Origin of the sequence: Coleofasciculus sp. FACHB-542 (genome assembly GCF_014695825.1) — a bacterium.
Taxonomy (GTDB): Bacteria; Cyanobacteriota; Cyanobacteriia; order Cyanobacteriales; family FACHB-T130; genus FACHB-T130.
Genome location: NZ_JACJPB010000059.1, coordinates 1 through 110,619, shown reverse-complemented (window position 1 = coordinate 110,619; position 110,619 = coordinate 1). Strand labels below are relative to the sequence as shown.

Below are 110,619 nucleotides of genomic sequence, written 5' to 3'. Positions count from 1 at the left end.
CTCTTGCTAAATGTTTCAGAATTTGTAATTCTACATCCATTGCCCTACTTACCTTCCAGAGTTTTTTCTTTTAATCCTTTTATTCAGAATACTCGGAAAGTGACAGAAGAGGGATATTTGAAAGTGGGCTATTTTGACATAGCTTCTTATGAAGCTAAAAAGCCACTGGAAGTCAGCATTTATTCAACCCCTTATCTGCATCAGTATCGGCATCCTTGCGGGAATCAGCATATCCCCTGTAGTGCTGGCTCAAACAAGTGTTATCTCTGAGAATGGGGATAGATATTTGTTGTCTTACCCATGTGCAACAGAAGATGCGATCGCTATCTTTAACTCCACTTCAGAGGGGAGAATTAGCGAAGTTAGCACAATGCGTTGTATCTGATTCTGACCCTAATTCAGGCAGAGATTTATGTCCAAAAAACTGGTACTCATGGATCACGATGGCGGCGTTGATGATTATCTTGCCACGATGCTGCTGATGACAATGGATGACGTTCAGCCACTTGGCATCGTTGTGACGCCAGCAGATTGCTATGTTCAGCCAGCCGTGAGTGCTACGCGCAAGATTTTAGATTTGATGGGGCGTTCAGAAGTGCCAGTGGCAGAAAGTACAGTGAGGGGGATCAATCCATTTCCACGCCTATTTCGCCGCGATTCGTTTGTTGTCGATCATCTCCCAATTCTTAACGAACGAGAAACAATTCAGACACCGCTAGTGCCAGAATCGGGTCAGAAATTTATGGTGCGATCGCTCCAATCTGCACCCTCACCCGTAACACTGATGGTAACTGGCCCTTTGACAACAGTAGCCACTGCACTGGATATGGCACCGGAGATTGAAGGGAAAATCGAGAAAATTGTTTGGATGGGAGGTGCATTAAATGTTCCGGGTAACGTTAGCCGCGATATCGAACCAGGACAAGATGGTTCGGCTGAATGGAATGTCTACTGGGACCCCATCTCAGCAAATCGAGTTTGGGAAACATCAATCCCCATCGTACTTTGCCCGTTAGACCTGACTAACAATGTGCCGGTGACATCAGAAGTAGTGTGCCAATTAGGTAAACAGCGGCGCTATCCTATTTCCGATTTAGCAGGGCAATGTTATGCGCTGGTGATTCCTCAAGATTATTATTTTTGGGATATTTTAGCTACGGCTTATCTTGCCCATCCGGAGTTTTATGAAGTGTTAGAAGAGGAGACAATAATTATCACGACTGGCCTTAGCCAAGGGCGAACCAAAGTGGAGCCTAGCGGGCGGAAAATTCGGGTGATGCAAAAGGTAGATAAGGAGCGATTCTACGATTACATTTTGCAGCAATGGGCGCGTTAAGGAAAATCATTCCAAGTTTCTGAAAGTAAATAAAAATAGAGGGTTTCCGGAACGGGGCTTTCCTAAAGAGAAGAAAAAATATATATCAGATTCTCGTTCGGAAACCTCTATGTTTACCTCTATTGATTTGAGTCTATCTACCTTACCTAATGGCGTTGCTTCTGGGGATACAACACAAACCTCAACCGTTTTGTGGACACGCAGCACCGCCAAAGGGACAGTTTTCTTTGAATACTCAATTCAGCCGAACTTCTGCACCATTCTTGGCACTGCCAGCGGCTTAGTTACCGATTCCAACCAACCTATAAAGGTAGAGTTAACTAACTTAAAGCCTAGGACAACTTATTATTATCGAGTCACCGACGCTGCTGGAACGTGTGCTGGTGGTCAGTTCCGTACCGCCGCTGAGTTGGGGACTCCTGCTGGTTTGCGGTTCGGGGTGGCGGGGGACTGGCACGGCGATTTAGCACCCTACCCAGCGATCGCTAATGTACCAGAACGTCAACTAGAGTTCTTTGTTGCACATGGCGATACTGCTTATGCTGACCTGAAGACGCCGGATTTAGACAGACCCGCTTCTACCCTTGACGAGTTTCGCATCAAGTTCAACGAAGTTTATTCCGCCCGTCTCGGGTTAAATACATGGGCGGATCTTCGCGCCTCTACTTCCATCCTCGCTACAATTGATGACCACGAAGTTGATGATAATTTTGCAGGGGGCGCACTAGCATCCTCTCATCGGAATGGGCGCTTCGGCACGGGTAGCGAGTTAATTAACAATACCGAACTGTTTAAAAATGCTCTACAAGCATTTCAGGGATACCATCCTCTACGCGATGAATTTTATGGGGAAACGGGCGAAGAACGCACGACAAATAAGCGCAAGCTTTATCGCTACAACACCTATGGCAGCGACGCGGCTGTTTTCATCCTAGATACCCGCTCTTTCCGCGATGCTAATTTGCCGCTTTCTTTTAACCCTACTAAAGAACAAGAAAAAGAGTTTTTAACTCGTTCTTTTGAGCCAAATCGCACGTTCTTAGGTCAACAACAACTTACGGACTTACAACGGGATTTGCTAGATGCCCAAAATAACTGCATTACCTGGAAGTTTATTTTGATTCCCGAACCCATCCAAAATTTGGGCATCCCCGTTGCCAACGACCGCTATGAAGGTTTTGCAGCAGAACGCACCCAACTGCTGCGTTTCATCAAGGAAAATTGCATCAAAAATGTTGTGTTTATCTCTGCTGATTTTCATGGCACAGCGGTGAACAATCTCACCTATCAAGAGTCTCCCGATGGGGTTCAGATCCCGGTTGATGCCTTTGACATTATGACGAGTCCGGTGGCATTCTATGAGCCGTTTGGGCCTACTAGCGTAAGATTTTCCAGCCTCACATCAGAGGAAAAAGCTGCTTATGAGGCTCTGCCAACTATCCACGAGAAGGATGAATTTGTCAAAAATTTAGTGGATGCCCGTCTTATCCCCTTCGGCTACAATCCTCTAGGGCTGGAAGGTTCGGGAATTGATGCTACCCTGCTTAAAGGTAGCTATGTGGCGGCTCATGTCTATGGCTGGACTGAGTTTGAAGTAGATGCCTCCACGCAACAATTGCGCGTAATAACCTATGGAATTGAACCCTATTCCTTAGAGCAACTAACAGCAAATCCCAGCGCTATTATCAGCCGGACGCCCATTATTATTAGTGAGTTTATCGTTAATTCTAAGAATTAGAAAATAAGCGCGATCGCTTTCAGCATCTTTTTTTTGGGACTCACTCACTAGCTAAACTCAAATCTTCTCAAAACGAATCATTACAGCAATATAAAACACTAGAGACGCGATTAATCGCGTCTCTACTCATAAATAGACGATTCGGTAACAAGCGGCTTAACTTAAAAAGTAATTCTTCCCTCATTGAGCAATTTGTAGCCGCCAGCCAAAGCAGCAAATCCGACAAAGAAGTTCCAGAGGCTGGTTTGTCTTAAAATAACGCCACCGCTCATAAAAACTAGCACAATTCCTAAACCCAACAAAAATGCTCCAAAGTTGCCTGTTTCTCTTCTAAAAAACATTAAACAAATCACACCGCCCATAATGGCTAAAACGGAACCCATTGCCGGTAAGTTCCGCCAATAGTAAGGGAAGTAGTGACTAGCAAAAATAATATTTTTACCTAAAAAGTAAACTCCAGCCAGAAGCAGGATGAATCCTATTAATTTGATGAAGAGTCTAGTCATAATTTTGGCTATGGTTTCTAACTAAAATTATTGTATGCAGCCGAGTCAGTACCACAACCCTTAGTTTTACCGAACTCTTATCTCAGGTTGTAACTTCCGGTAGAGGAAATTACTTAAATGTAACACTACATAATAGCTAGCCAGAGTGAAGAAAGCGTGTAGAACCCTCCGCTGGACAAATAAATCAGCAAATTTATGAGAATCGTTGATTTAAGTTAACATTCGTAAATATTTGTTCTCCGATTGTCAGAAATCAGTAAAAATACTGAATACTCAATCTTAATTAAAGAATTTGTATAACTTTTGTAAAAAGTTGGTAAAATACAAAACCATTTTCAAGTTTTGTATTTTTGGCAACAGACCCGGATAACCCTACTGTGTGTTAGCTTGATTTTTCCAGATTGAGAAACCTTGGCTGAATTGCCTTGGATGGCTAAATTTCCCTTTTTTTAACAATTTTGGATTTTGTGATGACTCCCTCATTAGCATCTGCTCCGGCTAAAGTTCAGTCTCCTCACGTTGCAATCCGCAACTCATCAAAATCGAATGTTCATTCTCTGGCAGCACTGTGGGCACGAAAATACTATCGTGCAGTTACAGTGGACTATGATACCGAGCATCTAAGACAAAATGAATTTTTAAAAGAAGTAACGTCCAAGGAAGGTCGAGCTTGCACAGCGAACAAGCTAATGCAAAACCTGACTTTGGCGAGTGCTAGAGCCTGGACTAAGACAGAAACGCTGTTATCGGAAGAGATTCGGCGTCATGGCATCAACCCAGACTTAATCAATCCATTAGAAATTGCTGCCGATACTCGCTACTTATTTCAAAAAGTTTTGAATGGTTATGCTGAGCGAGCTACAGCACAACGGGTGTCAGTGATTGCAGGTAGTGACTTTGGGCAGGTACGCGACAAATACACTAACGTCGATCCCCGTGCCATCGGCTTTGTAAGTATGCAGTTTCATTACACAGGTCAGATGTTACTGGAGTGGCTTTCGCCGCCAGAGAAAGCGCTGTGGATGCCGTACTTAAAAATGATGGACGATCATATGTATATGCCGCTACGAGCTGCCTACTCAGCAGCGGCTAACTATAATTATGATTCTCCAGTTTTAGCCGCAGTTCAGCATCTTCTACCGATTAGTAGCAAAATTGCCGAAACGGTTTGTAATCAGGTTTGCCGCCTACATTCCAACCATCGCACTTACAGCGGATCTCTGAGCGAAGCAGTCGTCAGAACCGCTAGCATTCGCGATGCTGAGATGTTTCAGGTTTATCTGTGTTTATGCGTTTTGGAACATGATATCCGCTCCGTACAGCGAGAACTGTTTCCTTTATGCGTGATGTTATATCCTCGCTTAAATGTGAGCTGGAAATTGGTGCAAGATATGCTTCAGGCAATGGGTTGGGCAATGCACTCCCATCTGAGCGCTGATGATATGGCAATCTTGTTACCTTATTTACGGACGATGACGGAAATGTTTTCTTTGGAAGTGTTTCAGGGCGGCTGAGGTGATGAGTAATTAGTGAGTAGTCATTCGTTAAGAATGACTACTCATGACCTCCTAAGCTTTCCGAAAAGCTTATGTATTACCGATAAGTTTCACAATCCTTTAGCTGCAACCCTACCAGATTTCAAGAGATGTGGGTCATGCATAGATTGAAAAGCGATGAGGGAGAATATCGATACCCTTTCCCCTAAAGGTCGCCACAAATAAACTTTTGGAAGTGCCTACTGGCAGAGATGGAATAACTCTAAGGAGTTCACAATTTGGATTGCGAACTCGAAAATCTAAAACGCAGTTCCTTTATCAATTCACTTCAACTGAGCGAATAGAGGCAGCGTCTTTAAATTGCTTTGTCTCAGACAATCCGCCCGATCCTGATTTTGAAGAATAAACTCCTATCAAGCTTGCATCATTAGCATTTCCAAGACGGAAGGAGATACTCTTAGCTGGTTGATTAGCAAACCGGACGTATTCTCTGCCTTCATTGTCAAGGTTGTAAGACAAGGTGGCGTCTCCGTAGGCTGCCTCTGCTTGTTTGAGAGAGGTTCCGGGACCGACTCCTTTTTCAGTTTTATAGTTAGAATTTTCGGTTACTAAAGCATCGATTTTACCCGAATCACTGAGTGGTTTCCCGGCTGGGTAGAGGATGTAATATTGCACCTTTCCATTTTGGCTGACAGCGATCGCATCAAAATCCACGATGTAAGGCGACTGCACCTTAAATTCAGCTTTTGAACCCAGCTCTTTTTTGAGTTCGCCTAAAGTCATTCCCAGCTTAGCCGGGCCAATCCCTGTGGCTGAAATTTTTTGGCTTTCAGAAATTGTTTCCGAAACTGGGCTAGGGCTTGGAGATTCCGTAGCCGGGGTGGGACTAGGCGACCCTTGTACTGTCTGGGGTGTCACTGTGCTGGTAGGTGAAACGGATGCTTGTGGAGTTGGCGGCGTCGCCGTGCTACAACCCACGAGTGTCATGAGCAAAAGCAAGGAACTAGAGAGAAAAAATCGAGCTTTCACGGGCTAAACCTAACGCAATTATGTATCGAGTCTGTTATTGAGATGAGGTAATGAGTAATTGTCATTTTTCCTTAGCCCTTAGTGCTTATGTTGCTACTAACTAAAAACCAAAGGCTAATAACTAATTTTAGGGTTCATCTACTTCTTTCTCCTCAGTTAGAGCTTCAGCCGGAATTTCTAGCGCTAACTGATAGAGGTGGCGGCGGGAAAAAGAGGTGGCTTTTGCTAACTGGCGACTGGCTTGCGATCGCGAGATTCCTGCTTGCAGGAGATGTTGTAACTCGGCTTTTAGCGCCTCTTCCGACAGCATTGGCATCGTTAACTCGGCACCGGCAACGACGAGGGTAAATTCTCCTTGGGGTTCGCGGGTGGCATAGCGATCGCTTCCTTCCCTAATGGTGCCCCGCCAAAATTCCTCGTGCAACTTGGTTAACTCCCGCGCCAGTACAATTTGGCGGCTGAGTCCCAATACAGCCCCTAAGTCTTGCAGCGTTTGTCGCAACCGATGAGGAGCTTCGTAAAATACAATCGTGCGGTTTTCGCTTTGTAAAGCTTCCAAACGTTCTTGCCGTTCTTGACCTTTTGCGGGTAAAAAGCCTTCAAACACAAATTTGTCTGGGGGGAGTCCGGCGGCACTTAAGGCAGTCGTGACAGCCGTACAACCGGGGATGGGAACGACGGAAATGGCTGCTTCGATACAAGCTTTTACCAGTTCGTAGCCCGGATCGGAGATTCCCGGCATCCCGGCATCAGTGACAAGCGCGATCGCTTTCCCGATTTTGAGTTGTTCCAACAACTCTGGAATCCGCTGCTGCTGGTTGTGTTCGTGGTAACTCCACTGGGGAGTTTTAATTTGAAAGTGCTGCAACAGCTTCCCCGTGTGGCGCGTATCCTCGGCTGCGATCGCGTCCACCGTTTGCAAAATTCGCACTGCCCGAAAGGTCATATCTTCCAGGTTGCCTATCGGTGTCCCGACGATGTAAAGTGTCCCCAATTTTGGCTCAGTTTGCATCAAATCAATTAAAAATTAACAAGTAAAATTAAAAAAGAACAATTTCCTTTTTAATTTTACATTTTTAATTGAATTCTAGTGGTTGGGGTTTGGCAATGACATAACCTTGGGCATAATCTATTCCTAAAAATTTTACCTTCTCTAAAATCGAGTCATTCGTGACAAACTCAGCAATTGTTTTCAGACCCATGACGTGCCCAACGCGGTTAATCGCTTCCACCAGTGCTAAATGAATTGGGTCATTGGCAATATCTTTGACAAAACTTCCATCAATTTTTAAGTAATCTAGTGGCAGATATTTGAGATAAGCAAACGAGGACATCCCGCTGCCAAAATCATCTAAAGCAAAACGACACCCTAAAGCTTTAACTTCCTTAATTAACCCTGAGACTTTACTCAAATTTGCAATCGCGACAGTTTCAGTAATCTCAAAGCAGATCATCTGTGGGGGGATTTTATAGACGGAAAACTGCTCTTTAAGGAATTCTATAAACTGGTCGTCATTAACGGTAGCACCAGAGAGATTGATAGTATACAGGGGAAAAGATGAAGGAGGAAGGATGTAGGGTGTTAGCGGAGGTGAAGTGGCAACATTGCTAGCACCAGGAACGAAGGAGTTGCGAATCCTTCCCCTAGGGTAAGATGCAAAATTCTGAAATTGGGGTTCTAAATTCTGAATTTCTGATTGGTGAAGCATCGCCAAGAAGGTACGGATCACCCAGCGGTCTATTGCAGGCATTAGGTTGTATCGCTCAGCGGCGGGGAGAAATGCCATTGGCGGGATCAACTCGCCTCTGTCATCCACGAAACGCAGCAGAACTTCGTAATGTTCGCCGGTGGTTAATTCGGCATTCAAAGGGGCAATCGGTTGGTAGTACAAGCAGAATTGATTCTTGGCTGGTAACGTATTTTCAGGAGTAGCCAAAAGCTTCACAGACCCGCTTTGCGCGATCGCTTGATTCAATCGGCTCAACCATTGCACTTCATTGTGCTGCTGCGCCAGTTTTTGATCGTCAGCTTGGTAGACATACACGCGATTTCGTCCCCGATTTTTAGCTTCATAGCAAGCTGCATCGGCAGCACTAACAACGCCCGACAAACTGGAAGAATTGGCGTCAAATGTCACGACACCAATACTGACACCGACCGTAAAAGTTTTATCCTGCCACGCAAATCGAAACTCCTGAATGGTCTCCAAGAGCGACTGAGCAACTCGTAATGCTTCATCTGTCGGACATTGGTACAGCAGCACGGCGAATTCATCACCGCCCAATCGTGCCAGAACATCAGTTCTCCGCACCCGGCTTTGTAACAAACTACTGATTTGACGCAATAATTCATCGCCAGCAACATGACCGCAAGTATCGTTAACAATCTTGAACCGATCGAGATCCAGATAGCAAAGCGTGTGTTCTTGGTTTTGCATTCTGGTATTTGACACCGCTTCCTGCAAACGTTGCTCAAATTCGTGACGGTTGGCGATTCCCGTCAGTGGATCGTGGTTTGCTTGCCAGGAGAGCTTTTCGTTGACTTTGGTGAGTTCGGCAGTTCGTTCTCCCACCACTTTTTCTAGATGTTCTTGGTACTGTTTGAGTGCTGCCTCTGCTTTCTTGCGGGCGGTGATATCTTCCACCAGGCGAATGCCAAATTGCGGTTTGCCCTCAGCGTCCCGCACTTGGGAAACAGTAATGTTGCACCACAACAGCTGCCCATTTTTTCCCAGGTAACGCTGCTCCATTTGATAGCAATCGCGACCCCAAATCAGATGTCCATCCTTTCCCAGATAACGCTTCGCCATCTGAGAATAGTCATATTTTCCGGCGAGTAAGTTAATGTAACGATCCCAACCCACTTCGTTCGGAGTGGTATCTTCTTGAATATATCCTGCTGGCAAATTATCCTCTTTGCAACCCAGCATCCGTTGGAGTGCCGGATTCGTTGTCACGACATGACCTTCCATGTCTACGATCGCGATTCCCATGCCTGCTCCCTCAAAAATTGAGCGAAAGCGAGCTTCGCTATGCCGCAATGCTGCTTCTGCTTGCTGGCGTTCGATGACTTCCTGACTGAGTTTTTGGTTCGTTGCTTCTAGTTGTGCCTGACTGGGAATTGCCAGTGCTTTGGGAATCAAACGAATCAGTTCGACAGCTGTGTAACTGGAAATGATAGCAGTAATCACTTTGACGGCACCCGAAAGCCAATAAGCTGGATGCCAGAGCGTCCAGATTTCCATCAGGTGGGTCGTGCCACAGGAAACAATGAAAGCTCCAAACAGGAAAAATATCCTTCGGAAGGGCAAATCCTGTCGTTGGTGGATGAAATAGAGCAAGGCGAGGGAAATCGAGTAATAGGCGATCGCAATCAACGCATCTGCCACAATATGCAGCGAGACTAACCCTGGTTGCCAGAGATAGCCGCGCCCGTGGGGAATAAACCAATTTGGAGAGATTAAATTTTTTAAAAATTGCAGCATTAGTCGTGAATCCTTAAGGATTAGCGGTAGGTTTGATTAATCTGCAAGGATGTTCAACAAAGGTTCCCGCTACTTTTAGGATGCCCAAAAAATTTGCTGCATTTCACAATTAATTGGCTTTCTAGATAAACTTTTGAGTTAATTTTTATGTGTTAATCGTTGTCGGTAATAATTTTAGCAACTAGCATTTAACCCACTTGTCCGTAGAGAATTGGGTCAGTCGGAACAGGAAAAATAATCAATGGCTTTTCAGGGACTTTTTGTAGGATTAGTTACCTTAGACCTGGTGTATTTAACGACGGGTCTACCCGAACAAAATCAGAAAATTGTTGCATCTGACTATACGGTGGCGGCAGGAGGCCCTGCGACCAATGCAGCCGTGACTTTTAGTTATTTGGGCAATCGAGCAAGCCTTTTGGGTATAGTTGGTATTCATCCAATTAATTGCCTGATCCGGACTGATTTGGACAGTCACTCAGTGACGCTGATAGACCTGTCACCTAGCCAATCTGAACCTCCGCCGGTATCTTCTATTATCACGACTCAGGCAACAGGCGATCGCGCGGCGATCTCGATCAATGCGACGAAAACACAAGTTAGCGGTGAATGTCTGCCCCTCAATATTTTACAGGAAATTGATATTGTACTCATTGATGGGCACCAAATGGCAGTTGGGGAGAAAATTGCCCGATTAGCTAAAGAAAATCAGATCCCTGTTGTCATAGATGGCGGCAGTTGGAAGCCTGGATTTGAAAGAATATTGCCCTTTGTAGATTACGCCATTTGTTCGGAAAATTTTCATCCCCCAAGTTGCGATCGCGCACAGCAGGAAGTTCTTTCTTATCTATCCGCACTAGGGATTCCTCACATCGCTATCACTGGCGGAGAGAAACCTATCCAATATCTTTCGCAGGGTACAAGCGGATCGATAGAAGTTCCCCAAATAAATCCCGTTGATACGATGGGTGCTGGGGACATTTTTCACGGTGCCTTTTGCAACTATATCCTACGGAAAAGTTTTGCCGATGCGATCGCATCGGCGGCAAAAATTGCCTCTCATTCCTGTCAATTTTTTGGCACTCGTCGATGGATGCAGAAAACAGCACCAAAGTAATCAGAATTAACCAATCTTAAACTTGGGAGAGGGAACCGGCAGCATATAATAAATCAACTGGCTTAAGACAGAAATTCTCAGAAATGGAAAGCACTTATCAAAAAAGCGGTTTGACCCGCAGACAACATCTTTGGATTGCTGGTAGCCTTTGGACGCTAGTCGGATTAGGGCTTTTTAGCATGGGGTTGGTATTCTGGTTTAAATTCCCTTATTTGGGATTGTTAGACGGACAACATTTGGGGTGGGGTGCAGCAGCTTTTAGTCTTGGTCTAATTAAAGGGAAACTGATTCTCGATCGCACTGCAAATCGCGTCATTAATAGGGTAGAAACACTACAGGAACCAAACCCGTTCAAGAGCATTTTCCAAATGTTTGGAGTCAAAACCATTGCTTTAATTGTGGCAATGATGACCATTGGTATCGGATTACGTCGTGCGGGTGTTAGTTTTGAAGTGAGGGGTTTAATTTACATAGCGGTTGGCGCTGCGCTGCTGTGGAGTTGTCGCCGCTACTGGATAGCCTCCACCCAAGTGCCGACAGCCGAGGAAGCTTAAAGTGACAGTATTAAAATCGTTGGGCGAAAACCGATATGAGGGGCTAGAAGAAATTGTCGCGATCGCTCGAAGTGTAGGTTGGGGTGCCGCCGATATCCTCCAGTCTTACTATCGCGGCGATCGTAGCACCGATGATTTGGAAGTTGAAAACAAAAAAGATGGCCCTGTCACGGCAGCAGATGTCGCCGTCAACGAATACATCCTCTATAACTTGCAGGCGTCTCTAAACAGCCCAGATTTTGGATATTTAAGCGAAGAAACCTATAAATCTCAGGCACCAGCAGTAGAGCAACCTTGGGTTTGGATCGTTGATCCTCTAGATGGAACGCGAGATTTTATCGATCGGACTGGTGAATTTGCGATTCACATTGCCCTAACGCACCAAGGGCGTCCCATTTTAGCAGTGGTTGCGTTGCCAGAGGCAGGAAAATTGTATTACGCAACCAAAGGCGGCGGCACCTATATGGAAACTCGTGAAGGCCAACCCAAGCCAGTTCGCGTATCGGAACGCAACGCCCTTGAAGAACTCACCTTAGTCGTTAGTCGCACCCATCGAGATGAGCGCTTCAATCAGCTAGTGCAACACCTGCCGTTTAAAAATAAACACTATGTCGGCAGTGTCGGCTGCAAAATTGCCACCATCATCGACCACCAAGCAGACGTTTATATCTCTCTGTCTGGTAAATCTGCTCCCAAAGATTGGGATATGGCGGCTCCAGAGCTAATTTTGACGGAAGCAGGCGGACAATTCACCCACGCTGATGGCACTCCCCCCAAATACAACCAGGGGGATGTGAATCAATGGGGTTGTCTGATTGGGAGTAATGGTCACTGTCACGACACGCTTTGCGCCCAAGCCTCAGAAATTCTGGCTCAATTGGACGCGCCCGCTTAGGTTGCACCGTGCGGTCGTGTTTTAGACGCGATCGCGTTTCCCACCAGTAAAACCATGAATATTTCTTAGCACCATCATCAATTAAAAATTAGAAATTAAAAATGCCAAGTTTTTAATTTTGCATTTTTAATTGATGATTGAGTAGTTTTGGCAAGAATCAATCAGATTACCTAGGAGTTAGGTGTCTCCGGGGGCCAATACCTGGATTGATAACGGCTGCCAACTCCTCCTCAGATAAATTCTCGATTTCATTATTCAGTTCTTGAACCGTGAAGTCATAGCCACGTTCACGGGCAATCTGGATGAAGGTTTCTGGGTTAGTGGTTGCTTTGAGTTTTGCTTGTAATGCTTGATCTTCTTTAACTGCTTTGAACAAACTGGCAGCGCTTTCCTGTGCCATGACAATACATCTCCATTAAATATGTGTGATTTAAATGCGTGATTCCGATGCACTAAAGATATTTAGATAGTGCATCGAGTCGGCATCACAGCTGAGGCGAAATAAGTCTCTACCCCTGCATATCATGTCGGCTGAACCTAGTTACCTTTTAGGATAAAGATTTCTGTGATACAAGTCACAAAATATTGACAAAAATTAAAGCTGTCGGTATCTGCAAATACCGGCAGCTAAATACACTTGTGCTAATACATACCAGTGCTAATACATACCAGCACGAAGATTTTAAATTTCGGCGGAGGCGCGTTCAATCAAGCGACGAGCCAAGGTTTGAGTGCCTGTGTGTTCGTAATAGTTCGTTGTCACATCTAGAAAGGCACCCAGATAGTCCAACTTGTCACCGGAAACTTCCACAAAATTTTGCAGGTTACTGACAACTTTTTGTGGGGTTAAATTGTGTGAGGTGACAAAACCACTCATCCAGCCTTTAACTGAATCGAAACTTTGACCGATAAAGTTGAGCTTACCTTCCGGACTGCCGCCAGGAATCAAATCGTTGACACGCTGGTATGTCTGATTTCCTTCTAGCTCTGCGGGACTCGCTTGATTCAATCCGGAGGTAGCTTTGAGGAGGAAGTCAGAGCCAAGGGGAACTAAACCATCAAAGCTAATTAAAGCCACCATCCGCATCAAAGATTCGCCACTATAATCAGCTAAAGAGGCGACAAAATCTCCAATGCTGTCTCCTGGGATGCCGTTGATTTGGCAAAAGGCAACCAACTCAACCACCAATTTTATACACAAATCAATCGTTTGAGCTTTGTCCGCTTTAGGAGTGATGTTGTTTAAAAAACCGAAAAGCGGAATTTTTTCGCCTACTTTGTTCGCCAAGGCGGCTGTACCGAGAGCTTTATCTGCACTATCAACAGTTTGATAGAGCCACATGGCTCGCTGATATCCCTGCGATTTGTCGTTGTACAGATAGACGGCGCGTTCGCCAATTTGCTGAATTAACGCTTCATCAGTTTCGCCAGTGACAGCACGAATTGTGTTGTCAAAGCCAACAATATTTTGCCATTGCCCCGGAACGACAAAATCAAGCGATCGCAAAGCCATCGTGGTGATGTTATTGGTTGGTAGCTCATCAACCAGTTCAAAAATCGATTTGCTCACAGTCGTAGTCTCCTTGTTTTTTCAGTTGTCATTCATCAGTAGTCAGCAGTAATCAGTCATGAGTCATTAATTGCAAACGAATGACTCATGACTGATTCCTCAGGACTACTTACTTTAGTCGAGACAGACCATTGAGATTGAATTTTTGCAGCCAAGCTTCGCGATCGCTCTGAGTAAAGGAAGCATCGCGGGATTGAATTTTGACTTGGTAGCGATCGCCTACTAAAACAGCAGTGCCATTACTCCCCTGGTTAACCGCTGGATAGCCAGCGATGGTTTTACTGCTGCTCTTAAATTTTGCTGCGGCTGTGGGGGTGCTAGTAGTATCAGAAATAGACAGCATGGCAACATCCTTGCCGTCTTTTTTCAACTTATACTCAGCAAAGCCTTTTTTCTCTTGAGCTGGTACAGTTTGGAAGCCACTGCTACTTTTTGGAAAGAATTTATTAAAGCTGCTTCCCTGTTCAGCCTGTTTAGCAACTGCTGGAGGAGCATTCCTTTGAGTGCTTTCCTTTTGTGCTTGGTCGTAACGAGAGGGAGTTTGGGTTGCACAAGAAGTTACTAGCAGCAACATCGAGAGCAACATCGCTGCGAAAATTCTCCGCCCATTTTGAAAAATCATTACCGCCTCCTGATAGCTTGAGGTTTCATTTTTATCACCATCTTCACATTTTTGGCATCTAGCTATGGAGAAACTTAAGCGATTCTCAAGAGGTTCACTCACTTAAGCTGTGACAAGTCTCAACCCCAATTCTTCTTTTCCCTACATTCTACTTGCGCCAGACTTTACATCAGAATTCCCCAAACCCCTTTTTCAGGGAGAGAGAGAAGTGAAGTGTAGCGCCAATCAAGCGGAGGGATTGGGTGCCTCGGAATCCCTGTGGAGAAAGGGGGAGGAGGTTCTGCCGCTTAAGAGCGGTGAGCAATGACAGCGTAGAAAGGATCTCCCCCACTGGCACCCATCCACTGTAGGAGCTTCGGCGCGGAGGATTGGTGAGTAATGACTTCTGGGGAGCTAAATCCGGGGACTGAGGTGAAGTAGCTTTTCACTAGCTCAACCCGACTAGCTTCGGAACTATCTCGCCATGCAGCGATCGCTTTTTGATAGAACATCCGGTTGGAAAAGCTGATAATTGCGATTCCACCCGGCTTGAGGATGCGGTAAATTTCCGCAAATACAGCATCCGGATATTGCAGATACTGCACCGAGACGCAGTTGAGAACGGCGTCGAAATCTTCATTCGGTAGGGGTAGCTTCGGATTTTTGTTGATATCTTGAACAAAATAACGATCGAAGCGGGGATTTTTCGCCAGTTCCTCTTCGTTCAGTCCGTGTCCTTCGATGTGAGCAAATTTCATCTCCTCTGGTAGATGGGAAACCCAGCTACTCATCATGTCCAAGATGCGGGTATTCGGCTTCAAGCGATCGCGGTATAGATCCGTCAGTTGTTGAATAAACCCTTCGTCTACGTGGGTCACAAAGCGCGGATAGGAGTAAAACTCCTTATCATCGGTATCATCTAACTTAGTGCGTTGATTCGGTCGCAGCATCATCACCTAAAACTGAAGCTATCTTTACATCACCAGTTTAGAAAAATTACGAACTGTAAAGATATGCCCACAGGCTAAAGCTACACCCTTGACAGTGACGGCTGTTAACCTTAGCTTGGCGTACCTCTGCGCCCGCCTTTGCGTTCTTTGCGTTAAAAAAACCTCTTTCAAATCCTGGCGGGGTTTCCCTTGCCAGCAACCGAGAAACAAAGCTAAATTAATATTACGTATGCTAAATAATTAACCAATGTCTTCTACATCTGCTGAGAGCAAGCCTTTTGAGCAATGGCACGAAGTAATGGCACCCTATAGTTTGGGCTACCGGATCAAACTGCTCTCCCAGGTGTTTAGCCGCAAGTTTCAGGAACGGCTGGAGCCTTTGGGACTGACTCCCTTTCACTGGGTTGTATTGTGCTGTTTGTGGGAAGAAGACGGCTTAGCCACTTGCAGTATTGGGGAAAAACTACAGCAAGTCGGAGGCACGATCACCGGGGTGCTAGATCGGATGGAAGAACGGGGGCTGATTCGTCGGGAACGTGACCTTCGCGATCGCCGGATTTGGCGCATTTGGTTGACGGAAGCAGGCAAACAACTACAAGAAGTCCTGCCGCCAATCGCGCTAGAAATTCGGGAACAGGCGATGAAAGGGATTCCGATGGCTGAACGCGAACATTTTTCTCAATTGGTAGATCAAGCGATCGCGAATCTCTCTTAAGGCTTGTAGAAGATAGGGGCAATCTTCATCCGACTGGGTGAAGCACGGCATTAGGGATTCATCTAAAAATATTACGTATACGAAGTAAATGCTGTTTACCAAAAATTTCACAAATATTACATATACGGAATGACCGCTTATTAAATACTTTGCCGAGCAGGTAAAAAGTGATAACAACAAACTGAACCAAGGACAGATGCCTCTCTAGAGGAGCGTGTTGGTCTAGTAGCAACAGCCCAACAGACAGTAGATAGGCAATCAGAACTACCTACAAGCAACCCCTGAATCCCAAGATTTATGAAAAAAAACGCCATCAAGTTCATGCCAGTTTTACCGGCATTGAGATCGAGAAACTATCAGTTATTTTTCGCCGGTCAGGGGCTTTCGCTCGTTGGAACTTGGATGACGCAAATCGCCACGATTTGGCTAGTTTATAGTCTCACGAATTCAGCCTTATTACTGGGTATAGTTGGATTTGCAGGACAATTTCCCAGTTTTATACTGACTCCATTTGGTGGGGTTGTAGTCGATCGAGTCTCTCGTCATCGGCTCTTAGTCCTTACTCAAAGCCTCGCCATGCTCCAGTCGTTGGCGCTAGCTTTTGTAGCGCTAACCGGAATCGTCCAAGTCTGGCATCTAATTGTTTTGAGTATATTTCAAGGAATCATTAACGCCTTTGATGCCCCCACTCGTCAAGCTTTCGTACCAGAAATTATCGAACGAAAAGATGATTTAGCGAATGCGATCGCGCTGAATTCTTCCATGTTTAATGGGGCGCGATTGATTGGTCCTGCCATTGGAGGGTTGCTTGTTGCCTCAGTTGGAGCAGGTTACTGTTTTTTAATTGATGGTCTCAGCTATATTGCCGTCATTACTGCTTTATTAGCAATGAAGGTAAAGCCCAGTAAAATAGCAGTCTCTCACGCTCATCCTTGGCAAAGATTGAAAGAAGGATTTGTGTATACCTTTGGCTTTCCACCAATTCGTTCTATCATCTTGCTGCTAGCGTTAGTTAGTTTTATGGGAATGCAATATACCGTTCTCACACCAATATTTGCCACGCAAATTCTTCATGGCAACGCTGAAACCCTGGGCTTTCTGATGGCGGCGGCGGGAGTAGGAGCGTTAATTGGTGCAGTTCATTTAAGTACGCGGAAAAATGTTTTAGGCTTAGGCAGATTGATTGCTTATTCTCCGGCTTTCATGGGGATGGGATTGATTGGTTTTTCTTTGTCTCGCGTGCTGGGCCTTTCTTTACTAATGATGTTACTAGTTGGCTTGAGTTTTACTTTGCAATTTACATCTAGTAATACAGTTCTCCAAACCATTGTCGAGGATGATAAGCGTGGTAGGGTAATGAGCATCTACACGATGGCTTTTTTTGGCGTCGTTCCCTTAGGAAATTTATTTGCGGGTTCTTTAGCAAGTCAAATCGGTGCGCCCAATACGTTAATGCTGGGGGAATCTTTTGTATTCTCGGTTCTTTCGTATTTACAAAACAGCTTCCTGGCATAAGACGCTTGGTTCGCCCTATTTATACGAAAATTGGCATTCTTCCCTAGCAATCATAAAAAGAGTGTGATTGAACCGCAAAGGCGCGAAGTAAGAAGGGAAGAAAGAAAGAAAAAAGAAAAGTTTATGAATGAATTCAAATGGCTATATTGGTTGGCAATCCTTCAATTTAACCTGGAGGAAACCAGTGGCGGAACCTGATGCAGTTCGGAAGCAACGCCGGCAACGCAGCAGCGACTGGAACAGTTGACTCAGTTTTTTGTCAGTCGGGGTGCGGATCTGAGTACCGCTCAAAATCAAGCGATCGCTACGATTACGAATACCGTCCGCCGAGAAGCTTATGTGATGGCTTTCAATTAGCTCCAAGTGAATCGGAACGTTGCTCCAGCGCCTGCTGCGGACTCCACCCACACCCGTCCACCGCGACTTTCGACGATTTTCTTAACCACCGATAGACCGATGCCAGTGCCTTCAACTTTGTCCCTCGCTTCCAGTCTTTGGAAGATGCCCCAAATCTTCTGATGGTATTTGGGTTCGATTCCTTGCCCGTTATCAGCGACTGAGAACTCGTAGTATGTTCCCAGTTCCCGAACACTAACCTGAATACACACATCCGAGCGATTTGCGTACTTGATGGCGTTGCCGATCAAGTTCATAAACACCTGCTGTAGTGGCACCCGTTCGGTTTGCAACGTTGGCATAGACTCTACAACAATCGCCACTTCCGGCGGTGGATCGAGCAGTTCGATGACTTCCGATAGCAAGGAGGACACATTCACCGCCTCTATCTGTTGTTGTACCCTACCCGCCCGCGAATATTGCAGAATGCCGTTAATTAAAGCTTCCATACGGTGAACTCGTCCCCGCAATAAATTCAGATGTTCGCGGGAGTCTTCAGTCAGTTTATCTGCGAGGTCTTCTTCAATCCATTCTGAAAGCGTAGCGATCGCTCTTAAAGGTGCTTTCAAGTCATGAGATGCAATGTAAGCAAATTGGTCTAAATCCCGGTTACTGCGCTCTAGTGCTTGGGTCATTTGAACCAGTTCTTCCGCCTTCTTCTCAATTTCCTGACGCGATCGCACTTGTTCTGTCACTTCCACGGCGTGGGTCATAATGCCGTTGACTTTACCATTGGCATCTACTAAGGGTTGGTAGACGAAATTCCAAAAACTCTCTTCCAGAATGCCATCGCTGTTGCGGTCGAACATCGCCCGCATCTCATTGCCGACAAAAGGTTCGCCACTGGTATAAACCTGGTCTAACAACTCGAAAAAGCCTTGCCCTTGCAAGTCCCAGAACGCCTCGCGCACGGGTTTACCAACGATATCCCGCTTTTCCACAATCTGCATATACAGTGGGTTCACTGTTTCCGTGACATGGTTCGAGCCACGGGTGATGGCAATTGCCGCCGGTGCTTGCATGAAGACTCGCTGTAGTTCAGCACGGGCTGCTTGGGCTTCGGCTAAAGCGCGATCGCGAATCTCCCGCTCTTGCTTGCGTTCGCTGATGTCGCGAGAAACCCCTACAATCTCCACAACGTTGCCATTGGTATCGAAAATTGGGGATTTAATCGTGTGGAAGAAGCGAGTTTCGCCGTCAGCGCGGACATTCGGCTCTTCCAGAACCTCGATTGGCTGACCTGTTGTGAAGACTTGCAGATCGTCTTGCAGGTACTGCTGAGTGTAATCGAGTTGATTGTAGGGGACATCCGTGATGCCGTGCAGCTGCTCAAGGGTCATTCCATAATATTCGCAGGCAGCTTTGTTGGCATACACCACAACTGAGCCAGGAGCCTTACAAAACACCATATCCTGCACGGAATCGAGAATCTGGGCATAGCGGTGTTCGCTCTGTTTCAGGGCTTCCTCGGCACTTTTGCGATCGCTAATATCGGTGTGAACGCCAATCCATTCCCGAATGCTGCCGTCCGCTTCAAATACGGGGACGGCGCGCACGCTCATATATTTATAAATACCGTCGGAACGCCGCAGACGATGCTCGATTTGGTAAAGGGTGCCATTGGCAACCGCATTCGACCACTCTTGCACGGTATGCGCTTGGTCATCTGGGTGAACGGCATTGAGCCACCCCCAGCCTTTTAGCTGTTCGTAGGATTGCCCGGTAAACGCATTCCAACCCGGCTGTGGAGTGACAAATTCTCCCTCAGCTTTGGTGTCCCAGATAATTTGAGCTGTGGCTTCCACAAGCGAACGGTAGCGTTCTTCACTCTTGCGGAGTGCTTCTTGCACCGTTTCCACCTCGATTCGTGCTGCCTGTTCGCGCAATAGAAGCTGAGTTTTTTCCTCAGCTTCCTTCTCCTTGGTGATATCGACCATCACGCCGCGCAGCAACTTGGGGCAACCTTGTTCATCGCAGACCACGCGCACCACATCTTTGAGCCAGACGACGCGACCATCCGATGCGATCGCTCGATACTGAAATTCGTGGTCTTTTGCTTGATTGGTTGCACTCACGCAAAAATTAACGCACCAGTCGCGGTCTTCCGGATGCAGCAAACAATCCTGCCAAAACGTCGGCTCATCTAACCACTGACCGATCGGATAGCCAAGAATATCTTGAGCGCGATCGCTAACAAACGTGAATTTCCACGTCACGGCGTCCATTTCCCAGACAATCGCATCTAGTCCTTGCACTAGCTCGACAAAGCGCCGATGTGCCTCTGCTGCACTTCGTGCCGCTACTTCCTGCTCAGCCGCTTCGCTAATGCTAACAGCTAGCGCTGTTGTTGATGCTTCAGCGTCTCGCTGTGCCGCTTCTAACTCCGTCTCACTCATCCTCAAGTCTTCTTCTCAGTACGACCAGCTCAAGATGCCCGACTGTTTGCCCAGGCTCCAAACGTTTCAGCAGCTTACTTTTGAGTAAATTCCGGCGCAATCCGATCTGTCTTTGCCGCCATTATAAAATCGTTCCGGTGCAAACCAGAAATCGCGTGAGTCCACCAGCTCACCGTCACCTTACCCCACTCCGTCAGCAACGCCGGGTGATGCCCTTCCGCTTCCGCCGCTTCGCCGACTTTATTAGTGAAAGCTAGCGCCGTCTGAAAATCTGCAAACTTGTAGGTGCGCTTGAGCCGCGATTCTCCCTCCTCTTCCACAATGTTCCAATCTGGAATCTCTGGTTTCAGTTCTGCGATATCCGCCTCAGTGACGCGTGGCGCATCCTTATGACAGGCAATACACTTTTCTTGTGTCAGATTTGCCATATTTCCCTATTTTCGGCACTTAAGTTGTCCGATTTTACCCAAGTGTTGTTTTTCCCACGTCTGCCGTAATGCGGATTTTGCATGGGAAGGATGGGTGGGAACGATCGCGCCTGGGTTGCAGGGAGAGGAACGACGCGATCGCACTCTTCCACCTCCACAGCAAAACGCGATCGCATCTCCTCCAACCAGCTCTTGTAAAATAAGGAAATTTGATAACCATTGCAGGTTAAAGTCGTGACACCAAGTTCACAAGACACGGACGTTGAGATCAGAGAATTTCCGATTCGTCTGCGGGAAGGAGGAGAAATTACCGTTCCCCAGATAGTGCAAGATCACCTCAACTTGACCGAAGGAGATATGCTGACGCTGTTGCAAGTAGGCGATATAGTGTTGCTTACCCCCAAACAGCCCCAAGTTCCCCAACTAGCCGATAAATTCATAGCCATTATGGAAGATGAAGGCGTAGGCTTGACTGAATTGCTAGAAGGAATACAAGCAGAACGCGAAGCAATCTGGCAAGAGCAACAACAAGATGCGTAGAGTCTTTGCTGACTCAAGTATTTTAATTGCTGGAGCAGGATCTCGTACTGGAGCCAGCCGAGCTGTGCTGACAATGGCTGAAATAGGATTATTTAAGCTGGTCATCTCCCAGCAAGTATTAGACGAGTGCGATCGCAACCTCCGCAAAAAATTACCCGTCGCCCAGCCAATTTTTGCCCAACTTCTGACTGCTATCGATCCTGAAATTCGACCTAACCCACCGTCAGAAGAATCGGCTCGATGGACAGCTATCATCGAAGCTAAAGATGCTCCAATTTTGGCTGCTGCTGTACTGGCAAATGTCGATCGTCTGTTGAGTTTAAACACCAAAGATTTTACCCAGGAAGTCGCTGTACAGAGTGGGCTGATTATTCAGACTCCCTCCGATTTCATCAGAGAAATTCGCGCAATTGTAGAAAGGGGTTTGCAGTAGACTCTCTAAACTGGATGAAAGGATGCGATCGCATTCTCCCCCAATAAAAAACGCGATCGCATTCTTCTAATTTTTTATCTAATTCCTTGATACCTTTAGATCGCAAACCCCAAAACCACATTTAAACTAAAGCGAATCTGTTCCCAATATTCTTCCTTCAGCACACCCACTAAACCCAAAACGCGACGATGATCGACAGCACGAATTTGCCCGACATCAATAAAACGGTCTTGGTCTAATCCATTGGAGGGTGTTGCTTTGACATTTACAACGTAGGGGGCTTCCTTCTTTCCCGGTCGAAACGGCATCACAATTGTCAGAAGCCCATATTGGTTCATAATGTCATTTTGCACAATCAAGCAAGCGCGGGTTTTTTGCGCCTCAGCCCCTACGGTTGGATCGAGCGTCACCCAACGAATCTCTCCCCGCCGATAAGTTAAATTACTCGCTGGCATTCATGCCATCCCCAGCGACACTATCCCAAGCTGCAATTTCAGCTTGGTACTCTGGATCTTTAGCATCCTGTTGGAGGGCGGTAATCATTTGTGCCTCCAAAATACGGCGGCGGTGTTCTGCTAGCAGATCATTAATATAGGCGCTGCGGTTGCCTTTTGCCTGCAAATCTACAAATCGCAGGATGTCATCTTCTAAAGAGATTGTGACTTTCTGCATCAGTATGAGTTTTGGGTATGGTAATTTCATCATACTCAAAATTCTCCCAGTTCATTTCAGGCATCGTGTGTAAAGCGAACAGAGCAAACCCAGTAAATCGCATCCTTCACCAAGACAAAGTGCGAACTGACAAGTCAGCGCAAGCTATCGCTTATGTTCGCCACTGGTTCAGCCAGCGTACTTGCCCGATCCACTCAGATGCGTGTGTCTCTGACAGCAGGCGATCTAGAGCAGCAATTAAATCCGAGAGTGTCCAACTGCTTTGAGCCGCCAGGATAATGCCGCCATGTTGGGGGTATTCGGCTAAAATCAAAAAATCGCGGATGTTAAAGGTAAAGATACACCGTCCTTGTGCCGTAGCCCCTAATAACTGAGCCTCATCGCTGGCATCTAAAGGCATCCAATCAGTTGGTGTTCGGGTGACATCGTGACCGCGAGAAATTAAGGCTTGATGTAGGGCTTTAATAGATGTATCGGCATCAAGGTGCAACAGCGGTTTAGACATTTGCCGCTTCAAGAGTTTCTTCAGATGCGATCGCCATCTCTATTTCCGCCGCGTGCGCTCCAAAGTAAGCTAGAGCCTGCTTCACCTGAGCCTCACTCAACCCATACTCAGCAGCAATCTCCTTCGGGGATAAACCCCAAAGTTTCGCAGCAACTACCACTGTCTGCACGCGCAAGCCACTCCCGCGCAGAAAAGGCATTGGCTGACCGCTAGCGCCGCGACGGTATGTAATTTCAGGAAATGCCGGATCGTCGAGTTGCTGGCTTAGCGCCCCTACCTTCTCTGCCACAGCCCACAAAATGAATTGATTTAGCGAAACACCTTGGGAAGCTGCATATTTTTCGGCATCTTGCTTTAACTGAGTCGGTAAGTTCAAGGAGTAACGTGCCATTGATTCTTCCTCAGCGTGCCAATATTATACACATCATATATTACGTCGTATGATATGTCATTTAATCCACAAGCGTCGTCAAGACAACTGTTTGGCTATCCTAATTTGTATCGGCACACGATCGCATCCTCGCCCCGTCACAGCCAAAGCGATCGCATTCTCCCCAACATCAAAAGCGTGATAGCTTGCGCTGACTTGTCAGTTCGCGCTTTATCGGGTCGGTTAACCATACTGGGGGATTCGCGAGTTCTATGAGCAAAGTAAGAATAAGGAGATCGAGTAGTAAGAGGTAAAAATGCAATCAACTATTGAGCGATCGGCAACCCAACTACCGCCGCTGATTCCCCGCGAGATTCTTTTCGGCAACCCAGAACGCACCAGTCCGCGACTTTCACCGGATGGTAAGTATCTGGCGTACATCGCCCCTGACGAGAAGAATGTCTTGCAGGTGTGGTTGCGGACAGTCGGACAGGAAGACGACCGCCAACTCACCGCCGATAAGAAGCGCGGCATCCGGATTTTCTTCTGGACTTATAACGCCGACCAGCTGATGTATATGCAAGACTCAGATGGCGACGAGAACTTTCACCTCTATTCGGTCAATATTCACTCCAATATTGTCCGCGACTTAACGCCATTCCAAGGGGTGAAAGCACAGCCAGTGGATCTTGACCCCAAGTTTCCCGATCAAGTGTTGGTGGGGATGAACTTGAAGGACTTACAAAAGTTTGATGTTTACCGCATTAACCTGGCAAACGGTGCGGTTGACTTATACGCCGAAAACCCAGGCAATGTAGTTAGCTGGACAGTAGACGCCCAATTCCAGGTACGTGCCGCCACCGCTGCAACTCCTGATGGGGGTTCTGACCTGTTATTCCGGGAAACAACCCAAGGCGATTGGGAAACGCTGCGTCACTGGGGACCAGATGATGAAGGCGGTGCCGTTAGCTTCTCGGAAGATGGCAAAACGCTTTATATCAGCGGCAGTCACGATGCCAACGCTAGTCGCCTGATTGCTTTCGATGTCACTACTCGCGAAGAAACAGTAATTGCCGAAGATCCGCAATACGATCTAGGCGGCATCGTCATTCACCCGATTACACGAGTGATCCAGGCGGTTTCTTTCTACAAAGAGAAACAAGAATGGCAGGTACTTGACCAAAGTATCGCCGCAGATTTTGAAGCGATCGCCCAAATTCGTCCCGGAGAGTTCGGCATTTCCTCCCGTGACCTTGCCGACAAAAATTGGCTAGTCGCTTTCCTCACCGATGACGGCCCGGTCTACTACTACGCCTATAATCGAGATTCCAAGACCAGCACCCTCCTGTTCAGCAACAAACCCACACTAGAAGGGTTGTCGCTGGCATCCATGCAACCGATTTCCTACCAAGCCCAAGACGGCTTGACGATTCACGGCTACCTGACAACACCTGTAGGAATAACCGCACAGAATTTACCAACCGTATTGCTGGTTCACGGTGGCCCTTGGGCGCGAGATACTTGGGGTTACGACCCGCAAGCGCAGTGGTTGGCAAACCGGGGTTACGCGGTGCTGCAAGTGAATTTCCGGGGTTCCACCGGCTACGGCAAAGCCTTTGTCAACGCTGGCAACCGGGAATGGGCGGCGAAAATGCACGACGATCTCATTGATGCCGTCAACTGGCTGGTGCAACAAGGCATCTCCGACCCGCAAAAGATTGCCATTATGGGCGGTTCTTACGGCGGTTACGCAACCCTAGTGGGATTAACTTTCACGCCGGATGTCTTTGCCTGCGGTGTGGACATCGTTGGTCCGAGTAACCTGATTACGCTGATGCAAAGTATCCCGCCCTACTGGGAACCGCTGAAGGCGAATTTCTACTATCGGGTCGGCAACTTGGAGACGGAAGAAGAATTTCTCAAATCGCGATCGCCTTTATTTTTCGTTGACCGCATAACTAAACCCTTGCTAATCGCCCAAGGTGCTAACGATCCACGGGTGAAGCAGGCGGAAAGCGAACAAATCGTCGAGGCGATGCAAAAGGCAAATAAGCCTGTAGAATACGCCCTTTACACCGACGAAGGACACGGTTTCGCCCGTCCCGAAAACCGACTGCACTTTTACGCGATCGCAGAAGAGTTTCTCTCTAAATACTTAGGTGGACGCTGTGAACCGCTAGGAGACATCCCCGGACATTCCGGCGTACTAAACCCATAGTCCCTATTCTTACCAATAGAGGTACGCAAAGTCTAAACTTTGCGTACCTCTACGCTTACCTTTGCGTTGAAAACAGAACCTTTTGCACAGAAAAGCAGTATTCTAAAACAAACTAAATTGTTGACAATTAGACTGTTATGGACGACTTTATGACAGATGCGATCGCCGAAGCTAAACAGGGACTCAGCGAGGGGGGAATTCCCATTGGTTCAGTTCTAGTTAAAGATGGGCAAATTGTCGGGAGAGGACATAATAAGCGCGTCCAAGACAACGACCCTGTTACCCACGCAGAAATCGATTGCTTACGCAATTCTGGCAGAATCGGCAGCTACAAAGATACAACGCTTTATTCTACCTTGATGCCTTGTTACCTCTGTGCGGGTGCTGTTGTCCAATTTGGGATTAAAAAAGTCATCGTCGGTGAATCTGCAACTTTCTCCGGTGCCAAGGAATTCATGGAATCTCACGGCGTTGAAGTGATTGATTTAAACCTGGATGATTGCAAGCAGTTAATGAGCGATTTCATCCAGAATAATCCCCAGTTGTGGAATGAGGATATTGGCAAGTAATTTCCAAGTAAATTACTTCTAAATTTAACTCTACAGGGAATTTTTTTTGTTTTACCCACTAGAAGTTATTAATTTTTTTTGATATAATAAATTTGATAAGGAAGAACTAAGCTTTAATATTTATTTGAAATAGATTTCCATTTTTTAAATATACCTTGAAAAGGTGGAATTCTTGTTACCAAATACGCCATTTCTCATAAAAATCTAGTTATTCTATTCCCCTGTTCCACTTAGAGATAGAATCCCTCGTTCTCTGAGAAATGTGTCGAACGTCTCTCTATCGGGCAAAGAAGGCTGGGCACCGGCAATCGTTGCTGAAATCGCACCAGCGGCAGCACCCCAGACTACTGCCTCACGCAGAGGACGCCCAGAAGCCAAAGCTGCTGCCAATCCCCCATTAAACGCATCCCCAGCCGCAACAGTGTCAACTGCCTGAACGGGGAAAGCGGGGACGAAGAATGTTTCCTCCGGTGTGGCACAGAAGACACCGCGATCGCCTAGTTTCACAATTGCAGTACCGACGCCCTGTTGACGTAAAGCTGCGGCTGCTTTGGCAGCGGTTTCTTGCCCATCCACCGCAAAACCCACCAATTGCCCCGCCTCAATTTCGTTGGGGGTGATAATGTCAACCAACGGATATAAAACAGACGCAAAATCTCCCATCTCGATAGCAGGTGCGGGATCGAGAATCACCTGGACACCGGCTTGTCGGGCTGCCCTAGCCGCAGCTACAACGGCTGGCATCGGAATCTCGAATTGAAGGAGCAATGCAGCAGCACCGGGTAACAAATCCCTAAGGCGTCCGACATCCTCCTGGTTCACGCGCCCATTGGCACCGGGGACGATGATAATGTGATTTTCTCCCCTCCCACCCACAGCGATCGCTGCGACGCCAGAATGAGCCGCCTCATCCACCAAGACAGCCCCAGTCTCGACACCAGACGCTTGAAGATTGGCGAGGAGTTCGCGTCCAAAATTATCGGCACCCAGACGCCCCACAAGCTGAGTTGGAATCCCCAGCCGCGCCACTGCTACCGCTTGATTCGCTCCTTTCCCACCCGCAGCCGTAAAAAAGTCATGACCCCGTAGCGTTTCGCCAGCAACTGGCAATCGGGGCGATCGCGCCACGAGATCCATGTTAATGCTGCCGAAGACGATAACTTTGGTCATTGGTCGCTCTTGAAAGTTTTGAATTTTGAGTTTTGAATTAAAGGGATTCCTAACTCAGAACTCAACATTCACCACGCTTCGGACTCGCTTACTGCACCGTAACCGCCGGTTCTAAACCCAAAGTCGCCATTAACCGCTCAATATCGAAGTTTTCAGCCATCATCTGGCGAACGCACTCGACCTTAATCGGTTCGTGGAGCCGCACTTGACCAAAGGCACGGTCAATAATTCCTACAGTCGTCAGCGTATCCAGGTCAACCGACAAAATCGGAATCTCTAAATCTTCAGCGCGGCTGAGGATAAAGTGTTGTGGCGGCAATTGTCCAGTCAAGATCAGGCACTGGGTGGAAGTTTCCAAGGCGGCTAGCTGGATATCCGTGCGATCGCCTCCCGTCACCACCGCCATGTTCGTTCCCTTACGGAAATACTTCAGCGCAGAATTTACATTCATTGCGCCAATTGTCAAGCTTTGTACCATTAAATCCAGCCGATCTGGACGGCACAGAACTTCTGCCTTCAATTGGCTGACTAGTTCCCGAACGCTGACACTCCGCAGCAACTCGCTTCTTGGCAACATTCCCAACACAGGAATCCCCTGCCGCTCTAGAAAAGGTCGTACGAGCGTCTCAGCGGCTTCCAGATTAGCTGCGGGAATATCGTTTATCAAAACACCCGTTAAGCGATCGCCCAGCCGCTTTTTAGCTGACAACAGCGCATCCACCAATAGAACCGAGTGAAAACGAGCCACCAGTAAAACAGCCGCATCAACCGCCTCAGCAACCTGTCCCAGAGACAAGTCGAATAAGCTGCCTTCTTCCAAAGTTCCTGGCCCTTCTAATAAAACCATTGGGGCACCAGGCACCCGTCGATACTGCTCCAGAGACAGACGGTAATCCGTCTGGTCTTCTCCAGATAGGCGTCTTTGAATCGTCTCTTCATCCAGAGACAGCAGAGTCGGTCTGATTCGATTTTCTGGTAATTTCAATACCTGAGCGAGTAACCGGACATCCTCCTCCATCGCATCTGTTTGCGATTCACTTAAACAGGTGCCCAGCGGTTTCCCATAGGCGATATCCAGCCCCTTTTCTTTCAGCTGATGGGCAATCCCCAAGATCGTTGCTGACTTGCCACTGTAAGCTTCTGTTGACCCGATAAGCAAATATTTAGCCGCTTTTGGCACACCCTCACTCCTCATTTCTACAGTGTTCAACCATCTGCTCGTAGCAGCTTACGATAGAACGCGTGGGAAAAGTCGATTGTGCGAGTGCGCTTGAAATTCATAATTACATCGATTAAAAAATCGACTAACTCTGAATTTGCCATCATCACTTCGTAACTCAGTTCCGCATTTCCATCAAACTGCAACCGACAACGGGTCAAATCCAATGGGAGCCTAGACACATACCAGGTGGCAACAAAAGGAATGCTATCGCCGCCTTCTATTTTGCGATTCCCTTCTAAAGACCCTTTTTGATACAGGCTAATTGCCAAGGGCAACATATTCCGCTTATTGCCCTGGTAGTAGGGCATGTAGACACTGACATCCCCTTGGTTTGCAGGCTGAAGTTGGTCAATTGACATTGTCTTAAATCTTCCTCAATTTCCGTCTGACTGGCAGTAGGGCGTTGTCCCTAATTTTCTGCGCTCTGACAGCCGATTGGGAACACAATAGCTTAGAGTTCTAGCCTTGGACGGTGGAGCTAATGGTGATTCTACCTTAATATACAGGTTCCCGCGTCCTCCCCAGGATAAATTCATTCATTAAAGGAATTAAGGACTATGTGGGAGGGAGAAAGAGCAGGAAAGAGTAGTAGAGAAATTTTCGTTTTCCTTCCCCTTTTTTCCCTTTGTAGCGAATTTTTTTCCCCTTTTCCCCGATTCCTGAGTAAAACTTCCTATCTGTTGCCGATTAGTTTACGCTGACTGAATAAAGTTAGGGAATTATTCACGCGAGAAATCTATGCCTCCTTTAGTTGCTAATTACTACTTAACTTATCGCTGCAACGCCCGATGTCATTTTTGTAACATCTGGGCATTAGAGCCACCCCAAGAAGCTGACTTTGCCACGATTCAACACAACTTAAAGGACTTGCGCCGGTTGGGTCTGAAGTATATAGACTTTACGGGTGGCGAACCCCTGCTACGTGCAGATGTTGGTCAGATTTACGCTGAAGCCAAAAAGCAGGGATTCTGGACCAGCATGACGACGAATACAATTCTTTACCCGAAAAAAGCCAAAGAAATTCAAGGATTAGTTGACTTCTTGAATTTCTCGCTAGATGGTGCAGATGCTGAAACCCACGACCATTCGCGGGGAGTGAAAATTTTTGACACCCTGGTTGAGTCGGTTGCTCTAGCACAAGAACTCGGCGAACAACCCGTTCTCAACCACACCGTCACCGCCCAAAATTATCAGCACATTAACGAAGTCGCAGAACTCGGTCTGCGCCTAGGCGTCAGGGTATGGCTCAACCCAGCTTTCACCGCCCACGACCACTACAATTCCAACAAGAATCCCACCCCAGACATGGTGGCAGCAATTCAAGCCGCCGCCAAGAAATATAAGAATGTCGGATACAATAAGGCTGCACTGGCGTTCATTGAAGCTGGGGGGAATGATACGAAAAATCCCCGCTGTAAAGCGGTAGATGCAGTAATTGCGATTTCTCCCGACGACAAGCTACTCCTACCTTGCTATCACTTTGCCCAAACCGGCGTTCCCATTAACGGTAAGCTTTACGACCTCTATCGCCAGTCAGAGGAAGTAGAATCCTACCGCCAATCTCAGGGCAAGCTGTCCGTGTGCGAAGGATGTACGGTATGGTGTTACCTGATCCCCAGCTTCTTTATGGGTGTAGATAAGTATTGGTGGTTGAATCAAGTAACCTATGCCGGAGAATTCCTGGCCCGAAAAAGATTCTTACAACGAGCTTGAACCGCTCGATTCTCTGTTGTCTGAATGTAGAGACGCAATCAATGAAGTTTCTACAGAAGAATTTGAGAGCGACTTTTTTCAGGGACTGGCAGGACGCCGACGCAAAGCGGCGTTCGCCTTAACGGTGATTTGGGGCAGCATCATTGCCCTACATCTGTTTGTTTGGGGTTCGTGGTTAGTCCTAGGACTGACCGGACTGTTGGTGATTCAAGCGTTCCGCGTCGTATTCGCGCGACCCCGACCAGTCCCAGCGCCGTTGTCGGAAGCAACAAAAGACCAATGGCCTTCTGTTTCCCTACTGGTGGCAGCTAAAAATGAGGAAGCTGTTATTGGCAACCTGGTGAAAATGCTGTGTAATCAGGACTACCCAGTAGATCGGTATGAAGTTTGGGTGATTGACGACCACAGCACCGATCGAACCCCCCTAGTGTTAGAGCATCTGGCGAAGGAATATCGCCAGTTAAAAGTCCTGCGCCGAAGTGCGAATGGGGTTGGCGGCAAATCGGGAGCGCTGAATCAAGTGTTGTCCCTGACGCGAGGAGAAATTGTCGGGGTATTTGATGCCGACGCCCAAGTGCCACCAGATATGCTGCGTCGGGTTTGCCCAAGTTTTGAGCGGCAACAGGTGGGAGCCGTGCAGATGCGAAAAGCGATCGCGAACCCATCGCTGAATTTCTGGACTCGCGGTCAGATGGCAGAAATGGCACTGGATTCCTATTTCCAGGAGCAACGCATTGGCATTGGCGGGATTGGGGAACTTCGAGGCAACGGTCAATTTGTCCGCAGAGCTGCCTTGGAGCATTGCGGTGGGTGGAATGAGGAAACCATCACGGACGACTTGGATTTAACGATCCGCTTACACCTGGATCGGTGGGATATCGAATTTCTGATCTTTCCCCCCGTATATGAGGAAGGCGTCACCAGTGCTAGGGCACTGTGGCATCAGCGCAATCGATGGGCAGAAGGGGGATTCCAGCGCTATCTGGACTACTGGCGTCTGCTGGTCTCAAACCGGATGGGCACCCTCAAAAGCATTGATGTGTTCTCGTTTTTGCTCACCCAGTATATTCTCCCCGCCGCTGCCGTGCCCGACTGCCTAATGGCGATCGCGCGGAATCGTCTGCCGATTCTCAGCCCCATCACCGGAATGACGTTCATTCTGTTTCTGATGGGGATGTTCGTCGGTCTGCGCCGCACCCATAAAGAAGAGAAATTGACTGCATCGGTCTTTTTCGTCACCCTATTGCAAACCTTACGGGGTGTCCTTTATATGTTGCACTGGATGGTAATCATCGCGGCTACTACCGCCCGGATGTCCGTGCGACCGAAGCGGCTGAAATGGATTAAAACGGTGCATCAAGGCAGTAGCGAGGAAAGTTTTGAGTTTTAAGTTTTGAGTTTTAAGTTTTGAGTTTTAAAATAAGGGACACGGCAGTACCGTGTCCCTTATTTTAAATAGGACGCAGCCCTGCCGTGTTCTTAGTCTAAAACCCTACATCATCATCTTCTTGCCACTCATTGAGTAGCTCGTCGGCAGAATCAATCATCTCTGCGAGTGGCAAGCGCGTCGGCATCTCGGAAAGAGATGGTAAATCTAAAGTCTCCAAATTTTCCTCTCGTTCGTCAGCCAGCTTGACAATTTCCCCTTTAAAAAAGTCCGCGAGCCGTTTGGCAGCGATCGCGACTTCATCGTCCCACTCTAAATCGGGCGGTGCGGGTGGTTGGGCGGTAGCGGCTGGAGTTCGGGAAGCTGTAGAACTGCCGTTCTTAACTTCATGCTTCGCCTGCGGTGGCATCTTTGACGGCAGCGGACTGCTGGAAGGGGGTGCTAAATCGTTACTAGCGCCATTCTCTTTCTTGCTTTCCCTAGAAGGCTGTACGGGCGGTGATTGAGGAGTTGGTGTCCCAGATGCGATCGCTCCTACGGAATTTTTACTGGGCAATGTTTCCAAAGAATTAGACCTTTCAGCGTTTGGCGGTTTTGAGGCAGGATGAGACTTCACCTCAGCCCCCCCGCTAACTTGAAAGCTGACTTTTACCTTAGATTGAAAGGTTTTTGAAAAAGCTGCTTCCACATCTGGCAATTTTGTCTGGGCTAACTTTAACAAACCCGTTGAACTGACACTCAGGATTGCTTCCCGACCATTAAAGTTTAGTAAGCGACATCGTTGACGCAAAAATTCTTGCGTCCCAAATAGCTGGACGTGATTAATCACCTGTTGCCAAACTCGATCGAGTTCGACACTTCGATCCGTACCCTCTCCCGGCTGAGAAACTGGCGCAGGAGGTTCGGTCGATTCTCTCGGTTCTGGTGGTGGTGCCGCCGCTGAGGGCGTCTTTGGTGGCGCTTCCTGCTGAATCTGCGGAACACTAGGAACAACGGGTTCAACGACTGGCTTAGCGGGTTGGGCAGGAGTTGAGTGTTGAGTGTTGGGTGTGGACGCCCGATCGACTCTTGCCTCTTGTGGCTCGACACGCGGGCGATTCAGATTCACACTGCTCCCTGCCCGGGTCTGCTGACCGCTATTAGCTAATGGCAACAATCCCAATAGCGTCACTTCTAACCACAGGCGCGGCTGAGTCGTATTTCTAATTTGAACTTCGCTGTCCTTAAGGTGCTTTTGCCCCTGCAAAATTGTCGGGATGTCCAGCTCCTCAAATTCGCACAACTGAGTCCAGGTAGGCGCGGTCACGGCTACCAAATCCGGGCGTTTGGGGGCAGTTTTGGCGATCAGTAAATCGCGGTAGAAACCGGCAAGATTTTGGAGGACAATCAGCGGTTCTCTGCCTCTGTCCATGAGGTGACGACCTTTTTCCAGAACTGCTTCGGGATCGGAATGAGCGATCGCCTTCAACAACTCCATTAAATCTCGTTCTGGCACCGCTCCCACTAAATCCCAGACCGCCTCTACCGTCACTTGACCGGATAATAGGCTGAGCTGGTCGAGCAGGCTTTCCGCATCCCGCAAGCCTCCCTGAGCCACTTGAGACACCAAGGTAATCGCCTCGGAAGTAATGTTGATATTTTCCAACTGGGCAATTTTTCCCAGATGCTCCACCATCGCCTCTAAGGGAATGCGGCGAAAATCAAAGCGTTGACAGCGAGAAATAATTGTCGGTAACACCCGCTGCGGATCGGTGGTCGCCAGGACAAAGACAACGTGCTTGGGTGGCTCCTCTAGCGTCTTCAGCAAGGCATTGAACGCAGCTGAACTGAGACTATGAACTTCGTCAATCACATACACTTTGTAGCGGCACTGAACGGGGGCATATTGGGCGCGATCGATGATCTCCCGGATATTGTCCACGCCGGTGTTGCTAGCGGCGTCGATTTCAATTACATCCAGCGCTGAACCTTTGGCGATTCCTTGACAAACAGGACAAACGCCACAAGGTTGTTCTGTCGGCTGACTATTCTGAAGACAGTTCAGCGACTTTGCCAGAATCCGGGCGCTGGAGGTTTTGCCCGTTCCTCTGGAACCCGTGAATAAATAGGCGGGAGCAATCCGTTCGGTACGGATGGCGTTGCGGAGTGTGTGGGCGATCGCTTCTTGTCCCACCAAATCCGCGAACGTCTGAGGGCGATACTTATGATGTAGGGGTTCGTAGGTCACGGCAGGGTTTCGTCAGACAGATAAGCGACAGAGGTGTCGATAAAAGTGTAACGTGTTGCTCTAGTCGAACCGGATGCGATCGCCTTCTGGTTGTCTTCAGAGACTTGGTGTGGTTTTCTGGAAAGCAAACATTACGGTTAACCGATCAAAAGCTCATAATAGCCAGTAAACTGTTCAAGCCCGTTAGATAAAATCTGAGAAAGTAAGGGCGGGGGGACTCTAGCAAATGCTCAAGCAACTATGGCGATCGCTGGTAAGGTGGTTTCAGCGTTTATTTGGAACGGGCGGCAGGCGAAACCCAACACCCGCCTCGGTTCGCTCGGAACCCCCTAAACCCCTGACGGATACAGATTATGAATTTTTGTACAGCCAACTGCTCGAAGGTGTCGCGCATGGCTGGCAGCAAGACCGGGTTTTACGGTTTTTTGAGTCTCTGGGCGATCGCGGTCAATCATCCCTATGGGTGGGGTGGCTGAACCGCTTTGGGGAAAGATTATTAGCTTCCCCTGCACCTAATAATGAGTTAGCGGCGCGAATGGTGCAGCTTGGTCAGGTGGGCTGCGGAGAAATCGGGGAAGTTTCTTATGATATTGGGATGCAACTGCTGACGAGAAACGCTCCGGCACGAGCAGTAAACCCCCCACCCGTCTCTTCTATCTATGAATACGAGGAGTTCGACGCGCCGGAGGAGGAAGTCCCCGCAGTTAGTGAGGAAGGGGAGGAAGGCGGAGAACTCAAAACAGTCACCCTGGATGAGTTGTTGGTGATGTTGCAACAGGATAGCGGTTTACTTCAGCAAATTTCCGAGCAACTGCAAATTGAGACGACCGATCCACAAGTCATTGTGCAAGCATTGGTGAATCAATTCAATGCGGCAAATCCATCCAGCGCCGAGGAAGCAGAAAATCCATCGAGTGCAGAGGAAGCCGAAGCTTGGTTTAATCAAGGCAATCAGCAAGCCAGTGCTGGAGAATTATCAGATGCGATCGCTAGCTACGATCGTTGCTTGGCGATTAGCCCGGATAACTATATCGCCTGGAACAACCGAGGCGTGATGCAGAAAAATTTAGGACAGTTGCAAGATGCGATCGCCAGCTTTAGCAGGGCGATAGAAATTAAACCCGACTTTTACGAAGCTTGGAACAACCAAGGCAATACTTTCCAGGACTTAGACCGTTTAGAAGAAGCGATCGCTAGCTTTGACAAGGCAGTAGAAATTAAAGCAAACGACCCAGAAGCCTTCTACAATCGGGGATTAGCGCTAGAAAACTTGAACCGCTATGAGGAAGCGCTGGCTAGTTTTGACCGGGTTCTGCAACTCCAACCCAACTATTCAGAAGTCTGGATGGTAAGAGGCGAGACCCTACACCGCTTAGCTCGATATGAGGAAGCGATCGCCAGCTACGACCAAGCTTTGCAACTCAAACTGGATGACTGGGACTCCTGGATCGGTCGCGGCAAATCGGCGCTTCTTTCAGCGAATTTGGACCCCCTACTGAGTTCCTTAAGTAAGGTTGCTCAAAATAATCCAGCCTTGAACCAGCGCGGCGATGAAGGGCAATTGGCAAGCTACGAGGAAGGTTTAAAGTACGTTTCTCAAGACAATAACCCAGAAGGTTGGGGCAGATTGCATCAAGCAATCGGCAATGCTTACTATGAGCGATCGCAAGTGAATCCAGAACCCAATCCGTTGCGCCAAAAAGCCATAATCGAGTACGAACAGGTGCTATCAAGCCTCCCCGAAGCCGATTTTCCAGAGTTGCATCAAGAGATTTTGCAAGACCTTCTGCAACTCCAGCAATCTTTAGGACGACCCTCTGAAGAATCCTGAATAATCTGACAGGGCAGCTTTCCCTCGCTTGGGGCTGCCCGTTTTTTGTACAATAACCATTCAACCTCGCAAAACCACTTTCATGCCCTTGACTCGGACAATCCAAAGTATCTATACCGATGGTGCCTGCGTCGGCAACCCAGGTCCTGGAGGCTGGGGTGTTGTTGTCTATTTCACCGATGGTTCGGTCTATGAAATGGGCGACGCCGATCCGGCAACCACTAATAATCGAATGGAAATGCAAGCCGCAATCGGCGCATTGAAACTCGTGAACGGCCTCGGACAACAAGAACCCATCACCCTCTACACCGATAGTGAATACCTGAAAAACGGTGTTACCAAATGGGTGAAAGGTTGGAAAAAGAAGGGTTGGAAGACAGCAGAAGGGAAACCCGTCCTCAACCAAGACCTCTGGGAAATACTCGATGAACTCAATCTTCCCCGGATCGAGTGGCGGTATGTCCGGGGTCACGCAGGAAATGAGGGGAATGAGCGATGCGATGCGATCGCGCGGGCTTTTGCGACGGGGAAGACTCCTGCGTTGCAACAACCCGTAGCAGAAGAGTCAATTGTTTCACCCGCCACTAATTCTATTGATAACAAAACGATACAATCGAGTGACTTATCTTCTGACCCTCCTAACCTCGGCCTAGTCATGGTAGATTCTACTACTCCATCTGCTCTTGATTCTCAGGACAATCTGCCCCGTGAGGTGAGAGTCGCCCAGCTGCGTAATCTGATAGAAACTCTCCACGTGGCTGATGAAATTGCTGCTAAAGGCTACCTAATTACTAGCTCTGAATTAGCTGACTTGATGGATGTCAATGCCAGCGCTGTCACCAGTCGCGGAGACCACTGGGGATGGCGCAATTGGATTGTGTCGCGGGTTCGCCGCGAAGGCAATCAAATTCTCTGGCAGCTAGAACGGGTGGATGCGGTTAACAGTAATTTCGATTCTTAAATGAGTTTTGGTTTTGGGGAAGTGGGAAAAAGTTGTGAGTTTTGAGTTTTGATTTTTGAATTTAAAGAACTCTCTGATGACTCAAAATCCAAGACTCATCACTCCCATTCCCCCTTTGCTTGAAAACTCAAAACTATCCATAACTCCGACCACGCCACTGCTTAGGAGTACGGATAGCAGACAGAAAAATCCGCAGCACGGCCAAAGGATCTGCCAGAGGGGAAAGATAAAAGTAAACAGGTAAAAGTAAAAAGTCAAAGTTCCTTTCCCGTTTACCTGTTTCCGATCCCCGAAAGCCGGGGGATTGTACTTTGCTTTCATAAGACGGCGCGATCGCGAGTAGCAACGCAAACCGAATCAATAGCAGAAATAAATTTAACCCGACAGCAGCCACCACTGGGAGTGTCGAAGTTCCCATCAGCAGCCAGCTGAGCAAAACCAAGGACGCAGGTAAAGGTAAACCCTGAACGGCGAATAGCAGCCACAAATCCCCCCATATCTGACCCCTGGAAGCAGCGTCTTTTAGGTCAAGCGATCGCCCCCACTCTTTCCAAGTTTCGGCTGCCCCCTCATACATCCGCACCTTCAAAACCTTAGCTCCATCCAGAAAGCCCACCTTAAACCCACGGGAGGCAATATTGCGGGCAAGGGTCACATCGTCGCAAAAAGAACTCCGGGCACTGGTATAACCCCCTACAGCCTCCAAAACAGAGCGACGGCACAGGAAACACTGACCGTTCGCCATCACCCGCTCCGGATCTTGAGTATTTGTACCCGCCGGATCGAATCGGTAAAGCAGGGTCATCAAGAGTGCTGGTTGCAGCCACCACTCGCCTGGATATTTCAAGATAAACTGCGGCGACAGGGAAATCAGGTCATAACCCTCTTCTTTCGCTGTCCTGAGCAAACCGGCAACCAATCCGGGAATCGCCTGAGTATCGGCGTCCATTCCCAAAATCCACTCGCTCTGTTCGCTACTGTGCAAAAATCCGGTATGTAAAGCCCAAGGACGCCCCACCCAGCTAGGCGGTAAAGGATCGTCCGTCATTAACCGAAACCGGGGATCTTGCTGCTGTGCCGCTTTAACTAACTCTGGAGTTCCATCCTGGGAGCGACTATCAACAACGATAATTTCACGGACTTCGTAGCTTTGGCGGGTTAGCCCAGCCAGCGCTGGGCTAATTCGCTCCGCTTCATTTAAAGTCGGAACCACGACACTGACAGCACCTAAGAGTTCGGGCGTGGCAGTATTGGGTTGAACGGGCGATCGCCGAGACGGCCCTTTCAATAGACGCGAGAGCAGGATCGCTACTGCTGGTGCCTGAACGAGTAGCAGCAGCAGCGATAGTGCGCTCTGGAGTGTTAACCAATCGACGTTCACTTCACCGCCACTTTGACTTGAGTCACTGGAATTTCTGGCTTCAAACTCGCAGGAGTTTCCGTTGTGGATTCGCGAATCTCTGCGGGTTGTGCCATTTGCCAGAGGGTCAAAGTTGGAATGACACCGACCAGAACGCCCAAGGAGACGGGTATCCAATACCCAGCTGCCAAGCTCAATCCGGCTGCATAACCAAAGTTACTTAGATAGATGATGAGCGGGAAACCTAGCCTAGAACGATCCAATAAAATTGGCGTCTTTCTCCACAATATTGCTCCCACACCGATAAAGAGCGAGCTAGTGCCAAACCAACCGGCATAGTTTCCGTAAGGTGTGCCAAAGAAGGCTCCTGGCTGTTCCCAATACCAAAAAGGTACCATTGTTTGACTCATCGCTGGCTCCAGCGCAAAGTCCCAAGAGGTGAACATCATAGCAGCTACAGCGATCGCACCTACATAGCGAACCAAGCTCGGATTTTGCCGAGTTTTTAGACCCGCGCAGGCAATTAAATAAGAAACCAATCCCATATAAAACCAGGACAAGGGAATGGTAAAAGGTACCAGTCCACCAATCTTATACCCCAAGCCGTTCAGGTAGCTGTAGTCCCCAAATGGAAAGCCTGTACTGGTTCCCAGCAATTCGCTTCCCAAGGACAGGCACACCGCAGGCAACATGAAAGTCAGCCAGTGCCACAGTCCTAACTTTCTATAGGCATAAATGGCAACGGCGACCGTTCCCAAGACGATATTCACCACTCCACCCCAAGCCATACTCCACTGGAATGCAGTCTGCCCAGTCTCCCCTAAACTCATAATTATTTCAGGATGGGGTACGACCAGCACCAGCCCCGCCAGTCCAAAAACCATCGTTACAATATGACCAATCAGGCAGAAACGCTCGACAGTGACAAGTTGCTTCATTGCAGAATTCTTACTTCTGTATGTTCTTAATAGTAGTTTACAAATGTTTGTCAAATAACCCCATGCTTGTGCGGCTGTCGTCGTTAGTCGTGGCTTAAGAGTCCAAATTTAGTTGGAAGTCTCCCAATCTCCTGTCAGAAGTCCAATTCACCCGTTAGCACAGCGACCTCGATCAACCTTTGGAATATTCCGAAGTTCAAGGCTGCTGCTGGACTCCAGACTTCCAGAGAAGGACTTAGAAAGAAAAAAACGACAATCAAATAAATTCTTCGCCAGTCGGCTTTTGGCTCTTCCTGGTCGGCGGTCAGTAGGGGAAAGCAGTTAAGATATTGGCAGCAACACTTAAAAGGCTTTTTCACTAAAAACCTATTGGTTGCGTTTTTAAGCTGGGCTTGCTCTCCAAGAGCAGCTCGCTCGACCCTATCGGCTTCATGGCGCATGTACTTAACATGACTTCATTTCTGCCTAAAGAAACCAAAATTGCGATCCGTCCCGTTCAATACCGCGATCTAGATGCGCTGGAACGGCTAGCCGCAGAAGATTTTGACGCAGGAGACCAAATTTACTCAACGGACAATCTGGGTAGGAAAGTTCATCAAATTCGACCCTGGTTTGGTCCGCTGAAGTTCTTGAGCTGGTTTCCCAATCCTTGTCAGCACACTTTTTGCGTTTATGTCGCGGAGCAGGATAACCAAGTTCGCGGTACGATCCAGGTTTCACCGTTCAACCGCACGCGCAGCACTTGGCGAGTTGAGCAGGTAGTTTTGGAGACAGGGGTACCGGCGGAAGTTGGCTCGCAGCTTTTACGTTATTGCTTCGAGTCAATCTTGGAAGCGCGTACCTGGGTGTTGGAAGTCAATGTTAACAACAAAGCAACACTGGCTCTCTACCGCCAGAATGGGTTTCAACCTTTGGCTCAGCTGACTTATTGGGCGATCGCTCCAGAGCTGCTTTCGTCACTGCAAGAGCGCGAACCGGATTTACCCAATCTTCTCCCAGTCAGCAATGCTGATGCCCAGTTACTCTATCAACTCGATACGGTGTCAATGCCACCGCTGCTACGCCAAGTTTATGACCGTCACATCCATGACTTCAAAACTAGCTTCGCTGGCGGGTTTCTCACCAGCTTGAAGCAATGGATCGGCAAGACAGTTAGCGTTAGTGGTTACGTATTTGAACCGCAGCGCAAGGCAGCAATTGGCTATTTTCAAATTTTTCTGTCCCGAGATGGCTCCCAACCCCATGTCGCTGAGTTGACCGTACACCCAGCCTACACTTGGTTATATCCGGAGCTACTTTCTCAAATGGCTCGGATGGCTAAGGATTACCCTTCCCAGTCCTTACAACTGGCTTCAGCCGACTATCAGCCAGAACGAGAAGAATATTTGGAACAATTGGGGGCAGAACGAATTTCCCACTCGCTCCTGATGTCTCGTTCTGTGTGGCACAAGCTACGGGAGGCAAAGCCCATTTCCCTAGAAGGGCTACAGTTGGCGGAAATGCTTCAGGGTCTCCAACCCGCTCGCAAAGCAGTACCGGGGCGGATGTCTTGGCTGAAGTCAAAGCATAAGAAGCCGCAGGTAGAACCGCAGAAGGATTTATCGTCCTCTGTAGCGTTGCCTCCAAAAGGGGGAATCGTGCTAAATTCCCAATCCATTGATGCCACGAAAGCTAGCCGCACAGAGCGGGGAGAAGAGAATGGAGAGAATCTCGGCACTGGGTTTGGATGTCGGTAAAAAGCGGGTTGGGGTAGCTGGTTGCGATGGCACTGGATTGATTGCCACCGGAATCGCTACGATCGAACGCACTTCCTTTGAGCGGGATATGGAGCAACTGCGACGCCTGGTTGAGGAGCGACAAGTGCAAGTTCTGGTCGTCGGCTTACCCTATGCGATGGATGGAACCCTAGGATTTCAGGCGCAGCAGGTGCAGAAATTTGCGACAAGAGTGGCAGCGGCTCTCCAGTTACCGCTGGAATATATGGATGAGCGGCTCACGTCTTATGAGGCAGAGGAACTGCTGAAAACAGAAAGGCGATCGCTCTCCCAAAATAAACCTCTAATTGACCGCAAGGCGGCAGCTTTGATTTTGCAACGCTGGTTAGATGAACGTCGAGCCGCAAACAAAGTCGCAAAGCAACTTGTAGAAACAACCTATATCGCGTCTGGCGCACAGATACAGACACAGGCAGAGACATCGGAAATTCCCAATTGATTCGCAATTCCCGATTCTCCATCACCGATTTCCAAATCAGATGATAATATGAGAGATTGCTGCATTCTAAAAATAGACTTTATCCATGACTCTGCCGCAACAGCGTAAACACGAAATTATGACGGAGTATCAGGTTCACGAAACTGATACTGGCTCGACGGATCTCCAAATTGCGATGCTGACAGAACGCATCAATCGTCTCAGCACTCACCTCAAAGCCAACAAGAAGGATCATGCTTCCCGGCGAGGTTTGTTGACAATGATTGGTACCAGAAAGCGTCTCCTGTCCTACCTGCAAAAGGAAGATAGACCCCGCTATCAAGCCTTGATTGGTCGCCTGGGTATTCGCGGTTAAACCGCCGATAAACTTATGTCTTCAGAAGAATCCCAACGGAATCGCTTACCGTTTGAACCCGCTAAGAAGAATCGCAAAAAACCAGCGAAAAACCAACCAACAGCCCCAAGCACTGCCAAAGCGGAAGGTCAAGCGCCTTCTCCAAGAAAGCTCGAATCTTCGGCAGTCCCAGAGGTGGTGAGCAAACGCATGGCTCGCCGGATGGCTCTTTTTTGTGGGATTCCTAGCGCTTTAGGCATTTTGACTTTTATTGTCAGTTATGTCGTGGTTAGCCAGCACTGGTTCAAGTTGCCCAACGCCGCAGTTGTACTTGTGAGTATGGGCTTCTTTGGGTTGGGCGTTCTGGGATTAAGTTACGGGGTTCTCTCAGCCTCCTGGGACGAAGAGAGACCGGGTAGTAAAATCGGCTGGAACGAGTTCACCACGAACTGGGGACGGATGACAGCAGCATGGCGCTCTGCTGGGCAAAAGGATTCATAAATCCCGCGCAAATACCAGCAGTTCAAAGGTGAGTTTTACTTATAAGTTGTTTAGAGAACGATTGCCATCGGTCTCGCTCTTTCCTGGGGTTTGAACCCCAGGCTATTTTCATTTTTTGCTGGAGAGATAAACTCGGCGGTCTATCTAGGCAAAGCTAGAGAAGTATTATCTCTGGTGACTTTTGAAAAAGGAGATATTCGGCAGATAAACAACCGAATTATGGATTTGGAAAAATGATTGTAGTCATGAAAGCTGGCACTCCAGAGGTTGAGATTGAGCGCGTTAGCGCCGAACTCGGTACTTGGGGACTGACACCAGAAAAAATAGTTGGGAAGCACAAGGTGGTATTAGGTCTGGTTGGTGAGACGGCTGACTTAGATCCCCTCCAGATGCAAGAAATTAGCCCTTGGGTTGAACAGGTTCTGCGAGTTGAGCAGCCCTTTAAACGGGCAAGCCGCGATTATCGTCACGGTGAAGCTAGTGACGTTGTGGTATCAACGCCTAACGGTAATGTCACTTTTGGCGAACACCATCCTTTAGTGGTTGTGGCTGGCCCTTGTTCGGTCGAAAACGAAGAAATGATTATTGAAACCGCACGTCGAGTTAAGGCGGCGGGAGCGCAGTTTTTGCGCGGCGGTGCCTATAAGCCTCGGACTTCGCCCTATGCTTTCCAAGGACACGGTGAAAGTGCCTTGAATTTGCTAGCGGCGGCGCGGGAAGCGACAGGCTTGGGCATTATTACGGAACTGATGGATAGTCCTGAATTGGATGTGGTGGCAGAATTTGCCGACGTGATCCAAATCGGTGCCAGAAATATGCAAAATTTCTCCCTGTTGAAGAAAGTAGGGGCGCAGGAAAAGCCTGTGCTGCTGAAGCGGGGAATGGCGGCGACGATTGAAGATTGGTTGATGGCGGCGGAATATATTATGGCTGCTGGCAACCCGAACGTGATTTTGTGCGAACGCGGTATCCGCACCTTTGACCGTCAATATGCGCGGAATACGCTGGATTTATCGGCAATTCCAGTTCTGAGAACTTTGACTCACCTACCGATTATGATTGACCCCAGTCACGGTACTGGTAAGTCTGAATATGTGCCTGCGATGGCGATGGCATCTATCGCTGCTGGTGCTGACTCGTTGATGATTGAAGTCCACCCCAACCCGAAGAAAGCCCTTTCTGACGGTCCTCAATCTCTGACACCAGAGCGTTTCGACCGCCTGATGCTAGAAATGTCTGTAATTGGCAAAGCGGTAGGTCGTTGGCCTGAACCTGCTGTTGCTTTAGCTTAGAGTTACAAGGGTGGGCAAATGCTCACCCTTTTTTAATGGATGCGATCGCAATTTGATTCGTGATGGAATGCGATCGTTTTGGAAGAACAGCAAGCATGATACTCTATGCCGAAATCCTCCGAATAGGAGATTTGGATGTATTACTCCATCGACAATTTCTCCTAACAAACATCGCCTTTTACAACAGCTTGCCCATAATCATATCCCTTGAGACGAATGGAGCGACGATGGTGTTTGTCTGGGTTATAGGACATTTTACTGCTGAGGCGCGACGCGATCGCATCGCTCCGCTATTCTGTCATTACTCCCATAAAAAAATTACCCAGCTCTAGTTAGAGCTGGGTGATAGGAAAAACGGGCTAACCTAAAGTTGATTAACCCGATAGCTTGGGAACGCGCACACAAATTACTTTTGCACAACCAACTTGACGTTGGCATTTTGCAGACCGCGTTGCTTGACTTCAGCCAAGGTCTTGTTCACGGCATACTTCTGATTAATCGAGTTAATCAGTTCGGTTTGGTTGTGCTTCTTGGCGACGCCCCACAGGTCAGCAATCAGGTCGAAAGAACCGTCGCTGTTGCGAGACCAACCGAGGTCATACTCGCCTTCCAGAACTGCAACGATGTCAGAACGAACCCGCTGACCGTTATAACCCCGAACATCTGCTTCGGTCTTAACACTGATACCCAGGTCGCGGAGAGAAGCTTTCAGGATTTCGGCATCGGTGATTTTGGTACGCAGAGTGCTAAAGTGAGACATTTGGATTTCCTCCAGTAGAGAGTTAAGAGAAACGACAACTTGTGGATGTGAGTCTGCCGCCTGGACACATTACTGGGCGGCTTTTTTTGTCAAACTGCTAGCAAACTGCTAGCCTTTCCTCCTGTTGGGAGCAGGAGAAAGCTTTTAGAACTCCAGTCGCTGATACTCGGCGACGGAGGACGCAGCAGGTCGCGCTCGCTGTCTGGCCCAGTCCCTCAGGGCCGTTACCTGCTCGTTCATGGTTCGGGAAAGCGGCAGAGTAGCTTTTATTGCCGCGATGATATCAAGCTGGGTAAATTCTCGGTCTTGGGCAAAAGCTTCGTACATTGCCGCGACCAATCCCTGCTCAATTTCTGCCCCGGAAAATCCATCGGATACCTTAGCCAGCTGGTCGAGGTCAAAACGAGAAATGTCTCGCTTCCGCTTGCTAAGGTGAATATTGAAAATCTCTTTGCGTTCTTCCGCAGTCGGCAAGTCTACAAAGAAAATCTCGTCGAAGCGTCCTTTGCGGAGAAACTCACCCGGTAGACGTTCAACCCGGTTGGCAGTTGCCATCACGAACACCGGAGACGTTTTTTCTTGTAACCAGGTAAGGAAAGAACCAAAGATGCGGCTGGAAGTACCCCCGTCTGAGTCAGCAGACCCAGAAGTACCGGCAAATGCTTTATCCAGTTCATCAATAAAGAGAATCGCTGGGGAAATTGATTCAGCCGTTTTCAGGGCATTCCGCAAGTTAGCTTCTGAGCGCCCCACCATTGAGCCGTCGTACACTCGGCCCATATCTAGGCGCAGAAGTGGCAGACTCCAGAGGCGGGCAGTGGTTTTGGCAATGAGAGATTTGCCACATCCCGGTACCCCTAGGATTAACATCCCTTTGGGTTGGGGCAGACCGTATTCCCTTGCTTTCTCTGTAAAAGCATTGGAACGTTGTCTCAGCCATCGCTTTAGCTCTTCTAAACCGCCAACCGAATCAATGGTTTCATCTTCTTCGATAAATTCCAAGATGCCGTTGCGGCGGATTAGCTGCTTTTTCTCAGAAAGAATAATATCGACTTCTGTTTCCGTCAGACGCCCGGTTTTGACGAAAGCTTTCCGATAAACTTTTTCGGCTTCATCCCGCGTCAGACCCAAGGTTGCTTTTAGCAGTTTTTCCCGAACTTCAGTTGTGGTGCGGCGAGAACGGGTTTGCTCTAACTGGCTAGATAGCACTTGGTTCAGTTCTGCCAAATCTGGCAAAGGATAGTCTAGAACGACGACTTCCTTTTCCAGCTCAATGGGGATTTGCTGAACGGGTGACATGAGAATGATAATTTTCTGTGTCCCTTTGAAGCTGGCGATCGCATCCCGCAGCCACCGCGTTGTTGCCGGTGAGTCAATAAAAGGGTGTAAGTCTTTAAAAATAAAGATACCAGGCTCTCTTTGGCGTACTACCCATTCAATCGCTGCCTCTGGGGAGACGGTGTTGTGCTGGGTAATATGGCGGGGTTGACCGTACTCGACTATGCCGTGGGTGACAGTCCAAATGTAGACGCGCCGAGCCAGGGATTTTGTCTGAGCAATATTGGCAATTGTTCGCTCCGCCCGCTCTTCTTCGGAAGTTACTAGGTAGATGAGGGGGTATTGAGCCTGAACCAGAATATCTAGCTCTTCTTTCATATCTATCGACCCATTAGAGACGGCACAACCACTAGCCAAACATTTATCAACCGCAACCAACGTGAGCAAGCGAGGAATTCAAGCAGTCTGGAGGATTTGGAACTTTAACAGGGAACCAATGCCTCTTCTCCCTGAGAATCCGTGCCGAGTTCACCTCTGGCATTTTCAAGGGTAGTCAGCTCTTCAGCGATTACACCTGGTTGATTATCCAGGGAAACCATTTCTCCATCTCGCAGTACCACAGAGCTAGTACACTCCGGACAGGAATAGACTCGATGAGTCCTTCCCTGGATTGCTTCTACCTCATCAACCACTTCTGGGTTAGCCAAGTAGAAGACGATCGCTCTTTCGACAATTGTTGACATGGGTTCCGTGTCAACAGCTGAGCGAATTTTGAGCTGGCGATGGAGACCTGGAGGAAGATACAACGTAACCTTTTGCTTGTCTTGCATATAACTTTTCAGTTGTTCTACCCGGGTATATTTCACAGGTTATCTGCCTTATTCCGGGCTGTCAAGACATCATGCCAGCATGACGGCAATATTGTTACATTGCTTAACAGTTTCCGGCAGAGTCGGACGAACTGGCGTAAGGAATATAAGCAAGCAGAACGGAGATAGGTTTCGGCGGTGTCCATTGCTAAATAACCTTCCCAGAGGGGTCCGGCGTCCTAGATCGGTTGTTAGAAGTCAGAGAGTCGAAGCTTGTTGCAACTGGCGTGTTGTTGTTTATGCGATCGCACTCTGTGTAATGCTGTGGAGTTGTCGCGCCTCGGATACCCAGCCGCCAACCTGGAAAACGTATAGAAATCCGCGTTATAGCTTCGAGTTTCCTTATCCCAGTAACTGGATTGCTGCGCCAATGCCAGACAATCGGGATGGAAGAGCTTTTAGAGATCCTCAAGACCCAGAGGTGGAAATATTAGGAGTGGCGGGCGATCGCTTGCCAGAAATTGAACTTGCGCCATCAGGGCAAAAACCCCCCCATCAATTCACGCAGCAGAACTTTACTACCCAACAAGGAGTTACTGGAAAACTTTATGTAGAACTGCGTTCAGATATCAGTTTGATGCGATTGACATTGATTCAGGGAAGGATACGCTACTACTGGCAGGGGCGATCGCCCTCTAAACAATTTCCCAATTATTATCGCTTCTTCTATTATGTTGCCGGACAATACCGCATCCCCTTGCAAGTGGAAGGAAGAGAGGGAGATTCCAGGCAGTAATCAGCGCAAAATACTATAAAAATTCAAAATCCCTCAAAAATATAGGGCTTTGGCAATTTTTAATTTTAACTTTTACTTTTTAAATTCCGGAAGGGATTAGGATTGGTCTGAGGAAATCCGCTTTATCCGAATTACCTGCCAATCCGCGTGGTTTTACCATAAGTGTAAAGTGCCATTTAATTCCATGCCCTCCGAAACAGAATCACCCCAGAATCTACCAACCGAGTCAAAGCCATTGCGAGTTTTGATTGTAGAAGACGATCCCATGATGCAGTTGGGTTTGGAGCAGTCATTAGCCGCTCATCCGCAGTTCACGATTGTCGGACAAGCCGAAGATGGCTATTTAGGCGTTGAAGCTGCTCTTAAACTGAAACCGGATCTGGTGGTTATGGATATTGGTCTGCCAAGACTAGATGGAATTGCCGCCACCCAGCAAATCAAGGCAGCGCTTCCTGATATCCGGGTAGTGGTATTGACCTCCCATACGACAGAAACCGAGATTATTGCCGCCCTTTCTAGTGGTGCAGATGCTTACTGCATCAAAGGTGCCAGTGTAGAACGCTTGCTCTCTGCGATCGCTGCCGCCCAAGAAGGTGCTACCTACCTCGATCCGCAAATTGCACGACGAGTAATTGACCATCTTAAACCGCCTTCAGTGACCGGCAGTGTTTCAACGCTATCGCAGCGCGAGTTAGAGGTATTGAAATTAATGGTAGAAGGCAAAAGCAATCCGGAGATTGCTGCCGCCCTCTACCTCAGCCCCAACACGGTCAAAACCCATGTCCGTGGCATCATGAACAAACTGTCTGTCGATGACCGGGTTCAGGCAGCTGTTGTCGCGCTTCGTTCTGGACTGGTGTAAACCAAATTCTGTAGGAATGCGATTCATTGTATTTCTACAGAAATGTCCGACGCTCCAAGTGATAAAGTTGTGCGATTTGATGTCTACTTTCCGTAAACTGTGCTGACTGTTGGTGCGTCGAAACCTGTAGTTTTGGCTCAATTAAAGACTGTCTGCTAGTCAGACGGGGAGTTTTTGTAATTGCCTCCGGCTGAATCAAAATAAACCCCATGCGTCGAGCGTATAAGTAGAATGACAACATGACCATGCACCCTTGAATTCAGTGTCAGGTCTCAGGTTAAGACGATTAGAAGCGATCGCACTTCATCCCCTTGTCTCACCCAACTGGGTGAACATCAATTCTGTCTTAAGCTAGATGAAAGATTGCCAAGGTTAAGCAAACTAACTCACGAGTCTTTAGTTTAATCGTGTCCAGCTACTTAGATGGTCAACAACACTTTAAAAAAAATCCTATCTATACAATTCAACTGTTTAAAAAAACAGTAGTTATCAAAATAATATGATTTATTTTATCTACCTCATGCTCTTGATTCACCCGAATGGATGATTTCGAGAAATGCCAAGCATTAGCACTTAAATAAAAGCTTTTTTAAAAGGTGGTAAGAATCAACATCATCCAAAAGAATGAGCTAGTTGGGTGAAGTGGAAGCTGAGAGCTAAACATTACCTTAGTAAGTGTAAGGAACACCAAATCACTTCAAGGAACACTAACCATGCAAGCTCCAATTAATACTCAAGCAAATGCTAACATCCAGACCAACAAACCTGTACTTCAGCGCGGTTCCCAAGGAGCATCGGTTGAGGAACTACAAAGACTTTTAACTCACTGGGGAAGTTATAACGGTGACATTGATGGAATCTTCGATATCGTCGTTGAAAATGCAGTGAAATCTTACCAGCACCGCGTCTTTTTGAAAGAAGATGGCATCGTAGGAAATCTGACTTGGCAGGCTCTTTACAAGGGTGCGCCCGTCAATATGCCAGTGCTGCAAAAAGGTAGCAAAGGTCAAATCGTAGTCACGCTTCAGCGTCTTTTACAGACAACTGGCGATTTTACTGCTGCAACTAGCCCAAACTTCGGCCCAGCAACAGATGCAGCGGTGCGCTCTTTCCAAAGGCGCTCTGGTTTAATTGCGGATGGAATTGTTGGCGATCGCACTTGGCACGCTTTGAGTAAGATTCCTCACTAAAGAAGGAATGTCACTCTCTTGACGCCTCTCCGTAAACGGAGAGGCGTCAAGAAATTTTTCTATAAGGTTGATGAATTAACCGGATTCGATATAACTTCAAAGACTAAAAGGCTAAGAAGCATCCCGATTTAGAGGTAATGTAAACCACAAGGTTGTCCCTAATCCAGGACTGCTATTCGCTCCAATTTCCCCGCCGTGGGCTGTGATAATTTGCTTGCAAAGATACAATTTTAAACCAGTGCCAGTCGAGCAACTGGATCTCGGATCTCGGATATAAAGATCGAATAAGCGATCGCACTCTTGTTGGCTCATCCCGATACCGTTATCCTGAAGCGTACAGCGCAGTCTTTGAGACTCAACGGTGGCGCTCAGATGTAGGCTCAGTTTGGGGGGATTATGCTTCAAAATATGGTTGAATAAGTTTTCTAAAACTCGCTGTAACTGAGCTGGATCGACCATGACCAAGGGTAAATCAGCGGAAACAAGATTCGTTAGTGTCGCTTGATTTTGCGACAGCGTTGGCTCTAAGCCTTGGAGAATCTTTGCAAACAGAGTCTTTATTTGAATAGGCTCGCGATGGAGGATAATGCCCTCTTCCTCGCTAGAATGAGTTTCTAACAAGGAATTAATCATTCCCAATTGCCGCTCGTTCCCTTGAATCATGCGTTCGACAATTGAACGAGAAAGGGTAATTTTTTCCGCTGGCTGATTGAGCAAATTTTTTAGCACCATTACAGTTCCAATTACCGAAGTCCGGAGTTCGTGGGAAACTGTATGTAAAACAACGTCCTTGAGTTGGTTCATTTCTTGGAGTTGTGCCACTGCCTGCTGTAACTGGGCAGTGCGCTCCTCGACAGTCCGCTCTAGACAGGTATTCAGAGTGGATACTTGTTCGTAAAGTTGTGCTTGTTGGATAGCGATCGCGACTTGGGTTGCTAGCGAACAGAGCAATTCAATTTCAAACTGCTGCCAATGACGCGATCCGCTGCATTGATTAGCGATCAACATTCCAAAAAACTCGTTTCCCACCAGAATAGGAACGCATAAACTGGCTTTAATTTGATATTGAGCGTAGTAGGCAGTATGAAAGCGAGATTTAACGACTTTCTCTGTATCATCAATTGCCTGAACCTGACCTTGTTTAAAGAAGGATTTAAGTTCTCTGAGGTAACGGTCACTTGTCACCCAGCCGAGAATCGATCGACAATCCGGTACCACTGATTCTGCTACAACTTTGCCTTGAGAATTGGTATCTAAGTGAGCGATGAAAACTCGGTCAGCTTGCAGAAATTGCCGAACCTCCTGAACGGTGTTATTGAGAATTTGATCGAGATCCAGCGATCGCCGAATTCTCAGCGCAATCTCTCCTAGTAAGCGAGCCGCACTCAGAACGCAGATGCTAGCGCGATCGCGTTCTCCCGCAGCCCGGAGTTGGACTTCCGCCTCCTTTCGCTTGGTGATATCGAGAATATATCCTTCGTAGTGGGTGATGTTCCCTTGGTCATTGCGGACAACGCTGGTGAATTCATAAACCCATCGCACCTCGCCATCAGAGCGAATCAGGCGATAGTCCTGTTCCTGAAAATTTAAGCCAGCCGCATCATACGCTTGAGTCTGAGCCTCAACTTGAGCTAAGTCATCGGGATGAATAACGCTACCATACGTTACCCTGCCACTAATGAAGTCATCCGATTGATAACCCCACTGACTGATGTTGGGCGAGACATATTCTACAGGTCGATTTTCTTGGGCAATCCAGCGGAAGACTGTAACAGGCCCTCTGATAAATAATCTGCGTTCTCGCTCTAGTGCGGCTTCGGCTCGCTTGCGTTCTGTCACTTCCATCAGCAAGCCATCCCAGAGAATATCACCGTTCGCCTGCTTTTCCGGACGGGAGGCGCATTGTACCCACTTAATTTTGCCAGTAGGCGTGACGATACGACCTTCCCAAGCCCAAGGTTGCAGCGTGGTGGCAGAAATATCTACAGATTCTTCATACCCTTTGAGATCGTCGAGATGAATTAAATCCTTAAGCAGTTGAAAATTCGCCTGAATATTTTCTGGTTCTAACTCAAACAATTCTTGGTACCCGGGACTGGCACAGACGATGGACTCACGACCATCCGGGCACCGCAGATACTGGTAAATCATGCCCGGTATGTTGGCAACCATTCTTTGAAATTTCGATTCTTGCTGTCTGAGCTTGTCTGTCGTTTTCTGAATCGTTTCAATCTCGCCGTCAGCCAGAATTTGTTTAAGCTTTTCAAAGGCGGCTTCGTCCCGACAACACTCCCGGATGGCTTCTAGATATTCAGGCATTCGCAATTACTTCACTTCTTTTTAACTCAACCATTTTTCAACAATTTCATCAGATTAACAGGCTAAAAACCCTGAAAAATGAAGTCCGAAGTGTTAAAAGGCACGCTTTGCGGTAACTTTCAACTTCTCTGGTTTTTCATTTTTTTATAGCCTTCATCCTTTAGTATTCCCATCCCCGCTTTAAAAATGCAGTCCATAGGTGATTGTAAGAAGACTGGCACAGAAAATGTAAAGCCTAATTTTTTTATTCCATCAAAAGTAATAATTTTGCTGCCACGATAACAAGCAAAACTTGACTTTCAATTATCTTTACCGATTGAGCGATCGCTCAAAGGTTTATTTTCTAATTTAAGAGGAAACCATACATTTAACCTTCTTTTAGCGAATCACCCAATCGGGTGATTCTTAACCATGCTTTAGTTATTGGTTAGTAGCCATCGTTAAGGATGTACCAGGATTCATTCATCTGGCATCTTTATCTAGTCAGCATAGGAATCTAGTCAGTACAAGAGTCCTATTATTGCGTTTCTCGGTTGGATTGAAGGCGAAATACCCAACTTCTCTAAGAAGTTGGGTATCTAAAGGACTAGCATCTTATAAATTAAATCAGATTGGTCTAGTAAGCAGGCATAAAACAGCTCTTAGACTAATAACATCTTTCTGTTTATGGTGACATTGCAAAAGGTAAAGTAAACCAGAAGGTTGCACCAGCTTTTGGAGAACTAGTCACGCCAATTTTGCCACCGTGAGCTTGTACAATCTGCTGACAAAGATATAATCCCAAACCAATACCAGTTGAGCGTCGTGCTTGCGAACCACGGGCATAAAGTTCAAAGGCGCGATCGCATTGTTCTGGATTCATCCCAACACCGTTATCTTCAATAGTGCAGCGAATCGTCTGTTCTTCAACGGTCGCCCTAAGAATCATCCTGAGTCCGGGTGGGTTATGGTTAAAAGCATTCGTGAGTAGATTTTCAAACACACGCCGCAGCTGAAGCGGATCGGCGTTCACTGTGGGCAGTTCAGAAGGAATTTGATCGATCAGAATTGCCTGATTTTTGACACACAACGGCTCAAAATCCTCAACAATCTCTTGAATGAGAGAGTTAAGTTGAACTGGTTCGCGCTGCAAGACAAAACCTCGCACTTCACTGGTGTGAACTTCTAACAGGGAGTTAATTAAGCGGAGTTGGCGATCGCTACTTTGAATCATCCGCTCTAAAATTGAGCGAGAAACTGGAATTGTCTTTTGTTCGTTGCCATTGGCTGTTAACAAATTCTGCAACACCAGTAACCAGCCGGTGAGCGGCGTCCGCAGATCGTGGGAAACGGCATGGAGGAAGACATCCTTCAGTTCATATAGTTCTTGAACTTCCTGGATTTTTTGCTCTAGTTGAGCGGTACGTTCCCGAACTTGGCATTCTAAGTTGGTATTGAGTTCCTGTACCTGTTGGAAGAGGCAAGATTGCTGAATGGCGATCGCAACTTGGGTTCCTAATTGCTCCAGCAAATCAATCTCGATCGGCTCCCAGCGCCTCGCTCCACTGCATTGATTAACAATTAATGCACCCAATAGCCGATCGCCTTTCACGCGAATTGGAACAGCCACGGCGGCTTTGACGTGATAATCGCGGTAATAGGATGCGATCGCTGGGTGAACCATCGCTTGGGTTGTATCCTCAACGACTCGAACCTGATTCGCCTCAAACAAGGTTCGCATCTCCTCCAGGGAACTTCGATCGTCAAGTACCCAGTTCATAATCGGCGGGTAATTGGGTTCTACGGATTCAGCCATTACCCTGCCTTTTCCCGTCGTATCGGAAGCGATGAAGACCCGGTCGGCTTTCAGAAACGACCGGACTTCTGCCACGGTAGTGTTAAAAATTTCGTCCAAATCCAGCGATTTGCGGATTCGCAGCGCCATTTCTGCCAACAAGCGATCGCGTTCTTGCACCAAGCGCTGCCTCATTTCCGCCTGCTTGCGTTCAGTGATATCGTTCCCAATTGTCAGCAAACACGGCTCACCCTCCAAGTTGATGATTTCTGCACAGAAAAGCCCTATTATTACCTTTCCTGACTTGTTGCGAAACTCGCATTCCTGGTTGCGGACAGCACCTTCTTCCTGTACCTGCTGGATAACTTTGATGCGGTCTTCTGGATTCACCCAGATATTTAATTCCAATGTCGTATGACCAATAATTTCATGGCGTTGGAAACCGGAAAGATTGAGGAAACTTTCGTTGACATCAATGTATCGTCCCTCTTTGAGGGTGGTAATCGTTATTGAGTCAGGACTGGAACGAAAAGCGGATGCGAACTTCTCCTCTGAACTTCGCAGCGCCTCCTCAGCCCGCTTTCGGTCGGTAATATCCATTACCAACCCATCCCAGAGAATATCGCCATTGAGTTGCTTCTCTGGTCGAGAAGCGCATTGAATCCACTTAATTTTGCCGCTGGGAGTCTGAATCCGACCTTCCCATTTACAAGGTTGCTGTGTCACAGCCGAAACTGCGATGGATTGTTCATAAGCCTCGCGGTCGTCGGGATAAATTAACTCCTTGCCACAATTTGCCTGAATCGCCTCCGGCTCTAATTCAAACAGTTCGCGGCAACCGGAACTGGCATAGGGGACAGCCTGGGAACCATCCGAACGCTGAAGGAACTGAAAAATCATCCCCGGTACGTTAGCGGTAATTTGTTGCAGCCGTAATTCGCTCTGCCGTAGAGTTTCAGTCGTTTGCTGATGAGCGATCGCTTTCCCGAAACTTGCTGCCATCGTTATCAAACAAGCTTCCTCATCCTTTGACCACTGGCGATCGTAGCGGCGATCGTCAAAGCCAATTAAGCCCCAAAGTTTGCCATTACAAGAAATTGGGACAACTAATATAGAGGAGATTTGCTTGTTTGCCAAAACTTCCCGTTCGCCATTTGAAAGTTCGCGAATTAAACCCCGAACTGCCTTCCCAGCTTGCAAATCTTCGTACCACCGACTGATGCGACAAGCCGCCAATGCCTGGTTCTGTAAATTGGGATTGTGAATTTGAGGCGTTACAAACTCTTTTGTCCATTCAAATCGGTGGCTAAAGGCTAATTCACGGGTTTCTGGATGAGGATGAATCTCAAAAATATAAGATCGATGCACTCCCGTTACTCTGCCTAGAGTTGCTAAAGCTTGATTCACGCCAACTGCAAAATCGCGATTTGTCAGCAGTTGATGGGTCGCTTCCGCCACACTTTGTAGGAGATTAGAGCAATACATGGGGCTAGTTTTCGCATACAGTCTAGTGGAAACACGCTCTTCTGGATAGGGAATTTTTTGACTCTGACTTATGGTTTTGCTCACTCTTTAACCCTTTTGTTCGATTGCAGTGGAGGCTTTCATCCTTCGCGCCGATAAAAGTCTTTTGATGGGTTGAAAGCCAAAGGCAGTAGTCAGAAGAACGAATTTTTCAGAAGCATCATTAAAAATGATGAATTGGGAACAAATTCATCATCTAATCTTCAAGATTTATCTTTCCGATTTCCGAAAAAATACGGATCTATCACCCGATCGGGTTAACCAATCTGTAGGAGGGCGATCGCGCCTGCGCCAAGCGATCCTTTTATAGAGGCTCTTCACTTGAGACGCTGGCAGGCACTTCAAATGGCACTAACGACTTTAATTCCCCAAAAACTCCTCTCCAAAATTCCCCCTTTTCAACCCGTACAATTCGCGACCACTTTAGGAATTTTGTCTGCGTTGCTGCTGAATACATCTACTTCGACGTTAGCTCAGCCAGCATCCGATGTGTCTTCAGAACAACCCAACCAGCAATTGACTGTAGAACAGCAATCAGGAACGTGTCCCGCATCAGTCGGACTTTGGACAGTCTTGTTGCCTTCTGAAGGTGCTGCCGATCATACAGTTGTCGCTGACACGAAAGCGATCGCGAGTAATGGGAAAATTTCATCTTCAGGCAATACGTTTGTGGAATATGAAGCTCCACTGCAAGAAGCTTATGCCTCCTGTGTCGGTCAGGCCAGTTCTCCAGATTTACACTCCTACAGCTTCGAGTTTCGCAATGGCAAAGTCTATTTTCGCGTAAATCTTAATTGGGTTCCTGGCTATACCAAGATTGTTTCTAAAACCGTGGCATCTGGGCGTCCTTTCGTGCATTGGCAAGCTAGCGAATAAAGGCGTGCAAAATCGCTCAAAATCGCTTTATCTATCAGCTTTTGAAATATCGCTCGTCTTTGTGAAGTCTAGTAGTAATCAGTGCCAGTTGCGGGCCTTTGCTACTGGAGATTAAGGAAAAAGCGATCGCTTCCTGTCAAATGGGAAGCGATCGCTTTCATGAATCTTATCAACTAATTTTATTAATCCTTGGCGAACCACTCTTGCATTTTCTGCTTTGCAGCTTCTTTTACTTCAGAGTTGATATTCCAAACAATCATACCTAGGGCAGTCGTTAAGGAACCTATATCATCCCCAAATCCTACAGCAGGAAGAAAATCAGGAACAGCATCTACGGGCAATATTAAGTAAGCTAATGCTCCATATACAATTAGTTTTTGGTTAGTTGGAGTGTTTGGATGCTCAGCAGCATAGAAAAGAATTAAAGCGTTTTCAACAACATTTTTTCCAGCTTGCACTGCAAAATTTCCAAGCTTTTCCCAAAACAGATCATCTGAATAAGTAGTTTCAAAACTTGTCTGGGTATTTGCTGTTTCTGATGAAGAGAAGGGGGTGACGGGAATACCTGCTTTTACGAGAACTGAAGTTGCTTCTTTCATGGCATTAACTGCATAATCATCATTTAATCCACGTTCTCGAATCTCTCCCATCTTCTGAACAAATGCCTGTATAGCTTGCACCTGCTCATCTGTGATTTTCAGTTCTGCTTGAGCTAGCTTGATTGCTTTTGCTTCACCAGGGTTAAGAACCTTATCCACCCAAACAAGGTTCAGAATATAGAACATTAAACCAAAGCGAAGCGTATCATCTGCCTTAGACAGTTTTTTTAAAGAGTCCTCTAAGGTAGGCGGATTAATAGCATAAGACTGCACCTGACGCTTTGCAGATTCAGACATATTATCCAGATCGGGAGTATTTAAAATTAGGTTCAACTCCTCTGGATCAATTGAGCCATCTGCTGCTGCAACTGCAAAAAGCGCACCATAAAAGGCTAAGCGATCATCCTCAGACGTTTGGGGTAAACTTACTGGCTTTCTGGTAGTTTTTCCAACCGCCATAGCCGTTTCTGTTACTGCTTTACTCGCTTGTGATACAGCACTGCTAACAACTCCCCCAAAGCCTGTCGCTGTTTCTGCTGCGGCTTGAGTTGCTTGCGATGCAGTGTTGCCAACAGCTTCTCCAAGATTTGTTGCTGTCTTAGTAAGTGATTCCCAAAAATTTGGTGGTGTCATGAGTAATAGGGGAGTAGAGGTGGGATGTAACCTTTGACTCAAAGGATATCCTCCTCTCAGCAAATAACGGCTCAGTGTTTTCACCCATGTTGGATACGATCGCGCAACTGTTGTAAGTAAAAATAATCGCTTGGAAGCGCGATCGCGTCAAAAAAAACCCGCTTTCTTCAAGAAAACGGGTTTTTAAAAATACCAACTTCTATCCTAATAACCAGTAGCTGCCAAATCCAACTCATGCGCGTAAGCAACCCGTTCCACCCTAGTTTCAATCCTGCCATCTGGATACAGATTAAATAAACGAAATCCTGGCGCTTCCTCATCTAAGGAAAACTGGTGGCTATGCGGTTCAAACTGAATTGACGTAGAGGGACTACCCAAGTAATGAACCTCACCGCGCCGCCGATAAAATTCTTGATGAATATGACCAAAAACAACCAACCGCACCTGAGAATGGCGATCGATGACAGCAAATAGTTCCTCTGAATTTTGTAATGAACTGCCATCCAGCCAATCGGAATCGACGACAAAAGGGGGATGGTGTAAAGCAATTAGGGTAGGACGTTTATCTGCACGCTGTAGCTGCTGGTCTAGCCAAACTAAGCTTTCTGAAGATAGTTTGCCATAGACGCAACCTGGTACGTGAGAATTGAGCAATAAAAACTGCCACCCTCCCGCTTCAAACGACTTCTCCGGACAAATCGGAGCCTCATTTAATACCTCTTGCATAACCAATGGTTGGTCATGGTTGCCCGGTAGCCAGTAAGTAGGAATTCCCAGAGGACTCAGCAGTTCTGCCAACCGCGTGTAAGATTGCGGCTTACCATCTTGGGACAAATCTCCTGTTAGCAATAGCAAATCCGGCTGAGGGCACATTCGGTGCAATTGCTCTAAAACTACATCAAAAGACTTGGCAGTAGGAAGCCCTAGCAATTCCTTTTTGGTATCTGCGAACAAGTGAATGTCTGTAATTTGAGCAATCAGAAGCGGGTTGGCTTGAGTCATAGTTTCTGTAATGAAAAGGTATTCTGGTCGCTGCTCAAAAAAATACTTAGCAAGTCAGTACACCCAGATGGCTGTTTTTGGTCAAACCAAGGCGATTCTCCGCTTAGAGATAACCAAAGCTGACGAACTTCCCCAGCAGTAGGCGAACGTCAACCATTCCGTAAATCCACTTACATTTGGAGATTCGTATTAGATTAGCGTTTCAGATCATCAAAGACTTGCGATCTAGGAACCCCGTTCCTGTGATCGTCATCACATCAGATAACCTGCATCAGCTTTGAATATAGCGACTAGTCTTCCAATTCGTACAGAGTCAATGCGTCCGGAAAAAATTTTGGTATACTAAGAATCTGCAATTGCGGCGGCATAGCCAAGTGGTAAGGCAGAGGTCTGCAAAACCTTTATCCCCCGGTTCAAATCCGGGTGCCGCCTTTTTAATCTGGGATTCCAATCAGACCCCCGCTACCAGCGATCGCTTTGCCGATGGCATAGGCGGGGATATTTTGGGATTCAAACCAGCTGATGGTTTGGTCGGCTTGGTTTGGGGGCACAAGGACTACAAAACCGATGCCCATATTGAAAGTATTAAACATATCGGCGGGTTTGACTTCACCAGCGTCAGCAAGCCAGTTAAAAATAGGTGGAATCTCCCACGATTGAAGATCGATCTGGATGGATAGATCGGCACCAATACAGCGAGGTAAGTTTTCTGGCAAGCCGCCACCCGTGATGTGAGCCATGCCATGAATGTCAAGCCCAGCCTTCCGTGCTGCTAAAACGGGTTTGACGTAAATCCGGGTGGGAGTTAATAAAACTTCCCCAAAATTCTTACCGTCTAAAAGCGCAAAGCCTTCCCCCCTGACATCGGTTGGGGAGGCGTGCAAGTCAACGCCGCTACGTTCAACAATCTTCCGCACTAGACTAAAGCCATTGCTGTGGATACCTTGGCTCGCAAGCGCGATCGCGACATCTCCCTCTTTCACCAGAGAACCATCCAATATCTGGCTCTTTTCTACAATCCCCACACAAAAACCCGCCAAGTCATACTCGCCCAGTTGGTAAAAACCCGGCATTTCTGCGGTTTCTCCTCCCAGGAGGGCACACCCCGACTCGCGACATCCCGCAGCGATGCCATCAACCACCTGAGTCAGCTGCTCTGGGTTTAGTTGCCCTGTGGCTAAATAATCCAGAAAAAATAACGGTTCTGCGCCACACGTCAACACATCGTTGACGCACATTGCTACAAGGTCAATTCCCACGGTGTGGTGAAAGTTGAGCTGATGGGCGAGTTTTAGCTTGGTGCCTACGCCATCCGTCCCTGAAACCAAAACCGGCTCTTTGTATCCAGTTGGCAACTGAAACCAACCACTAAAGCCGCCTAAACCACCCAATACTTCTGAGCGGTGCGTACTTTGCACCAAACTGCGGATTTTCTCTACAAAACTCCGCCCCGCCTCAACATCTACACCAGCGTCTCGATAATCCATGAATTCAAACCTGTTCAGCAGCGATCAAGAGACGTATTTTACTTGGCTAAGGCGACAGATAGGACAGCGATCGCAATTTTGTACCGTTGGGCAGCACTATGCCCCGATTGCTTCACCAATTATTCACAAACTGGCTTCCTCGTTTGTGAAGTTCTGATAAAGTTCCGGAAACCTGATTTTTGTCTCAAACCATATTGACTTCAACATCATAACCGCATTTTTTCGGAAATTACTGTGTGAAGGTTTCATAAAGTTGTTGCTTCCTAGAGGAAATCCCCGATCCCCTTTTCAAAAACTTCATGGTAGTCTGTTGCAGTTCCACAGACCAGGGTGAACACAGAACGAGTACGAGTTATCGATTGGGCAAATGAGCCGTCTGGCGCTACCACTGGCATTTGGCTCTAAGCTCGACCTCCCAGTACTTTTCACAAGGACTCTATGAACCAAAGATTTTGTTTCGGAATGTTTGCAACCCTTTTAACGACTGCCCTCCTGGGTACGACTACATCTAGTTATGCGGAGTCAATCAAGGGGGTTAACCAAGCTTCCGAATCCCGTGTTTCTCAGGCGCAACAGACAAGCAAATCGAGAGTAACTAAAAACGACCTTCGGCAAGCAGTCTCTTCGCCCTTACTCTCAACACCGTCAAACCTTCAGCCGACCAACGGTGTCAAATTGGGAGAATACCAGTCTCAATCCGCACTCCGTTGCTTAGTAAAACCTTGTCCAAGTGCAATGGATCGGGCGGTTGTTGCTAAAATTCTTCCCCATGAGTTAAACGGGTATCAGGCAGCAACACTCTATGTCCGCAGTATTCCAGTTTTAACCTTTCTCGGCTCCCGTCAAGCTCCCGCAGAAAGCACGAAAGTAGGGGAAGCCCTGAGAACTTCAGACGGGTCGCGTCAAGCGGATGCCAACACTTCTCAAGACAATCCGGTTTGGCGAGCCACTACTGTTGCTGCGAAGCTGAATCAGTTGAGCCGAGAGCAAGTGGATGCGAAAGCGATCGCAGTCGTTTGGAATGGTGACAAGAGCAACTACAGCATTAAAGTGAATGGCGAGGAACTGGTGGAAGTGAACGGGAAAACAAGATTGCCCGACACCACTCGTAACGTTGCCACCGATGCCTTACAAGCAACCAATCGGCTGAGACGCCTGATGGGGAACGCGCCGCCGCTACGGGCAATTGCAGGTATACCCGTATCTAAGCCCAAGCCGCGCCAGATTGCCAAGCGCCCTAGCTCTTCCAGAGTCGCGAACGAGCGATCGCGCGTCGTGCAACAACCATCGAACGCCATTGCCTACAGACCAGTCATCTCCGAGCTTAAGGGCATGGCATCCTGGTATGGTTACGCTGGCAATGGCACTCAAAGTGCCAGCGGTGAAAGATTCAATGAGAATGCAATGACCGCGGCTCACCGTACCTTACCTTTCGGAACCCAAGTGCGCGTGACTAACACAAACAACGGGCGTTCTGTCATTGTGCGAATCAACGATCGGGGGCCTTTTATCCGGGGTCGGATCATTGACGTGTCAGCCGGGGCTGCTAGAGTTCTAGGCATGATCAGCAGTGGTGTGGCACCCGTGCGTGTAGAAATTCTGGGCAAACCGCAGAAGGTAGCAGTTGATGACAACTAAACTTTTAGCCACAAAGGTGTTAAGCCCAGACTCTTGACATTGAACCTCCTGTTCACCTAAAACGCCCAATCCTCTTTTCTGGAGATAGACTACTGGGCAGAGAGTAGTGTTAGTGGTTAGTAGTTAGTTGCTCGAAAACCAATTACTAACCACTAACAACCAAAAAAGGGGGGTTTGGTGCGCCTGTTTACGACAACTGCTGGATTGCACTGCTACTTGGATTTATACCGGCATCCCTTGAAAATCGGTTTTGTACCGACAATGGGAGCATTGCACGCAGGGCATCTTAGCTTAATCCAACACGCTCGACGCGACAACGATCGGGTCATCGTCAGCATCTTCGTAAATCCGTTACAGTTTGGCCCGACAGAGGATTTTCAACAATATCCTCGTCGGCTAGAGCAGGATTGGCAATTGTGCGAACAAGCGGGGGTAGATGCGATTTTTGCCCCCGCTCCTGAAGAAATGTACGGAATGAGGAATGTGGGAAGGACGCTTGCGCCTGTTCCCGATTCCCAATTACCCATTCCCAATGACTTAACTCAGGTAGTTCCACCGGAGAGCATGACCTCATTGTTGTGCGGTCGCTCTCGTCCCGGACACTTTCAGGGAGTGGCGACAGTGGTGGCGAAGCTATTGAACCTGGTACAACCGACTCATGCTTATTTTGGCGAGAAAGATGCCCAGCAACTGGCGATTATCCGGCGTCTGGTGGCGGATCTCAATTTGCCGGTAGAGATTGTTGGGTGTCCAATCGTCAGGGAGGCGTCGGGACTGGCACTCTCGTCCCGCAATCAGTATCTAAGTGCTGAGCAGAAAGAGCAGGCGTCTGTCTTGTATCGCGGCTTGCAGCAAGCGCAGAAGAAATTTAAATCGGGCGATCGCGATCGCATTGTTCTCATTGAGGCAGCTCAAAAGGAATTTGCACTCGTCCCAGAGGTACAGATCGAGTATATTGAACTGGTTCACCCAACAACTCTCATGCGATTGGAAAAAGTTGACGAGGCGGGACTGTTAAGCATCGCGGCGCGGCTAGGAACAACCCGTTTGATTGATAATGTAACTTTGCGCGATCGCCAGCCGATTCTGGCGATTGATGGCCCTGCCGGAGCAGGAAAATCGACCGTAGCCCGCACGGTTGCCCAGTCTTTAGGACTACTTTATTTAGACACCGGGGCGATGTACCGCGCCCTGACTTGGCTGGTTCTGGAATCAGGAACCAGCGTCAAAGATGAACCCGCGATCGCCGAATTAGCGAGCGGTTCTCAGATTCAGCTAAGCACCAGTGACGACCTCCAGACGCCTGTGCGGGTTTGGATTCATGACCGCGAAGTCACCCAGGCAATTCGCTCGCGAGAAGTCACAGCTCAAGTATCAGCGATCGCTGCTCAACCCTACGTCCGCCGAGAACTCGTAAAACAACAGCAGCGCTGGGGAGTAAAAGGAGGCGTCGTCGCCGAAGGACGCGACATCGGCACCCACGTTTTCCCGGATGCGGAACTCAAAATCTTCTTAACCGCCTCCGCTCAAGCACGGGCGCAACGCCGTCAGCAAGACCTGAAAAACCAAGCTCAGCCAGAAGTCAGTTTAGAGCAGTTAGAGCGGGACATTCAAGAACGCGATACCCGCGATAGTACCCGCGCCTTGGCACCCCTGCGAAAGGCAGCCGATGCCATCGAGATCCAAACCGACGGTCTGAGCATAGCCGAAGTCACTGCACAAATTGTCAGCCTTTATCATCAAAGGCTGTCTGTGCCTGTCTAGCGGCTGCTTTCTGAATGTACGGTTTAACAAAAATACAAGGTTAGTAAAAACTAACTTTAACCCGGATTAACTTCTGGTTGGTGAGTATTTTGCTGTAGCCTGCAACAGGGCAGACTTCACTGCCCTGTACAAAAAATAAGCAACTTAACGATAAATGATATAGTTTCTAGCTTTTAGCGCTCTAGACAGGGATTCTAGAGACGAACAAAGGACAGTAGACGCACGTCCTCTAGCTAGCAGTCTTGCTCGCGCAAGTTGCGCCGCTAGTTGTGAAAAAATTTTTGAGAAGCATGGTGTCTGGAAGTGGCGGCAGATGAATTGCCGCCCGGATGAAAGGAGGAGTGGAGGGGACTTAACGTGGCAAAGTATGACAGATTTCTGTGGCGGGAAAAAACAACATTAATTGCTCTGGCTGCGGCTGCTAGTAGTTTTATTGCTGGTCTCATGTTGCCAGTAAACCCACAAGGTAGCGATCCAGAAATTCTTCTATCCCCTACTGAAAAAATGGGGCATCACACCCCCGAAAAAAGTGGCATTGATATCCTAGCTTTAAAGGCACAGCGAGATGAGGCATTTGTAAAGGTATTCTCTCGATTGGAACAGGAGGCACAAGACAGACGCCTGATGGTTTCTGTACCTACGCAATTTCAGGGCAAAACCTTTCAGGAAGTAACACTCAGCAGCAAAGAGAAAGTTATCGCCCTGACATTTGATGATGGACCTTGGCCTAAAAGCACGTTGGAAGTGCTGGAAATTCTCAAGAAAAATAACATCAAGGCAACATTCTTTATGGTGGGGAAGAACGTGAAAAATTTTCCCCATTTGGCGCGTCAAGTTTCCCTGGATGGTCACGCGATTGGCAATCACACTTGGAGCCACCTTTACCATCGCTTCAACGAAACTGGAGCTTCCAGTGAAATTGACCGTACATCCGACATGATTTATCAAACTACAGGCATCAAGACAACTCTATTTCGTCCACCCGGTGGTCATCTTAAAAACGGATTAGCCGCCTACGCCCATAAGAAGAACTACGCGGTTGTGATGTGGTCTTCTGATTCAAGAGACTATAGCCGTCCTTCGGTGCCATTATTCATCAAGCACGCGCTAACTGGAATCACACCAGGCGGAATTGTCCTGATGCACGATGGAGGTGGCAATCGAGACCACACGGTGCGGGCTTTACCCCAATTAATTACCGAATACAAAAAGCGTGGCTACAGGTTTGTCACGGTGCCAGAACTGATGGAGATGCAAGACAAAGAAGTGAAGTTAGCCGCTGCTGCTAAGTCAGCTTCTCCGAAAGCTCAATCGGCTGCTCCCAAAACTCAACCGGCTGCTCCCAAAACTGAATAAAGAAAGATAATATTTCCCGTTTCATGGGCTATACAGAGGTGGCTGATGATTGGGAAAAAGGTTTAAGTTTTGAGTGGTGAATTTTGAATTAAAGAAATTTACTTTCACTCATTACCATCATGCTGAATCCCACTGGCCTGTACGATATCGCAGGCATTTATAGAGTTTATAGAGCAAGAATTTCTTCTCTATGATGCTTGTAAGGGGAACCCGTCAGGTTCCCCTTCACTTTTTATTTACTGCACCGAGCTAAGCACCTTTTCTGGTGTTGCTTCAGGATTGGCTTCTGGAGAATCAGCCTCGGAAGGAGGCACAACTTGCCAAAATTTGGCTAGAGACTCAGCCCAGTTGGCTAAAATATCTTTTGCTTTCTGGCTACCTGTACGTTCGGCGTGCAGCTCAATCAGCTCTTTGAGTTGTTGCTCACCGGCAGGTGTCCTGACTCGTTGCAGCTTGACAATTTCCGGATTTACCTTCGATGTAAAGCTGCCATCCTCATCTAGGAAGTAAGCTAAACCCCCGGTCATCCCCGCGCCCACATTGCGTCCGACTCTGCCCAAGACGACAATCGCGCCGCCAGTCATGTATTCGCAACAGTGGTCGCCTGCACCTTCGATCACCGCCATGCCCTTGGAATTGCGAACGGCAAAGCGCTCACCAGCTTGACCATTGGCAAGCATGATGCCGCCCGTGGCACCGTAGAGACAGGTGTTGCCGACAATCACGTTTTGGGCTGGATCGTAGGTGGCTGACTGGGGCGGCTTGATGACAATTTCGCCACCATGCATCCCCTTGCCTACGTAGTCATTTGCCTCACCTTCCAGGTTGAGAGTGATGCCAGGGAGGTTGAAGGCACCAAAACTTTGACCCACACTGCCTTGGAAGTTGAGGGTAAGACTGCCACTCCAGCCGGTGTTTCCATATTGAGATGCGATCGCTCCGGCAATCCTTGCCCCAACTGTCCGGTCTGTATTTACCACGGTTACAGCTTTGGTCACGCTCGACTGATTTGCGATCGCATCTTTAACTTCCGGGTCGTTGAGCAGTTGATCGTCCAAAACTGGGCCATTGCTATGAACTGCCTCGTGAACCAGCCAGGAACGGTCTTCGCGGGTATCGGGAAGACGGGTCAGGCAATCTAGATTCAGGGCCTGTGTCTTGGTGAGTTTCGTTGGGCGCACCTTCAAGAGATCGGCTCGACCAATGATGTCGTTGAGCGACCGATATCCCAACCGTGCCAAGAGACTCCGCACTTCTTCTGCCGCAAAGTAGAAGAAGTTGACGACGTGTTCTGGCATTCCGGGGAAGCGCTTCCGCAAGTTTTCTTGCTGAGAAGCTACGCCTACGGGGCAGTTATTGGTATGACATATCCGCGCCATAATGCAGCCTTCGGCAATCATGGCAATCGAGCCGAAACCGTATTCTTCTCCGCCCATTAAAGCGGCGATGACGACATCCCAGCCGCTCTTGAAGCCACCGTCTACTCGCAGAATTACGCGATCGCGCAAGCTGTTTTCCATGAGGACGCGATGCACTTCGGTTAACCCCAGTTCCCAAGGGCTTCCGGCGTGTTTAATCGACGACAGCGGAGAAGCGCCCGTACCCCCATCGTGACCGGATATCTGGATAATATCGGCATTTGCTTTGGCGACCCCAGCCGCGATGGTACCGATGCCAACTTCTGCTACCAGCTTCACCGATACTCCCGCTTTCGGGTTAATTTGGTGCAAGTCAAAAATTAACTGCGCCAAATCTTCAATGGAATAGATATCGTGGTGCGGCGGCGGCGAAATCAACGTCACCCCAGGCTTGGAACGGCGCAGCATGGCGATGTAAGGGCTAACTTTTGTCCCCGGTAGCTGACCGCCTTCTCCCGGCTTGGCACCTTGAGCGATTTTGATTTCAATTTGCTTGGCGCTCATCAGGTACTCAGGGGTGACGCCAAAGCGACCGCTAGCAACCTGCTTAATCGAAGAAGAAGCCGTATCCCCATTCCTTAATCCTTTCAGATGCGGTAAGACCTGGGAATGACCCATTTCATCGACATCATCGAGAACTTTGTAACGAACTGGGTCTTCGCCGCCTTCTCCAGAGTTGGATTTACCGCCGATGCGGTTCATGGCGATCGCGAGGGTTTCGTGCGCTTCCCGCGACAATGCCCCTAGAGACATCCCACCTGTAGCGAAACGCTTGAAAATTTCCTCGACTGGCTCTACTTCTGCCAGTGGAATGGGGGCGCGATCGCTTTCTAGATCCAGCAAATCTCTGAGCGCCGTTACGGGTCGCCCTTGCAAGTGCTTTTGATAAACTTCGTAGTGGTCGTACTGCGGATTCTTCACCGCCTGATGCAGCGACTTGGCAACTTCCGGGCTGTTCATGTGGTACTCGCCCCCCGGACGGTACTGCACAAAGCCACAGTTTTCCAGCTTTTTGCGCGGCACTTCTGGGAACGCCGCCGAATGGAAGGACATCACTTCTTGGGCAAGTTCTGCTACGCTCAAGCCACCGAGGCGCGACGCCGTCCCCGCGAAGCCGAGCTTCAGCAAATCTCCTCCAATACCAATTGCCTCAAAAATTTGTGCCCCTTGATAGCTAGACAGTAGAGAAATCCCCATTTTTGAGAGAATTTTCAACAATCCAGCTTCTACCGCTTTGCAGTAATTTTTTTGAGCCTGCTCTAAGCTAATACTCTTGATTCTGCCCCGCTGCATCATATTTTGCGTCTTGCTGTCGCTCCACCAATGACGCACGGTTTCCAGAGACAGATAAGGACAAACCGCAGAAGCACCGTAGCCAATTAGACAACCAAAGTGGTGCGTACTCCAACACTGAGCGGTATCGACAATTAGGGATGCCCTCGTCCGCAGACCCTGCTGGATCAAGTGATGGTGTACTGCCCCTACAGCTAGGAGCGGTGGAATATAGCTGGATTCGGCACTAATACCATTCGCTATGCGATCGCTTAGAATGATTATTTCTTTCCCAGCACGGACGGCTTGAGCCGCTGCTTCGCATAAGCTTCTAACCGCTACCTCTAGCCCTTCTGGCCCTTTCTCAATTTCAAACAGCGTTGAGAACTGCTCTGTCTCGAAAGAAGAAGCGCAGATTTGCTCTAGTTGTGCTTCATTCAGAACCGGAGACTCTAACTTCAGCAACCGGGCATACTCTGGTTTCACTTCCAAGAGATTTCCCCGCTTACCCAGAGAAACCGATAGCGACATCACCATGCCTTCGCGCAGGGGGTCAATTGGCGGATTTGTCACTTGGGCGAAGCGCTGCTTGAAATAGTCATAAAGCAAATGCGGCTTTTCTGACAGCACTGCGAGGGGAATGTCATCTCCCATGCAAAATGTCGGTTCTTTTCCAGAAGACGCCATTTCCTCAATGACCATTTCCACATCTTCAGTGGTGTAGCCAAAGGCAATTTGCTGGCGCAGCAAGGTTTGATTATCCAGCTTTGGTTCTAGTGCAAAAGGCTCCGCTGCTAGATTTTGTCGGTGAGACGCTAGCCACTCTCCATAAGGATGGGTAGCGGCAATCCGTTCCTTAATCTCCCAATTTTTTTGAACTTCGTGGGTTTCCAGGTCAACGGCGATCATTTGACCTGGCCCCAAGCGACCTTTTTCCAGAATCTCTGCTTCGGGCAAATCGACTACACCGGCTTCGGAAGCGACGACGACGTAGCCATCCCGCGTGATGCTGTATCGAGCCGGTCGCAGACCGTTGCGGTCGAGGGTCGCCCCTACTTTTTTCCCGTCGCTGAATACTAGCAGTGCTGGGCCATCCCAAGGTTCCTGAAGCCCGTTGTAATATTCATAAAAATTAACAATTTCTGGACGCTCCAACAATTCCGGCTGATTTTGGTACGCCTCTGGCACCATAATCGTCAAGGCTTCCAGAGGACTCCGACCCGTGCGTACCAGTAACTCTAGTACGTTATCAAGAGTTGCCGAGTCGCTATTATCGAGATGAACGAGTGGCTTGAGGTCGTTGATGCGTTCTCCCCAAAGCGGGTGCTTCAGCTCTGCCTCTCGTGCCATCATCCAGTTAATATTTCCCAACAGCGTATTAATCTCGCCGTTGTGCCCCAAAAGCCGCATTGGTTGGGCTAGAGGCCATTTGGGCAGGGTGTTGGTGCTGAAGCGGCGGTGATAGACAGCAAAGGCGCTCTTATAAACTGGATTTTTTAAATCTGTATAAAATTCTCCCAGCACGGCGGAGCGCACCATGCCCTTATAAACGATGGTGCGGCTAGAGAACGAACAGACGTAAAAATCTTCCGACCATTCTAGATCGAGGTCGCTATTGGCCTTGAGTGCCTTGCTGATACGGCAGCGAGCCAAATACAACTTTCGTTCCAGTTCATCGCCCTGTAAATGGGTCGAGGTACAGATCAGCTGCTCGATTCGTGGCTGGTTCTCTTTTGCCTGTATCCCAAGCACCTGGGGCTGTACTGGCACCTCTCGCCATCCCAAGACAGTTAATTCTTCCTGTTCGAGAGTTTTCCGAACAATGTCCTTGGCTCTGCTGGCAGCTTCGGTATCTTGGGGTAAAAATACCATTGCCACCCCTGTCTGCTGAGTCGGGGGCATTTCTATGCTTTGAGTTGCCAACCATTCACCCAACAGTTCCCACGGAATGGCGGTCATCAAACCGGCTCCATCCCCAGAATCCTGGTCAGCACTACAACCGCCCCGGTGTTCCAGACAAGCCAGGGCAGATAAAGACTTCTCGACTAATTCATGCTCTGGCGTTCCCTGCGGATTGGCGATGAAGCCGACGCCGCAGGCATCGCGTTCCTCTACCAACCATCGCGGGCCAGGAGAGGTTTCTGCCCCCTTTAGCGTTCCCTGTAATTGATGATTATCATTCACACTCCTGTTCTCCATGAGCTGATCCACGTTTTTCCTTTACTTACTGATACAAATTTCCCGTTCTCAGGTTGCTAACCCTGTGGCAAGACTTTACTAAACAACAGGATTAAAAATTGTCAAACGATGACAAAACTCGTCGTCAATGTATTTAAACACTCATTTCAGTCTTCTCTCGCCGAGACTAGGTGATGCCTCCAAAGCCTGACTTATCTAGATATAGATGCCATTTGACCATGAAGGCTGCAACTGAATGACATTACTACTTTTTCTGCTTTTTTTGCGCTAGAGCCAAGGGTGACAAAACTGGTTGTCAGAGCGATCGCTTCCCGCAAGGTGCTGTTAAGAACCTCGTTCTAACCCGATTCCTATCCCAGCAGCCTGCAAGAGTGACGGATTAGACATCTTATCATTTTTTAATGACGCCTAATATAAATCCCCGACGCTAGTCAAGGGACTGGTAAGCGACCCCAAGACATAGAGCCAGGACAAACAAATTGTAGGGGCTATCGTCAACACCAAGTCCAGACTGGGCTATGTTTTTAGCCGCTACTTTGAGAGCGAATGCTTCGCCCTATTGAGTTGTTGAATAAAGCGTCTTGCCGAACCCTGCGGTTATGCTTTTTATTATGAAGCTAAAAAAGCAGGCTTGAGAAGATAAAGTCATTGTTTTTTGATAGTTGTGCTGCTGACGCGCTGAGTTATTTTAGAAGTCTTGACTCTGTAGACACGCATCCAGCGTTATCCAGGTGTATGGCAAATACGCCCCTACAGAAGAGCTGCCCTATTTTATTGATGTTGTCGAATGATCAGGAGAACGACGTCACAGAGTGAGACGTTCGATGGTGTGGCGGGCATAATTGCCCCCGGTCGCCTAATCGCTTTCTCGCTCCCGTCCATTATTGCCCTCTCAGTTTACATGGCGACTTCTTCCCCGGTCGGAAGCACTAAAGAGCCAGTGTTAAAGGCACGGGAGAGCGAAGAAAAGAGCCAGATAGCACCACCGACTGCCAAGCAGATACCTGTAGCCCCCCACAAGCTTCCCCCCAAAGGATTACAGTTTTATGCCGCTCTCAGCAGGCCCAACAAGTTGCCCAGTCAAGCGTTGCCTGTTGCAGCTCCCACTGGGAAACTTCAAAAATTACCGGCACCGGAATTGCCCCTAACCACACAGGCGTTGGTGCCTTCAGCATCGCCTCAGATTTCTCGGTTGGGTTATCAAGTTTCTATCAACGGTCGCACCTTGCCAGCCACTTGGAGTCAGTGGCGGCTGGGAGAGTCTGTCCGTACCGGAATTAGCGACGCCGGGATGAGTCAAACATTGGGGGTAGAGCTTTTAAATACTGGAGATGTCACCAGACAGCCGGTACAGTGGTTTTCCCAACCGGCAACGGAGCCGCTAATGTTAGCGACGCAGGCAGTGGGGTCGTATCGCTATCTAGATATTACCGATTTCGCCCAGAGAGCCGGTTGGAAGATGGAGGTAAAGGGCACCAAGCTCTTGATTTCCTCTAAGCCAGCGCAAGTGGCAGATATTCAACCAGCACTGCAACCGAGGGGTTCGCGCATGACGATCGAGATCGATCGTCCGACGCCGTGGCAAGTGAGAAAAGAGGGTGAAGAATTAGTCGTCACAATGGATGCAGTGGCTACTCCCGCTCTCCTCCAGCGTTTTTCTTCCGCTCCAGTACCGCTGCTACAGGCTCCGAAGCAAGGGAAGGTCGCAGAGAAGGACAGGGAAACAGAAGGAGAGATTCCCTCGATAGTTCCACTTCCCCATCGCTCGAAATTACCGACTCCAGTGGTGGAATCAATTCAGAACCAAACCCAAATCCGTATCAACATTCCAGCCGGTCTGTCTCCTCGCTTTTCCTCCCTACCCAACCCGAATCGATTGGTTATCGATTTTCTACCAGAGGCGATGGTAGAGCGAGATATTCTTTGGGCGAAAGGAATCCGCTGGAAACAGCAGTATGTGAGTTTGGGTTCTTCCCGATTTCCGGTAGTTGGGCTGATATTGAATCCCCGTCTTCAGGGGGATGTCAACTTGCCCTTTTTTAAAATGAAACCGATCTGGAGCCATCCTTCCAAGATGATGGGAGTCGCTCCCCTGAGCGAGACAGCCCAGATGTGGCACGCCTCGGCGGCAGTCAACGGGGGCTTTTTTAATCGCAAGAACCAGCTACCTTTAGGCGCAATTCGGCGGGATGGGCGCTGGTTATCCGGGCCGATTCTGAATCGAGGCGCGATCGCCTGGAATGATACGGGAGCGGTGAAAATTGGGCGTCTGGCGCTCCAAGAAACTTTAATCACCTCAACGGGTGCGCGGTTGCCAATTTTTTTCCTCAACAGTGGCTACGTCAAGGCAGGCATTTCCCGCTATACCCCGGAGTGGGGAGCAACCTACACGCCGCTCATTGATGATGAAATCATTGTCGTTGTCCAGAACAACCAAGTCACGAGCCTTCTACCCGGAGGGATTGCGGGTAAAACTGCCTTTCCCATTCCCCGCAATGGTTTCTTACTCACCCTACGCGCTAACCGAGGACCAGCCGCTTCTCTCCCGCTTGGTACGAAAGTATGGGTAGAGGGAGCTACTGTCCCTGCTGACTTTAACCGCTACCCGCACATTGTTGGTGCTGGTCCCCTTTTGTTGCAAAATCGGCAAATTGTGCTGAATGCCAAAGGCGAGCAATTTAGCGACGCTTTCGATAAGCAAGCCGCAATTCGCAGTGCAATTGGAACGACCGCAGACGGCAACCTAATGATTGTTGCCGTTCACAATCGCGTTGGTGGAACTGGGCCTACCTTGAGAGAAATGGCTGCCCTGATGCAAAAAATGGGTATCATTGACGCCCTCAACCTCGACGGTGGCAGCTCTACCAGCCTCTACTTAGGGGGGCAGCTCCTAGATCGCCCTCCCTCCAGTGCCGCCCGCGTTCACAACGGTCTTGGTATCTTCTTCCAGCCCACCCGGTAGTCGCTGATTTAGGATTTTTTTACGATTTAGCCAATTTGTCAACCGTTAAAACTTCTATGAAGACTTGATGTAGATTGCGAGGATTCAGTAGTTTACGGTTACAACAGCCTGGTTTGATTTGCTATGTTTGGCAAAGATTCCCTCAATGTGTCAGCGATCGCTCACTACAATCGTCCATTCTCAAAATGTATTCACCATGCTGACAAAGCAACGGTTTTAAGGAGAAACATCAATGGCTCAGGCGCAAGAAATTTCTCAAACTTCTGCCTTCCCTTTACCCAGTTCGATAGCCACCAACGGAATTGCTGCAACGGAATTGCGCCCTTGGGGTTCTTTCACGATTCTGGAAGAAGGGCGAGGCTACAAAATCAAGCGCATTGAAGTAAAGCCTGGTCACCGGCTCAGCCTGCAAATGCACTACCACCGTAGCGAACACTGGATCGTGGTTTCAGGCACAGCGAAGGTTGTTTGTGGCGAGCAAGAACTGACCCTTAGCAGCAATCAATCGACCTATGTTCCTCAATGCCATACTCATCGCCTAGAGAATCCTGGTGTCATTCCTTTGGTATTAATCGAGGTTCAGAATGGGGAATATTTAGGAGAAGATGACATTGTTCGTTTTCAAGATGACTACTCCCGCAGTCAGCAAAAAAAGTAGGCTAGGGTTCAAAGTTGGGTAGCTCGACGAGCGACTACCCGATTTCAGTATTTTTTTGAAATCAAATTTTCTAGGGCGTTCTTCCATCATGATGTGGGAGTCGCCCTAAATGGTTTCCGGAGGGCATGCGATCGCGCCGCAGTCCAATTCTATCTTTCATTCATCTATTGCATTCCCACGGCTCTTGTCATTCCCGGACGAGCCAGGAGTCATCTAAAGCGAGACGAGTGTTTCTACTCAGTGAGACCTGTGAAACTGGACAAGTTTCCTGATTTCTCTTGCAGGGGTAGGGGTTGGGCGTTAAAACATCTAAGGCTGGCAAGCAAAACCAGAGCCTTGGGGACTAATCTAGAATAACTGCCAGAACACTGCATCTACCTCATGCTGGGAAAAACGCTCAGTGGTCGCTACCAAATTATCAAACACTTGGGAGGCGGGGGGTTTGGTCAAACTTACCTTGCCGAAGATCAGCAGCTACCGGGCAATCCACAATGTGTCGTTAAGCAACTCAAACCCAAGGCTAACGATTCATTAACGTTGGAGGTAGCTAGACGTTTATTCGATCGGGAAGTTCAAGTCCTCTATCGCTTAGGTAATCACAATCAAATTCCTCAACTTTTAGCTCATTTTGAGGAGGAGCAAGAGTTTTATTTAGTACAAGAATTCATCGAAGGGCACGAACTCAAGCAAGAATTACCCGTTGGTAAGCAACTGAAAGAGGACTTAGTCCTTGTCCTTTTACAAGACCTCTTAGAAATCTTAGCTTTTGTCCATCAGCAAGATGTCATCCACCGGGATATTAAGCCGTCAAATTTAATTAGGCGCAAGCAAGATAGCAAATTAGTCTTGATTGATTTTGGAGCCGTTAAAGAAGTCGGCACGGAGACTGTCAGTCCTTCCGGGGAGACAACTTTAACGGTGGTGATTGGTTCGCCTGGTTATATGGCAAACGAACAACTCAGCGGTAAACCCCGATTCAGCAGCGATATTTATGCTGTAGGGATGCTGGGAATTCAAGCCCTTACCGGATTACCATCATCTCAACTGCCAGAAGACTCCAAAAACAGTGAAATTTTATGGCGCGATCGCCTGCCGGTAGGGACGCGGTATACCGCGCCCCTACTAGACGTTTTAGACAAGATGGTGCGCTATGACTACCGCCAACGCTACCAAACAGCAATAGAAGCTTTGCAGGCGCTCCAGCAGCTCAATACTGACTTAGTAACGCAGCCGATGACACCCCCTTCTTATAACGTCAGGTCATCACCTACTGCTTCGTTGCTACCCGTCACGCAGACGCTGTCGATTCAAATCTCATCAGCAAGGCAACCGACAAACCAGAATTCTTCTGTGGCGACATCGGTCATTCAGGAAGCACCACCAAAGTCTGATGAAGAAGGGATTTCTACTATCCAAAACAAGGCTCCTGTACTAATAAGAATTGGCGCGGGTATTGCTACAGCTCTAGTTCTGACAGTCGGAATTTTCTATTTTCAAAGACCTCATACCATTGGAGAAAAACCACAAGAAATTGCTTTAGTCAACACCCTCCCCGGTCATGCAGGCGGCGTTACATCGATTGCAATTAGCCCGGATGGTCAGTTCCTTGTCAGTAGCAGTCTCGACCAGACGATTAAGATTAGAAACGTCCGCAGCAAAGAAATCATTCACACGCTGACCGGGCATTCAGGATATGTTTATTCTGTTGCCATCAGTTCGGATGGTCAGACCCTCGTGAGCGGGAGTGCCGATAAAACAATTAAGGTGTGGAACCTGCAAACAGGGGAACTGCTTCGCACCCTGAGGGGGCATTTAGGGGATGTGTATTCCGTTGCGATTAGCCGAGATGGGCGAACCCTTGTTAGCGGTAGTCAGGACAAAACCATCAAGGTGTGGAACCTGCAAACAGGTGAATTGGTGCGATCGCTGATCGGGATCAAAGAAGGGCTAGATGAGGGCGTTCGGAATGTTGCCATTAGTCCAGATGGACAAACACTGGTCAGTAGTAACGTTTATGACATCAATGTGTGGAATTTGGAAACGGGCGAACTGCGCCGCACCTTTGGGGGACATATCGAGGCAGTGAGGGCGATCGCGATTAGCTCGAATGGTGAAACCTTAGCCAGTGGCAGTCCAGATGGAACTACAAAATTATGGAATTTACAAACAGGCAAACTGCTGAATACGTTTCCTCATGGATCTCGATTGCCAAATGGCTCTTTTTCTGGAGGAGTGTATGCGGTTGCCCTCAGTCCAGATGGTCAGATGCTCTTTAGTGGCAGTGGTACTAAGGAAAACAGCCTAAAATTGTGGAATCGGCGGACTGGAGAATTGATTCGCACCCTGACGGGACATTCCAACACGATTTTCGCAATTGCGATTAGTCCGGATGGGCAGACGATTTACAGTACTAGCCTGGATGGAACCATTAAGGTTTGGAGCGTGCCTTAAAGCTAGAAGCTTGGGGAAATAAGGGTAGAGAATCAAGGCTGAGGAAACAAGAGGGCGAAAAGCGATCGCGCTCATGCGAAGCGAGGGGTTAGCCTAGCGCTGACTTGTCAGTTCGCGTACTCTGTGGATTTCCCGATTCCCAAGGCTAAACTATCAGACAACTACACTGTACAAATGTCATGCTGGGAAAAACGCTCAGTGGTCGCTATTACATCGTCAAACACTTGGGACGCGGGGGTTTTGGTCAAACTTACCTGGCTGAAGATCGGCAGCTACCCGGAAATCCACTGTGTGTTGTTAAGCAACTTAAACCCCAAGCTACCGACCCCTTAACTTTACAAGTATCACAGCGTTTATTCGATCGAGAAGCCCAAGTCCTCTACAAGCTGGGAAAACACGATCAAATTCCCCAACTTTTGGCTCATTTTGAACAAGAGCAAGAGTTCTATTTAGTACAAGAATTTATCGAAGGGCATGAACTCAAGCAAGAGTTACCTGTTGGTAAGCATCTGAGTGAAAATCAGGTAATGACCCTCTGTGGAGACATTTTAAAAATATTAGAATTTGTTCATCAGCAAGAGGTCATTCATCGCGATATCAAACCTTCAAATTTAATTAGGCGCAAACAAGATGGAAAGATCGTTTTAATTGACTTTGGGGCAGTTAAACAAGTTAGCGCTCAAAAAACTAACTCTGAAAGGAATACTACTTTAACGGTTGCGATTGGTTCGCCCGGTTACATGGCGAACGAACAACTCGGTGGCAAACCGCGATTTTGTAGCGATATATATGCAGTGGGAATGATTGGTATCCAAGCAATTACAGGAATACCACCCAGCCAGTTACCAGAAGATCCGACAACCAGCGAGATGATTTGGCGGGATAAGGTACAAGTCAGCCAGCCGTTCGCCGATGTTTTAGACAAAATGGTGCGCTATGACCACCGTCAACGCTACCAAACAGCAACAGAAGCTTTGCAAGCACTTCAATGGGTTAATTCCCAAATGTCAACGGGGGCTTATCATGTGCCACCCACACAAACCCTAACGCCTCCAGCAGCCACGACTCAACCAATTGTCACTTCTACACTATTACCTCAAACCGACCCATCTCAGCCACAAACAATCCAGGATGCTGTTGCTGAGTTATCAACATCCTCGGTCGATACACCCATTAGCAATGCTGGTGTTGCGACTCCTCGAAATAAACCTCATTGGCTGATCGGAATTGGAGTCGGTCTTGCCACTGCTTTCGCGCTAACAGCGGGGATTTACTACTTTCCGAAACAAAATAATTCATCACCCTTATTACAAATTTCAAATAGTCCATCACCGTCGTTGCAAAAACTCAATAATTCTTGGGATCGGGTAGAAAATATTGCTTTAGCCAATACTTTTATTGGAAATTCAAAAAATGTTTATTCGGTTGCGATTAGCCCGGATGGTCAAACCCTCGCAAGCGGTGGTGATGACAACACTATCAAGCTGTGGAATTTAGGGACGAGACAACAACTGCAAACCCTCAAAGGTCATTCAGACTGGGTTTATTCTATTGCCTTCAGCCCTGATGGGCAGAAGATAGCAAGTAGTAGTGGTGACGGAACCATTAAAGTGTGGAATTTGCACTCTGGGCAACTACTGCAAACCCTCAAATCAGGGCCTGAAGACCGGGTTTTTTCGATTGCGATTAGCCCAGATGGACAAACTCTCGCCAGTGGGAGTAAGGACAAGACAATCAAGCTGTGGAATCTGGGCACGGGGCAACTGAAAAATACTCTCAAGGGGCATTCAGGCTTTATTTTATCGGTTGCGATCGCTCAAAATGGACAAACCCTTGTCAGTGGCAGCGATGACAAAACAATCAAAGTGTGGAATCTGTCCACAGGTACCCTGATTAGCACCGTCTCCGAGCCTTCAGACAATGGTGTTCCTGCTGTCGCCATTAGCCCAGATGGTCGGATTCTCGCCACTAGCAACATTTCCGACAAAATTTATCTATGGAATCTGCAAGAGCTTTTGAAGGGTTGTAAAGGCGCACAGCCATGTAGCCCTACACGGACTATCTTTGCCCATAAAGACTATGTTAATTCGGTTGCTTTCAGTCCCGATGGGCAGACTCTCGCGAGTGGGAGTAGGGACAATACAATCAAGCTGTGGAATCCACAAACAGGAGAGCTAAAAAGCCCGATTTCTAACCATTCAGGCGCTGTTAATTCTGTTACTTTTAGTCCTGATGGGAAAACCCTGGTCAGCAATGGTGAGGAAGGGAAAATCGAGGTTTGGCAATCGTCGCCCTAAAATATTGAGGATCTTGGGATAATTTTTCTAGAAAACCTAGAAAGCGATCGCCCTAAAACATTCATCGCTTTTCTTGCAGCTTTTCTAAATCCTGGATAGTCAGACTCATGGGAACCTCCTTCTGCACCGAGCTGAGGCTATAGCTATCGTATCCTCAATTGCTAAACCTACAATTTGCCAAAATGGGATTGTGAACCATTCAACGAAACAATTGACTCAGCGCCCTATTTATCTCGATTGCCATGCAACGACACCTCTTGATGAGCGGGTGTTAGCGGCAATGCTGCCTTACTTTACCGAGCATTTTGGCAACCCTGCCAGTATTACCCATGTCTATGGCTGGGAAGCGGAAGCTGCTGTCAAACAAGCCAGAGCAATTTTGGCAGACGCGATTAACGCCACACTGGAAGAAATTGTCTTTACTAGCGGTGCGACGGAGGCGAATAATTTAGCGATTAAAGGTGTCGCGGAAGCTTATTTTCAAAAAGGACGCCACATTATTACCGTAGAGACGGAGCATAACGCGGTTCTTGATCCTTGTGACTATTTGCGATCGCTTGGTTTCGAGGTGACTTTCCTCCCAGTCCAAAGCGATGGACTCATTGATTTATCTCAGTTAGAGAAAGCGATTCGTCCGGACACGATTTTAGTTTCGGTGATGACGGCGAATAACGAAATTGGGATTATACAGCCGTTGGCAGAAATTGGGGCAATTTGTCGCCAGCATCAGGTACTTTTCCATACGGATGCAGCCCAAGCAATTGCCAAAATTCCCCTAGATGTAGCGGCGATGAATATTGATCTGATGTCAATGACTGCCCATAAAGTCTATGGTCCGAAAGGAATTGGCGCTCTTTACGTCCGACGCCGCAACCCTAGAGTTCAAATGGCACCCCAAATACATGGAGGCGGACATGAGCGGGGGATGCGCTCTGGTACTCTTTATACACCGCAAATTGTTGGGTTTGCCAAGGCAGTAGAACTGGGACTCACGGAAATGGAATCGCAGACGCAACGCCTCGTCCAGTTGCGGGAACGCCTATGGCAGCAACTAAGCGGTTTGACAGGGATTCATTTAAATGGACATCCCACCCAGCGACTACCCGGAAACCTTAATATTAGTGTCGAGGGTGTAGATGGAGCGGCGCTATTACTGGGATTGCAACCAGTGGTGGCAGTGTCTTCTGGATCGGCTTGTACCTCTGTCAAAGTGTCTCCCTCTCATGTCCTGACAGCGCTAGGACGCTCGGAGCTGCTGGCTTATGCGTCGGTGCGGTTTGGGATTGGACGGCAGAATACAGCGGAGGAGATCGATCGAGTCGCACAGCACGCGCTCGCGACGATTTCCAGTCTGCGTAGGCAAGCTTCGATTGTCGGTTAAGCAACCAAATCTGCAAACTTAGGTTGAGAAAGTTCTGGCTAACGCCACTGCCAATCTAAGTTACGTCCGATCGGCGTAACAGCGCGATATAATACATCACAATAGAAGCAATTGCGGATCGAGGCTCCATCGGGTTGCCCCTCGTGTGAACCTGTCATGGTGGCGCTCGCGCAGCTAGCTTTTCTTTGAGACTTTCTGTTCATTCTTGGCAAAGTCCAGCGTTCAACCTTTTTGAAAAAGGATGGCACTGGCAACTTAAATTCATCGGGGAAGAGTTGACCCAGCTTGTCGGTTACTGATTCCAGTGACTATGGGCGATCGCACCTTTATTCTCTCTAGGTAGGGGCGGGTTTAGAATCTATCCCTGCTGTCATTGAACCAGAAGGTAAAACAAAACCGGCCCGTACAGAGTTGTTTCAGGCTGACACTGTTATTTTTTTTGAGCAAAAGTGAGAGTCACCTCGAAAGGATGAAGGATGTGGGGCGTAGACCGAAGGTCTTCTCGAAGAGCAGCTCTTCGTTGTACCTCGAAGGATACGGAAGGATAAATGAATACATTCCATTCCGCCTTCTGCCAGTGAGCAACTTCCGCCTGTCTGTTGTGCTATCAGCTTGCTGCAAATTTTGAGGAAATTGAATGCCAAAGCAAATTATCATCGCAGAGCAGCATCGAATCGCTGCCGTATTTTGGGAAGATCAAATTCAAGAACTCGTCGTTGCGACTGGCAACCATCAAGTTGGAGACATTTATCTGGGCGTTGTTGAAAATGTCTTACCTGGGATAGATGCCGCCTTTGTAAACATTGGAGATACAGAGCGCAATGGCTTTATTCATGTTACTGACTTGGGTCCGTTGCGGCTAAAACGCTCTGCGGGTGCGATTACAGAACTGCTGACACCCCAGCAGAAAGTCTTGGTACAAGTGATGAAAGAGCCGACGGGCAACAAAGGCCCCCGGCTTACCGGAAACGTCAGCTTACCCGGACGCTATGTAGTGTTGATGCCCTTCGGACGGGGTGTAAGTCTGTCTCGGCAAATCAAGAGTGAGAGCGAACGCAACCGCCTAAGAGCGTTAGCGGTTCTGATTAAACCCGCAGGTATGGGGCTGATCGTGCGGACAGAAGCAGAAGGACGCTCGGAAGAAGCCATCATTGAAGATTTAGAGTCTCTGCAAAAACAGTGGGAGGCAATTCAGCAAGAGGTAAACTCCACCAGGGCACCAGCGCTGTTGAATCGAGACGATGATTTCATTCAGCGCGTCCTGCGAGATATGTACAGTGCGGAAGTCAATCGCATTGTGGTAGATTCCCACACGGGAGTCAAACGAGTTAAGCAATACTTACTTAGCTGGAGCGGAGGGCGATCGCCTGAAGGGGTTTTGATCGACCATCACCGCGAGCGTCTCCCGATTTTAGAATACTTCCGCGTCAATGCCGCGATTCGAGAAGCCCTCAAGCCCAGAGTCGATCTTCCTTCTGGTGGCTACATTATCATTCAACCGACGGAAGCATTGACGGTCATCGATGTTAACTCCGGTTCCTTTACCCGCTCCGCAACAGCCCGCGAAACGGTTCTTTGGACAAACAGCGAGGCAGCAACGGAAATTGCCCGCCAACTGCGGCTTCGGAATATCGCCGGTGTGATTATTGTTGACTTTATTGACATGGATCAGCGGCGAGACCAGCTGCAAGTGCTGGAACACTTTAACAAAGCACTGAAAGTAGATAAAGCAAGACCGCAGATTGCTCAACTCTCAGAACTCGGCTTAGTAGAACTGACCCGCAAGCGCCAAGGTCAAAATATTTACGAATTGTTTAGTCAGGCGTGCCCGACCTGCGGCGGCTTGGGGCATCAAGTTCGCCTTCCCGGTGAGCCTGCCCGAAATGGCGGGGAAATTGCCGAGCATTCTGTGCCAGTGCCTGTAAGGGAAGTCCGGACGGCACCTTATCGAAACGAACGAAACGAACGAAACGAACTTGGCGTCCGGGAAATGCCCCTCCCAGACATCCGTGAAAGTCGCAGCGAAGCCTTAGATTTAGCTGTTGATGATGATGATGATGATGACGCAATGGATTTGATGCATCATCCCAGTTATCAGGAACGGGGAGGAGTCAATAACAATAATCGCCGTCGTCGTCGCCGCCGTATTGGCGAACCTGCTGCAAGAGAGGAAATCACTAAAAATCCCGTTCGAGTCTCGACTTCTCCGCCACTGGTGAATCATTTCAGACAGAGTCCGGTGGCAGAACCAGAAGTATCCAGAGACACCGAGGTATTTACAGCAGCGCCATTGCCCGTTTTACCCGCTGTGGAAGAAGGTCGTCGGGCGTCAAGACCGGAGCGTCCTAAGCCTTCCAGGCAGGAAGTTGAACCGCCGGAGATTGTTTCGATTGAAATGACCCCAGAGCAACAAGATATCTATGCTTTAATGGGAATTTCTCCGTTGGTACTCCTGAATCGGCAGGTCAAAAATCCTAAATCAGCGATTGTTTCTGTCACCTTACCCGGAGAGTCTGCCCAAACTGCACCTGCACCGTCTGTAGAACCAAGCAGGGAAGCTGTCAGCGTCATAGATAACATCATAGATAGGGATATTCCTGGCGTAGAGTCCGCGCTTGACGAGAAATTCTCTTATATATCCTCCGCCTACGAGGAAGATGAGATGAGAGATGGGGGAGATGAGACAACGGACGAGGAACCACCAACTCAGTTGGTGATGCCTGTGGTAATGCCCGAACCCGAAGTTCCTAGCGAAGAAGACACTGTGGAGAGTGCTTCTTCTGCATCCTCTAATGAAGCCGAAAGTAGCCCCGTGATAAACCGGCGGCGGCGTCGTCGGTCTTCTGCAACGGAGGCTTCTGAAGGCTGAAGGATGTTAGCGAAGCGGCGCTAACGCGCCGGATGAAGGATGAAACGAGAAAGACTGTAGGTATTTACCTAAAAATTCAGTTCCATACGGTTATGATTCATCCTTCATTCGTCAGAAGCTAAATTCTCAAGGAGTCAACGATCGTGTCGCCGCAAGTGCAAAATGCCCCCGCCGTCGTAAAGCGAATCCGCAAACCAAATTTCAACCCAGCCGATCTGCCAGAGTTAGCTGGCGATTGGGAACTGGTTGCCGGAGTGGATGAAGTGGGGCGCGGGGCTTTATTTGGGCCAGTGGTGGCAGCGGCTGTAATTTTACCAAAGTCTGCTTTTGAGGAACTTGCAGCCGCTGGGGTTAGAGACAGCAAACAGCTGTCTAGCTATCGGCGCAGCAAACTGGCAGAACACATTCAAGCGATCGCGCTTGACTGGAAAATCGGTTATGCCAACAATCAGGAAATTGACCAGATCAACATCTTGCAGGCGTCGTTATTGGCAATGAAGCGGGCTGTCACTAAGCTAAAGGTACAGCCGCAGATGTGTCTGGTTGATGGGAAGTGGTCGCTGCCAGACTTGGCGGTACCGCAACAGAATCTTGTGAAGGGTGATGAGCGATCGCTGGTCATTGCTGCGGCCAGCATTGTTGCCAAAGTGTGGCGCGACGACTTAATCATGCGTTTCGCCACCCAGTATCCTGCCTATCATTTAGCAGCTAATAAAGGTTACGGTACTGCTCCGCATCTCTTAGCTCTGCAACAATACGGTCCTTCGCGCTTGCATCGAATGTCTTTTAGTCCCTGTCGGGTGGGTAATCAATAAAAACAATTTACTGATGCCCTACTCCTGAGCAATTGAGTACAAGCGGGTTTATCCAAACATATTGCTGAGACAACAGATAAAACGAGCAAAACCGCTCTAATAATTTCAAAACTCAAAACTTTCGGAAGGCTGATTGCTAATTGCAGAGGACTGAGAATTAGTAGCGTTTGCCCACCGACGATAGTCTAAAAGTAACTGATGCATCAATCGTTGTTTGATAGTTAACAGTACACTTTTGAGTAGAGCATTTCCAGTCGCTTCTAAAAACGGCTTAGGGGTAAACAAAAAAGGCGGCGGCAGCTCTACTTTGACCTCTAAATCTGCTTTTCCTTTGAGATGAGTTGTTCCATTCAATTCGCACGGAGAAAGCTTACCAATTAAATTGAGAGCAAAGCGTTGGTTGATATATTCAACACCACGCAGTTCGCAATTTGTAGATGTTAAATGAACTGTTCCATCCGACTCTGCCCATACTCTTAAATCCACAATTGGTTGAATGCTCAGGGTCATAAAGCTTAAGGGACGCATTTTCAAACGAAAAAGCTCGTCACTGAGTTGTTCAATTCGAGTCGGATCGACTAGAGCCTGCACAAGACGTTGGGGCTGGCGCAAATAATGCTGAATGGGAACAGGTTGTTCCGGAACAGCAATTTGAACAGATTGGGAGGCAACAAATTGAGTTTGCATGAGAGGATGGTAACAGAATGTAATTCTGTACGCTAAATTAAATTAATTTTACTTTACAGTTCTTAAAAAAGCGGACAGAATTTTTTCTGGAGCTAAAATCCGTCCTAGTAAAGAAGGCATCAACTAAAGCATTCTGTAATTATAAAAATTTATAAAGCAGGTCTCCTCTTTCGGAGGCATAAGAAATAGACACTGGGATAGGGCATAAAGTAGCTCCACTCTATCCCTTGCGAGGGACAGCCTCGTTAGCACCGACTTTCTGAGAAAGGTAAAAAAGGTGTCAGAATGACTATCACGGAAAAATAAAGGGCTAGCTTTAATGGTCGTATCCGTTGCACACTTAGGACCTCCTGGCACTTACGCAGAAGCCGCTGCTTTGGCTTATGTTAGCTGGCTAACCCAGATGGGAAAGGAAGCGTTGTTATGTCCCTATTCCAGCATTGCTCAGACACTCCGAGCCGCAGCGCAGGGACAAGTGGATCTAGCTGTGGTGCCGGTAGAAAATTCGGTTGAGGGCAGTGTTACGACAACGTTGGATACCCTGTGGCAGTTAGATACGCTGCAAATTCAACAAGCTTTGGTACTGCCAATTTCTCATGCTCTGATGTCACGAGCGCCGAATTTAGAGGCAATTCAGACCGTTTATTCTCACCCACAGGCTTTGGCTCAGTGTCAGGGGTGGCTGGAGCGGTTTCTGCCGCAGGCGCAGCTGGTACCGACAAATGCGACGACGGAAGCTCTCAAGTATCTGGATGAGGACAAAACAGCGGGGGCGATCGCTTCCTCTAGAGCTGCTCAACTCTACAATCTACCGATTCTGGTTTGCCCGATTAATGATTATGTTGACAACTACACGCGGTTCTGGGTGCTGAGTTTACAACCCGCTACCGGAGGCAGTTGTACTTCTTTGGCGTTCAGCGTTCCTGCCAATGTACCTGGGGCACTCGCCAAACTGCTTCAAGTGTTTGCCAGCCGTGACATTAACTTGAGTCGAATTGAATCTCGCCCGACGAAGCGGAGTCTTGGCGACTATCTGTTCTTTATTGACTTGGAAGCGAACACTACAGAGGCATCGGTTCAATCCGCGTTAGAAGAATTATCCACTTATACCGAAACGCTCAAAATCTTTGGTAGCTATTCAATTCTGCCGGTAGGGAAACTCTAGTCTTGGGACTGTAGTCTTTAAAACTCAAACCAGACGCTATATCGAGCGTCTCTACAAAATCCCAAACTTTTATGTTTCAATCTGCTCAAGGCATTCCCGGATTGCCCGATTTAACGCATCCGGCTGAGCTAATGAAATTTGGGGGGCAGGTACTGAGTACCTTCCTCATCATTGTGTTTCTAGTTGGTGCGTTGGGAATTGCGATCGCGCTGCTAAATTTCTCTCTCCGTCGAGATCAACCAGAACAAGCGCTTTTCATGGGTGAATGGGTGGTTCGCTACTCTCGATTATTGCGAAGTTTACCCCACGCTGCCTTGGTTTTAATTCTAATGGTGGGAGGATTTTTTCTTAGCTCAACTTTAGGCAATCGCTACCACCACTGGGAACAAGCACGGGTCGCTCAGGTAGCTGCCAGTGTTGCCGGTGACAGGCTAGAGCAACCTGCACCCCAAGTGCGCTATGTCCTCAAAGAGCCTTACACTTATACCACTCAAGTTGAGGGTAAAATCGTCAAAGTCAACGATACGCGAGAAGTTAGCCGTTTGCTAACTCTGAGCGAATCGCAAGTTCAGGTAAAAATTGACCAAAGCACAGATGCCCAAGATCGTCGCGCAATTTATCGCGTTGACTACAGTGCCGATTATAAAGTTACCAACCCGCTGACCGATGTTAGCAATTTTTTCTTTGAAGTCCCGCCGCCTGCCGGTTACTCACTGCTGCAAAGCTATAAGGTAGAGCGGGACGGGACTCGGCTTCAGCAAGCGAATCCCGGTGACTATGGTTTTCCATTCCGTCTCGAACCCGGACAAACAGCTAGTTTTAAAGTCACCTATAAAGCTCAAGGAGGGCCGCGCTGGGTTTATAGTGCCACCGGGCAATTACTCTCCAATTTCCGCCTCACCGCGCTGGCTAACTTCCCTGGAGCGGATTTTGCTAGTGGGATTATCCCCACAGAAAGTAAGGTTGAGGGACAAGGCACTCGATTTACTTGGGTATTTGACGACAACGTTTCCGTCCAAAATCCATTTGGTGTCTTTACTTCGACTGGCCCAATTCGCAACACTGGCATCCTTCCCCGGTTGCTGTTACTCGCACCAGCCGTATTCTTGTGGTGGATATTATTGCTTTATATGTCGCTACCCATGAGCCTCAGAAATGTAGCGATCGCTGGCGGTATTTTCTTCGCTTGTCTGCTAACTTTGACTTATCTTAGCCGCCTGATTGATGTCAAGGTAGCTTGGACTCTCATCTCTATCGTCTTGCTAGCCTTAGCGTGGGGATTAGGGTCAAACCGCCGTGCGTCTCTTGCCGCCGTCATTTGCACGATTGCTGGTGCGGTTGTGCCAGTCTTAGGACTAGTCGTTCCTTACACGGGACTCACTCTCAGCGTAGCCGCTCTCTTGGGCGCTGTCTGGCTTGCAGTTCGTCACTGGTATGGCTGGTATGACTTGCGAGCAGATGCTCGTGTTTAGTCCTTAGTCATTAGTTCTGAATCAGTGATTAGTTAAGGTTTTTGCACTGAACTAATCATTGAAGACTAATGACTAACAACTAATGAAACTTACTGGAGCGCATCTTTGAGGACGGTACGAGCCGCGAGATGATTGCGAGTAGAAGTGAGAATTTCGGCTTCTCGCTCTAGGCGGGTTGTCGTATCTTGCATTTCCAGAAGGGCTTGCTGTTCAGATGCCACCCCGTAAAGATTGCTGGCAACCCAGTAGGATAATTCTCTGGGGAGGGTGGGCAAGTCTTCTGGTAGCTCCATGTCTTGGTCGGTCAACTTGGATGAGAGACGTACCACATCTCTGAGCAGTTGTTCAACCTCAGAGGCTAAGGTTCTGAGGTCTTTTTCTGGTGGATGGTCTTCAATCCATTCCACCAAACCGACGCGATAAGGCTTTTCGCGGACGTACTCTAAGACCCTAAACCGCTGCTGTCCCAAGGTCAAGATTTTCATTCGGTCATCGGGAAGACGCTGGAAGTGGATAATTTCAGCGCAGCATCCCACGGCAGCTGGTTTACTTTGAACTGGGTCCCACATCAAAACCCCAAAACGGCGATCGCTCTCCAGAATCGTGTTCATCATGATTCGGTAGCGAAATTCAAAAATATGTAGCGGTAAAGGTCTCCCTGGAAATAGCACCACTTCGGGCAGTGGAAACAGGGGGAGTTCTCGAACTGCGATTGAGGAAGAGGATGCCATTGTCCCTATACTTGCTGTACGTGCGATTCTTTACTTACTTTAACCGATCTCTTTCCTAGAATCCCAACGACGAAGCCCTTTAGAGATACCTCTAAAGGGCTTCGTCAAATGCAGACTCACAAGAGCGTGTATTTAAAGTTTGACTTCAATATCAACGCCTGCTGGCAAATCCAGTTTCATCAAAGCGTCAATTGTCTTAGAGGTAGGCTGATAAATGTCAATGATGCGGCGGTGAGTCCGAGTTTCAAAATGTTCCCGCGAATCCTTATCAACGTGAGGAGAGCGCAAAAGACAGTAAATTTTCTTCCGGGTTGGTAAGGGAATGGGGCCAATAGCTGTTGCCTGTGTCCGGTTTGCCGTATCGACAATCTTTTCGCAAGAGGTGTCAAGCAAACGCCGGTCAAAAGCCTTCAAGCGAATGCGAATTTTTTGCTGCTGGATAGTTGCCATTTTCAGTTGTCCAGGTTCTAATTAGTGGTTATTTGTTAGGTTTTAGTTGTTACTAGGACGGCGGTTTTTTGCCGTACACGTACAGCTCTTGGAGTTTAGCATCTGATTTCAAGGACACAGATAAGGAGCAGAAAAGCATATGCTTTTCTGCTCCTTATTTGTTGGTCAAAATCCTACTTTAGGATCTTGGAGACGACGCCAGCACCAATGGTGCGACCGCCTTCACGAATCGCGAAGCGCATCCCTTGCTCAATTGCGATCGCGTTGATCAACTCAACGGTCATTTTGATCCGGTCTCCTGGCATCACCATCTCGGCGTTAGAGCCATCATCCGAGGTGAAAGCTTTGATGGTTCCAGTTACGTCGGTTGTCCGCACGTAGAACTGAGGACGATAGCCAGCGAAAAACGGTGTTTTCCGACCGCCTTCTTTTTCCTGAAGGATGTACACTTCAGACTCAAACTGAGTGTGAGGAGTAATTGTACCAGGCTTGGCTAGCACCATACCCCGCTCAATATCTTCCTTCTTCAAACCCCGAAGTAGAACGCCGACGTTATCGCCAGCCATCCCTTCATCCAAGGTCTTCTGGAACATTTCCACGCCAGTTACTGTTGTGCTGCGAGTGTCTCGAATTCCCACCAGCTCAACAGTTTCCCCAACTTTGACTTTGCCCCGCTCAATACGACCAGTCGCAACGGTACCGCGCCCTGAGATGGAGAATACGTCTTCCACAGCCATCAGGAAGGGCTTATCAATATCCCGCTCTGGAGTAGGAATGTAAGCATCGACCTCATCCATCAACTTGTAGATTTTATCTACCCACTCATTCTCACCCCGTGGGGTCTTGGGATTGGCAGCCATCGCTTCCAACGCTTGTAGCGCCGAGCCGGCGACGATGGGAATATTGTCACCGTCGAATTCATAAGAACTTAGCAGTTCCCGGACTTCCAGTTCTACCAGTTCCAACAATTCTTCATCGTCCACCATGTCTTGCTTGTTCAAGAAGACAACTAGCCGGGGAACGCCAACTTGCTTAGCCAGGAGGATGTGTTCCCGCGTCTGAGGCATGGGGCCATCTGCCGCCGACACCACCAGAATGGCACCATCCATTTGAGCTGCACCCGTGATCATGTTCTTCACATAGTCCGCGTGACCTGGGCAGTCCACGTGGGCATAGTGGCGAGATTCGGTTTCATACTCAACGTGGGCGGTATTGATGGTAATACCGCGAGCCTTTTCCTCCGGCGCTGCATCAATGTCGGCATAACCCTTTGCTTTCGCCCGACCCATTGCTGCCAGAGTCATCGTAATGGCAGCGGTTAAGGTCGTTTTACCGTGGTCAACGTGACCAATCGTGCCGATATTGACGTGGGGTTTAGTGCGTTCAAACTTTGCGCGTGCCATGTATTACCTGTTCCTTTTTCCTTTTTCCTTTGCCAGTTGTCAGTTGTCAGTTGTCAGTTGGCTTTTCTACTGACAACTGACCAAAGACTACAGACCGATTTATGTGTTCCCTTTGCTCTTGGCGATGATGGTTTCAGCCACGTTGCGAGGAACTTCTTCGTAATGGCTAAACTCCATTGAGAAGATACCCCGCCCTTGGGTCATCGACCGGATATCCGTCGCATAGCCAAACATCTCTGCAAGCGGAACTTTGGCTGTTACTCTTGTAATGCCTTGTTCCGAGTTCATGCCTTCAATTTGACCGCGGCGGGAGTTGAGGTTTCCCATCACATCCCCAAGGAAGTTTTCTGGAGCTTCCACCTCAACTTTCATCATAGGCTCCAATAGCACTGGTGAAGCCTTCATTACAGCTTCTTTAATCGCCATTGAGCCTGCGATTTTGAAAGCCATTTCTGAGGAATCTACCTCGTGGTAAGAGCCATCCACCATCGTCGCCTTGAGGTCAATCACCGGATATCCAGCTACAATACCCGATTCGCAGGCTTCTTTCATCCCTTGCTCTGCTGGGTTTATGTACTCTTTAGGTACTATACCCCCAACAATTTTGGAGACAAACTCGAAACCAGTCCCCGGCTCTCCTGGCTCGACTTGAATCACAACGTGACCGTACTGACCTTTACCACCGCTCTGACGGATAAATTTCCCTTCAGCTTTGACAGCTTTGCGAATGGTTTCGCGGTAGGCAACTTGCGGCGCACCAACGTTGGCTTCTACTTTGAATTCTCGCATCATCCGATCTACGAGAATCTCTAAGTGCAGTTCGCCCATCCCCGCAATTACTGTCTGGTTAGTTTCTGGGTCAATGTGAACTCGGAACGTCGGGTCTTCTTCTGAGAGCGATTGCAGAGCCTTGGAGAGCTTCTCCATATCCTGCTTAGTTTTGGGTTCCACTGCTACGGAGATCACAGGTTCTGGTATAAACAGAGACTCCAGAATCACTGGTGAGTTTTCGTCACAGATGGTGTCGCCTGTATAGGTTTCTTTCAGACCTAAAGCTGCACCTAAGTCACCAGCCCGCATTTCATCTACTTCGATTCGTTCGTCAGCTTTGAGAACGATCAAGCGGGAGATGCGTTCCTTTTTATCCTTGGTTGAGTTGAGGATGTAACTGCCTTTTTTGATTACGCCAGAATATACCCGAATGAATGTCAAGCGTCCATAGGGGTCTGCCATAATCTTGAAAGCTAAAGCAGCCGCTGGTTCGTCATCGCTAGCGTGCCTTACTACCTCAGTGCCATCTGGCAATAGTCCTTGAATTGGAGGAACGTCAATAGGAGCGGGTAGATAATCTACCACGGCATCCAACAGCAGCTGGACACCTTTATTTTTAAAGGCAGAACCACACAACAGCGGGACAATTGTGCCAGCAATTGTGCCTTTACGCAACGCCTTGTGAATCTCTGGTTCGGTCAGTTCTTCGCCTTCCAAATATTTTTCCGTCAGGGCATCATCGGTTTCTGCTACAGATTCGATGAGCTTAGTGCGGTACTCTTGGGCTACCTCCTGAAGGTTTGCAGGAATGTCTATTTCCTCAATTTCTTTGCCCTGATCGTCTTTGTAGAGGTAGGCTCGCATCCGAACTAGGTCTACAATTCCCTCAAAGTTGCTTTCAGCACCAATAGGAATTTGAATGGGGACAGCATTTGCCCGCATGCGATCGCGTATCTGGTTATAAACTTTGTAAAAGTTCGCTCCAGTCCGATCCATTTTGTTGATAAAAGCGATCCGAGGCACCTTATACCGATCTGCCTGTCGCCATACAGTCTCAGATTGAGGCTGCACGCCTCCCACCGAGCAGAACACAGCAATCACGCCATCTAACACCCGCATTGAACGTTCTACTTCAATCGTGAAGTCTACGTGACCAGGGGTATCAATGATGTTGATTTGGTGATTTCGCCAGCTCGTGCTAATCGCAGCGGCGGTAATGGTAATACCTCTTTCCCGCTCTTGCTCCATCCAGTCAGTCGTTGCTGTGCCTTCGTGGACTTCGCCAATTTTATGAACGATACCGGAATAGAACAGAATCCTTTCTGTTGTTGTTGTCTTGCCCGCATCAATATGGGCAGCAATTCCGATGTTGCGTGTTCTCTCTAGCGGGCCGGTACGTGCCACAGCTACCTCCTTCCTCTGTGCCGCATAGCTAATAATGTGCTATGCGTTCTATCTCGTTTAAAATTGTATACTTTATTTAAGATTTTCAGCTCGTACAGACGCGAGCAAAACAGTCGCAATAACCGATCTCGCGTCTGTAGTAGTGCTTAGTATCGATAGTGGGCAAACGCCTTATTCGCTTCAGCCATTCGGTGAGTTTCTTCGCGTTTGCGAATCGCATTCCCTGTCTCATTAGCGGCATCAAGCAGCTCATTTGCGAGCTTCCCAGCCATTGTGCGGCCTGGGCGAGAACGAGCAAACTGAATTAGCCAACGCAGCGCTAGCGCAGTTCCACGGTCAGGGCGGACTTCCATTGGCACCTGGTAGGTGGCACCACCCACTCGACGAGCCTTGACTTCCACCAAAGGGGTCGCATTCCGAACTGCTTTCTCAAAAGTCTCTAGGGGATCTGCTCCAATCCGTTCTTCGATGGTTTTTAGCGCATCATAGATAATCCCAGTCGCAATAGATTTCTTGCCACTATGCATAATCCGCCGCACCATCATACTGACAAGACGGCTGTTATACATCGAATCAGGGGGAACAGGACGCTTTTTAACAACGGTACGACGAGACATACTAAGCCTTCAATGAATAAAATACAGAATTTTTACGATCCCTCCCAATGTTCGTGCCTGAGATGGGATTTTTTTCAACAAGTCTTTGCGGGTTCTTGAGAGCCGCCTTCTACTAAGGTAGAGATTTCGCCCGAGTGTGAAAATCTTCCCTACCTACATTGAGGACATTGAGGTTTTCCCTAAATGCCAGCAACGGTTGTCTCCCTGGCGCATTAATTTCCCAATTTTTTGGTTTGAGGAACTGAAGCAACCTTCTACGGATTTGGATACATCCTACTGGATTCGCATACACTCGCTTTAACGGGTGCTTATCTACGTGTTTACAACATCTCTGATGCGTCTTCCCGCACGGAATCCAGTAAAAACATCCTCAATCCAACTCTACCACCTATACCGGGGGTTCATCGGCATCCGCTCGTAAGCGGATATCTTCACACATTTCCTGTGCAATTGGCACGAGATTCGGGAGCTTTCGAGCCGTATGAGCGTTTTGTCTTTTCTGCAAAACGGAAGCCATCAATTGTGACTGTACCAATGCAGATAGGCACTCCGCTTACTTTGCCTTGGGACGTTTTGTACCGTATTTAGAACGACCCTGACGGCGATCCTTAACCCCGGCGGTATCTAAGGTTCCGCGAATAATATGGTAACGGACTCCGGGCAAGTCCTTAACCCGTCCCCCCCGAATCATCACAACCGAGTGTTCTTGCAAATTGTGACCGATGCCAGGAATATATGCCGTTACTTCAAAACCTGAAGTCAAACGGACTCTTGCCACTTTCCGCAGGGCTGAGTTTGGCTTTTTAGGCGTCGTTGTATATACTCTGGTGCAGACACCACGACGTTGCGGGCAGCTTTTTAGGGCTGGTGACTTAGTTTTCTTCTGTGTACTTAGGCGCTCGTTACGAATGAGCTGCTGGATTGTGGGCATGAGTTACTGGGGTTACTGAATCCTTGCTAGTTCCAAATGCAGACAAATTCTGAGTGTATCATCTGTCAGGGGTTCTGTCAATTTAAAGGAGCTGGAGATTAAGCTTCTGGGGTGGCAGAGTCGGCAAGCGGCTCATTAATAGAGAAAGAATTACCGCAACCACAACTTTCTTTAGCGTTTGGGTTGTGGAAGCGAAACCCGCCACCCATGAGATCCTCTGAGTAATCTAAGGTGAGACCATTGAGGTAGGCTAGGCTTTGAGCATCAACCAATACTCTAATGCCATTGCATTCATACAGTCTATCGTCCGGCTTCACAGCTTCATCAAAGCTGAAAGTATAGGAAATGCCAGAACAACCACCTGATTGAACTGCTAGACGAAATAATAGAGCGTTGGCGTTTTGACGCTTGGATTGCAAACGCTTTATTTCACTAGCTGCTGCTTGAGTGAGATCGATAGTGGACTGAGTGAGTTTCACAGAGCTTTCTATAAAGTGCTGAACCAATGCTACAGCCGGTTGCGGGAAAGCTTGTCAATTTTTAAAGGAGAAAATCGAGCGTTCGGTGTTCCAGCTTGGTAGTTTTGCTACTTGTACCTCAGGATGCTTGATTTTTATCACCCCAATAGATAATAACTTGGTAGCAGAGTCTGTTCTTCACTTTTTGATTAGAAAAAGCAGAACTAGAAGAAACACTCCCATAACCAACCAAGACATCAAGTTGTTGTCATTCCCAAAAATTGATATGAATCCTGAAACTCCCTCTTCTGAAAGTAGGCTTGAATCTGAAAATCCTTCAGTAGAAGTCAATGTACAAAACGTAGAAGGAACACCTTCGGAGTTACAAGTGTCGTCTACTCAAGCCTATACTGGGCAAGTACAGCAGGTGTGGGCACAAATCGCTAGGTTTTTAGAAAAGATGCCAAGTTATGCGGGCAACTTTTTTTCCTCCTACCAGCGATCGCTCATTACCCTTGGACTACTCTTAGCAGTGTTAGTCACATTAAGGATAACAGTGGCTTTGCTAACAGCGATTCATAGCTTGCCGTTGATAGCGCCAACCCTACAGCTGATTGGCATCGGATATACGGCTTGGTTCGTTTATCGTTACTTACTTACTGCTGAAAGCCGCAAAGAACTATCTCAAGACTTCCAGACCTTAAAACAGCAAGTTTTGGGCAGAGGAGCTTCAAACACCTAAGCGTCCTAATCTTCGATTCGACTGAATTTGTTTAGCCTGTGTAGGCAGGCTAAGTTTCTTTATAGCCGCACCTGAAGGGGTCAGGCTGGAATCATGACATACGCAAAAACTGCGTTAGCAAAGGGTGGGCGAAGCGCAGTTGCTCTTGGTAGCAACCTCGGCGACTCCCGCGCCACTCTAGAGGCTGCTCTAGAAACGCTGAACCGAACTCCTGGAATTACTCTGCAAGCCCAGTCTAGTTGGTATCAAACGAAGGCTGTAGGGCCACCTCAACCAGATTATTTGAATGGTTGTGCCCTGCTGCACGTTCAGATGAAGCCTCAGCAATTGTTAGAGACGCTGTTGGCAATTGAAGATCGCTTTGGTCGCGTCCGTCAAGGGCGCTGGGGGGCGAGAACACTTGACCTTGATTTATTGCTCTTTGATGATGTGATTTTGGACACTCAGGGTGGGGAGATTCCGCCTCTCCAGTTGCCTCACCCTCGGATGAGAGAAAGAGCGTTCGTGCTGGTGCCTTTAGCGGAAATTGCGCCAGATTGGATCGATCCAGTTTCCGGATGTGCGATCGCGCAACTCGTTCAGGCTGTAGACTGTTCAGAAGTCCGTCGTTTGTAGTTTCCTATGGCACTGGGTCAAGAACCCCCTGAAGTCCTCAAACAACGCTTGTTCTACCAGGGGCGTAAATTTAATTTTGAAGTCAGCCGTCTGCGCCTCCCGAACCAAGTAGAGGGAGACTGGGAATGCATTCGGCATCCTGGTGGTGCGCTGGCTGTTCCTGTAACCTCAGAAGGGAAGTTGATCCTATTGAGGCAGTATCGTTTTGCTGTACAGGGGCGTCTTTTGGAGTTCCCGGCTGGAACGATAGAACCGAATGAAGCTCCAGAGGAGACTATTAAGCGCGAAATTGAAGAAGAAACCGGATATCGCGCTCACAAATGGCAAAATTTAGGTAAGTTTTCCCTTGCTCCCGGTTATTCAGATGAATTTATCTACGCTTTTTTAGCGCAAGATTTAGAACGTTTGGAGATACCTCCCAGTCAAGATGTTGACGAAGATATTGAAACGATTTTGATGACTCCCCAGGAATTAGAGCAAGCAATTCTGGCGGGTGAACCAGTAGATGCTAAATCGATTTCTAGTTTTTTCTTAGCTCGTCCTTTTTTACAATAGTTCGTTAGGTTAAAGTCTGCGACTACACAAAATTAGCCAGCTTAAACTGGCTAATTTTTTATATTTTAATAGCCAGATATAAGATTATTTCAATTCTCAATTAGGTGCGATACATCAGTAGGGGCATGATATGTCATGTCTCTACCGAGCATTAGACCTGCAATATATTCCACCCACCTGAGAAACGCTATATAGGAATCTTGTTTGATTTGTAAGATACCAGCGGTTCAGATCCGCGACTTTAAAGAAGTCGCGGATCTCGCCTTCACGAATCATTGAGGATTGCTATAGCCGTTTAGTTTGCAGTCACTCGCAGGAGTGATACACACGGTGTTGTCACCTTTTAAACTGTCAAACATAAGCGAGTTATTTGAAAAGCAAGGATTGAATGTCTGACCTGATTTTGTTTTGGCACCGCCGCGATTTACGCATTTCGGACAATCTAGGATTGGCTGCTGCACGGCAGCAAAGCCAAAAGGTGGTAGGGGTTTTCTGCCTAGATCCGAATATTTTGAAAAAGGATGATGTGGCACCGGCAAGAGTGACTTATATGATTGGTAGTTTGCAGTCACTCCAAGAACGCTACGCGAAGGCTGGTAGCCAGTTGTTGATCCTTCTAGGCAATCCGACTCAAGCAATCCCAGCTTTGGCAGCGGCGCTGAATGCGAAGGCTGTATTCTGGAATTGGGATGTCGAGCCTTATTCAAAAGAGCGCGATCGCACTATTAGCGAAGTCCTGAAAGAAAAGGGTATTTTTGTCCAAAATCACTGGGATCAGCTATTACACGCACCAGAGGAGATTCGCTCAGGTTCTAATCAGCCGTACACGGTTTATACTCCGTTCTGGAGAAATTGGAGTAGTAAACCCAAGGCTAAACCCGCACCAGAACTCCAAAATGCCGAGGGACTTACCCCAGAAGAACAGCAGAAAGCACAACAAGCGGGTGCGGGTGAACTGCCTACAGCTCAGGATTTAGGATTTATTTGGGAAAATGAACTGGTGAGTGCCCCAGGGGAGAAGGCGGCGCAAGAAAAGCTGGCAACATTTTGCGATCAAGCGATCGCAGAATATAAAGAACAACGGAATTTTCCAGCAGTTAGCGGCACCTCTCAACTCAGCGCCGCTTTGAAATTTGGCGTAATCGGCATTCGCACCGTTTGGGATGCCACGCTAAAGGTGTTAGAACACAGCCGCAGCGAATCAGAAGACACCCATATCCGGACATGGCAACAGGAACTAGCATGGCGAGAGTTTTATCAACACGCGATGTATTGGTTCCCAGAATTAGCCGAGGGTGCCTTCCGCGAAACGCTCAAAAATTTCCCTTACGACACCAATCCAGAACATTTCCAAGCTTGGTGCGAGGGGAGAACCGGCTACCCGATTGTCGATGCAGCAATGCGCCAGATGAATCAAACAGCTTGGATGCACAACCGTTGTCGGATGATTGTTGCCAGTTTTCTCACTAAAGACTTGCTGATCGATCCGCGCTTGGGGGAAAAATACTTCATGCAAAAGCTTTATGACTGGGATCTTTCGGCGAACAATGGCGGCTGGCAGTGGAGTGCTTCTAGCGGGATGGACCCCAAGCCAGTCCGAATTTTTAACCCAGCTTCTCAATCGCAGAAATTCGATCCAGACGGGGAATATATCCGGAAATGGGTGCCAGAACTCAGGTCTGTAAATACAGAATATCTCGTCAGTGGGAAGATACCGGCGAATGAACGCGATCGCTGTAATTATCCCGCCCCGATTGTGGAACACCAGCTACAGCAGCGTCTGTTTAAACAGCGCTATCAGCAGCAAAAAGAAGCACTAGGGGATAAAGATAAAGAGTAAGCGTCTGGTGGACAGTGCCCGCCGGACAAGCGTGCTTTCAATACCCTAAAGTGTCACAATAACCACAGCCAATCCTTCAATCAAGAAGATGATTTGAGTATTCATCTTTAGGGTGGCTGCTGATGTCATCTTCACATGACCGCTCCATCAACATTAAAGTAACGATTAGCAATTCGCAGCCTCAGTTATTGGAAGGACTGGATGTTTGGCTGCGCTTGGGTTTGATTTCTGAGGCTCAGGTTAGCGATTTAAGTCAAAAATACTTGGTTTGTGCGTTGCCACCCGCTGCGGTAACGCCCAAACCAACGCCTCAAGTAACGCCTCAAGTTACGATATTTTCTGATTTGCAGTTACTACCAGGTGCTGCTGGTAAGAATGCTTCTCGCCAACATCCCAAAGCGATCCCAGGGGTATGGCAGTCACTGATGGCAGAACTCAGCGTCCGGTGGCTGCTGTTTTTGGGAGTGTTCATGGTGGTAGTGTCCTCCGGGGTGCTAGCCGCCACTCAATGGGAAAGATTTCCTGCTGCTGGGCAGTATGGGGTTTTATTAGCGTATACATTGATTTTTTGGCGGGTAAGCGCTTGGGCGAATCGCCAACCCAGTTTGCAATTGACGGCGCAGACGTTGCAAATTGTCACCCTACTGTTAATGCCCGTGAATTTTTGGGCAATGGATAGCTTTGGGTTGTGGCAGAATCCCGTCAATCTGATGGTAGTTGCGATCGCATCTGTTCTCTTGACGGCGATTACTCTCCAATTATTGAAAAATTGGCGATTGGCGGCTTCTAGACGGCTGAAGTTACTAGAAGCGTTGCCAGCATTGAATATTTTGGGACTCAGTTACCTGCATTGGGGCTGGAATTTGTCAGGATTTCCCGTCATCGCCGTTTATCTGGGAATGGTAGGAACGTCCCTCCTCAGCTTCTATCAAGTTCGTCACCGACAGGTTGCGGAGACTCGACAGGCTGCGGGGACTATCGAAAAAACGGGAATCGGGATCGAGTTGCCAGCCGGGGTAGTGATTTATGCCTTGGTGGTGCTGCTGGTACGAGCAATTTTTATTGTCCAAGTCCCTGTAACGCAGTTGGGGTTAGCCCTTGGCATTTGTGGCTGGCTGGTGGCGTGGTTATCGCAACAGCAACCCGAAACATCCAGCGAATCACCCCAATTGCCGTGGGAGAAAGTTGGCGGTAGTTTGTTATGCCTAGGTTGGCTGGTTTCGGTAGGAACAACGGTTCCCTGGCAAGCAACAGCAGTTAGCGGATTGGGTTTGTGGTTTTTCTTCAGCCGATTGCAGCGTTTTTGGCTACAGATTGATCTGGCAGCCTTTGTAGGGATTGGCTTACAGACGATTTGGCTGGTTTGGCGGTTAGTTCCGGGTTCCGTGCAAGAATGGGCGATCGCAACTGGCACACAACTGACGGGTTCGGAAACGGTTCCTTGGGCGTTGCTGAGCCTGGTTTTATTTCCCTACGTTGTTTTTATCGTCGGGGTAAGCGATTGGCTGCATCGAGCGGATAAGAACGATTTAGCCACTTTTGGCGAACAACTGGCACTCACTTTTGGGGCGGTGCTGAGTCTAATTAGTTTACTAAATCCCACATTGCGATCGCTCAATCTGTTGTTTTCGACTGTGACACTGGCAATTGTGACACAGCGCCGACTTCCCACTAGGGTCAGTCTGGTGTATTTCACTCACTTGGTGGGGTTGCTGACGCTATTCTCTACAATTGACCGCTTTTTTCCCAATCTGCACCAAGAAGTTTGGGCAAGCATTTTGTTGGCGGTGATGGTTGCCGAATGGACCCTTCACGTCCTCCTACCCTCCTCAGTACTTCTGTGGAAGCAAAGTGCTTGGCACATCGGTTTAGGGCTGGCGGGACTCAGTTATCAATTACTGTTAGCGAATGTTTCCTTATTCGGGGACAGTGATGCCTTTAGCCGTCAGCAGTGGGCAATTTTCTGGCTAATTACACCTTTGGCTTTGACGGGAGTTGCCAGCCAAACTGCTGGAAAGCAACGCACATTGGCGAGTTGGTTGAGTGTCGCCAGTTTGGGAATGGCACAAATTCTCACATTCGTGCTACCTGGAGGCAGATTCATTAGCTTAGGAATGGCAACTGGGCTGATGTTGGTGAATACGCGCTATTTGCGGCATCTGGCGGCAGCCGTCATTACCGTCGGGTTTAGCCTGAGTTTTCTCGGTGTGCTGCTGGGGGATGGCGTGCCTGGAGTGCCGCCCCTTTCGGTACCGGGTTGGTTTTTAGCGGGAGCGATCGCGGTGGTGGGTTTATGGCTTGCCAGAACCTGGCTGATGCGTCGTCATGGGACGTTAGCAGCACTTTATGCACAAGCGGTTGAGGGTTGGGCGATCGCGTTGTGTAGTTTTGAGCTGTTGATGCTAACGCTGCATTCGCTTTTTCTCTACCAAGGGGTTGCTTCGCCCGGTGGGGAATATTTACTTGCGGTTACGTTGACAATTGGGGCGATCGCTTATCGCAGTTGGCAACAACCGAATCATTGGGCATTTTACGGACTGGGTTGGGGTTTAGAACTGTTGACAGCCGAGACGTTGGGCTTCTTTGAACACTCGGTGATGAATTTAGCGATCGCAAATATCGTCTTAGGTTTAAGCACGCAGCTTTTGGGAGAAGCATGGCGGCGGCGATCGCAAATCGAAAGTGTTCCGAACAGGTGGCATATCCTGCCGCTACTATACGGCGTGTTGGGGGCACTTCTGCGGTGGGATACTTTTACCAGTTGGACGGGATTGTGTACGCTTGCGATCGCGTTCATTGCGATTGGAGTTGGCAGACGACGGCAGGAACTTAAACCCATCCTCTATTTGGGACTTCTGGGAGTATCCATTTCTGCCTACGAACTTTTGTTCTATCAACTTTTACAAGCATCAGGTGGAGCTTTGGGCGATGGATTCATTGTCATGTCTGCCCTCGGCACCAGCATCATGTATGCCTATCGCCTGCTATTCCCCTGGCTTCTAAATTACTTACACCTTACTGCTGAAGAACTGAAAGTAATTGCCCATCTTCATTGGGCTTGGAGCAGTTGCTTACTCATCGCGGCGATTGGTAATCCCATTGCAGCTAGCCGAATTCTCGGATTAGGAACTGGCTTGTTTTTAATCCGATACGCGATTTTTCAAGGTCGCAAATTTCCCCTTTCTTCCCTCCCAAAAAACAGGGAAAGTTTCCAAGTCCCTTTAAAGACAGAGGAAAATTCAGCACCTTCCTTATTCAGTGAAAACTGGAGGATTACCATTGCAGAAGTCTGGGTTTACCTAGGTTTATTAGAAGTAGGTGTCATCAGAATACTTTGGCTTTATACAGCCATTGGGCAGTTCTGGGCTGGGCCATTAGTTCCCTGGAAAGCCCCGATTTCTTGTGTTTGGGCTTATTTTCTGTATATTTTGCCTTGGGAGAAGTGGGGATGGCCTAAAAGACCTTGGCTGCACGCGGCATATATTCTGCCACTGGTGATGATTTGGGAAACCAGAGTAGAAATTCACCCGATTAGCTTGCTGATAACAGCGGCATTTTATATTTTTATTGCCAAATTATCCAATCAAATTCGCTTTACTTATATCAGCCTAGCACTGATTAATTGGGCACTTTTTCGGTGGTTTTTGGAATTACAATTTTTCGATTACTTGTGGTACGTTATGTCGATTGGCTTATCCTGGCTGTATATTGCCCAAGTCGATTCTGGGCTGACGCTACCAAAACGCAAACAGACTCGCCACCTATTTCGTTGCGTAGGCGTTGGGGTAATTTGTGGAGCGGCATTTTTGCTACACCAAGAAACTGGATTGATACCGGGAATTTTGAGTATTTTATTCATTTTTGCTGGATTGGCTTTCCGAGTCCGGGCATTTCTCTACGTTGGTACCGCCACTTTTTTACTGACTGCTTTTTATCAGTTGGTGATTTTTGTTTTCCGTTACTCCTTTTTCAAGTGGGTGATCGGGTTGATAGTGGGTATCAGTTTTATCTCGATTGCCGCTAATTTTGAAACTCGGCGCGATCGCTTTATCGCTTTGGTTCGGCACTGGCTGTCGGAATTGGAACAATGGCAATAATTTCCTTTCGTTCAATCCCACTCATCTAATCCCAAAACGATTCCCAAAACAATTAAATCTAGACTTGCTTGCTTCCATCCATCAGGTGTCTCTTGGCTAACTTAGACATTTGGTAATTGCGTGGCATAATGAAGTATTTGCTTGCCTTATACGATTTGCCCTGTAAATTTACTTGGTTTTCAGATGGGAAATCGTCCCTAAGGATAAGCCGCTGGATTGAGGCGCTGTCCCTAGTCTGGGCGGGCGTACAGCCTGCAATTTAGCAAAATTCAAGAAAACAAAAACAGGAGCGCGAGGCGAACGTGAAGGTTTTGGTTGTTGGCAATGGGGCACGCGAACACGCCCTGGTATGGAAACTGCTGCAATCTCAACGCATTCGGCAGATAGTCTGTGTTCCTGGAAACGGCGGCACAGCTTCTCTGGAGCGTTGTCAGAATCTCCCTTTAAGTGTTGATGATTTTGAGGGAATAGCACGATTTGCTCAAGTGAATAACATCTCGCTGGTGGTCGTCGGGCCTGAAGCCCCCCTGGCTTTGGGGATCGCAGATTACTTGCAACGCCAAAATCTCAAGGTGTTTGGTCCCACCAAAGCGGGAGCGCAAATTGAGGCGAGTAAGTCTTGGGCAAAGGATTTGATGCGGGAAGCGGGTATCCCAACCGCCAACTCAGAGGTGTTTACAGAGCCAGAAGCTGCAAAAGCTTATGTAGCAGCGCAAGGGGCACCGATTGTTGTTAAAGCCGATGGTTTGGCAGCGGGTAAGGGTGTTACGGTAGCGGCAACGGTGGAAGAGGCATACTCTGCGATCGCAGATTTATTCTCCAGTCGAGTCAAGACTGTAGTAATTGAAGAATACTTAGCGGGTCAGGAAGTCTCGGTTTTGGCGCTGTCGGATGGCTTGACAGTTCGTCAGTTGTTACCTGCTCAGGATCACAAACGCATCGGTGAGGGCGATACAGGGGCAAATACGGGCGGAATGGGAGCCTATTGTCCTGCTCCCATCCTGACACCTGCTTTGAGTGCGCGAGTTCAGAAAGAAATTCTGGAGCCGACTGTTGCCGCTTTAAAAGCGAGGGGCATCGACTACCGGGGTGTCCTTTATGCTGGATTAATGATTACCCCCCAAGGCGATCCGAAAGTTTTGGAATTTAACTGTCGCTTTGGCGATCCGGAAACACAGGCGATCTTGCCTTTACTCGAAACCCCTCTAGAAGACTTACTGGTTGCCTGCGTCGGACAGAAACTTGCCCAACAGCCTCCGATTGCCTGGAAATCAGGCGCTTCCGCCTGTGTCGTTGTAGCGACGGGGGGTTATCCCGAAAGCTATAAAAAAGGTCACGTCATTACCGGCATTGAGCAAGCCGAGGCAGCAGGAGCGAATGTGTTCCATGCAGGCACTCAGAAGAAGCAGCAACAAGTGGTGACAGAAGGCGGTCGGGTGTTGGGAGTCACCGCCATTGGAGAGGATTTTGATGCAGCGATCGCTCAAGCATACGCGGCGATTAATTGCATTGAGTTTGAGGGGATGTACTACCGACGGGATATTGGTTATCGCGTCCGCACGGCAGGGAAACTTTAGCGTTTAACGTCATGTGCAACTGCAATCCAATCGCTCCTCGTTTCCAAAGCTCTGTAGCCTAAGCTAGAGAGTTTTGGAAAGTTGCACATCACGTAAATCGTTAAATTTCTTCAAAATCTTAGTCAAGCTGCATCCAAAGATACATGAGAGTTCCAGGGGGAACTTGAGAAAATAGAAGTGGATAAATATAATTGAGAAACGTTCAAAAATCCACCTATCCCTGGGAAGAATCCTCTACAATTTTTGATAAATCTCTAATTTTTACCATTTTTAGTGGCAAATTTACCTTGCTGGCTCTATTAAAAACCCTTCGAGAAGTTATTGCCCATTGGTGGTCTGAGTTTACTCTCCAGACGCGCCTGATGGCGGCTGCTACCTTAGTCGTCTCCTTGGTGATGAGCGGTCTGACCTTCTGGGCAGTGAATACAATTCAGCAGGATGCTCGGCTGAATGATACTCGCTTCGGGCGCGACCTGGGTTTGTTGTTGGCGGCGAATGTCGCGCCTCAGATTGCTGAAAAGAATCTGACGGAGGTGGCACGTTTTTCTCACCGCTTCTACAGCAGCACCTCCAGCGTGCGCTATATGCTCTACGCCGACGAAACTGGCAAAATCTATTTTGGAATTCCTTTCTCTGAGTCCGAGGTACAAAACTCGCTGACAATTCAGCGTCGGATTCAATTGCCAGAGGATTACGCTGATAATTCCGACTTACCAATGGTGCGTCAGCACCTAAGTCCGGATGGGGAAGTTACGGATGTCTTTGTTCCCCTGTCGCACGATGGCAAAAATTTAGGGGTTTTGGCAATTGGGATTAACGCCAATCCAACCGTGGTGGCGTCGTCCCATCTGACACGAGATGTCACGATTGCGGTATTTATTTCCATTTGGGTGATGGTGATTTTGGGGGCTGTTTTTAATGCCTTAACCATTACTCAGCCAATTAAAGAACTTCTCGTTGGGGTTAAAAATATTGCCGCTGGCAACTTCAAGCAACGAGTTGACCTGCCACTCGGAGGAGAACTGGGCGAACTGATTTACAGTTTCAACGAGATGGCAGAACGGCTGGAGAGTTATGAAGAGCAAAATATCGAGGAACTGACAGCAGAGAAAGCCAAGCTAGAGACGTTGGTTTCTACGATTGCTGATGGAGCGGTGCTGATAGACACCAACTTTCAGGTGATCTTAGTCAACCCGACAGCGCGACGAATTTTCGGGTGGGATGGCGTTGATGTGGTGGGATCTAATGCTCTGCATTGCTTGCCTTCTCCAGTAAACTTGGAGCTAGCGCGACCCCTGCATCAAATTGTTGCTGGCGAATGCGAAGGGGCAGAGTTTCGGGTGACGCTATTCCAACCGGCGAACCGCACCGTCCGCATTCTCCTAACGACCGTCCTCGACCAGTACCGGGAAACCATCAAGGGAATTGCGATGACGGTACAGGATATTACTCGTGAGGTAGAGCTGAACGAGGCGAAAAGTCATTTTATTAGCAATGTTTCCCACGAATTGAGAACGCCGCTTTTTAACATCAAGTCGTTTATTGAAACGCTCCACGAATACGGCGAAGATTTGACAGAAGAGGAACGTCGGGAATTTTTAGACACTGCGAATCGAGAAACAGACCGCCTGACTCGCCTGGTAAATGACGTTTTGGATTTATCTAGGCTTGAGTCGCACAAGCGCTATCACTTTGAGCCTGTAGATATTGCCCAACCTGTGGAGCAAACGCTGCGGACTTACCAGCTAAACGCCCGCGATAAAGGAATTGAACTCATCCAAGAGATTGAACCGAATTTGCCAGCAGTCTGGGGCAACTATGATTTGTTGCTCCAGGTGTTTGCTAATCTGGTCGGTAATGGACTGAAGTTTACTGAGACAGGCGGACGGGTGGCAATTCGCGCCTATTTGCTGGAGTCGAGGGATGAGCGGAGTCAAGGCGGAGTCTTCCCTTCCGGCGCAGAGGAACGCGGGAAAATTCCTGCAACGAACAATCCCAAATTAGTGCGGATTGAAATTTCTGATACGGGAATCGGCATCGATACAGAAGACCAAGAGGCAATCTTCGATCGTTTTTTCCGAGTAGAAAACCGAGTTCACACCCTTGAAGGAACAGGTTTGGGTTTGTCAATTGTTAGAAATATCATTGAGAAGCATCACACCAGGGTTCACTTGGTTAGCGAGGTCGGCGTCGGTACAACTTTCTGGTTTGACTTGACGGTTTTTCAAGAAGCAGCACCCGTTGAGGAGTTGCCTCTAAAAGAAGCAAAAGAAGCTTCAGGAACCAGTTCGGTTACGGCGAAGGTTGTCTAGATTATTTGCTTGCATAGAAAGCGATCGCTAAACTTACGACGATGAGACCGAATAGCAGCAACAAAGGCTGGTTTCGCTGACACCAAAGTTGAAGCGAGTGACGCCAGCCGAGACTGTAGCGAGTGACAGTCATCGGGTGAGATTCTTGAGAGCGATCGCTATACATCGTACATTCTTTGGCGTAAGGACGCTTGGAAAACGTACAGGTATCATCTTCGTGGTAAGTGCAGGTGTCGCACAGAAATTTCTCACCTGTTGCTCGATGCAGGGGAATGCCAGGATGACCGTAGGCTTTTAGCTCGGTTCGGCAATAAGGGCAGGTCGTTACCTGGGCATTGACGGGTTGATGGCACTTTGGACAGTTCGGCATGGATAGCAGCACGGTAATTCTAGGTTTCTATCCAGTCAGCAAGTCGCAATCTAAAAAGACCTCTAGATCCAGTTTAAGCTTGGGGAAACTTTCGGATTTGATATTCTGCTAACTGAACGATGGGAAAAGCCTTTCCCATCGCTTGGACAAACTGCTGCTCGATTTCTTCCAGGCGTTCTGATGGAACAGACTTCCACTGTTCCCGCGTCGCCCAGCGAATGACTAAAATGACCTCTGTTGGCTCGTTCGGGTTAAGCCAGACTTCTTTACCCAAAAAACCCGGACAGGTAGTAAGGAAAGCTGTCCAGATTTCGCCATCCTTCTGAATGTATTTTTCCCGCAGTTCGGGGGCGACTCTTACCTGAAGCCACTCAATTACCATGAGCTGGAGTATAAGCTGCTTTGAAGCTGTAAATAGACTCTTCAATCATCCATCAGACAGATTGATTTTGCCACGAGCAAAGTCTGGAAGATAGGCGGCAGTTGTTGAGAGAATGTCACAAAATAGAACTGTAGGCGAAAAATCGGTAAGATTTTAGCACCGCTTTATGATACGTGTTTAGCCGCTCAAAGTCGCGGCGGAGTGACAGGAAGGGAAAATGGATAATAACAACTGGCTTAAGCAGCTACTAATGATGGGTGTGGGGACTACGTCTTTGGTAGCCGACAAAATCCGCGAAGTGAGCGATGAATGGGTCAAGGAAGGCAAAATCAACCCCGAGCAAGCTAAGGGGATGGTAGATGATTTGATGCAGCAGCTCAAGTCAGATCAGGGGAACTTGGAGATCCAGATGCAACGGCAAATGCGGAATATGTTGCAGGATCTGGGGGTTCCTCGCCAGTCGGAAATGGATGAATTGCGGGGACGCATTGACCGGCTCGAACGTCAGGTGCGTGATATGGAAAATAAGCTCTGGCGGTAAGTAAAGCTGATAGGATTGAAAATCTAGTGGGACAATCAATTTTGGATTTTGGATGGGGAATTTTGGATTAAATCGAAAATTCTCTCAATCTAAAATCTAAAGTTTTGAGGTCTTAGAGGTACGGAGAACGGATGAATGAGAGAAATTCTAATCAGCGTTGGGGTAATGTTTACCTGTGTAGTACTCTTGATTTTTGCTCAAGTTACGAGCAGCAATCAAGGAGATGCAAAAGCAGCTGAACTAACCAAAACTGAAACCGCAGTTGTTGCAAAAACTCCCAGTAACGATCCTACTGCTGATATTACAAGGCTTATAACGATGAATACCAACCCGGGAAGTGATGAAACTGCCAGTGGCGAAGTGAAGACAACGCCTTCTGGTCTTAAGTACACTGAGTTAAAGGAAGGCGAGGGGGCAACTCCTAAAACAGGTCAAAGGGTGGTAGTGCATTACACCGGCACTCTAAAGGATGGCACGAAGTTTGATAGTTCGCGCGATCGCAATTCTCCCTTCGAGTTCAAACTCGGCGTTGGACAAGTCATCAAAGGCTGGGACGAAGGACTCAGCACCATGAAAGTCGGCGGACGCCGCCAGTTAATTATCCCTCCTGAATTGGGATATGGCTCTCGTGGTGCGGGTGGAGTCATTCCTCCCAACGCCACTCTAATTTTCGACGTAGAATTGTTGGACATTAGATAACTAAATCCTCAGTTTTTAGAACCCCGATTTCTTGGAGAAATCGGGGTTGTTTTTCGCATAATCAACAAGAGTATATGTTGAACTTCTTCTTGGTAGGAGAATATACAATTACTTGCTAGGCAAAAATGTAGTATTTAAACAACATCCAGCGTAAATTCAGCGAGCACGATCGGAATTTACGTGACAAAATTCATTAGGAATGCCAAAAAGTGTGAGGAGAGACCGTCTTGAAACTGTTTCGTGCCCCTCTAAAATTTTGCCTCGCGGTGCTAGTTAACGCTTTAGCGAGCGCTAGCATTGCCCAAGCAGCAGAATTTCCAACTGTGTCAGAGGAAACCCATCCCTTTGCCCAGGATACTGACGCTCTAGTTGGGGCAGATACCGTTTCTCAGGGAACTGAAGAGACTGATGCGATGGATCGAGTCAGCAACGTGTCGCAGTTGCGAGATGTAGAACCGACGGATTGGGCGTATGAAGCCCTGCGATCGCTTGTTGAACGTTACGGTTGTATTTCAGGATATCCGGATGGCACCTTTCGTGGCAATCGGGCGCTGAGTCGTTATGAATTTGCGGCTGGGTTAAATACCTGCTTGCAGCAAATTGAGAAATTGATTGCTGCTAGTTCAGCAGATTTTGTTACTAAAGACGATCTAGGAACCTTACAACGGCTGATTGATGAGTTTGGAACAGAACTAGGGGCGTTACAGGGTCGAGTGGATACTTTGGAAGCTCGAACAACCCAACTGGAAGCTCACCAATTTTCTACAACCACTAAATTAGGCGGTGAGGTTATCACCTATGCAGGCGATGCTTTTGGTGAGAATGCTAGCGATGTAAATAACGCTACTCTCGGTCATCGGACTCGCATTGATTTTAACACTAGCTTCACTGGAAAAGACCGCTTAAGGACTCGTTTTCAAATCACTAATTTGAGGCAGTTTGACACTGGGGCAACATTTGGTGGCGGGCCAGATCCAGGCTTAACAGGTGAAACTCGATTTACTCCCAGTAGCGTATCTCAAAATAACGAAGCCAGAATTAGCCAGTTAGAGTATCGCTTTCCAGTCGGAGACAAACTCAAAATTTATATTGAAGCGGGTTCAATCGATCCGTCGTATGTAACAGATACAATTGCTCCTTTTATCGACACCTCTACGGGTGCTATTTCTAATTTTGGTCAAGTCAATCCTGTGTATTTTCCCTTGGGAAATCGAGCGGGGATTGCAGCAAATTATGCCCTTAGCGAAGCCCTCAGTTTAGATGTTGGTTACTTTGGTGAAGACGCCCCTAACGGTCCTAGTAACCCAGGCAGAGATTCAGGTATATTTAATGGTGGTTACAGTGCTTTTGCCCAGTTGGTTTATAGTGGCGATCGCTTGAAACTTGGCTTGCTTTACCTGAACTCTTTTTCTCAAGCTTTTGGTGTCGATACTCTCGCAGGTAGCAACGCCGCCAAAGTCATTGATCTCACCGATCCTGATGGCAATCCTGTAGTGGGTAATGGTTACGGCGCACAAGTTAATTACCGATTTAGTCCCCGCTTTGAACTCGGTGGCTGGGTGGGTTACACTGCCGCCCGCGCTCTTGGTAATATCAAGGGGGATGCAGATGTCTGGAACTACGCGGTAACGCTGGCTTTCCCTGATTTGGGCAAAAAGGGAAATTTAGGTGGCATTGTGTTAGGGATGCAACCAAAGTTAACAGGAACTAGCAATCGTGCTTTAGCAGAGGCGATTGGTTTACCTCCCGGACAAAGAAGCGATCGCGATACCGGATATCACATCGAAGCTTTCTACAAATATCAATTAACCGAAAATATTTCGATTACTCCTGGTTTCTTTTGGCTAACAGCACCTAACCATGATGAGCGAAATCCCGATGCTGTGATTGGTGTGGTGAGAACGAGTTTCGTCTTTTAGAATCAAACAAACCTAACCTGCTGACTTTCTCCTCTTAGGAGAGGGTTAGAGGGAGGTGAAGAGGGTTTGGAGTAAGGTTAACAAACCTATGTTTTTTTTATGAGCTTATTTATCATAAAAATTTTGAAAATGTAACTTTATGTAAGCAAAATATCATCCTTAAGATAGTAGAAATGGTCTTGTGGTTTGAGTGTTAAATATTTATACATTAAGACATTAAGGACTTACTAGCTATGCCAAAAAGGAAATGGCTTTTTGCCATCCTATTTTCTATTACATTATCGATAAGTTTACTTTTTGGGGGTTGGAGAAGCGATCGCGTCTTTGCACAATCGCCACAATATCAAGGTAAAAAATTTGTGATGGTCACGTCAGCGGACTATCCACCTTATGAATTTCGAGATACGGCTAGCGGTAGCGCTGATATTGTAGGTTTCGACGTAGACATTGCCAACTATATTGCTAAAGAGCTAGGGTTTCAACTTGAGATTAAAGATACAGATTTTAGCGGCATAATTCCGGCTGTGCAATCCGGTCGGGCTGACTTTGCGATGGCTGGGATGACACCGACAGCAGAACGGAGAAAAAATGTTGATTTTTCCGATATTTACTATGAAGCTAAAAATACAATTGTTGCTAGAAAAGGTAGTAACCTAACGACACCTGAAAGTTTAGCTGGAAAAAAAGTCGGCGTTCAATTGGGTTCTACTCAAGAAAAAGCTGCTAAAGAAATAAAGGGCGCGAATCTGGTAGCCCTTAATAAGACTGGTGAAATTATCCAAGAAGTTAAATCAAATCGTATCGACGCTGCAATTATCGAAGATACCATCGCTAAAGGTTTTATTGCCAATAACCCAGATTTAGAATTTAATACGGTTCCGAATACTGGGGAAGCAGGGAGTGCGATCGCTTTCGCCAAAGGTTCGCCTCTAGTCAATGACTTCAACCGCGTTCTGGCAGAAATGAAACAGAACGGTGAAATAGAAAGGTTGGTGACAAAGTGGTTTGAAAATAATGGAAAAACTGAAACTCCCGCCAGCAGTTCCAGCTTGGCTTTTGCTAAGATAACGCCTCGGATTCCTTTTATTCTAAAAGGAATATTAGTAACTCTCCAATTCACTGCTATCTCAGCAATTTTGGGCTTTATTTGGGGGACAATCCTCTCTTTATTTAAGATTTCTACCTTTAAACCACTGGTTTGGTTTGCAACAGCCTACACCTCTATCTTTCGAGGAACGCCGTTACTATTGCAAATCGCTTTAGTTTATTACGCAACGCCTCAGTTGATTGGCTACAATATTCCGGCATTATTAGCCGGTGTCATTACCTTTACTCTCAACTCAGGCGCTTACATTTCTGAAACAATTCGCGGCGGTATTCTTGCCGTTGATAAAGGGCAACAGGAAGCTGCTTTGTCTTTAGGAGTTCCCTACAGACCGATGATGCTGGATATTATCTTGCCACAGGCGATAAAAAATATTTTGCCAGCATTAGTAAATGAGAGTATTGCACTACTGAAAGACTCAGCATTAGTCTCTACAATTGGGGTAACTGACTTGTTACGCCGCGCCCAAATTGTGGGTGCAGAACAATATATCTACTTTGAACCTTTGCTATTTGCAGGCGCGACTTACTATTTAATGGTCATGAGTTTAACATGGGGGGGTTATGTACTCGAACGAAGATTACAACGCAGCAGTTAAGGTTGAAGATTTGCATAAATCTTTTGGAAATCTGAAGGTTTTGCAAGGAATTTCGACTGAGATTGGACACGGGGAAGTTGTTGCGGTGATTGGCCCTTCGGGTTCTGGTAAGTCCACTTTCTTGAGGTGCATGAATTTACTGGAGGTGCCAACTTCGGGTAAGATTTATATACAAGGCGCAGACATCACCTCACGAAAAACCGACATTATGAAAGTTCGGCAAAATGTCGGGATGGTGTTTCAACATTTCCATTTATTTCCTCACAAAACCGTCCTTTCTAATGTGACGTATGCGCCTAAAAAGGTAAAGGGCATTTCTTCGGAAGAGGCGCGGCGAGAAGGAATGGAACTGCTGAATAAAGTAGGTTTATCAGAAAAGGCTGATGTTTATCCTTCTAAGCTGTCAGGAGGACAAAAGCAGCGGGTAGCGATCGCGCGTTCCTTGGCAATGAAGCCAGATATCATGTTGTTTGACGAACCGACCTCGGCACTCGACCCGGAAATGGTGAAAGAGGTGCTAGAGGTGATGAAAGACCTCACCAAAACTGGTATCACAATGGCAATTGTCACCCATGAAATGGGGTTCGCGCGAGAAGTTGCCGACCGCATTTTGTTTCTTGATGGTGGAAAACTGGCTGAAGATTCACCGCCTAGTAAGTTCTTTACAAATCCAGACTGCGATCGCGCTAAGCAATTCCTGGAGAAAATTTTGTAAAAGATAATCGTTGAAGGCTGTAATCTTTCTGTATAAATTTCAGCTAATCTACAGGGATACGCAGAAATTTAAGCAGCCTCGTTCACTCATTTGAGCCATAGCAATTTTCGATAAATTAAGTGCTTAAGCAAAATTAATTACATATTCGGTCCCGACTTTTTTTAGCACATTTTTGACATACTTTACTAAACTTTTCCAGTCCCGATAAGCCTCTATCTCTATCCATTCATATTTCATAAACTTCCATAAGATTTCAATTAAGTTGAGTTCGGGTGAATAAGGGGGGAGCCAAA

At 47.9% G+C, this 110,619-nt stretch carries 96 protein-coding genes, 1 tRNA gene and 2 pseudogenes; 56 read left to right on the top strand and 43 right to left on the bottom strand.

Annotated elements, in window-relative coordinates:
* The 3 genes from H6F52_RS25530 to H6F52_RS24580 all read left to right on the top strand — a co-directional run.
* A partial coding sequence (locus H6F52_RS25530) for a hypothetical protein (RefSeq protein WP_206754047.1) occupies positions 1-270 on the top strand: 270 nt, incomplete at its 5' end.
* Between the two features lie 142 nt (positions 271-412).
* Positions 413-1,336: a nucleoside hydrolase gene (locus H6F52_RS24585; RefSeq protein ID WP_190537026.1), complete on the top strand. Its 924-nt coding sequence runs from the start codon at positions 413-415 to the stop codon at positions 1,334-1,336.
* Positions 1,337-1,445: 109 nt separating this feature from the next.
* The gene (locus tag H6F52_RS24580) at positions 1,446-3,074 is read left to right on the top strand and encodes an alkaline phosphatase D family protein (RefSeq protein WP_190537025.1); all 1,629 of its coding nucleotides are present in this window, start codon (positions 1,446-1,448) and stop codon (positions 3,072-3,074) included.
* A gap of 161 nt (positions 3,075-3,235) precedes the next feature.
* On the opposite strand, the gene H6F52_RS24575 is transcribed toward H6F52_RS24580, so the two are convergent.
* Positions 3,236-3,580, bottom strand: a complete 345-nt coding sequence (locus H6F52_RS24575) for a hypothetical protein (protein ID WP_190430370.1) — start codon at positions 3,578-3,580, stop codon at positions 3,236-3,238.
* 470 nt (positions 3,581-4,050) lie between these two features.
* On the opposite strand from H6F52_RS24575, the gene H6F52_RS24570 reads away from it, so the two are divergent.
* Positions 4,051-5,094: a hypothetical protein gene (locus H6F52_RS24570; protein WP_190537024.1), complete on the top strand. Its 1,044-nt coding sequence runs from the start codon at positions 4,051-4,053 to the stop codon at positions 5,092-5,094.
* Between the two features lie 300 nt (positions 5,095-5,394).
* Here the strand turns inward: H6F52_RS24570 and H6F52_RS24565 are convergent, their stop codons facing one another.
* The 3 genes from H6F52_RS24565 to H6F52_RS24555 form a co-directional block, all read right to left on the bottom strand.
* The gene (locus H6F52_RS24565) at positions 5,395-6,105 is read right to left on the bottom strand and encodes a hypothetical protein (protein ID WP_242034053.1); all 711 of its coding nucleotides are present in this window, start codon (positions 6,103-6,105) and stop codon (positions 5,395-5,397) included.
* Between the two features lie 127 nt (positions 6,106-6,232).
* Positions 6,233-7,117 (bottom strand): 16S rRNA (cytidine(1402)-2'-O)-methyltransferase, encoded by an 885-nt coding sequence (gene rsmI, locus H6F52_RS24560; protein ID WP_190415271.1) that lies wholly within the window; start codon positions 7,115-7,117, stop codon positions 6,233-6,235.
* Positions 7,118-7,181: 64 nt separating this feature from the next.
* On the bottom strand, positions 7,182-9,590 hold the full coding sequence (locus tag H6F52_RS24555; RefSeq protein WP_242034052.1) for an EAL domain-containing protein: 2,409 nt from the start codon (positions 9,588-9,590) through the stop codon (positions 7,182-7,184).
* Positions 9,591-9,831: 241 nt separating this feature from the next.
* Between H6F52_RS24555 and H6F52_RS24550 the strand changes: the two genes are divergently transcribed.
* From H6F52_RS24550 to H6F52_RS24540, 3 genes are all read left to right on the top strand, one after another.
* The gene (locus tag H6F52_RS24550; RefSeq protein WP_190537023.1) at positions 9,832-10,704 is read left to right on the top strand and encodes a sugar kinase; all 873 of its coding nucleotides are present in this window, start codon (positions 9,832-9,834) and stop codon (positions 10,702-10,704) included.
* An 83-nt stretch (positions 10,705-10,787) separates the two neighbouring features.
* Entirely contained in the window at positions 10,788-11,258 is a 471-nt protein-coding gene (locus H6F52_RS24545) for a hypothetical protein (protein ID WP_190441159.1), read from the top strand.
* Position 11,259: 1 nt separating this feature from the next.
* On the top strand, positions 11,260-12,153 hold the full coding sequence (locus H6F52_RS24540) for a 3'(2'),5'-bisphosphate nucleotidase CysQ (protein WP_190537022.1): 894 nt from the start codon (positions 11,260-11,262) through the stop codon (positions 12,151-12,153).
* 166 nt (positions 12,154-12,319) lie between these two features.
* On the opposite strand, the gene H6F52_RS24535 is transcribed toward H6F52_RS24540, so the two are convergent.
* From H6F52_RS24535 to H6F52_RS24520, 4 genes are all read right to left on the bottom strand, one after another.
* Positions 12,320-12,553, bottom strand: coding sequence for a Nif11-like leader peptide family natural product precursor (locus H6F52_RS24535; protein ID WP_190537021.1), 234 nt, complete (start codon positions 12,551-12,553; stop codon positions 12,320-12,322).
* A gap of 282 nt (positions 12,554-12,835) precedes the next feature.
* Entirely contained in the window at positions 12,836-13,723 is an 888-nt protein-coding gene (locus H6F52_RS24530) for a hypothetical protein (protein ID WP_190430365.1), read from the bottom strand.
* A 109-nt stretch (positions 13,724-13,832) separates the two neighbouring features.
* Positions 13,833-14,345, bottom strand: a complete 513-nt coding sequence (locus H6F52_RS24525; RefSeq protein ID WP_190537020.1) for a hypothetical protein — start codon at positions 14,343-14,345, stop codon at positions 13,833-13,835.
* Between the two features lie 287 nt (positions 14,346-14,632).
* Positions 14,633-15,277 (bottom strand): class I SAM-dependent methyltransferase, encoded by a 645-nt coding sequence (locus H6F52_RS24520; RefSeq protein WP_190537019.1) that lies wholly within the window; start codon positions 15,275-15,277, stop codon positions 14,633-14,635.
* A gap of 244 nt (positions 15,278-15,521) precedes the next feature.
* Here H6F52_RS24520 and H6F52_RS24515 point away from each other — a divergent pair, with 244 nt between their 5' ends.
* From H6F52_RS24515 to H6F52_RS26560, 3 genes and pseudogenes are all read left to right on the top strand, one after another.
* On the top strand, positions 15,522-15,989 hold the full coding sequence (locus H6F52_RS24515; RefSeq protein ID WP_190415287.1) for a MarR family transcriptional regulator: 468 nt from the start codon (positions 15,522-15,524) through the stop codon (positions 15,987-15,989).
* A gap of 297 nt (positions 15,990-16,286) precedes the next feature.
* Positions 16,287-17,551 (top strand): annotated as a pseudogene (locus tag H6F52_RS24510) (MFS transporter).
* A 169-nt stretch (positions 17,552-17,720) separates the two neighbouring features.
* Positions 17,721-17,858, top strand: a pseudogene (locus H6F52_RS26560) (EmrB/QacA family drug resistance transporter); the annotation flags it as partial.
* Here H6F52_RS26560 and H6F52_RS24500 read toward each other — a convergent pair.
* The 3 genes from H6F52_RS24500 to H6F52_RS24490 form a co-directional block, all read right to left on the bottom strand.
* Positions 17,858-20,296 (bottom strand): PAS domain-containing sensor histidine kinase, encoded by a 2,439-nt coding sequence (locus H6F52_RS24500; protein WP_190537018.1) that lies wholly within the window; start codon positions 20,294-20,296, stop codon positions 17,858-17,860. The pseudogene H6F52_RS26560 and the gene H6F52_RS24500 sit on opposite strands and share 1 nt — an antisense overlap.
* A 74-nt stretch (positions 20,297-20,370) precedes the next feature.
* Positions 20,371-20,724: a 4a-hydroxytetrahydrobiopterin dehydratase gene (locus H6F52_RS24495; protein WP_190415292.1), complete on the bottom strand. Its 354-nt coding sequence runs from the start codon at positions 20,722-20,724 to the stop codon at positions 20,371-20,373.
* Positions 20,712-20,900, bottom strand: coding sequence for a hypothetical protein (locus H6F52_RS24490; RefSeq protein ID WP_190537017.1), 189 nt, complete (start codon positions 20,898-20,900; stop codon positions 20,712-20,714). Before H6F52_RS24490 ends, H6F52_RS24495 begins: the two co-directional genes overlap by 13 nt.
* Positions 20,901-20,958: 58 nt before the next feature.
* Here H6F52_RS24490 and H6F52_RS24485 point away from each other — a divergent pair, with 58 nt between their 5' ends.
* Together H6F52_RS24485 and H6F52_RS24480 are read left to right on the top strand one after the other, a co-directional pair.
* Positions 20,959-21,264 (top strand): hypothetical protein, encoded by a 306-nt coding sequence (locus tag H6F52_RS24485; protein WP_199300708.1) that lies wholly within the window; start codon positions 20,959-20,961, stop codon positions 21,262-21,264.
* Positions 21,257-21,697, top strand: coding sequence for a PIN domain-containing protein (locus tag H6F52_RS24480; RefSeq protein ID WP_190537016.1), 441 nt, complete (start codon positions 21,257-21,259; stop codon positions 21,695-21,697). The genes H6F52_RS24485 and H6F52_RS24480 overlap by 8 nt, the downstream gene beginning before the upstream one ends.
* Before the next feature lie 95 nt (positions 21,698-21,792).
* On the opposite strand, the gene H6F52_RS24475 is transcribed toward H6F52_RS24480, so the two are convergent.
* From H6F52_RS24475 to H6F52_RS24460, 4 genes are all read right to left on the bottom strand, one after another.
* Positions 21,793-22,152: a type II toxin-antitoxin system PemK/MazF family toxin gene (locus tag H6F52_RS24475; RefSeq protein WP_190537015.1), complete on the bottom strand. Its 360-nt coding sequence runs from the start codon at positions 22,150-22,152 to the stop codon at positions 21,793-21,795.
* Complete coding sequence (locus tag H6F52_RS24470; RefSeq protein ID WP_190537032.1) at positions 22,139-22,369, bottom strand: CopG family transcriptional regulator; 231 nt, start codon at positions 22,367-22,369, stop codon at positions 22,139-22,141. The genes H6F52_RS24475 and H6F52_RS24470 overlap by 14 nt, the downstream gene beginning before the upstream one ends.
* A 151-nt stretch (positions 22,370-22,520) precedes the next feature.
* Positions 22,521-22,874 (bottom strand): DUF5615 family PIN-like protein, encoded by a 354-nt coding sequence (locus tag H6F52_RS24465; RefSeq protein WP_190415305.1) that lies wholly within the window; start codon positions 22,872-22,874, stop codon positions 22,521-22,523.
* Positions 22,867-23,265, bottom strand: a complete 399-nt coding sequence (locus tag H6F52_RS24460; protein ID WP_190537014.1) for a DUF433 domain-containing protein — start codon at positions 23,263-23,265, stop codon at positions 22,867-22,869. Before H6F52_RS24460 ends, H6F52_RS24465 begins: the two co-directional genes overlap by 8 nt.
* A 54-nt stretch (positions 23,266-23,319) precedes the next feature.
* Here H6F52_RS24460 and H6F52_RS24455 point away from each other — a divergent pair, with 54 nt between their 5' ends.
* The 3 genes from H6F52_RS24455 (at position 23,320) to H6F52_RS24445 (ending at position 26,031) form a co-directional block, all read left to right on the top strand.
* Complete coding sequence (locus H6F52_RS24455) at positions 23,320-23,520, top strand: hypothetical protein (protein ID WP_190537013.1); 201 nt, start codon at positions 23,320-23,322, stop codon at positions 23,518-23,520.
* A 40-nt stretch (positions 23,521-23,560) separates the two neighbouring features.
* Positions 23,561-25,462 (top strand): S9 family peptidase, encoded by a 1,902-nt coding sequence (locus H6F52_RS24450; RefSeq protein ID WP_190537012.1) that lies wholly within the window; start codon positions 23,561-23,563, stop codon positions 25,460-25,462.
* A 137-nt stretch (positions 25,463-25,599) separates the two neighbouring features.
* Complete coding sequence (locus H6F52_RS24445; protein ID WP_190537011.1) at positions 25,600-26,031, top strand: nucleoside deaminase; 432 nt, start codon at positions 25,600-25,602, stop codon at positions 26,029-26,031.
* A 213-nt stretch (positions 26,032-26,244) separates the two neighbouring features.
* Here H6F52_RS24445 and rbsK read toward each other — a convergent pair whose 3' ends face one another.
* The 3 genes from rbsK to ebsA all read right to left on the bottom strand — a co-directional run bounded on the left by rbsK (position 26,245) and on the right by ebsA (position 28,782).
* On the bottom strand, positions 26,245-27,201 hold the full coding sequence (gene rbsK, locus H6F52_RS24440) for a ribokinase (RefSeq protein ID WP_190537010.1): 957 nt from the start codon (positions 27,199-27,201) through the stop codon (positions 26,245-26,247).
* An 88-nt stretch (positions 27,202-27,289) separates the two neighbouring features.
* The gene (locus H6F52_RS24435) at positions 27,290-28,381 is read right to left on the bottom strand and encodes a DRTGG domain-containing protein (protein WP_190415704.1); all 1,092 of its coding nucleotides are present in this window, start codon (positions 28,379-28,381) and stop codon (positions 27,290-27,292) included.
* A 26-nt stretch (positions 28,382-28,407) separates the two neighbouring features.
* Positions 28,408-28,782 (bottom strand): type IV pilus biogenesis protein EbsA, encoded by a 375-nt coding sequence (ebsA, locus tag H6F52_RS24430; protein ID WP_190415317.1) that lies wholly within the window; start codon positions 28,780-28,782, stop codon positions 28,408-28,410.
* 379 nt (positions 28,783-29,161) lie between these two features.
* Here ebsA and H6F52_RS24425 point away from each other — a divergent pair, with 379 nt between their 5' ends.
* Together H6F52_RS24425 and H6F52_RS24420 are read left to right on the top strand one after the other, a co-directional pair.
* Positions 29,162-30,136 (top strand): radical SAM protein, encoded by a 975-nt coding sequence (locus H6F52_RS24425; protein WP_190415319.1) that lies wholly within the window; start codon positions 29,162-29,164, stop codon positions 30,134-30,136.
* Positions 30,090-31,526, top strand: a complete 1,437-nt coding sequence (locus tag H6F52_RS24420) for a glycosyltransferase family 2 protein (protein WP_190537009.1) — start codon at positions 30,090-30,092, stop codon at positions 31,524-31,526. Before H6F52_RS24425 ends, H6F52_RS24420 begins: the two co-directional genes overlap by 47 nt.
* Before the next feature lie 94 nt (positions 31,527-31,620).
* Here H6F52_RS24420 and H6F52_RS24415 read toward each other — a convergent pair whose 3' ends face one another.
* Positions 31,621-33,750, bottom strand: a complete 2,130-nt coding sequence (locus tag H6F52_RS24415) for a DNA polymerase III subunit gamma/tau (protein ID WP_190537008.1) — start codon at positions 33,748-33,750, stop codon at positions 31,621-31,623.
* A gap of 226 nt (positions 33,751-33,976) precedes the next feature.
* On the opposite strand from H6F52_RS24415, the gene H6F52_RS24410 reads away from it, so the two are divergent.
* Both H6F52_RS24410 and rnhA read left to right on the top strand, forming a co-directional pair.
* Positions 33,977-35,581: a tetratricopeptide repeat protein gene (locus H6F52_RS24410; protein ID WP_190537007.1), complete on the top strand. Its 1,605-nt coding sequence runs from the start codon at positions 33,977-33,979 to the stop codon at positions 35,579-35,581.
* Between the two features lie 82 nt (positions 35,582-35,663).
* Positions 35,664-36,542 carry a ribonuclease HI gene (gene rnhA, locus H6F52_RS24405; RefSeq protein WP_190537006.1) on the top strand — a complete coding sequence of 293 codons (879 nt, stop codon included), beginning with the start codon at positions 35,664-35,666 and terminating at the stop codon, positions 36,540-36,542.
* A 133-nt stretch (positions 36,543-36,675) separates the two neighbouring features.
* On the opposite strand, the gene cruG is transcribed toward rnhA, so the two are convergent.
* On the bottom strand, positions 36,676-37,923 hold the full coding sequence (gene cruG, locus H6F52_RS24400; protein WP_190537005.1) for a 2'-O-glycosyltransferase CruG: 1,248 nt from the start codon (positions 37,921-37,923) through the stop codon (positions 36,676-36,678).
* Positions 37,920-38,840: a gamma-carotene 1'-hydroxylase CruF gene (cruF, locus tag H6F52_RS24395; RefSeq protein WP_190537004.1), complete on the bottom strand. Its 921-nt coding sequence runs from the start codon at positions 38,838-38,840 to the stop codon at positions 37,920-37,922. The genes cruG and cruF overlap by 4 nt, the downstream gene beginning before the upstream one ends.
* A 449-nt stretch (positions 38,841-39,289) precedes the next feature.
* On the opposite strand from cruF, the gene H6F52_RS24390 reads away from it, so the two are divergent.
* The 6 genes from H6F52_RS24390 to H6F52_RS24365 all read left to right on the top strand — a co-directional run bounded on the left by H6F52_RS24390 (position 39,290) and on the right by H6F52_RS24365 (position 43,513).
* Positions 39,290-40,576: a GNAT family N-acetyltransferase gene (locus H6F52_RS24390; RefSeq protein WP_190537003.1), complete on the top strand. Its 1,287-nt coding sequence runs from the start codon at positions 39,290-39,292 to the stop codon at positions 40,574-40,576.
* Positions 40,539-41,054 (top strand): Holliday junction resolvase RuvX, encoded by a 516-nt coding sequence (ruvX, locus tag H6F52_RS24385; protein ID WP_242031288.1) that lies wholly within the window; start codon positions 40,539-40,541, stop codon positions 41,052-41,054. Before H6F52_RS24390 ends, ruvX begins: the two co-directional genes overlap by 38 nt.
* 85 nt (positions 41,055-41,139) lie before the next feature.
* Positions 41,140-41,409, top strand: coding sequence for a 30S ribosomal protein S15 (gene rpsO, locus H6F52_RS24380; protein WP_190415339.1), 270 nt, complete (start codon positions 41,140-41,142; stop codon positions 41,407-41,409).
* A 15-nt stretch (positions 41,410-41,424) separates the two neighbouring features.
* Complete coding sequence (locus H6F52_RS24375; protein WP_190441097.1) at positions 41,425-41,889, top strand: PAM68 family protein; 465 nt, start codon at positions 41,425-41,427, stop codon at positions 41,887-41,889.
* Between the two features lie 233 nt (positions 41,890-42,122).
* Entirely contained in the window at positions 42,123-43,181 is a 1,059-nt protein-coding gene (aroF, locus tag H6F52_RS24370; protein WP_190441324.1) for a 3-deoxy-7-phosphoheptulonate synthase, read from the top strand.
* Positions 43,182-43,276: 95 nt separating this feature from the next.
* Positions 43,277-43,513, top strand: a complete 237-nt coding sequence (locus tag H6F52_RS24365) for a hypothetical protein (RefSeq protein WP_190525645.1) — start codon at positions 43,277-43,279, stop codon at positions 43,511-43,513.
* A gap of 74 nt (positions 43,514-43,587) precedes the next feature.
* Here H6F52_RS24365 and H6F52_RS24360 read toward each other — a convergent pair whose 3' ends face one another.
* The 3 genes from H6F52_RS24360 to H6F52_RS24350 all read right to left on the bottom strand — a co-directional run bounded on the left by H6F52_RS24360 (position 43,588) and on the right by H6F52_RS24350 (position 46,049).
* Positions 43,588-43,941, bottom strand: coding sequence for a DUF1257 domain-containing protein (locus H6F52_RS24360; protein WP_190415354.1), 354 nt, complete (start codon positions 43,939-43,941; stop codon positions 43,588-43,590).
* 144 nt (positions 43,942-44,085) lie between these two features.
* A complete protein-coding gene (locus H6F52_RS24355) occupies positions 44,086-45,597 on the bottom strand; it encodes an AAA family ATPase (RefSeq protein WP_190415355.1) in 1,512 nt (503 codons plus the stop codon).
* A gap of 104 nt (positions 45,598-45,701) precedes the next feature.
* Positions 45,702-46,049, bottom strand: a complete 348-nt coding sequence (locus tag H6F52_RS24350; protein ID WP_190415708.1) for a hypothetical protein — start codon at positions 46,047-46,049, stop codon at positions 45,702-45,704.
* A gap of 184 nt (positions 46,050-46,233) precedes the next feature.
* On the opposite strand from H6F52_RS24350, the gene H6F52_RS24345 reads away from it, so the two are divergent.
* Together H6F52_RS24345 and H6F52_RS24340 are read left to right on the top strand one after the other, a co-directional pair.
* Complete coding sequence (locus H6F52_RS24345; protein WP_242032610.1) at positions 46,234-46,824, top strand: hypothetical protein; 591 nt, start codon at positions 46,234-46,236, stop codon at positions 46,822-46,824.
* 184 nt (positions 46,825-47,008) lie between these two features.
* Entirely contained in the window at positions 47,009-47,686 is a 678-nt protein-coding gene (locus H6F52_RS24340) for a response regulator (RefSeq protein WP_190428820.1), read from the top strand.
* Between the two features lie 34 nt (positions 47,687-47,720).
* Here the strand turns inward: H6F52_RS24340 and H6F52_RS24335 are convergent, their stop codons facing one another.
* Complete coding sequence (locus tag H6F52_RS24335; protein WP_190441088.1) at positions 47,721-47,927, bottom strand: hypothetical protein; 207 nt, start codon at positions 47,925-47,927, stop codon at positions 47,721-47,723.
* Between the two features lie 472 nt (positions 47,928-48,399).
* On the opposite strand from H6F52_RS24335, the gene H6F52_RS24330 reads away from it, so the two are divergent.
* The gene (locus tag H6F52_RS24330) at positions 48,400-48,876 is read left to right on the top strand and encodes a peptidoglycan-binding protein (protein ID WP_190441083.1); all 477 of its coding nucleotides are present in this window, start codon (positions 48,400-48,402) and stop codon (positions 48,874-48,876) included.
* Between the two features lie 111 nt (positions 48,877-48,987).
* Here the strand turns inward: H6F52_RS24330 and H6F52_RS24325 are convergent, their stop codons facing one another.
* Positions 48,988-51,195: a PAS domain-containing protein gene (locus H6F52_RS24325; protein WP_190537002.1), complete on the bottom strand. Its 2,208-nt coding sequence runs from the start codon at positions 51,193-51,195 to the stop codon at positions 48,988-48,990.
* 664 nt (positions 51,196-51,859) lie between these two features.
* A complete protein-coding gene (locus tag H6F52_RS24320) occupies positions 51,860-54,538 on the bottom strand; it encodes a GAF domain-containing protein (RefSeq protein WP_190537001.1) in 2,679 nt (892 codons plus the stop codon).
* Positions 54,539-54,662: 124 nt separating this feature from the next.
* Between H6F52_RS24320 and H6F52_RS24315 the strand changes: the two genes are divergently transcribed.
* Both H6F52_RS24315 and H6F52_RS24310 read left to right on the top strand, forming a co-directional pair.
* Positions 54,663-54,803: a hypothetical protein gene (locus H6F52_RS24315; RefSeq protein WP_190537000.1), complete on the top strand. Its 141-nt coding sequence runs from the start codon at positions 54,663-54,665 to the stop codon at positions 54,801-54,803.
* A 35-nt stretch (positions 54,804-54,838) separates the two neighbouring features.
* A complete protein-coding gene (locus tag H6F52_RS24310; RefSeq protein WP_190536999.1) occupies positions 54,839-55,369 on the top strand; it encodes a hypothetical protein in 531 nt (176 codons plus the stop codon).
* Between the two features lie 182 nt (positions 55,370-55,551).
* On the opposite strand, the gene H6F52_RS25905 is transcribed toward H6F52_RS24310, so the two are convergent.
* Together H6F52_RS25905 and cpdA are read right to left on the bottom strand one after the other, a co-directional pair.
* Complete coding sequence (locus H6F52_RS25905) at positions 55,552-56,643, bottom strand: DUF1232 domain-containing protein (RefSeq protein WP_242034049.1); 1,092 nt, start codon at positions 56,641-56,643, stop codon at positions 55,552-55,554.
* Between the two features lie 162 nt (positions 56,644-56,805).
* Positions 56,806-57,603 (bottom strand): 3',5'-cyclic-AMP phosphodiesterase, encoded by a 798-nt coding sequence (gene cpdA / locus H6F52_RS24300; protein ID WP_190415375.1) that lies wholly within the window; start codon positions 57,601-57,603, stop codon positions 56,806-56,808.
* Positions 57,604-57,963: 360 nt separating this feature from the next.
* On the opposite strand from cpdA, the gene H6F52_RS24295 reads away from it, so the two are divergent.
* A tRNA-Cys gene (locus H6F52_RS24295) sits at positions 57,964-58,035 on the top strand.
* Positions 58,036-58,037: 2 nt separating this feature from the next.
* On the opposite strand, the gene purM is transcribed toward H6F52_RS24295, so the two are convergent.
* Positions 58,038-59,090, bottom strand: coding sequence for a phosphoribosylformylglycinamidine cyclo-ligase (gene purM / locus H6F52_RS24290; RefSeq protein ID WP_190536998.1), 1,053 nt, complete (start codon positions 59,088-59,090; stop codon positions 58,038-58,040).
* Here purM and H6F52_RS24285 point away from each other — a divergent pair.
* The 4 genes from H6F52_RS24285 to H6F52_RS24270 all read left to right on the top strand — a co-directional run bounded on the left by H6F52_RS24285 (position 59,089) and on the right by H6F52_RS24270 (position 63,848).
* On the top strand, positions 59,089-59,247 hold the full coding sequence (locus tag H6F52_RS24285) for a hypothetical protein (RefSeq protein ID WP_190536997.1): 159 nt from the start codon (positions 59,089-59,091) through the stop codon (positions 59,245-59,247). The two genes, purM and H6F52_RS24285, sit on opposite strands and share 2 nt — an antisense overlap.
* A 305-nt stretch (positions 59,248-59,552) precedes the next feature.
* Positions 59,553-60,728, top strand: a complete 1,176-nt coding sequence (locus H6F52_RS24280) for a septal ring lytic transglycosylase RlpA family protein (protein ID WP_242034048.1) — start codon at positions 59,553-59,555, stop codon at positions 60,726-60,728.
* Between the two features lie 177 nt (positions 60,729-60,905).
* Positions 60,906-62,492 (top strand): bifunctional pantoate--beta-alanine ligase/(d)CMP kinase, encoded by a 1,587-nt coding sequence (locus H6F52_RS24275; protein WP_190536995.1) that lies wholly within the window; start codon positions 60,906-60,908, stop codon positions 62,490-62,492.
* A gap of 357 nt (positions 62,493-62,849) precedes the next feature.
* Positions 62,850-63,848, top strand: a complete 999-nt coding sequence (locus H6F52_RS24270) for a polysaccharide deacetylase family protein (RefSeq protein WP_347276249.1) — start codon at positions 62,850-62,852, stop codon at positions 63,846-63,848.
* Positions 63,849-64,084: 236 nt separating this feature from the next.
* Here the strand turns inward: H6F52_RS24270 and H6F52_RS24265 are convergent, their stop codons facing one another.
* Positions 64,085-68,737 carry a glutamate synthase-related protein gene (locus tag H6F52_RS24265; protein ID WP_190536994.1) on the bottom strand — a complete coding sequence of 1,551 codons (4,653 nt, stop codon included), beginning with the start codon at positions 68,735-68,737 and terminating at the stop codon, positions 64,085-64,087.
* Between the two features lie 829 nt (positions 68,738-69,566).
* Here H6F52_RS24265 and H6F52_RS24260 point away from each other — a divergent pair.
* The 7 genes from H6F52_RS24260 (at position 69,567) to H6F52_RS24230 (ending at position 82,170) form a co-directional block, all read left to right on the top strand.
* Positions 69,567-71,699 carry a phosphodiester glycosidase family protein gene (locus H6F52_RS24260; RefSeq protein WP_347276248.1) on the top strand — a complete coding sequence of 711 codons (2,133 nt, stop codon included), beginning with the start codon at positions 69,567-69,569 and terminating at the stop codon, positions 71,697-71,699.
* 232 nt (positions 71,700-71,931) lie between these two features.
* Positions 71,932-72,357: a phosphomannose isomerase type II C-terminal cupin domain gene (locus H6F52_RS24255; RefSeq protein ID WP_190415385.1), complete on the top strand. Its 426-nt coding sequence runs from the start codon at positions 71,932-71,934 to the stop codon at positions 72,355-72,357.
* A gap of 381 nt (positions 72,358-72,738) precedes the next feature.
* Positions 72,739-74,808, top strand: a complete 2,070-nt coding sequence (locus H6F52_RS24250; protein WP_190536993.1) for a serine/threonine-protein kinase — start codon at positions 72,739-72,741, stop codon at positions 74,806-74,808.
* A 179-nt stretch (positions 74,809-74,987) separates the two neighbouring features.
* Entirely contained in the window at positions 74,988-77,105 is a 2,118-nt protein-coding gene (locus H6F52_RS24245) for a serine/threonine-protein kinase (protein WP_190536992.1), read from the top strand.
* Positions 77,106-77,316: 211 nt separating this feature from the next.
* Entirely contained in the window at positions 77,317-78,486 is a 1,170-nt protein-coding gene (locus H6F52_RS24240) for an IscS subfamily cysteine desulfurase (RefSeq protein WP_190537028.1), read from the top strand.
* A 637-nt stretch (positions 78,487-79,123) separates the two neighbouring features.
* On the top strand, positions 79,124-81,355 hold the full coding sequence (locus H6F52_RS24235; RefSeq protein ID WP_190536991.1) for an Rne/Rng family ribonuclease: 2,232 nt from the start codon (positions 79,124-79,126) through the stop codon (positions 81,353-81,355).
* Positions 81,356-81,540: 185 nt separating this feature from the next.
* Positions 81,541-82,170 (top strand): ribonuclease HII, encoded by a 630-nt coding sequence (locus H6F52_RS24230; protein ID WP_347276072.1) that lies wholly within the window; start codon positions 81,541-81,543, stop codon positions 82,168-82,170.
* Positions 82,171-82,275: 105 nt separating this feature from the next.
* Here the strand turns inward: H6F52_RS24230 and H6F52_RS24225 are convergent, their stop codons facing one another.
* Positions 82,276-82,857: a DUF1997 domain-containing protein gene (locus H6F52_RS24225; protein ID WP_190415395.1), complete on the bottom strand. Its 582-nt coding sequence runs from the start codon at positions 82,855-82,857 to the stop codon at positions 82,276-82,278.
* A gap of 319 nt (positions 82,858-83,176) precedes the next feature.
* Here H6F52_RS24225 and pheA point away from each other — a divergent pair, with 319 nt between their 5' ends.
* Together pheA and H6F52_RS24215 are read left to right on the top strand one after the other, a co-directional pair.
* Entirely contained in the window at positions 83,177-84,022 is an 846-nt protein-coding gene (pheA, locus tag H6F52_RS24220; RefSeq protein WP_190536990.1) for a prephenate dehydratase, read from the top strand.
* 71 nt (positions 84,023-84,093) lie between these two features.
* The gene (locus H6F52_RS24215) at positions 84,094-85,494 is read left to right on the top strand and encodes a hypothetical protein (RefSeq protein ID WP_190536989.1); all 1,401 of its coding nucleotides are present in this window, start codon (positions 84,094-84,096) and stop codon (positions 85,492-85,494) included.
* 89 nt (positions 85,495-85,583) lie between these two features.
* Here H6F52_RS24215 and H6F52_RS24210 read toward each other — a convergent pair whose 3' ends face one another.
* The 8 genes from H6F52_RS24210 to H6F52_RS24180 all read right to left on the bottom strand — a co-directional run bounded on the left by H6F52_RS24210 (position 85,584) and on the right by H6F52_RS24180 (position 92,280).
* The gene (locus H6F52_RS24210) at positions 85,584-86,225 is read right to left on the bottom strand and encodes an LON peptidase substrate-binding domain-containing protein (RefSeq protein ID WP_190415401.1); all 642 of its coding nucleotides are present in this window, start codon (positions 86,223-86,225) and stop codon (positions 85,584-85,586) included.
* A 132-nt stretch (positions 86,226-86,357) separates the two neighbouring features.
* Positions 86,358-86,675 carry a 30S ribosomal protein S10 gene (gene rpsJ / locus H6F52_RS24205; protein ID WP_190415403.1) on the bottom strand — a complete coding sequence of 106 codons (318 nt, stop codon included), beginning with the start codon at positions 86,673-86,675 and terminating at the stop codon, positions 86,358-86,360.
* A 173-nt stretch (positions 86,676-86,848) separates the two neighbouring features.
* Entirely contained in the window at positions 86,849-88,078 is a 1,230-nt protein-coding gene (tuf, locus tag H6F52_RS24200; RefSeq protein ID WP_190415405.1) for an elongation factor Tu, read from the bottom strand.
* Positions 88,079-88,177: 99 nt separating this feature from the next.
* Positions 88,178-90,253, bottom strand: coding sequence for an elongation factor G (gene fusA, locus H6F52_RS24195; RefSeq protein WP_190536988.1), 2,076 nt, complete (start codon positions 90,251-90,253; stop codon positions 88,178-88,180).
* Between the two features lie 146 nt (positions 90,254-90,399).
* On the bottom strand, positions 90,400-90,870 hold the full coding sequence (gene rpsG, locus H6F52_RS24190; RefSeq protein WP_190415409.1) for a 30S ribosomal protein S7: 471 nt from the start codon (positions 90,868-90,870) through the stop codon (positions 90,400-90,402).
* Positions 90,871-91,258: 388 nt separating this feature from the next.
* On the bottom strand, positions 91,259-91,387 hold the full coding sequence (locus tag H6F52_RS26280; protein ID WP_277878243.1) for a hypothetical protein: 129 nt from the start codon (positions 91,385-91,387) through the stop codon (positions 91,259-91,261).
* A 36-nt stretch (positions 91,388-91,423) separates the two neighbouring features.
* Positions 91,424-91,801 carry a 30S ribosomal protein S12 gene (gene rpsL, locus H6F52_RS24185; protein ID WP_190415413.1) on the bottom strand — a complete coding sequence of 126 codons (378 nt, stop codon included), beginning with the start codon at positions 91,799-91,801 and terminating at the stop codon, positions 91,424-91,426.
* A 98-nt stretch (positions 91,802-91,899) separates the two neighbouring features.
* The gene (locus tag H6F52_RS24180; RefSeq protein ID WP_347275865.1) at positions 91,900-92,280 is read right to left on the bottom strand and encodes an iron-sulfur cluster assembly accessory protein; all 381 of its coding nucleotides are present in this window, start codon (positions 92,278-92,280) and stop codon (positions 91,900-91,902) included.
* A 265-nt stretch (positions 92,281-92,545) separates the two neighbouring features.
* Here H6F52_RS24180 and H6F52_RS24175 point away from each other — a divergent pair, with 265 nt between their 5' ends.
* The 7 genes from H6F52_RS24175 to nblS all read left to right on the top strand — a co-directional run bounded on the left by H6F52_RS24175 (position 92,546) and on the right by nblS (position 103,997).
* Positions 92,546-93,001 (top strand): CAAD domain-containing protein, encoded by a 456-nt coding sequence (locus H6F52_RS24175; RefSeq protein WP_190536987.1) that lies wholly within the window; start codon positions 92,546-92,548, stop codon positions 92,999-93,001.
* 93 nt (positions 93,002-93,094) lie between these two features.
* Positions 93,095-93,616 (top strand): 2-amino-4-hydroxy-6-hydroxymethyldihydropteridine diphosphokinase, encoded by a 522-nt coding sequence (gene folK, locus H6F52_RS24170; RefSeq protein WP_190536986.1) that lies wholly within the window; start codon positions 93,095-93,097, stop codon positions 93,614-93,616.
* A 6-nt stretch (positions 93,617-93,622) separates the two neighbouring features.
* Positions 93,623-94,171 (top strand): NUDIX hydrolase, encoded by a 549-nt coding sequence (locus H6F52_RS24165; RefSeq protein ID WP_190441028.1) that lies wholly within the window; start codon positions 93,623-93,625, stop codon positions 94,169-94,171.
* 388 nt (positions 94,172-94,559) lie between these two features.
* Complete coding sequence (locus H6F52_RS24160) at positions 94,560-96,011, top strand: deoxyribodipyrimidine photo-lyase (RefSeq protein WP_190536985.1); 1,452 nt, start codon at positions 94,560-94,562, stop codon at positions 96,009-96,011.
* A 122-nt stretch (positions 96,012-96,133) separates the two neighbouring features.
* Positions 96,134-100,108, top strand: coding sequence for a DUF2157 domain-containing protein (locus tag H6F52_RS24155; RefSeq protein WP_190536984.1), 3,975 nt, complete (start codon positions 96,134-96,136; stop codon positions 100,106-100,108).
* A gap of 302 nt (positions 100,109-100,410) precedes the next feature.
* The gene (purD, locus tag H6F52_RS24150) at positions 100,411-101,685 is read left to right on the top strand and encodes a phosphoribosylamine--glycine ligase (RefSeq protein WP_190536983.1); all 1,275 of its coding nucleotides are present in this window, start codon (positions 100,411-100,413) and stop codon (positions 101,683-101,685) included.
* Positions 101,686-101,972: 287 nt separating this feature from the next.
* Complete coding sequence (gene nblS / locus H6F52_RS24145; RefSeq protein WP_190415723.1) at positions 101,973-103,997, top strand: two-component system sensor histidine kinase NblS; 2,025 nt, start codon at positions 101,973-101,975, stop codon at positions 103,995-103,997.
* 1 nt (position 103,998) lies between these two features.
* On the opposite strand, the gene H6F52_RS24140 is transcribed toward nblS, so the two are convergent.
* Positions 103,999-104,367 carry a zinc ribbon domain-containing protein gene (locus H6F52_RS24140; protein WP_190536982.1) on the bottom strand — a complete coding sequence of 123 codons (369 nt, stop codon included), beginning with the start codon at positions 104,365-104,367 and terminating at the stop codon, positions 103,999-104,001.
* Positions 104,368-104,440: 73 nt separating this feature from the next.
* Positions 104,441-104,749: a TIGR03792 family protein gene (locus tag H6F52_RS24135; protein WP_190536981.1), complete on the bottom strand. Its 309-nt coding sequence runs from the start codon at positions 104,747-104,749 to the stop codon at positions 104,441-104,443.
* A gap of 217 nt (positions 104,750-104,966) precedes the next feature.
* Between H6F52_RS24135 and H6F52_RS24130 the strand changes: the two genes are divergently transcribed.
* From H6F52_RS24130 to H6F52_RS24110, 5 genes are all read left to right on the top strand, one after another.
* Complete coding sequence (locus H6F52_RS24130; protein WP_190415431.1) at positions 104,967-105,290, top strand: phasin family protein; 324 nt, start codon at positions 104,967-104,969, stop codon at positions 105,288-105,290.
* 135 nt (positions 105,291-105,425) lie between these two features.
* Entirely contained in the window at positions 105,426-105,989 is a 564-nt protein-coding gene (locus tag H6F52_RS24125; RefSeq protein ID WP_190525681.1) for an FKBP-type peptidyl-prolyl cis-trans isomerase, read from the top strand.
* Between the two features lie 227 nt (positions 105,990-106,216).
* Complete coding sequence (locus H6F52_RS24120; RefSeq protein WP_199300704.1) at positions 106,217-107,908, top strand: iron uptake porin; 1,692 nt, start codon at positions 106,217-106,219, stop codon at positions 107,906-107,908.
* Positions 107,909-108,141: 233 nt separating this feature from the next.
* Positions 108,142-109,611 carry an ABC transporter substrate-binding protein/permease gene (locus H6F52_RS24115; RefSeq protein WP_190536980.1) on the top strand — a complete coding sequence of 490 codons (1,470 nt, stop codon included), beginning with the start codon at positions 108,142-108,144 and terminating at the stop codon, positions 109,609-109,611.
* Positions 109,577-110,326 carry an amino acid ABC transporter ATP-binding protein gene (locus H6F52_RS24110; RefSeq protein ID WP_190536979.1) on the top strand — a complete coding sequence of 250 codons (750 nt, stop codon included), beginning with the start codon at positions 109,577-109,579 and terminating at the stop codon, positions 110,324-110,326. The genes H6F52_RS24115 and H6F52_RS24110 overlap by 35 nt, the downstream gene beginning before the upstream one ends.
* Before the next feature lie 123 nt (positions 110,327-110,449).
* Here H6F52_RS24110 and H6F52_RS24105 read toward each other — a convergent pair.
* Positions 110,450-110,619, bottom strand: a 170-nt coding sequence (locus tag H6F52_RS24105) for a transposase (RefSeq protein ID WP_190531097.1), incomplete at its 5' end; no start/stop codon positions are given.

Coding starts and splice junctions, on each gene's coding strand:
- H6F52_RS24585 (WP_190537026.1), top strand. CDS start 413: ATGTCCAAAAAACTGGTACTCATGGATCACGATGGCGGCGTTGATGAT.
- H6F52_RS24580 (WP_190537025.1), top strand. CDS start 1,446: ATGTTTACCTCTATTGATTTGAGTCTATCTACCTTACCTAATGGCGTT.
- H6F52_RS24575 (WP_190430370.1), bottom strand. CDS start 3,580: ATGACTAGACTCTTCATCAAATTAATAGGATTCATCCTGCTTCTGGCT.
- H6F52_RS24570 (WP_190537024.1), top strand. CDS start 4,051: ATGACTCCCTCATTAGCATCTGCTCCGGCTAAAGTTCAGTCTCCTCAC.
- rsmI (WP_190415271.1), bottom strand. CDS start 7,117: ATGCAAACTGAGCCAAAATTGGGGACACTTTACATCGTCGGGACACCG.
- H6F52_RS24555 (WP_242034052.1), bottom strand. CDS start 9,590: ATGCTGCAATTTTTAAAAAATTTAATCTCTCCAAATTGGTTTATTCCC.
- H6F52_RS24550 (WP_190537023.1), top strand. CDS start 9,832: ATGGCTTTTCAGGGACTTTTTGTAGGATTAGTTACCTTAGACCTGGTG.
- H6F52_RS24545 (WP_190441159.1), top strand. CDS start 10,788: ATGGAAAGCACTTATCAAAAAAGCGGTTTGACCCGCAGACAACATCTT.
- H6F52_RS24535 (WP_190537021.1), bottom strand. CDS start 12,553: ATGGCACAGGAAAGCGCTGCCAGTTTGTTCAAAGCAGTTAAAGAAGAT.
- H6F52_RS24525 (WP_190537020.1), bottom strand. CDS start 14,345: ATGATTTTTCAAAATGGGCGGAGAATTTTCGCAGCGATGTTGCTCTCG.
- H6F52_RS24520 (WP_190537019.1), bottom strand. CDS start 15,277: ATGATGCTGCGACCGAATCAACGCACTAAGTTAGATGATACCGATGAT.
- H6F52_RS24515 (WP_190415287.1), top strand. CDS start 15,522: ATGTCTTCTACATCTGCTGAGAGCAAGCCTTTTGAGCAATGGCACGAA.
- H6F52_RS24500 (WP_190537018.1), bottom strand. CDS start 20,296: ATGAGTGAGACGGAGTTAGAAGCGGCACAGCGAGACGCTGAAGCATCA.
- H6F52_RS24495 (WP_190415292.1), bottom strand. CDS start 20,724: ATGGCAAATCTGACACAAGAAAAGTGTATTGCCTGTCATAAGGATGCG.
- H6F52_RS24490 (WP_190537017.1), bottom strand. CDS start 20,900: ATGCGATCGCGTTTTGCTGTGGAGGTGGAAGAGTGCGATCGCGTCGTT.
- H6F52_RS24480 (WP_190537016.1), top strand. CDS start 21,257: ATGCGTAGAGTCTTTGCTGACTCAAGTATTTTAATTGCTGGAGCAGGA.
- H6F52_RS24475 (WP_190537015.1), bottom strand. CDS start 22,152: ATGCCAGCGAGTAATTTAACTTATCGGCGGGGAGAGATTCGTTGGGTG.
- H6F52_RS24470 (WP_190537032.1), bottom strand. CDS start 22,369: ATGCAGAAAGTCACAATCTCTTTAGAAGATGACATCCTGCGATTTGTA.
- H6F52_RS24465 (WP_190415305.1), bottom strand. CDS start 22,874: ATGTCTAAACCGCTGTTGCACCTTGATGCCGATACATCTATTAAAGCC.
- H6F52_RS24460 (WP_190537014.1), bottom strand. CDS start 23,265: ATGGCACGTTACTCCTTGAACTTACCGACTCAGTTAAAGCAAGATGCC.
- H6F52_RS24455 (WP_190537013.1), top strand. CDS start 23,320: ATGTCATTTAATCCACAAGCGTCGTCAAGACAACTGTTTGGCTATCCT.
- H6F52_RS24450 (WP_190537012.1), top strand. CDS start 23,561: ATGCAATCAACTATTGAGCGATCGGCAACCCAACTACCGCCGCTGATT.
- H6F52_RS24445 (WP_190537011.1), top strand. CDS start 25,600: ATGGACGACTTTATGACAGATGCGATCGCCGAAGCTAAACAGGGACTC.
- rbsK (WP_190537010.1), bottom strand. CDS start 27,201: ATGACCAAAGTTATCGTCTTCGGCAGCATTAACATGGATCTCGTGGCG.
- ebsA (WP_190415317.1), bottom strand. CDS start 28,782: ATGTCAATTGACCAACTTCAGCCTGCAAACCAAGGGGATGTCAGTGTC.
- H6F52_RS24425 (WP_190415319.1), top strand. CDS start 29,162: ATGCCTCCTTTAGTTGCTAATTACTACTTAACTTATCGCTGCAACGCC.
- H6F52_RS24420 (WP_190537009.1), top strand. CDS start 30,090: ATGCCGGAGAATTCCTGGCCCGAAAAAGATTCTTACAACGAGCTTGAA.
- H6F52_RS24410 (WP_190537007.1), top strand. CDS start 33,977: ATGCTCAAGCAACTATGGCGATCGCTGGTAAGGTGGTTTCAGCGTTTA.
- rnhA (WP_190537006.1), top strand. CDS start 35,664: ATGCCCTTGACTCGGACAATCCAAAGTATCTATACCGATGGTGCCTGC.
- cruF (WP_190537004.1), bottom strand. CDS start 38,840: ATGAAGCAACTTGTCACTGTCGAGCGTTTCTGCCTGATTGGTCATATT.
- H6F52_RS24390 (WP_190537003.1), top strand. CDS start 39,290: ATGACTTCATTTCTGCCTAAAGAAACCAAAATTGCGATCCGTCCCGTT.
- ruvX (WP_242031288.1), top strand. CDS start 40,539: ATGGAGAGAATCTCGGCACTGGGTTTGGATGTCGGTAAAAAGCGGGTT.
- rpsO (WP_190415339.1), top strand. CDS start 41,140: ATGACTCTGCCGCAACAGCGTAAACACGAAATTATGACGGAGTATCAG.
- H6F52_RS24375 (WP_190441097.1), top strand. CDS start 41,425: ATGTCTTCAGAAGAATCCCAACGGAATCGCTTACCGTTTGAACCCGCT.
- aroF (WP_190441324.1), top strand. CDS start 42,123: ATGATTGTAGTCATGAAAGCTGGCACTCCAGAGGTTGAGATTGAGCGC.
- H6F52_RS24365 (WP_190525645.1), top strand. CDS start 43,277: ATGATACTCTATGCCGAAATCCTCCGAATAGGAGATTTGGATGTATTA.
- H6F52_RS24360 (WP_190415354.1), bottom strand. CDS start 43,941: ATGTCTCACTTTAGCACTCTGCGTACCAAAATCACCGATGCCGAAATC.
- H6F52_RS24355 (WP_190415355.1), bottom strand. CDS start 45,597: ATGAAAGAAGAGCTAGATATTCTGGTTCAGGCTCAATACCCCCTCATC.
- H6F52_RS24350 (WP_190415708.1), bottom strand. CDS start 46,049: ATGCAAGACAAGCAAAAGGTTACGTTGTATCTTCCTCCAGGTCTCCAT.
- H6F52_RS24340 (WP_190428820.1), top strand. CDS start 47,009: ATGCCCTCCGAAACAGAATCACCCCAGAATCTACCAACCGAGTCAAAG.
- H6F52_RS24335 (WP_190441088.1), bottom strand. CDS start 47,927: ATGTTGTCATTCTACTTATACGCTCGACGCATGGGGTTTATTTTGATT.
- H6F52_RS24330 (WP_190441083.1), top strand. CDS start 48,400: ATGCAAGCTCCAATTAATACTCAAGCAAATGCTAACATCCAGACCAAC.
- H6F52_RS24325 (WP_190537002.1), bottom strand. CDS start 51,195: ATGCCTGAATATCTAGAAGCCATCCGGGAGTGTTGTCGGGACGAAGCC.
- H6F52_RS24315 (WP_190537000.1), top strand. CDS start 54,663: ATGATGAATTGGGAACAAATTCATCATCTAATCTTCAAGATTTATCTT.
- H6F52_RS24310 (WP_190536999.1), top strand. CDS start 54,839: ATGGCACTAACGACTTTAATTCCCCAAAAACTCCTCTCCAAAATTCCC.
- cpdA (WP_190415375.1), bottom strand. CDS start 57,603: ATGACTCAAGCCAACCCGCTTCTGATTGCTCAAATTACAGACATTCAC.
- H6F52_RS24285 (WP_190536997.1), top strand. CDS start 59,089: ATGAATTCAAACCTGTTCAGCAGCGATCAAGAGACGTATTTTACTTGG.
- purM (WP_190536998.1), bottom strand. CDS start 59,090: ATGGATTATCGAGACGCTGGTGTAGATGTTGAGGCGGGGCGGAGTTTT.
- H6F52_RS24280 (WP_242034048.1), top strand. CDS start 59,553: ATGTTTGCAACCCTTTTAACGACTGCCCTCCTGGGTACGACTACATCT.
- H6F52_RS24265 (WP_190536994.1), bottom strand. CDS start 68,737: ATGGAGAACAGGAGTGTGAATGATAATCATCAATTACAGGGAACGCTA.
- H6F52_RS24255 (WP_190415385.1), top strand. CDS start 71,932: ATGGCTCAGGCGCAAGAAATTTCTCAAACTTCTGCCTTCCCTTTACCC.
- H6F52_RS24250 (WP_190536993.1), top strand. CDS start 72,739: ATGCTGGGAAAAACGCTCAGTGGTCGCTACCAAATTATCAAACACTTG.
- H6F52_RS24245 (WP_190536992.1), top strand. CDS start 74,988: ATGCTGGGAAAAACGCTCAGTGGTCGCTATTACATCGTCAAACACTTG.
- H6F52_RS24235 (WP_190536991.1), top strand. CDS start 79,124: ATGCCAAAGCAAATTATCATCGCAGAGCAGCATCGAATCGCTGCCGTA.
- H6F52_RS24225 (WP_190415395.1), bottom strand. CDS start 82,857: ATGCAAACTCAATTTGTTGCCTCCCAATCTGTTCAAATTGCTGTTCCG.
- pheA (WP_190536990.1), top strand. CDS start 83,177: ATGGTCGTATCCGTTGCACACTTAGGACCTCCTGGCACTTACGCAGAA.
- H6F52_RS24215 (WP_190536989.1), top strand. CDS start 84,094: ATGTTTCAATCTGCTCAAGGCATTCCCGGATTGCCCGATTTAACGCAT.
- H6F52_RS24210 (WP_190415401.1), bottom strand. CDS start 86,225: ATGGCATCCTCTTCCTCAATCGCAGTTCGAGAACTCCCCCTGTTTCCA.
- rpsJ (WP_190415403.1), bottom strand. CDS start 86,675: ATGGCAACTATCCAGCAGCAAAAAATTCGCATTCGCTTGAAGGCTTTT.
- tuf (WP_190415405.1), bottom strand. CDS start 88,078: ATGGCACGCGCAAAGTTTGAACGCACTAAACCCCACGTCAATATCGGC.
- rpsG (WP_190415409.1), bottom strand. CDS start 90,870: ATGTCTCGTCGTACCGTTGTTAAAAAGCGTCCTGTTCCCCCTGATTCG.
- H6F52_RS26280 (WP_277878243.1), bottom strand. CDS start 91,387: ATGGCTTCCGTTTTGCAGAAAAGACAAAACGCTCATACGGCTCGAAAG.
- rpsL (WP_190415413.1), bottom strand. CDS start 91,801: ATGCCCACAATCCAGCAGCTCATTCGTAACGAGCGCCTAAGTACACAG.
- H6F52_RS24175 (WP_190536987.1), top strand. CDS start 92,546: ATGAATCCTGAAACTCCCTCTTCTGAAAGTAGGCTTGAATCTGAAAAT.
- folK (WP_190536986.1), top strand. CDS start 93,095: ATGACATACGCAAAAACTGCGTTAGCAAAGGGTGGGCGAAGCGCAGTT.
- H6F52_RS24165 (WP_190441028.1), top strand. CDS start 93,623: ATGGCACTGGGTCAAGAACCCCCTGAAGTCCTCAAACAACGCTTGTTC.
- H6F52_RS24160 (WP_190536985.1), top strand. CDS start 94,560: ATGTCTGACCTGATTTTGTTTTGGCACCGCCGCGATTTACGCATTTCG.
- H6F52_RS24155 (WP_190536984.1), top strand. CDS start 96,134: ATGTCATCTTCACATGACCGCTCCATCAACATTAAAGTAACGATTAGC.
- H6F52_RS24140 (WP_190536982.1), bottom strand. CDS start 104,367: ATGCCGAACTGTCCAAAGTGCCATCAACCCGTCAATGCCCAGGTAACG.
- H6F52_RS24135 (WP_190536981.1), bottom strand. CDS start 104,749: ATGGTAATTGAGTGGCTTCAGGTAAGAGTCGCCCCCGAACTGCGGGAA.
- H6F52_RS24130 (WP_190415431.1), top strand. CDS start 104,967: ATGGATAATAACAACTGGCTTAAGCAGCTACTAATGATGGGTGTGGGG.
- H6F52_RS24125 (WP_190525681.1), top strand. CDS start 105,426: ATGAGAGAAATTCTAATCAGCGTTGGGGTAATGTTTACCTGTGTAGTA.
- H6F52_RS24115 (WP_190536980.1), top strand. CDS start 108,142: ATGCCAAAAAGGAAATGGCTTTTTGCCATCCTATTTTCTATTACATTA.
- H6F52_RS24110 (WP_190536979.1), top strand. CDS start 109,577: ATGTACTCGAACGAAGATTACAACGCAGCAGTTAAGGTTGAAGATTTG.